The sequence below is a fragment of the Pseudomonas sp. B21-028 genome, assembly GCF_024749045.1.
Classification (GTDB): Bacteria; Pseudomonadota; Gammaproteobacteria; order Pseudomonadales; family Pseudomonadaceae; genus Aquipseudomonas.
This window is the reverse complement of the sequence record NZ_CP087184.1, coordinates 3,153,196-3,268,538: the sequence shown is the minus strand read 5'-3', so window position 1 is coordinate 3,268,538 and position 115,343 is coordinate 3,153,196. Positions and strand designations below refer to the sequence as shown.

The 115,343-nt window shown below is 61.0% G+C and carries 90 protein-coding genes and 1 pseudogene (2 of these 91 only partly in view); 39 read left to right on the top strand and 52 right to left on the bottom strand.

Annotated features, from left to right (window positions below; genetic code table 11):
• From LOY35_RS14160 to LOY35_RS14150, 3 genes are all read right to left on the bottom strand, one after another.
• Positions 1–393: the start of a methyl-accepting chemotaxis protein gene (locus LOY35_RS14160; protein ID WP_258623699.1), read on the bottom strand. The gene continues 1,233 nt to the left of window position 1, outside the view; the window shows 393 of its 1,626 coding nt (coding positions 1–393); it begins with the start codon at positions 391–393; its stop codon lies beyond the left edge, outside the window.
• 283 nt (positions 394–676) lie between these two features.
• A complete protein-coding gene (dapA, locus tag LOY35_RS14155) occupies positions 677–1,552 on the bottom strand; it encodes a 4-hydroxy-tetrahydrodipicolinate synthase (protein ID WP_258623698.1) in 876 nt (291 codons plus the stop codon).
• 371 nt (positions 1,553–1,923) lie between these two features.
• Entirely contained in the window at positions 1,924–3,132 is a 1,209-nt protein-coding gene (locus LOY35_RS14150) for a methionine gamma-lyase (protein ID WP_047703122.1), read from the bottom strand.
• 124 nt (positions 3,133–3,256) lie between these two features.
• Here LOY35_RS14150 and LOY35_RS14145 point away from each other — a divergent pair, with 124 nt between their 5' ends.
• Together LOY35_RS14145 and LOY35_RS14140 are read left to right on the top strand one after the other, a co-directional pair.
• Entirely contained in the window at positions 3,257–3,727 is a 471-nt protein-coding gene (locus LOY35_RS14145; RefSeq protein WP_024777205.1) for an Lrp/AsnC family transcriptional regulator, read from the top strand.
• A 505-nt stretch (positions 3,728–4,232) separates the two neighbouring features.
• The gene (locus LOY35_RS14140) at positions 4,233–4,631 is read left to right on the top strand and encodes a hypothetical protein (protein ID WP_258623696.1); all 399 of its coding nucleotides are present in this window, start codon (positions 4,233–4,235) and stop codon (positions 4,629–4,631) included.
• A 652-nt stretch (positions 4,632–5,283) separates the two neighbouring features.
• On the opposite strand, the gene LOY35_RS28590 is transcribed toward LOY35_RS14140, so the two are convergent.
• From LOY35_RS28590 to LOY35_RS14110, 7 genes and pseudogenes are all read right to left on the bottom strand, one after another.
• The gene (locus LOY35_RS28590; protein ID WP_408981256.1) at positions 5,284–6,147 is read right to left on the bottom strand and encodes a methyl-accepting chemotaxis protein; all 864 of its coding nucleotides are present in this window, start codon (positions 6,145–6,147) and stop codon (positions 5,284–5,286) included.
• Positions 6,142–7,242, bottom strand: a pseudogene (locus LOY35_RS28585) (methyl-accepting chemotaxis protein); the annotation flags it as partial. The gene LOY35_RS28590 and the pseudogene LOY35_RS28585, both read right to left, overlap by 6 nt.
• A 64-nt stretch (positions 7,243–7,306) precedes the next feature.
• Complete coding sequence (locus tag LOY35_RS14130) at positions 7,307–9,703, bottom strand: RND family transporter (protein WP_258633613.1); 2,397 nt, start codon at positions 9,701–9,703, stop codon at positions 7,307–7,309.
• A 93-nt stretch (positions 9,704–9,796) separates the two neighbouring features.
• Positions 9,797–10,876, bottom strand: a complete 1,080-nt coding sequence (locus tag LOY35_RS14125) for a WD40/YVTN/BNR-like repeat-containing protein (RefSeq protein WP_408981156.1) — start codon at positions 10,874–10,876, stop codon at positions 9,797–9,799.
• Between the two features lie 78 nt (positions 10,877–10,954).
• Complete coding sequence (locus LOY35_RS14120) at positions 10,955–12,292, bottom strand: DUF1329 domain-containing protein (protein WP_408981255.1); 1,338 nt, start codon at positions 12,290–12,292, stop codon at positions 10,955–10,957.
• Between the two features lie 42 nt (positions 12,293–12,334).
• Entirely contained in the window at positions 12,335–13,981 is a 1,647-nt protein-coding gene (locus LOY35_RS14115) for a DUF1302 domain-containing protein (RefSeq protein ID WP_258623692.1), read from the bottom strand.
• A 94-nt stretch (positions 13,982–14,075) separates the two neighbouring features.
• The gene (locus LOY35_RS14110; protein WP_258623691.1) at positions 14,076–14,843 is read right to left on the bottom strand and encodes a coniferyl-alcohol dehydrogenase; all 768 of its coding nucleotides are present in this window, start codon (positions 14,841–14,843) and stop codon (positions 14,076–14,078) included.
• A 274-nt stretch (positions 14,844–15,117) separates the two neighbouring features.
• Here LOY35_RS14110 and LOY35_RS14105 point away from each other — a divergent pair, with 274 nt between their 5' ends.
• The gene (locus LOY35_RS14105) at positions 15,118–16,941 is read left to right on the top strand and encodes a sigma-54-dependent Fis family transcriptional regulator (RefSeq protein WP_258623689.1); all 1,824 of its coding nucleotides are present in this window, start codon (positions 15,118–15,120) and stop codon (positions 16,939–16,941) included.
• Positions 16,942–17,118: 177 nt separating this feature from the next.
• Here LOY35_RS14105 and LOY35_RS14100 read toward each other — a convergent pair whose 3' ends face one another.
• From LOY35_RS14100 to LOY35_RS14085, 4 genes are all read right to left on the bottom strand, one after another.
• Positions 17,119–17,778 (bottom strand): TetR/AcrR family transcriptional regulator, encoded by a 660-nt coding sequence (locus LOY35_RS14100; RefSeq protein ID WP_258623687.1) that lies wholly within the window; start codon positions 17,776–17,778, stop codon positions 17,119–17,121.
• A 183-nt stretch (positions 17,779–17,961) separates the two neighbouring features.
• Complete coding sequence (locus LOY35_RS14095) at positions 17,962–18,897, bottom strand: alpha/beta hydrolase (RefSeq protein ID WP_258623686.1); 936 nt, start codon at positions 18,895–18,897, stop codon at positions 17,962–17,964.
• A gap of 19 nt (positions 18,898–18,916) precedes the next feature.
• Positions 18,917–20,359, bottom strand: coding sequence for a coniferyl aldehyde dehydrogenase (locus LOY35_RS14090; RefSeq protein WP_258623685.1), 1,443 nt, complete (start codon positions 20,357–20,359; stop codon positions 18,917–18,919).
• Between the two features lie 341 nt (positions 20,360–20,700).
• A complete protein-coding gene (locus LOY35_RS14085) occupies positions 20,701–21,942 on the bottom strand; it encodes an OprD family porin (RefSeq protein ID WP_258633434.1) in 1,242 nt (413 codons plus the stop codon).
• 255 nt (positions 21,943–22,197) lie between these two features.
• Between LOY35_RS14085 and LOY35_RS14080 the strand changes: the two genes are divergently transcribed.
• From LOY35_RS14080 to LOY35_RS14050, 7 genes are all read left to right on the top strand, one after another.
• Positions 22,198–23,145: a LysR family transcriptional regulator gene (locus LOY35_RS14080; RefSeq protein WP_258633431.1), complete on the top strand. Its 948-nt coding sequence runs from the start codon at positions 22,198–22,200 to the stop codon at positions 23,143–23,145.
• Between the two features lie 91 nt (positions 23,146–23,236).
• Positions 23,237–24,040, top strand: coding sequence for a putative hydro-lyase (locus LOY35_RS14075; protein WP_258633428.1), 804 nt, complete (start codon positions 23,237–23,239; stop codon positions 24,038–24,040).
• Between the two features lie 177 nt (positions 24,041–24,217).
• A complete protein-coding gene (locus tag LOY35_RS14070; protein WP_258633425.1) occupies positions 24,218–24,757 on the top strand; it encodes a hypothetical protein in 540 nt (179 codons plus the stop codon).
• A gap of 39 nt (positions 24,758–24,796) precedes the next feature.
• On the top strand, positions 24,797–25,717 hold the full coding sequence (locus tag LOY35_RS14065) for a LysR family transcriptional regulator (protein WP_258633424.1): 921 nt from the start codon (positions 24,797–24,799) through the stop codon (positions 25,715–25,717).
• Positions 25,718–26,005: 288 nt separating this feature from the next.
• A complete protein-coding gene (locus tag LOY35_RS14060) occupies positions 26,006–26,713 on the top strand; it encodes an HPP family protein (RefSeq protein ID WP_258633423.1) in 708 nt (235 codons plus the stop codon).
• Between the two features lie 134 nt (positions 26,714–26,847).
• The gene (locus LOY35_RS14055; protein WP_258633421.1) at positions 26,848–27,954 is read left to right on the top strand and encodes an enoyl-CoA hydratase/isomerase family protein; all 1,107 of its coding nucleotides are present in this window, start codon (positions 26,848–26,850) and stop codon (positions 27,952–27,954) included.
• A gap of 3 nt (positions 27,955–27,957) precedes the next feature.
• Positions 27,958–29,109, top strand: a complete 1,152-nt coding sequence (locus tag LOY35_RS14050; protein WP_258633419.1) for an acyl-CoA dehydrogenase family protein — start codon at positions 27,958–27,960, stop codon at positions 29,107–29,109.
• Positions 29,110–29,241: 132 nt separating this feature from the next.
• Here the strand turns inward: LOY35_RS14050 and LOY35_RS14045 are convergent, their stop codons facing one another.
• Positions 29,242–30,168 carry a Gfo/Idh/MocA family protein gene (locus tag LOY35_RS14045; protein ID WP_258633417.1) on the bottom strand — a complete coding sequence of 309 codons (927 nt, stop codon included), beginning with the start codon at positions 30,166–30,168 and terminating at the stop codon, positions 29,242–29,244.
• 258 nt (positions 30,169–30,426) lie between these two features.
• Here LOY35_RS14045 and LOY35_RS14040 point away from each other — a divergent pair, with 258 nt between their 5' ends.
• From LOY35_RS14040 to LOY35_RS14030, 3 genes are all read left to right on the top strand, one after another.
• A complete protein-coding gene (locus LOY35_RS14040) occupies positions 30,427–30,855 on the top strand; it encodes a DUF2628 domain-containing protein (RefSeq protein WP_258633416.1) in 429 nt (142 codons plus the stop codon).
• 255 nt (positions 30,856–31,110) lie between these two features.
• Complete coding sequence (locus LOY35_RS14035) at positions 31,111–32,109, top strand: response regulator (RefSeq protein ID WP_258633414.1); 999 nt, start codon at positions 31,111–31,113, stop codon at positions 32,107–32,109.
• 3 nt (positions 32,110–32,112) lie between these two features.
• On the top strand, positions 32,113–33,066 hold the full coding sequence (locus LOY35_RS14030; protein ID WP_258633412.1) for a diguanylate cyclase: 954 nt from the start codon (positions 32,113–32,115) through the stop codon (positions 33,064–33,066).
• A 3-nt stretch (positions 33,067–33,069) separates the two neighbouring features.
• On the opposite strand, the gene LOY35_RS14025 is transcribed toward LOY35_RS14030, so the two are convergent.
• Positions 33,070–33,939 carry a LysR family transcriptional regulator gene (locus LOY35_RS14025; RefSeq protein ID WP_258633410.1) on the bottom strand — a complete coding sequence of 290 codons (870 nt, stop codon included), beginning with the start codon at positions 33,937–33,939 and terminating at the stop codon, positions 33,070–33,072.
• A 114-nt stretch (positions 33,940–34,053) separates the two neighbouring features.
• Here LOY35_RS14025 and LOY35_RS14020 point away from each other — a divergent pair, with 114 nt between their 5' ends.
• Positions 34,054–34,662 carry a LysE family translocator gene (locus LOY35_RS14020; protein ID WP_258633409.1) on the top strand — a complete coding sequence of 203 codons (609 nt, stop codon included), beginning with the start codon at positions 34,054–34,056 and terminating at the stop codon, positions 34,660–34,662.
• Positions 34,663–34,737: 75 nt separating this feature from the next.
• On the opposite strand, the gene LOY35_RS14015 is transcribed toward LOY35_RS14020, so the two are convergent.
• The gene (locus tag LOY35_RS14015; protein ID WP_258633407.1) at positions 34,738–35,706 is read right to left on the bottom strand and encodes an MBL fold metallo-hydrolase; all 969 of its coding nucleotides are present in this window, start codon (positions 35,704–35,706) and stop codon (positions 34,738–34,740) included.
• Between the two features lie 283 nt (positions 35,707–35,989).
• Here LOY35_RS14015 and LOY35_RS14010 point away from each other — a divergent pair, with 283 nt between their 5' ends.
• Both LOY35_RS14010 and LOY35_RS14005 read left to right on the top strand, forming a co-directional pair.
• Complete coding sequence (locus LOY35_RS14010; RefSeq protein WP_258633406.1) at positions 35,990–36,463, top strand: (2Fe-2S)-binding protein; 474 nt, start codon at positions 35,990–35,992, stop codon at positions 36,461–36,463.
• 12 nt (positions 36,464–36,475) lie between these two features.
• Positions 36,476–38,710 carry a xanthine dehydrogenase family protein molybdopterin-binding subunit gene (locus tag LOY35_RS14005; RefSeq protein ID WP_258633405.1) on the top strand — a complete coding sequence of 745 codons (2,235 nt, stop codon included), beginning with the start codon at positions 36,476–36,478 and terminating at the stop codon, positions 38,708–38,710.
• A 92-nt stretch (positions 38,711–38,802) separates the two neighbouring features.
• Here the strand turns inward: LOY35_RS14005 and LOY35_RS14000 are convergent, their stop codons facing one another.
• Complete coding sequence (locus LOY35_RS14000; protein ID WP_258633402.1) at positions 38,803–39,411, bottom strand: hypothetical protein; 609 nt, start codon at positions 39,409–39,411, stop codon at positions 38,803–38,805.
• A gap of 497 nt (positions 39,412–39,908) precedes the next feature.
• On the opposite strand from LOY35_RS14000, the gene LOY35_RS13995 reads away from it, so the two are divergent.
• Positions 39,909–41,057 carry a MalY/PatB family protein gene (locus LOY35_RS13995; RefSeq protein WP_258633400.1) on the top strand — a complete coding sequence of 383 codons (1,149 nt, stop codon included), beginning with the start codon at positions 39,909–39,911 and terminating at the stop codon, positions 41,055–41,057.
• 197 nt (positions 41,058–41,254) lie between these two features.
• Here the strand turns inward: LOY35_RS13995 and LOY35_RS13990 are convergent, their stop codons facing one another.
• Positions 41,255–41,659 (bottom strand): VOC family protein, encoded by a 405-nt coding sequence (locus tag LOY35_RS13990; RefSeq protein WP_258633398.1) that lies wholly within the window; start codon positions 41,657–41,659, stop codon positions 41,255–41,257.
• Positions 41,660–41,849: 190 nt separating this feature from the next.
• Here LOY35_RS13990 and LOY35_RS13985 point away from each other — a divergent pair, with 190 nt between their 5' ends.
• Entirely contained in the window at positions 41,850–42,707 is an 858-nt protein-coding gene (locus LOY35_RS13985) for an SDR family oxidoreductase (protein ID WP_258633397.1), read from the top strand.
• Between the two features lie 138 nt (positions 42,708–42,845).
• Here the strand turns inward: LOY35_RS13985 and LOY35_RS13980 are convergent, their stop codons facing one another.
• Genes LOY35_RS13980 through LOY35_RS13970 form a run of 3 tightly spaced genes read right to left on the bottom strand, consistent with a single transcriptional unit; the run spans position 42,846 to position 44,328 of the window.
• Complete coding sequence (locus LOY35_RS13980) at positions 42,846–43,295, bottom strand: DUF421 domain-containing protein (protein ID WP_258633394.1); 450 nt, start codon at positions 43,293–43,295, stop codon at positions 42,846–42,848.
• A 7-nt stretch (positions 43,296–43,302) separates the two neighbouring features.
• Entirely contained in the window at positions 43,303–43,818 is a 516-nt protein-coding gene (locus LOY35_RS13975) for a hypothetical protein (protein WP_258633393.1), read from the bottom strand.
• Between the two features lie 9 nt (positions 43,819–43,827).
• A complete protein-coding gene (locus tag LOY35_RS13970; protein ID WP_258633391.1) occupies positions 43,828–44,328 on the bottom strand; it encodes a CinA family protein in 501 nt (166 codons plus the stop codon).
• Positions 44,329–44,495: 167 nt separating this feature from the next.
• Between LOY35_RS13970 and LOY35_RS13965 the strand changes: the two genes are divergently transcribed.
• Entirely contained in the window at positions 44,496–45,107 is a 612-nt protein-coding gene (locus tag LOY35_RS13965) for a Yip1 family protein (protein WP_258633389.1), read from the top strand.
• A 149-nt stretch (positions 45,108–45,256) separates the two neighbouring features.
• On the opposite strand, the gene ligD is transcribed toward LOY35_RS13965, so the two are convergent.
• The 4 genes from ligD to LOY35_RS13945 are packed head-to-tail and all read right to left on the bottom strand — an operon-like array spanning position 45,257 to position 51,394.
• The gene (ligD, locus tag LOY35_RS13960) at positions 45,257–47,857 is read right to left on the bottom strand and encodes a DNA ligase D (protein WP_258633387.1); all 2,601 of its coding nucleotides are present in this window, start codon (positions 47,855–47,857) and stop codon (positions 45,257–45,259) included.
• Positions 47,854–49,017 carry a carboxylate-amine ligase gene (locus LOY35_RS13955; RefSeq protein ID WP_258633384.1) on the bottom strand — a complete coding sequence of 388 codons (1,164 nt, stop codon included), beginning with the start codon at positions 49,015–49,017 and terminating at the stop codon, positions 47,854–47,856. Before LOY35_RS13955 ends, ligD begins: the two co-directional genes overlap by 4 nt.
• Complete coding sequence (locus tag LOY35_RS13950; RefSeq protein ID WP_258633381.1) at positions 48,989–49,990, bottom strand: class I SAM-dependent methyltransferase; 1,002 nt, start codon at positions 49,988–49,990, stop codon at positions 48,989–48,991. The genes LOY35_RS13955 and LOY35_RS13950 overlap by 29 nt, the downstream gene beginning before the upstream one ends.
• Positions 49,991–49,999: 9 nt before the next feature.
• Complete coding sequence (locus LOY35_RS13945) at positions 50,000–51,394, bottom strand: iron-containing redox enzyme family protein (protein WP_258633379.1); 1,395 nt, start codon at positions 51,392–51,394, stop codon at positions 50,000–50,002.
• Positions 51,395–51,772: 378 nt separating this feature from the next.
• Between LOY35_RS13945 and LOY35_RS13940 the strand changes: the two genes are divergently transcribed.
• Positions 51,773–53,110: a sodium:proton antiporter gene (locus LOY35_RS13940; protein WP_258633376.1), complete on the top strand. Its 1,338-nt coding sequence runs from the start codon at positions 51,773–51,775 to the stop codon at positions 53,108–53,110.
• 11 nt (positions 53,111–53,121) lie between these two features.
• Here LOY35_RS13940 and LOY35_RS13935 read toward each other — a convergent pair whose 3' ends face one another.
• A complete protein-coding gene (locus LOY35_RS13935; protein ID WP_258633375.1) occupies positions 53,122–53,658 on the bottom strand; it encodes a hypothetical protein in 537 nt (178 codons plus the stop codon).
• Between the two features lie 144 nt (positions 53,659–53,802).
• On the opposite strand from LOY35_RS13935, the gene LOY35_RS13930 reads away from it, so the two are divergent.
• Complete coding sequence (locus LOY35_RS13930) at positions 53,803–54,036, top strand: hypothetical protein (protein ID WP_258633373.1); 234 nt, start codon at positions 53,803–53,805, stop codon at positions 54,034–54,036.
• A 147-nt stretch (positions 54,037–54,183) separates the two neighbouring features.
• Here the strand turns inward: LOY35_RS13930 and LOY35_RS13925 are convergent, their stop codons facing one another.
• The 3 genes from LOY35_RS13925 to LOY35_RS13915 all read right to left on the bottom strand — a co-directional run bounded on the left by LOY35_RS13925 (position 54,184) and on the right by LOY35_RS13915 (position 60,242).
• Complete coding sequence (locus LOY35_RS13925; RefSeq protein ID WP_258633371.1) at positions 54,184–56,112, bottom strand: PAS domain-containing sensor histidine kinase; 1,929 nt, start codon at positions 56,110–56,112, stop codon at positions 54,184–54,186.
• Between the two features lie 150 nt (positions 56,113–56,262).
• Complete coding sequence (locus tag LOY35_RS13920) at positions 56,263–58,593, bottom strand: ATP-dependent DNA helicase (RefSeq protein WP_258633370.1); 2,331 nt, start codon at positions 58,591–58,593, stop codon at positions 56,263–56,265.
• The gene (locus tag LOY35_RS13915) at positions 58,590–60,242 is read right to left on the bottom strand and encodes a VRR-NUC domain-containing protein (protein ID WP_258633368.1); all 1,653 of its coding nucleotides are present in this window, start codon (positions 60,240–60,242) and stop codon (positions 58,590–58,592) included. The genes LOY35_RS13920 and LOY35_RS13915 overlap by 4 nt, the downstream gene beginning before the upstream one ends.
• Positions 60,243–60,458: 216 nt before the next feature.
• On the opposite strand from LOY35_RS13915, the gene LOY35_RS13910 reads away from it, so the two are divergent.
• Positions 60,459–60,683: a YgdI/YgdR family lipoprotein gene (locus LOY35_RS13910; protein ID WP_139645640.1), complete on the top strand. Its 225-nt coding sequence runs from the start codon at positions 60,459–60,461 to the stop codon at positions 60,681–60,683.
• 376 nt (positions 60,684–61,059) lie between these two features.
• Here LOY35_RS13910 and LOY35_RS13905 read toward each other — a convergent pair whose 3' ends face one another.
• From LOY35_RS13905 to LOY35_RS13875, 7 genes are all read right to left on the bottom strand, one after another.
• Entirely contained in the window at positions 61,060–62,910 is a 1,851-nt protein-coding gene (locus tag LOY35_RS13905) for a polyurethanase (protein ID WP_258633366.1), read from the bottom strand.
• 716 nt (positions 62,911–63,626) lie between these two features.
• Entirely contained in the window at positions 63,627–64,964 is a 1,338-nt protein-coding gene (locus LOY35_RS13900; protein ID WP_258633364.1) for a TolC family outer membrane protein, read from the bottom strand.
• A 13-nt stretch (positions 64,965–64,977) separates the two neighbouring features.
• Entirely contained in the window at positions 64,978–66,312 is a 1,335-nt protein-coding gene (locus LOY35_RS13895; RefSeq protein ID WP_258633361.1) for an HlyD family type I secretion periplasmic adaptor subunit, read from the bottom strand.
• The gene (locus LOY35_RS13890) at positions 66,309–68,084 is read right to left on the bottom strand and encodes a type I secretion system permease/ATPase (RefSeq protein WP_258633608.1); all 1,776 of its coding nucleotides are present in this window, start codon (positions 68,082–68,084) and stop codon (positions 66,309–66,311) included. Before LOY35_RS13890 ends, LOY35_RS13895 begins: the two co-directional genes overlap by 4 nt.
• A gap of 151 nt (positions 68,085–68,235) precedes the next feature.
• Entirely contained in the window at positions 68,236–68,673 is a 438-nt protein-coding gene (locus LOY35_RS13885; RefSeq protein ID WP_258633605.1) for a protease inhibitor Inh/omp19 family protein, read from the bottom strand.
• 111 nt (positions 68,674–68,784) lie between these two features.
• Complete coding sequence (locus tag LOY35_RS13880; RefSeq protein ID WP_258633360.1) at positions 68,785–70,242, bottom strand: serralysin family metalloprotease; 1,458 nt, start codon at positions 70,240–70,242, stop codon at positions 68,785–68,787.
• Positions 70,243–70,563: 321 nt separating this feature from the next.
• Positions 70,564–71,478 (bottom strand): LysR family transcriptional regulator, encoded by a 915-nt coding sequence (locus LOY35_RS13875; RefSeq protein WP_258633358.1) that lies wholly within the window; start codon positions 71,476–71,478, stop codon positions 70,564–70,566.
• Between the two features lie 130 nt (positions 71,479–71,608).
• Between LOY35_RS13875 and LOY35_RS13870 the strand changes: the two genes are divergently transcribed.
• Positions 71,609–73,072 carry an MFS transporter gene (locus tag LOY35_RS13870; RefSeq protein WP_258633356.1) on the top strand — a complete coding sequence of 488 codons (1,464 nt, stop codon included), beginning with the start codon at positions 71,609–71,611 and terminating at the stop codon, positions 73,070–73,072.
• 192 nt (positions 73,073–73,264) lie between these two features.
• On the top strand, positions 73,265–73,543 hold the full coding sequence (locus LOY35_RS13865; RefSeq protein WP_003201764.1) for a DUF1652 domain-containing protein: 279 nt from the start codon (positions 73,265–73,267) through the stop codon (positions 73,541–73,543).
• 189 nt (positions 73,544–73,732) lie between these two features.
• Here the strand turns inward: LOY35_RS13865 and LOY35_RS13860 are convergent, their stop codons facing one another.
• The 6 genes from LOY35_RS13860 to LOY35_RS13835 all read right to left on the bottom strand — a co-directional run bounded on the left by LOY35_RS13860 (position 73,733) and on the right by LOY35_RS13835 (position 82,852).
• Positions 73,733–76,201, bottom strand: a complete 2,469-nt coding sequence (locus LOY35_RS13860; RefSeq protein ID WP_258633355.1) for a UvrD-helicase domain-containing protein — start codon at positions 76,199–76,201, stop codon at positions 73,733–73,735.
• A gap of 256 nt (positions 76,202–76,457) precedes the next feature.
• A complete protein-coding gene (gene pgm, locus LOY35_RS13855) occupies positions 76,458–78,104 on the bottom strand; it encodes a phosphoglucomutase (alpha-D-glucose-1,6-bisphosphate-dependent) (protein ID WP_258633354.1) in 1,647 nt (548 codons plus the stop codon).
• Between the two features lie 90 nt (positions 78,105–78,194).
• Positions 78,195–79,592 carry a PLP-dependent aminotransferase family protein gene (locus LOY35_RS13850; protein WP_258633352.1) on the bottom strand — a complete coding sequence of 466 codons (1,398 nt, stop codon included), beginning with the start codon at positions 79,590–79,592 and terminating at the stop codon, positions 78,195–78,197.
• A 96-nt stretch (positions 79,593–79,688) separates the two neighbouring features.
• Positions 79,689–81,179 carry a hypothetical protein gene (locus LOY35_RS13845; protein WP_258633351.1) on the bottom strand — a complete coding sequence of 497 codons (1,491 nt, stop codon included), beginning with the start codon at positions 81,177–81,179 and terminating at the stop codon, positions 79,689–79,691.
• Positions 81,180–81,309: 130 nt separating this feature from the next.
• Complete coding sequence (locus LOY35_RS13840) at positions 81,310–81,594, bottom strand: hypothetical protein (protein WP_258633348.1); 285 nt, start codon at positions 81,592–81,594, stop codon at positions 81,310–81,312.
• A gap of 232 nt (positions 81,595–81,826) precedes the next feature.
• Positions 81,827–82,852: a zinc-dependent alcohol dehydrogenase family protein gene (locus LOY35_RS13835; RefSeq protein ID WP_258633346.1), complete on the bottom strand. Its 1,026-nt coding sequence runs from the start codon at positions 82,850–82,852 to the stop codon at positions 81,827–81,829.
• A 256-nt stretch (positions 82,853–83,108) separates the two neighbouring features.
• Here LOY35_RS13835 and LOY35_RS13830 point away from each other — a divergent pair, with 256 nt between their 5' ends.
• Positions 83,109–84,023, top strand: a complete 915-nt coding sequence (locus LOY35_RS13830; protein ID WP_047703194.1) for a LysR family transcriptional regulator — start codon at positions 83,109–83,111, stop codon at positions 84,021–84,023.
• 364 nt (positions 84,024–84,387) lie between these two features.
• Here the strand turns inward: LOY35_RS13830 and LOY35_RS13825 are convergent, their stop codons facing one another.
• Complete coding sequence (locus tag LOY35_RS13825; RefSeq protein ID WP_144922066.1) at positions 84,388–84,888, bottom strand: Lrp/AsnC family transcriptional regulator; 501 nt, start codon at positions 84,886–84,888, stop codon at positions 84,388–84,390.
• A gap of 119 nt (positions 84,889–85,007) precedes the next feature.
• Here LOY35_RS13825 and LOY35_RS13820 point away from each other — a divergent pair, with 119 nt between their 5' ends.
• The 3 genes from LOY35_RS13820 to LOY35_RS13810 all read left to right on the top strand — a co-directional run bounded on the left by LOY35_RS13820 (position 85,008) and on the right by LOY35_RS13810 (position 88,702).
• Positions 85,008–86,042 carry a histone deacetylase family protein gene (locus tag LOY35_RS13820; RefSeq protein ID WP_258633342.1) on the top strand — a complete coding sequence of 345 codons (1,035 nt, stop codon included), beginning with the start codon at positions 85,008–85,010 and terminating at the stop codon, positions 86,040–86,042.
• Positions 86,043–86,092: 50 nt separating this feature from the next.
• Complete coding sequence (locus LOY35_RS13815; RefSeq protein WP_258633340.1) at positions 86,093–87,145, top strand: ornithine cyclodeaminase; 1,053 nt, start codon at positions 86,093–86,095, stop codon at positions 87,143–87,145.
• Between the two features lie 141 nt (positions 87,146–87,286).
• Positions 87,287–88,702, top strand: coding sequence for an amino acid permease (locus LOY35_RS13810; RefSeq protein ID WP_258633337.1), 1,416 nt, complete (start codon positions 87,287–87,289; stop codon positions 88,700–88,702).
• A gap of 178 nt (positions 88,703–88,880) precedes the next feature.
• On the opposite strand, the gene LOY35_RS13805 is transcribed toward LOY35_RS13810, so the two are convergent.
• Complete coding sequence (locus LOY35_RS13805; protein WP_258633335.1) at positions 88,881–89,750, bottom strand: NmrA family NAD(P)-binding protein; 870 nt, start codon at positions 89,748–89,750, stop codon at positions 88,881–88,883.
• Between the two features lie 123 nt (positions 89,751–89,873).
• On the opposite strand from LOY35_RS13805, the gene LOY35_RS13800 reads away from it, so the two are divergent.
• Both LOY35_RS13800 and LOY35_RS13795 read left to right on the top strand, forming a co-directional pair.
• On the top strand, positions 89,874–90,749 hold the full coding sequence (locus tag LOY35_RS13800) for a LysR family transcriptional regulator (protein WP_258633604.1): 876 nt from the start codon (positions 89,874–89,876) through the stop codon (positions 90,747–90,749).
• 97 nt (positions 90,750–90,846) lie between these two features.
• Positions 90,847–92,700 (top strand): ABC transporter ATP-binding protein, encoded by a 1,854-nt coding sequence (locus LOY35_RS13795; RefSeq protein WP_258633334.1) that lies wholly within the window; start codon positions 90,847–90,849, stop codon positions 92,698–92,700.
• 99 nt (positions 92,701–92,799) lie between these two features.
• On the opposite strand, the gene LOY35_RS13790 is transcribed toward LOY35_RS13795, so the two are convergent.
• Positions 92,800–94,365 (bottom strand): carbohydrate porin, encoded by a 1,566-nt coding sequence (locus tag LOY35_RS13790; protein WP_258633331.1) that lies wholly within the window; start codon positions 94,363–94,365, stop codon positions 92,800–92,802.
• 168 nt (positions 94,366–94,533) lie between these two features.
• On the opposite strand from LOY35_RS13790, the gene LOY35_RS13785 reads away from it, so the two are divergent.
• From LOY35_RS13785 to LOY35_RS13760, 6 genes are all read left to right on the top strand, one after another.
• Positions 94,534–95,808, top strand: coding sequence for an ABC transporter substrate-binding protein (locus tag LOY35_RS13785; RefSeq protein WP_258633330.1), 1,275 nt, complete (start codon positions 94,534–94,536; stop codon positions 95,806–95,808).
• Positions 95,809–95,829: 21 nt separating this feature from the next.
• Complete coding sequence (locus LOY35_RS13780) at positions 95,830–96,792, top strand: carbohydrate ABC transporter permease (protein ID WP_258633329.1); 963 nt, start codon at positions 95,830–95,832, stop codon at positions 96,790–96,792.
• Positions 96,789–97,631 carry a carbohydrate ABC transporter permease gene (locus LOY35_RS13775; protein ID WP_258633327.1) on the top strand — a complete coding sequence of 281 codons (843 nt, stop codon included), beginning with the start codon at positions 96,789–96,791 and terminating at the stop codon, positions 97,629–97,631. Before LOY35_RS13780 ends, LOY35_RS13775 begins: the two co-directional genes overlap by 4 nt.
• Positions 97,632–97,658: 27 nt before the next feature.
• Positions 97,659–98,798, top strand: a complete 1,140-nt coding sequence (locus tag LOY35_RS13770; protein ID WP_258633325.1) for an ABC transporter ATP-binding protein — start codon at positions 97,659–97,661, stop codon at positions 98,796–98,798.
• Entirely contained in the window at positions 98,795–100,318 is a 1,524-nt protein-coding gene (locus LOY35_RS13765; protein WP_258633323.1) for a glycoside hydrolase family 32 protein, read from the top strand. The genes LOY35_RS13770 and LOY35_RS13765 overlap by 4 nt, the downstream gene beginning before the upstream one ends.
• Positions 100,319–100,390: 72 nt before the next feature.
• Positions 100,391–101,383 (top strand): LacI family DNA-binding transcriptional regulator, encoded by a 993-nt coding sequence (locus tag LOY35_RS13760; protein WP_258633320.1) that lies wholly within the window; start codon positions 100,391–100,393, stop codon positions 101,381–101,383.
• Positions 101,384–101,402: 19 nt separating this feature from the next.
• On the opposite strand, the gene LOY35_RS13755 is transcribed toward LOY35_RS13760, so the two are convergent.
• The 6 genes from LOY35_RS13755 to LOY35_RS13730 all read right to left on the bottom strand — a co-directional run bounded on the left by LOY35_RS13755 (position 101,403) and on the right by LOY35_RS13730 (position 110,896).
• Positions 101,403–101,810: a VOC family protein gene (locus LOY35_RS13755; protein WP_139645548.1), complete on the bottom strand. Its 408-nt coding sequence runs from the start codon at positions 101,808–101,810 to the stop codon at positions 101,403–101,405.
• A gap of 24 nt (positions 101,811–101,834) precedes the next feature.
• On the bottom strand, positions 101,835–102,260 hold the full coding sequence (locus tag LOY35_RS13750; RefSeq protein ID WP_258633316.1) for a YciI family protein: 426 nt from the start codon (positions 102,258–102,260) through the stop codon (positions 101,835–101,837).
• A gap of 249 nt (positions 102,261–102,509) precedes the next feature.
• On the bottom strand, positions 102,510–106,409 hold the full coding sequence (locus tag LOY35_RS13745; protein ID WP_258633313.1) for a M10 family metallopeptidase: 3,900 nt from the start codon (positions 106,407–106,409) through the stop codon (positions 102,510–102,512).
• A gap of 117 nt (positions 106,410–106,526) precedes the next feature.
• Positions 106,527–107,840 carry a TolC family outer membrane protein gene (locus LOY35_RS13740; protein ID WP_258633311.1) on the bottom strand — a complete coding sequence of 438 codons (1,314 nt, stop codon included), beginning with the start codon at positions 107,838–107,840 and terminating at the stop codon, positions 106,527–106,529.
• Position 107,841: 1 nt separating this feature from the next.
• Positions 107,842–109,161 carry an HlyD family type I secretion periplasmic adaptor subunit gene (locus LOY35_RS13735; protein ID WP_258633309.1) on the bottom strand — a complete coding sequence of 440 codons (1,320 nt, stop codon included), beginning with the start codon at positions 109,159–109,161 and terminating at the stop codon, positions 107,842–107,844.
• 19 nt (positions 109,162–109,180) lie between these two features.
• Positions 109,181–110,896 (bottom strand): type I secretion system permease/ATPase, encoded by a 1,716-nt coding sequence (locus tag LOY35_RS13730; protein WP_258633307.1) that lies wholly within the window; start codon positions 110,894–110,896, stop codon positions 109,181–109,183.
• Positions 110,897–111,358: 462 nt separating this feature from the next.
• Between LOY35_RS13730 and LOY35_RS13725 the strand changes: the two genes are divergently transcribed.
• The 3 genes from LOY35_RS13725 to LOY35_RS13715 form a co-directional block, all read left to right on the top strand.
• Positions 111,359–112,123 carry an ABC transporter substrate-binding protein gene (locus LOY35_RS13725; protein WP_258633306.1) on the top strand — a complete coding sequence of 255 codons (765 nt, stop codon included), beginning with the start codon at positions 111,359–111,361 and terminating at the stop codon, positions 112,121–112,123.
• 234 nt (positions 112,124–112,357) lie between these two features.
• On the top strand, positions 112,358–113,611 hold the full coding sequence (gene mexE, locus LOY35_RS13720; protein ID WP_258633304.1) for a multidrug efflux RND transporter periplasmic adaptor subunit MexE: 1,254 nt from the start codon (positions 112,358–112,360) through the stop codon (positions 113,609–113,611).
• 15 nt (positions 113,612–113,626) lie between these two features.
• On the top strand, positions 113,627–115,343 hold the 5' portion of the coding sequence (locus tag LOY35_RS13715) for an efflux RND transporter permease subunit (RefSeq protein ID WP_258633301.1). It continues 1,463 nt past the right edge of the window; 1,717 of the gene's 3,180 nt are visible here — the first part of the coding sequence; the start codon lies at positions 113,627–113,629; its stop codon lies beyond the right edge, outside the window.

Here is a 115,343-nt window from a genome sequence, read left to right as displayed (position 1 = left end):
GCTCTGCAGGTTTTGCAATGGCCCGCGGGAGGCGTCCATCAGTGGCTCGATTTGCGCGATCAGATGCGTTTCTGCCGGGATCAGTTCCGTCGATTTATAGGCTTGCCATGTTTGATCGATTTCCCGCTGGGCTTGCTCTATACGGGTCAGCGATTCGGCTTTGGTAAAGGTGCCGTTCCGCGTCTTGTGGGTAGCATCGACGATGTCCACGGCGTATAGGTCAGCAATTTTTTTCAAGTCTCTAAGGGGTACGACTCGATCGAGATAGACTGTCTCCAGGCTGCGTACAGCGGATTGCATCCCAAAGAGTCCGAGGCCGCCGACACACAACAAACCAAACAGTAACGAGCTAGTGAGCAATAGGAGATGTGTCCTGATTTTCCAGCTTTGCATATTCCATTATTCCTAATCACCTGGAACGGGTTTCTGATCGAAAGGGCAGAGCCAGGTGTTGCATACCCAATGAAGGCACAATGATATCGTGTTCTGTGTGATCTGAAGTAAAGGAACGGCGACCCCGCCTTGCCTGATTACGCCGGCTGTCACTCATGCGGCAGTAACTCGTCACATGGCTATTCACTACGCTGGCTGAGCCTGATTAACGCCAAAACTGCACGACGCTTAGGGTGTGGTGGTTCTAGGGCGTAGCACCACACCCATGAGATCGCCGCCCGACCTATGCGCTTTGACAGGTCAAATCTGAAAGCACAGATCTGAGTCGCTCCATCGTCGTTGATGAGCAAGTTTGCATGGGCTCACGAAGCTCGTTGTTGATCAGGCCGTGGACGCTCAGAGCTGCTTTGATGACAGCTGGGTTGGGCTCAGCAAACGCCATCTTTATCCAAGGCAGGAGACGGTAAAATGTAGCCCGGGCGCATATGACATCGCCTCTATCCATCTCCTGCATCATCTGGACATACAGATTTGGGCGAATGTGTGCCGAGGCTGAAATCGCGCCGGCTCCGCCCAGGGCGAGGTTTGTGAAGATCTGGATATCCTCGCCAGTCAGAATCTCTGCATTGCCGTCCTCGATCAGGGCCATGGTGGTTTCGACATCACCACTGCAGTCCTTGACCGCTGCGATTTTTGGGTGACGCACAATCCTTCTCAGCGTCTCTCGCTCGATCCTCACGCCTGTTCGGTAGGGGATGTCGTAAAGGACCACTGGGACAGATGAGGCATCAGCGACTGTTTGGAAGAATGACTCGATGCCTTGCTGTGAAGGTCGGATGTAGTAGGGCGCTGGAACCAGAATACCGGCGATGTCACGGCTCTGGATCTTTTGCTGGAATGCCTGGACTTCCTGCAGGTTGTTGGCCGACAGCCCCATGATCACTTGGTCAGGTCGAGCGATCTGCAGAACCGCATCCAATACCTCGAGCTGCTCATCCTTGTTCATTGCTGCGGCTTCACCAGTGGTGCCGCATACGACCAGGCCCCTCACGCCTTCAGAAAGGAGCGTTTTCACCAAACCTTCGAGCGCGTCGAAGTCGACGTGTCCCGAATGAAAGGGAGTGGCCAGTGCAACCCAGATACCGCGGAAATTAGACATGCTTTACTCCTCAGGCAGACCGATTAGTCAACGTCAGAGGAGGGGATGGGAATCAAGCGGGGGGAGGAGACCTGGCGCTATCTGTCCTGTCAGCTCATCTGACGGGACAGCGCCCCGGTCAAATGAGCGGCTGTTTCTTGGATTTCTTGGCAACGGACACGCATGCGCATGCCTGGGCGCAGAGGCCCTTGGCGGAGTGCATGTGGTCAGTGGTGAGAGTCATGGTTGATTCGTTGCGAAGAGGTATTGCTCGATAGTGCACAGGGTGCGGTGCATTGGTCAACTATGCTGCGGAAAAATGATCACGCAGTTCGGTTGGGCGCCATGCTCAACGGCGCGACAATCCACGAGGGGATAAGCGGTGGACATGTTCAACCTCCTTGAGCACAGGCATCCAGAGCTTGGGTGATGTCGGCCAGCAGGTCCGCGATGTCTTCAAGGCCCACCGACAAACGCACCAACCCCTCGGAAATCCCGTGGTGCGCACGCTCTTCAGGCGTGTAGGTGGAATGGGTCATGCTGGCTGGATGCTGGGCCAGGGACTCGGCGTCTCCCAGGCTGACCGCGCGGGCGAACAACTCCAGTGCGTTCATGAAACGCCGGCCGGTGGTCAGGCCGCCCTTGAGTTCGAAGGCGATCATGCCCCCGGGCAACTTCATTTGCCTCGACGCCAGGTCGTACTGAGCAAAGGAGGGCAGGCCGGGGTAAGTGACCCATTCGACGGCCGGGTGCGCGTGTAAATATTCGGCGATCACCTGGGCGTTGCTACAATGGCGCTCCATGCGCAGTGACAGGGTCTTGAGCCCGCGCATCAGCAGAAAAGCGTCCTGAGGCGACATTACCGCACCGGTCAGGTCCTTGAGGCCTTGCAGGCGAATGCGGTCCGCCAGTGGATGACTGGTAACCACGATGCCAGCCGTGATATCGCCATGGCCACTGAGGTACTTGGTGGCCGAATGCACCACTACATCCGCACCCATTTCCAAGGGGCGTTGCAGGTATGGAGTGCAGTAGGTGTTATCGACCACCAAGGTGACATTCCGATGATGGTGGGCAATCTTAGCCACCGCGCAGATGTCGACCAACTGCATGTTCGGATTGGCCGGGGATTCGAAATAGATCATGCGCGTCGAAGGACTGATGGCATCGCGCAGTTCGGCCAGGTTGGACATGTCAACATGGCGCACCTTGACGCCAAACTCGCCGATACCGTGGTGCAGCAGGGCGAAGGTGCAACCGTACAATGTACGGTTGAGAATGATCTCGTCACCGGGGCGCAGCAGGGTCCAAAAGGTCGCGGCAATGGCTCCCATGCCGGAGCTGAAGGCCACCGCCGCCTCGCCGTTTTCCAAAGCCGCCATGCGTGACTCCAACAGAGCCAATGTGGGGTTGGAGATCCGCGTGTAAAAATGCCCGGATTCTTCGCCGGCGAAACAACCGGCGCCGTACTCGGCGGTAGGGAAGGCGAACGTGGAGGTCAGGTAGATCGGCGGGATCAGCGCGCCGTTGTTGTCCAGCGGCTTATAGCCGTGATGGATGGCGCGGGTGGAAAAGCCCAGTTCATTGTTTTTATTGTTCATGTTGGACGCTCCTGTATTTCCTACAATGCTATGCTCAATTTCAACGAGAAAAATTCCAAATTGACCCAGAAATAACCCATAAATTGGAATAAAGGCTCCGAAAAACACAATTTGGAGGCAAGACATGCCCGGCGAGCTGGATCGTACCGACAAGGCCTTACTCGCGGCCCTGCAAGGCAACGCCCGGCTGACCATCGCCGAACTGGCCGAACATGTGGCGCTGACCACTTCGCCGTGTTGGCGACGGGTGAAAATTCTTGAAGAGAACGCAGTGATTACCGGCTACCAGGCGATTCTTTCGCCCAAGGCACTCGGCTACGGCGTCACCGCATTTGTTAGCGTGATGATGGAGTCCCACAGTCAGGAAATGGCTCGATCCTTCGAACAGCGCCTATTGGAAATCCCGGAGATCGTCGCCTGTCACAACGTTTCCGGACGCTACGATTTTCTACTGGAAGTGGTGGCCAAAGACCTGGAGTCTTTCGGCGAGTTTGCGCGAGAGGTGCTGCAAACCTTGCCGGCGGTCAAAGAGATTTATTCAAGTTTTTCGTTCAAATCGGTTAAGCCCTCGCGAGTGATCCCGGTGCTGGGCTGAGCGCGGTATTACCTTTTGATGTTTGAATCCGGCGCAGCAGGGGAATCAAGCTGCTGGCCCTGAAGCCTCTGTCGGAAAGATTCCCCCAGCGATCGAGCTTGCGGAATACAGGCCCGTCCACGATACCTGACACGGTGATCCAGTTGATGTAGGCCTCGACCGGGCAAAGTTGCTTGAGGGCGGGTGTGTAGAATGTGCTGCCCAATAAACGCTTCTACACATATCGTTTAACATAATATACATTATGCGTAACAAGATATTACCAACTCCCACCCAGTATGAACCTCCATCGCCCCAGCACTCTCTGGATTCTGACTCAGGACGCTACGCTATCTACATCGATGCCGCTGCATCTGAGATTCTGCTCACACGCTACTGACCCAGCTCTTGTTCGGCGAGAAAGTCCGTGCAAGCCTTATCCGCCTTTGAACCTTTGAACCTTTGAACCTTTGAACCTTTGAACCTTTGAACCTTTGAACCTTTGAACTCGGACCGTCATCATGCAATGTCTCTTACCCTTGGCTTTATTCTTCCTGAGCAGCCAGGCCATGGCGTATCCAGCCCTCACACTGAGCTCTATACCCAAAAGACCAGCGACTGCCAGGATGTCGACCTTGGCACCTGGCAGCATCCAGCTCGAACCGTACTGGAGAAAAACGGCATCAAGCTGGAGCGGGTTCAGCTGTGTAATGGTGGACGTTATCCAATTTTTCAGGGTGAGGTCCCGTACGACCCTCAGGGTCAGACCAAAGATTTCTTTCTTCCCTTGTATGAGCAACTACGAAAGGCAAATGGCAAGTGGCCCTACGTCTTGGTCGCCAGTAACTATGGCGAGATGGTGTATGTCAGCTATCCAAGGAGCGATTCGATCTCCCTGGACTACGAGAACTTTGAAACGCCTTAGCGCTGGGAAGCTGCTCGCGGCAACTGTTGTTTTCCATCCTTCTACCCTGCCCCCGTCTTGCTGAACTGCCTGGACTTTCGTTCGGATTACATATCGCTATCCGGCCGAGGGATTGCCAGGCATGGCCTGTAGATTCTCCATAGCATTTAACCGTTTGCCACTGGAAAAACGCCAACATAATGGCGTTATTTTCTCTGAAATCATCAATATTTGAGGAAGTGACGTTTTCCCGACGGAAGGCATTGGCGCGCCATTGCTGGAGGCTCGAAGGAAGGATCATCATCCGCTTGTCAGTGCTACTCGCTTGAGCCCTCCCGGGCTTAACGCAGGACGCATCAATTGCATTGCTTCTATGGGAGCAACATCAGGATGATGACCGTATACGTTATGGTTATGACTCTCTGCAGGGGCGACGAGGGCTGCGTGGATGTGCGCAAAACTGAGCCGACCTATGTCACTAAAGAGCTGTGCATGGCGAAAGTCAGGGACATAACGCCCCGCAAAGGCGTGAAGTTCAAATGTCGCAGCGAGCGGTCGTGGGGCCCGAGCAAGGTGCCCGGTGCGGATACCTTGGACAGCGTTGTCTCGACCGACGCCAAGCAACAGCCTTGAAGCCTGCGGAAGAGATGACAGGAGCCTGAGTACCCTGGATTCAGGTCCGGAACTGAGCAACGGCCTCTCGCAACTCATGCTCCAGGCCAGCCAGATCCCCACAGGCCAGGACCACCTGCTGATTCACCCCGACACAATGTTCGGCCTCATTGCGCACCTGCATCACATTGCGGCTGACCTCTTCGGCCACGATGCTCTGCTGCTCGGCGCTGGCTGCGTTCTGCTGGTTCATCTGCTCGATCAGCGACACCGCTCCGGTAATGCCGCCCAAGGCTGAGCTCACTTGATCGGCCAGCGACACGGTGTCGATCATCAGGCGGCCGCAACCCTGGATCTGCCCGACGCTCTGCTGCGAAAGACGTTGCAGCCCGACGATCAGCGTCTCGATCTCGCTGGTCGAGGCCTGGGTTCGCCGTGCCAGTGCCCGCACTTCATCGGCGACCACGGCAAATCCACGGCCCTGCTCTCCCGCCCGAGCGGCTTCGATGGCTGCATTGAGTGCAAGCAGGTTGGTTTGCTCGGCAATTGAAGCAATCACGTCGGCAACCCTGCCGATGGTTTCGACCTGCCGCTGCAAGGACTCGATGGCCTGTTCGGAAAGGGTCATTTCCGCTGCCAGACGATGGATCTGCTGGCTCGCCATCTGCACGACCTGCTCGCCGTTACGTGCCTGATGGTCGGCCTCGCCGGCGGCGTGGGAGGCTTGTTCGGCGTTCTGCGCCACTTGTGCAACCGTGCTACTCATTTGCTGCATGGCGGTGGCCGCGTGTTCTGTCTCGGCCCTTTGGCGTTGCGCCGCCCCGCTGCTTTGGGCGCTGGCTGTGCTCAGGGTCCGGGTCGTTTGCCCCAACCCCTCGACACTCAGCCCGATACGCGCCACCAGCCGACGCAGATTGGTCGTCATCTCTCCAACTGCCACCATCAACTGACCCAATTCGTCCCGACGCACCGTCATGCCTTCGACCGCCTCACTCAGATCGCCCTGGGCAATGCGCCGGGCGGTCTGCAACGCCTCGCGCAGAGGCGCGACGATCAGATGCCGGATAACCAGCGACGCCAACAACGCCAGGACCACGATAATCACTGCCCCCACTGCTTGCAGGCGCATCATCGAACGGCCCCGCTCGCCCATCTGCAATTGTCGATCGGCGGCGGCTTGTTCGACCTGGGTCAGCACGGCCTGGGCCTGGGTGTCCATCTGCCCGGCCGTCTGCTTGCTCAGCGCCCGACTGTCCCGGTAGCGCTGGAATGCCTTGCGATATTCGACCAGCGCCGCCCGAGCCGCCGCCAGGGACTCTTCGGAGTTCTCATCCACACGGCCCTGGAGCAGCTCCAGCGCGTCACCCATTTCGTCCACTGACTCGGTCCAGCCTTGGAGCGTCTGCGCTGCGCCCTCCTCTACGTAGAGAAATTCTCGGTTGCGGGTGACCAGCAGTTTTCGCTGCAACGCCGAGGCCTGTTCCGCGAGGCTCAGCGGATCACCTTCCAGGGCCTGGCCGCTGTTCAATACGCCGCGGACCTGGTCGTACATATCCAGTTCGACAGCCTCGAACTGCAGGCGGGCCTGTTCCGCCTGCTCCTGCATATGGCTCAACGCGTCCACCGCCAGACGCTGATGTTCGATGAAGTGTGCGAACTGGCCTTCATAACCATCGACGGATTGCTGCATGGCGGTCAGTAACGGCACATCCTCGCCCGATGCGCCCGTCTTCACCTTCTGGAGTTGAGCGCCCAGCGCCTGGATCAGCTCTCGAACCTGACGCATTGCGAGAGGCTCGGGATCAAGTGCGTAGGCTTTCTCCGCATTGCGCATCTGCAGCGTCAGGCGATTGATCTCCACCATGGCGCCGACCTGCTGGCCGTGTTCAAGAAGGCTGACGGTGGCATACAAGCCCTGGGCGATGGCGGCCACCGCGAGCAAGGACACCAGACCGAATCCGAGCAGCAGTTTTTGCCCCACCGAACAGTTGGCAAGCAGCCGGGCAGTTGTCTTCAGCATTGTTCTTATCCTTAGGCCTGAAGCAGATCGATAGCACGCGCGAATACGGTCGTTGAGTCTCCCCTCAGCCCCCTTCGACCGCCTGCATCACGCCGCAGGCCTCAGGCTTTTTTGCGAACAACCTCTGCGGCAACAGGAAGTAAGCCAGCGCCGGCAACAGGATCAAGGCGCCGAGCATGTTCACCAGGAACATGAACGCCAGCAGGATGCCCATGTCGGCCTGGAACTTGATCGGTGACCAGGCCCAGGTCGCCACCGCGATGGCCAGGGTGATGCCGGTCAGCAGCACCACCTTGCCGGTGAACAGCAATGCGCGGTAATACGCTTCGGACAGCGAGGCACCGGCACGCATGTGCGCCAGGATGATACTCAGCACGTAGAGCGCGTAATCGACGCCGATGCCCACGCCGAGGGCGATCACCGGCAAGGTGGCGACCTTGACGCCCATGCCGAGGCCGACCATCAGCGCCTCGCACAGAATCGAGGTGAGTACCAGCGGCAGCACCGCCGCCAATACCGCGCGCCAGGAGCGAAAGGTCACCCAGCACAGCAGGATCACCGCACCGTAGACCCAGAACAGCATCTCGTGCATGGCCTTCTTCACCACGATGTTGGTCGCCGCCTCGATCCCGGCGCTGCCGGCGGCCAGCATGAACTTCACCTCTGGCAGTTTCTGTTGGGCGATGAACGCTTCACTGGTCTGCACCACCCGCTCCAGGGTGTCGGCCTTGTGGTCGGCCAGGTACACGTAGAGCGAAAGCAACGAGCAGCCCTGGTTGAACAGTTCACGCGGTGCGCGGGTCTGCACGGCGCCGAGGGCACCGTCGTTGGGGATCAACTCGTACCACTTGAAGTTGCCCTCGTTGTAGCCGGCGGCGGCGACCTTACTCATGGCGGCCATGGAGTTGGTGGATTCCACGCCTGGCAACTGCTCCAGTTGCCAGGCCAGCGAATCGACCGCGGCCAGGGTCGGATAGCGGGTGCATTGGTCTTCCGGGGTTTTCACCATGACCACGAAGATGTCCGAACTGGCCGCGTAGTTTTGCGTCATGAACGCCGCATCACGGTTGTAGCGCGAATCTGGACGCAGCTCCGGGGCGCCGGGATCCAGATCGCCGATCTTCAGGTGCAGGCTGACGGCAAACCCGCCGGCGGCCAGGGCCAAGCCGACCAGGCAAGCGGCAATGGCCCAGGAACGCCGGGTAAACAGGTCGAGAAAACTCCACAGCGGATGCTTGGTGTTCGCGCTCAACTCGGCGGTTTCCGCGCGCAAGCTGCGGGCTGCGGCCTTGGCACCGACGCCGATGTAGCTGAGCAGGATCGGCAGCAGGATCAGGTTGGTAAAGATCAGCACCGCCACGCCAATGCTGGCGGTGATCGCCAGGTCCTGGATCACCTGGATCTTGATCACGATCAGCACGGCGAAACCCACCGCATCGCAGAGCAGCGCGGTCATGCCGGCGGCGAACAGACGGCGGAAGGTATAGCGCGCCGCGACGACCCGGTGCGTGCCGCGGCCGATGTCCTGCATGATGCCGTTCATTTTCTGCGCGCCGTGGCTCATGCCGATGGCGAACACCAGGAACGGAACCAGCGCCGAGTACGGGTCCAGATCGTAGCCAAGGGTGGCGAGCAGGCCGATCTGCCAGAGCACCGCCACCAGGGAACAGAGCACCACCAATGCCGTGCTGCGCGCGCAGCGGGTGTACCAATAGAGCACTGCCACGGTCACCAGCACGGCGACCGCGAAGAACAGCATGACCTGCCCCAATCCGGCGATCAGGTCACCGATGATCTTGGTGAAGCCGGTGATGTGGATCTGGATGCGCTCGTTCTGGTACTTGTCACGTAAGGCTTCCAGCTGCCGTGAAAACTCACCGGCGTCCAGTGCCTTGCCGGTCGCCGGATTGATTTCCAGCAGCGGCACGAAGATCACGCTGGACTGGAAATTGCCGGCCACCAATTGGCCGATTTCTCCAGAACGGGCGACATTGGTCCGCACCTCATCCAGGCTGGCCGGCGAGCCGTCGTAGCTGTCCGGAATCACCGTGCCGCCATCCAGGCCGTCCTCGGTCACGGCGGTCCAGCGGGTGGTCGGCGTCCACAAGGACTTCATGTAGGGTTTGTCGACACCGGGCAGCAGGTAGATCTCGTCGTTGAGCTTGGCGAGGGTATCGAGGTAATCCTTGTCGAAAATAGTGCCCTCCTTGACCGCCACGGCGACGCGGATCGAGTTGCCGAGGCCACTCAGTTCACTGCGCTGTTCAAGGAAGTTGGCCACGTAGGGATGCGACGTCGGGATGGTCTTCTCGAAACTGGCATTGAGACCGATCTTGCTGGCCTGGTAACCCAGCACCAGGGTCACCAGCAGGCAGAGCAGCATGACCCAGGGGCGGTGGTTGAAGATCGCCCGTTCGCCGAGGTTGCCGGAACGCGGATCGAAATCCTCCAGGCGGGCCATCACCACTTGCTGTTCGAGGGAGGAATTATGGTCGTTCACATCGGACTCCAAATACGGCCGCATGGGCTGTGCAATAGCGCTCTGGCAAAGGGTTCAGCGTTGCGCCGAGACAAGGGCTTGATCGAGGCGGGTCAGCCCGCCCAGGCCGACGCAGATCAAGCTGCCATCCGGGGCGGCCACCAGACCGGCGATGGAGGTGCCGGCCGGGCCGGAAAGATGCCGCAAGCGGCTTCCGCGACCGGAACTGAGCAACAGGTCTCCGGCTTGGCTGGCCAGGACCAGCGCCCCATCCTTGAGTTGAGTGCCGGCGGACAAGGCCACTTCCAGGCCGGTTTCGATACGCCGCCAACTAGCCCCCTGGTCACCCGACCAGAAGGCATTGCCGCGCAGGCCGAAGGCGATCAGTTCGCCGCTGGCACTGCCTTGCAGACCGAAGAAGCTGCCGTCATAGGGTGATTCGAGCGCCTGGAAGCTGCTGCCGTTGTCTTTGGAGCGCAATAACAGACCCCGCTCGCCGACGATGAACAGTTCTCCCCCCGCCGCACGAATGCCGTACAGGTTGAGCCCGTCGGGGTTGTCCACCTGCTGCATCCACGGTTTCCAGGTCCCGCCACCGTCGACGGTATGCAGGATCAGGCCATAGGCGCCGACCACATAGCCGTTGCGACGGTCGCTGAAGTACAGATCGAGAAACGGCTTGTCCGGCCCATCCGCGACCAATCGCTCGGCGTCTTCCACAGGCTTGGCGTCGCCGCCCTGTTGCGCGGCAGCCAGCGCCAACTGCGCCGCCGCGACGCCATCGAGTTGCTTGACCCAGGTTTCGCCGCCGTCGGTGCTGTGCAGCACCACGCCCATATGACCGACGGCCCAGCCCTGCTCGTCATCGACGAATTGCACCGCCGTCAGGCTGACACTGACCGGCACCCGTGCCTGGCGCCAGCTTTTGCCGGAGTCATCGGAGAGCAGGACGATGCCGCGCTCGCCGACCGCCACCAGCCGTTCGCCTGCGCGAGTCACCGCCAGCAACGCGGCATGCGTAGCCTTGGCGCTCTGCATGGCCGCCTGATCGAGCGAGGCAATTCTTGGGCTGGCCGTCGTCCAGCCCGACATCAGCAAGACCGTCAGCGTCAGGATCACCGACAACGCCCGCCCGAGTGAAAAGTTACCGATCATATCCGCTCCAACCACCACTCAAGAGTTATCCAAACGCAACGCGCCGATGCCAGGGGCTCCGGCGCGTAGGGCAACGGCTCAACGCGAACTGTCGTTAGCCATGGCGTCGGGGGTGAAGAACGAAGATGACGGACGCGGATAGCTCTGGTACTGGACATCCAGGTCGTTGGCCGAGGAGTTCAGGAAGTAGGCGCCGGTCTCCAGGTTGTAGCTGCCCCACGACATCTGCGCGGTGAGCGCCGGCATTTCCGGGGCCAGCAGGGTCAGCGAGTAGTTGGTGCGACCCAATTTGCCCTGGGCGTCGTAACCGTCCACCAGCAGCACCTGCCAGGAGTCCTCGTCGACGTAATAGGTGCGTTTTGGCACCACATGACGCTTACCTTCCTTGAGCGTGGCATTCACCACCCAGACCCGGTGTTTCTCCCAGCGCACCAGATCCGGGTTGAGGAAGTTCGGCTTGACCAGGTCGTCGCTCTTCGCCGCGGCCGCGCGGTTGTTGTTGTAGGGCACCAGCAACTCTTTCTTGCCCACCAGCTTGAGGTCGTGACGGTCGGTCGGACCGAAAATCATGAAGGCCTCATCGAAGAAACCCACGCCCGAGGTGACGAAGTCCGGCGTGTCATAGGCAATGTTCGGTGCTCGCCGTACCCGACGCTGACCGACCAGGTACTGCCAGGCGGCGCGCTTGCCAGGGTCCATGTCCCAGTGGGTCATCAGGCCCTCGCCGGCCTTGGACGATGGCAGCTCCGTGGCCAGTTTGCCGATCAGGAACTTGCCCGCGAAGGTTTCGAGACTGCCTTCCTTGAAGTAGTAAGGGCTCTGGTACCAGAAACGCGCCCGGGTGGCCTGGATCTTCTTGCCGCCAGCGGTCATCAGCCAGGTATCGAAAGGCGAATAGAAGGTGTCGCCCCCCTGCCAGGACAGGCGGTAGTTCCACAGCACCTCGGTCCCGTTCTGTGGCAACGGGAACGGAATGCCGCCATAGGCACCGCTGACTTTTTCCGAGTCCACTTCGAGGGTGGCGCGGGTCGCGTTCTTCAAGGTGTTGTCATACACCCACTGCGGCGCGGCGGCGCTGCGGTGAGTCGGATAGACGTCCAGACGATAACCCGGGTATTTCTGCAGCAAGGCTTTGGCGCCGTCGGACAACTGATCGGCGTATTGCGCCATGTTGGCTGCGCTGACCGAGTACAGCGGCTTGTCGGCGGCAAATGGATCGGCACGCTTGTCGCCGTTCTTATAGCCCGCCGGCACTGTCGTATAGCCCCCGGTCCACGCCGGAATGCTGCCGTCCTTGTTGCCCGCGCGCTCGGCGCCCATGGGGGTGAGGTCGGTATTGAGCCGGGCGGCCTGATCAGGGGAAACCGCCGCCTGCACCACGCCGGCACTCAGCAAGGCAATGGCCAGGGCCGACATACGCAAGGAAAATTGGCTTTGCATAGGGGATGAAACCTCTTATTAGAATGTGGTTTTCACGTACATGGAGACGAAGTCACGGTCGGCCAGCGATTGCGCATAGCTGAAGTTGCCCGCCTCGTTCAGCCCTGCCGCAGCCTTGCCGAAGAAGTTCACGTAGTTGATGCCGAAGTCCCAGCGCTGCAAGTAAGTGGCCTTGAGCCCTACGCTCCAGTCACCGGCGTGTGAGTTGCCGAAACCGCCCTTGCTGACGGCCGAGGAGCGACCGTCGAGACCCACGCCAAAGCCCACCGGCACGCTCAGGTCGAGACCGTCGGCCACCTGGAAGTAAGCCGGTTCGGCCAGTACCCGCAGCGCGGTGGCATCCCGGGTGGTGTTGGGGTCCAATGCCCCCGGGTTGTCAGTCACGCTGAGGGTGCGGTTCCACGCCAGTTCGGCAAGCACCGAGCCACCGTCCCACAGCGCGCCGGGCGACAGCAGGTAGATCGTCGACAGGTTGACGTGGGCGGTCTTGCCCTTGGCGTAGAGCGCGTCGCCGCTGTTGTCCGCCGCGGTTCCCGGTGTCACCACTTGCAGGTTGCTCACCAGGGGCGCATTCCAGCGCACCGAAGTCTCGCCGGCGAAGTTGAACGGGCCATAAGCCGTGGAGAAGCTGGCGCCAACGGTCTTGATGTCTTCGGCGTAGACCTGGCGATAGGAGCTCAGGATCGGCAGTCCAGTGGCGGCGGCCGCCGCACCGTCCAGGTAGGCGTACAGCGCGCTCGGGGTCTTGTCGTGATACTGGGCGGCATAGAAGCCCAGCTCCAGTTCGGTGCCTTCGGGCTTGAAGCGCAGTTGCAGGCCGCCCTGTCCCGAGTTCTTGGCCTCGATGTCGGAGGCATGCACGGTGGTGTTGCCGAACACCTCGGTCCAATCCCCTGCCCCTTTGCCGATGCCATCGTTATCGCTCAGGTAGCTGCCCGCTCCGGGTACGTTGGAACGCTCCCACTCGAACTGGTAATAGGCCCCGACGGACAGCTGCGGGTTGATCTGCAATTGGCCGGACACTTGATTGACCGGGCGCAGGATTTCCTTGAACTGGGTCCCAGGTACGCTGAGCAGCTTGACCACGTCGGTGGGCCCTTGGGCGGCGGCGATGCCGTTGCTGCCGTAGAACAGGCTCTCGCCATAGATCAGGCTATGCCGGCCCAGGCGCACGGTGCCCTGGCTTGCGTCACCGACCTCTCCGCGCAGAAACACGAAGGCATCCAGCAGTTCGGCGTCGCGCCCGTGCAGTTCGCGGGTGTCGCTGAGGAAGTGCGAGTTCGCGCTGTCGTCGGTGTCCTTGTTATAGATATCGTCATACCAGGCTGCCCCGCTGAGACGCAGCCCGTAGTGTTCCCGACTCAAGTCCATTTCACTGAACAGGTCCAGCCGGTTGGAGACCAGGCCTCGGCTGAAGTTCTTGTCGCCCTGCCCCTGAATCGAAGGGTACAAGCCACCCGCCGTGGAGGCGTTGGTCAAGTGGTCGTCGGCACCTTGCAGGCGCCAGGCCTGGCTGTACTTGATGGTGTTGTCCCAGCGCAGGCGCCAGTCACTGTCGCCCAGATCGATCTGTGCGGCCTGGGTCTGGGAGGCCAGCCCGGCGAGGCACACCGAGAGTGCCAGGGTGGAACGCTTGAAGCCCGGATAGCATCGAGTGTTGTGCATGGTGTTCCTCATTGTTCTTGTTGTTTGGAAACGTGTTGTCTGGAAAACGAACGGCAATGAGCGGCCCGCAACTGCGCAGGCGGTGGTTTCTCGTTCAGATATAGGTGGACGCCAGGCCGCCATCGACCGGCAGGTTGACGCCATTGATCCAGCGGGATTCGTCCGCACTCAGGAAGGCGATGGCAGCCGCCACCTCATCGGCATAGGCCGGACGCTTCATGCGGTGCGCATCGGCCTCGACGCGCTCCTGACCGAGCATGCTGACGAAATCCCCCAGGATGGGCGTGAACACCGGGCCTGGCGCCACGCTGTTCATGCGCACCGAGGTCTGCAGGAACCAGGGCTGGGCCTGCACGTAGTTCCAGACGATCAGGGCTTCTTTGAAATACTGGTAGCAGCTCTCCTGGGGCACCGGGTGCTGGGCCAGCCAGGCTTGGCCCTGAAAGAAACTTTCCGTGCGGGCCAGGGCCTTGTGCAGCTCCAGACGCTGCGGCCATTGCGCGCCGAGGATCGAGGCCACGTTGACGATGCTGCCGCCGGCACGGATCCGTGGCAGCGCCGCCGCGCAGAGGTGGCGAAGACCGAGATAATTGACCTGGGCCACCAGCTGCGGATCGGCAGTCCCTGGCACCCCGGCGATGTTGCACAAGCCGTCGATCTGTTCCGGCAAACGGCGCACGGCCGCATCGATGGCTTCGGGATGACTGAGATCGGCCTGGACGAATTCATCCAGGCTCAGGTTGGGCTCGTTGCGATCCATGCCGATCACGATCGCTCCGTGGGCCCGCAGGGTTCGGGCGGTCTCGGCGCCGATGCCCGAGGAGACCCCGGTCACGACAATCCTTTTGCTGGTCAGCTTCATACGGATTTCCCGGTTCGTGCTTGTACTGCCCCTTCCGAGGACGGCAGCCAAGTCATGTTGTTATTGCCGAACTAGTTAAGCTCGGTAACTAGTTGTAGCAAGCGATATGCCATCTCTCGGCAATGATCGGGCGACCGCTCAAGCTCGCGGTATACAAGCATTCTTGATGGATATCGAGGTAAGGCGGGAAAAATCGGGGACCGAAAAAAGTGATGATTTCAGCAAATTCATGCTGCACTATGCGGATTATGATTACTCATATTAAGGATTTCCGATGGCAGACAAGCTGATCTCCCTGGCCGAACTCTCCGGCGGAGTCCGAAAGAAACACGTGCGCGGCGCCAGCGAGCAGCTGCCTCCCGGCGCAGCCCCTACCCTGCAGGATCTGACCGAATGCCTGATGTTCAGCCCGGGCGACGGGCGCATCTGGCTCAACGGCGCACGCATGCTGTTGATGCACAGCAGCGGCGTCGGCGCGCTTCGTCGGGAGATGATTGAAAGCATGGGTCTGGCCCGTGCCCGTGGCATCCTGCTGCGCACCGGCTACCACTGCGGTGCGCGGGATGCGGCACTGATCAAGGAACGCTTCCCCGAGGCCGACGTCCTGGCGTTGTTCGCCGCCGGCCCGATTATCCACGCCATCGAAGGCGCGGTTAAAGTCGAGCCGGTGCATTTCGAATTCGATATGAACCTGGGCACCTATTACGGCGAATTCCTCTGGCACCACTCCAGCGAGGATGACGAGCACATCGCCCATTTCGGCATCGGCACAGAGCCGGCGTGCTGGATGCAGACCGGTTATGCCACCGGATACACCTCGGCGATGGTCGGTCGATTGATCCTCTACCGTGAGGTCGAATGCCGCTCCACCGGTTCCAGCATCTGCCGGCTGATCGGTAAACCCGCGGAAGAGTGGGACGACGCGGAAGAGGACCTGGCCGCCCTGAAGGCCGAACCTTTCGTCAGCAGCGGCGGGCGTAGCACGGTACCTCCCAGCCCTGGCGGCAAGGGTGCATTGCCGTCCAATCCGCAAGCCGATCCGCAACCGACCCAGGACGGCGACATGGTCGGTATTTCCTCGGCCTTCAACGCTGCCTGCCACATGCTTCGCCGAGTCGCCCCGACGCAGGCGACGGTGCTGTTCACCGGTGAATCCGGCGTCGGCAAAGAAATGTTCGCACGCATGTTGCACCGCATCAGCCCGCGGCACGATGCGCCTTTTGTCGCGATCAACTGCGCCGCCATTCCAGAGAACTTGATGGAGTCGGAGCTGTTTGGCGTTGAGCGCGGGGCCTTCACCGGGGCCACTCAATCCCGCGCCGGGCGTTTCGAGCGCGCCGATGGCGGCACCCTGTTCCTCGACGAAATTGCCACCCTCAGCCTGGTCGCCCAGGGCAAGCTGCTACGGGCCTTGCAGGAAGGTGAGATCGAGCGAGTGGGCGGCAGTCGTACCTTGAAGGTCGATGTGCGGGTAGTCGCCGCGACCAACGTCGACCTGCGTGCCGCTGCCCAACGCGGCGAGTTTCGCGAAGACCTGTTCTTTCGCTTGAATGTCTTCCCGATCCACCTGCCGCCCCTGCGCGAGCGCAAGGAAGACATCCCGCTGCTGATGACCCACTTCCTGCACCGCTTCACCCGCCATCATGGCCGGCAGATCAGCGGCTTCACCCCGCGCACGGCCGACACCCTGCTCGCCTATGACTTTCCGGGCAACATCCGCGAACTGCAGAACCTGGTGGAGCGCGGCGTGATCAGCGCGCCGGATGGCGGTGCCATCGACTTGGCCCACCTGTTCACCAGTGGCGAACGCCTGGCCCAGCCGATGTTTTCCATTGGCACCCGCGGTCAACTGGCGGCCGCCCCGAATGACCCGTCCACCCCTGCGCCCGTCGCGCCGGCCCAGGCCGGTAATGACGCGATCCAGGCTCTGTTCGGTGGCAAGGACTTGAGTCGGCTGTCGCTGCAGGAGATTGAAGAAACGATGATCGACCATTGCCTGGCCGAGGTGAAAGGCAATGTCTCCGAGGCCGCACGCCGGCTTGGGCTGACCCGTGCTCAATTGTCTTATCGGCTGTCACGACGTTCGGGCGGTGAATAGCGCAAGCTCAAGGCACCACTGAAATCAACTGTGGCGAGGGGATTTATCCCCGCTGGGCTGCGCAGCAGCCCCAAAACTGACGACTCAATTAGCATGACACACCGAGTTGTCTGTTCTTGGGGCCGCTGCGCAGCCTAGCGGGGATAAATCCCCTCGCCACGGCTTTATCGCCACAGGTTATTGGGCTGGCCCACGCTGGATGAAACAACGCCCAAACATCTCGAGGGCCACGTCGACCCGTTGGCCGATCTGTTCGTCGGACCAGCTCTGCTGGACGCCAAGGGTGAACAGCTTGAGCGGTTGCGAGATCAACAACGCATCGATCAGTTCGACCGCCGGCTCGACATCCTCCTGAACCAGAAGCCCCTTGCCCGCAGCCTTGTCCAACCAGCTGCGCAACAGGCCCAGGCATCGTCCGGCACCTTCCTGGTACCAGATCCTGGCGATGTCGGGTGCAGTCTCGCGCCCTTGCACGGCCATCAAGTACAGCCCCAGCGCCAACGGCGACAGGGTCAGGCGCGCCCACAGGGTCAGGTACATGCGCAGTTCGCTGAGCAGGTCCTCGGCGCAGTCGATACCGCTTTCCAACAACAGTTCGAGGGTCGACAGGTCCCGGGCCACCAATTGCGACAGCAGCGCTTCCTTGCTCGCCACCAGTTGGTACAGGGTTTTCTTCGAGATACCAGCGGCGCGGGCGATGGTGTCCATGGTGACGTTGGCGAAGTTGCCGCTGCCGAGTATCTGCGCCGCCGCATCGAGCAACAGACTCATCTGCTCTTCGCGACTGCGCAACGGCGGACGACCGCGCCTGACGGCCTGTGGGGTGATTTCAGGCATGACGGGCATCCTGGCTAGCGTTAATCGAACAAGCAACATAGTACCTGTGGCGAGGGGATTTATCCCCGCTGGGCTGCGAAGCGGCCCCCATACAGACAACGCCTTTAACATGACACACCGAGCTGCCTGTTTGAGGGCCGCTGCGCGCCCCAGCGGGGATAAATCCCCTCGCCACAGGGGTGCTCAGAGACTTCCGACCCTTGCGCCATCGACCTCTTCCATCATCCCCTCAAAAGCCCCGCGCAGCGCATCCTCGATGAACTGCCAGGCCTCATCCGCAGAAGCATCCGGCCCCAGGTGAGTGAACATATGATCGCAGCCTGGGAACATTCTTTCGTTCACCGCAACGCCGGCCTGACGCAGTTTCTCCCCATAGGCCTGGCCTTCGGCGCGCAGGATATCGTACTCGGCAGTGATCAACGTGGCGGCAGGCAGCCCCCTCAGTGCCTCGACCGGTGCCAACAATGGCGAGACGAGGACATCGTGGGCCTGGGCCGGGTCGCTCAGGTAACATTGGTTGAAGAAGCGCATCAGGCCCGGACCGAGCAGCGGCTTGTCGATCGTCGAGCGCTTCAGTTCAGGCGCTTGGGAGACGTCCAGCGCCGCATAGTCGATGATCTGGTGCACGACCCGGAGTCGCTCGTGCCCTCGCGCCAGATTCGCCAGACCGGCCGCCAGATTACCGCCGGCGCTGTGCCCGCCGACAGCGATGCGCTGTGGGTCGATACCGAGCGCCGCGCCCTGCCCGGCCAGCCACTCCAGCACCTCGAAGCTCTGGCGCAAACCCGCCGGAAAAGGATGCTCGGGGGCCAGGACATAATCCAGATTGACCACCAGGCAATTCAGGTTATGGGCCAGGCGGCGGCAATAGCTGTCATCGTGTTCCGGCACCCCGGCGACGAATCCACCGCCATGCAGGTTCAGATACACCGGCAGGGGTTCCCCGGTCGGCACATCGGGCCAGTAGAACAAGGCCCGTGCCGCCCCCCAGGTCGTCGGGATGTACTGTTGGTCCACCGAGCGCAACGGATAACGTGCCGCGTCGTAGATGAACTTGGCCTTCATGCGCTTGGCAAGAGCGCGCAGCAGCTTGGCCTTGAGCGTTTGCAACAGGTTCATGATCAGGCTCCCAGGTGGCTCAGTTGGCTGTCAGCAAGTGATCGAGCAGACCATGGATCATCGGGCCGTAAGGCGCGCGCATCGCCAGGTTGGACTCACCGATAGCGCTCTGCACCACCACTGCCTTGGCATGGCTGAAGGTACGGAAACCATAGACGCCATGATAGGCCCCCATGCCCGAGTGACCGACCCCGCCAAAGGGCAATGCCTCGAACAGCACATGGCTCATCACGTCGTTGATCACCACGCCGCCTGACGTCGTGCGCTCCAGCACCTGATCGCGCTCATTCGCATCCTCGCCGAAATAATAGGCCGCCAACGGCCGTGGCTGCGCGTTGACAAAATCGATGGCCGTGGCGAAGTCGCGATAGGTCTTGATCGGCAACAACGGGCCGAAGATTTCCTCGCGCAGTACCTGCATCTGCTCACTGGGATCGAGCACCAGGGTCGGGGCGATCTTGCGGATCTCGCGGTCGCCCAGGTCTTCTTGCGCGGGGTTGATCTCCACCAGTCGCGCGCCCTTGGCCTCGGCATCGGCGAGGTAACCTCGCAGGCGGTCGAAGTTGCGCGGGTTAATGATCGAGGTGTAGTCAGCGTTGCTGCGCAGGGTCGGGTACATGGCGCTGACGAAGTGAATGGCCTCGCCGACGAAGTCCTCCAGCAACTCTTCCGGCAGCAACACATAGTCCGGAGCCAGGCAGATCTGCCCGGCGTTGAAGGTCTTCACCGTCATTATCCGTTGCACCACGGTAGCCAGGTCGGCGCTACGGGAAACCAGCACCGGTGACTTGCCGCCTAGCTCCAGGGTCACCGGCACCAGGTTGTCCGAGGCGGCACGCATGATGTGCCGCGCCACCGAGGTGCCGCCGGTAAAGATCAGATGGTCGAAGGGTTGCGCACTGAACAGCGCCCCGACCTCGGCATCGCCCAATACCGTGCAGAGTTCGCGCTCGTCGAAATAGCGGGCGATCAGCTCGTCCAGCAGCGCCGAAGTCCGCGGGGTCAGCTCCGAGGGCTTGAGCATGGCCCGGTTGCCGGCAGCGAGAATGCTCGCCAGCGGCCCGAAGGCCAGCACGATGGGAAAATTCCACGGGCTGATCACCCCCACCACGCCCAACGGCTGGTAGTCGACCCGCGCTTCACAACCGGGGAACGGGGCCGGATGCGTCTCTGACTGCATCCACTCGGCCAGGTGCTCGCGGCAATGCTTGAGGCTCGCCACCGAACCGGCGATATCCGACAGCAGGGTCTGTTCGCGGCTGCGGTTGCCGAAGTCCGCCGACACCGCCGCGACGATGGCTTCACGGTTATCCAGCAGCAGGGCAATCGCCCGATCCAGACGGTCACGGCGCAACTCCAGGCTTGCGGGCCCTTCGTCCAGGTGGGCGTGCTTCATTCGTGCGAGCGCGGTAGCGAGTTGTTCGGTGGTGGCCGCTGTAGCGTGATGACCGAGAATGCTCATGGCGTGGGTACCTGCTGGTGAAATTGTTATTAGCCAGTACTAATACCGGGCAAGCAGGCACCTCTGCCGACTCGCAGGGTGGAGTATGCCAAAAAACAGAACAAAGGAAACCCGTAGGTTTCCTTATTTTTCAGAAGTCGGATGGATGGATTTATAGCCAGTAAACACTGGGATTAACCCAAAAACAGGATCATGTCGCGCAACGGCGCGATCGGGCGGCACCGCTTACTGAGAATCTGGACCAGACAGCAAAAACCACAAGCCCATGAAAAAATTGATTATATTTTTTAACTTATTTTCGGCGCCGTTCATTTGAACAGCGCCTTGATGCACGTCCCTGCTTACCAGAGCGCCATCGTATAGCTGACAATCAACCGGTTCTCATCCAGGTCGTTGCCAAAGTTCGAGCGTACCGAGGCGTTGCGCCATTTCAATCCGAGCCCTTTCAACGTGCCGTCCTGCACCACGTAGGCAATGTCGGTGTTGCGTTCCCACTCCTTGCCCTCCCCCGGCGCTGCGCGCTGCACGTTGTCACCGGAAATGTAGCGGGTCATGAACGTCAACCCAGGGACACCGAGGGCGGCAAAGTTGTAGTCATAGCGGGCTTGCCAGGAGCGCTCGTCGATGTTGGCGAAGTCGCCGATCTGGACGAAGTTGACCAGGTACGGGTCGCTGCGGCTGATGTACGGGAAAGGATCGTCGCCACTCATGCGCTGGTAACCCAGGCCCAAGGCATGACCACCCAGACTGTAGGTAAACAGTGCGCCAAAGGCCTGGTTGTCGATGTTGCGGAAGTTGCCTTCCTCGGTGCTGCGCGAATAGCGCACGTCGCTCTTGAGCGATTGACCGGCTCCCAGGTCCAGGGTGTGGACGAATCCGAGATAGTTCTGCTGGTAGATGTCCTCCAGCTTTCCATAACGGTATTGCGCCGTGAGGTTCGGCAGGAACTGATAGTCCGCTCCGGCGAACTGGAATTTGTCGCTGGTGCCGCCGATGCGGTTCGCGGTCATGTCCTGATAATCGGTGGAATCGACGACGTTGATCTGGGTGAACTGCCCACCGGTCAGCTTCAATCGATCGATTTCCTGCACATTCAGCAGTCCGCCCTTGAACGTCGCCGGCAACAGCCGCGTATCGTTGGAGCTCACCACCGGGTCCTTGATCTGCAGCGTTCCCGCCTTCAGGGTGCTGTTGGACACGCGCACCTTGGCGGTCAGGCCCAGTTCGCCGTAGCGGTCTTGCGACCCTCCGGACAAATCCGCCGGCAACAGGTTGGTACCCGCCGTGCCACCACCGGAATCCAGTTTGAAACCGGCCATGCCCAAGGCATCCAGGCCGAAGCCGACGGTGCCGGCGGTATAGCCCGACTCCATCCGCAGCAAAAAGCCCTGGGCCCATTCCTCGGCCTTGTCCCGTGAACCTTCCTGGCGGAAGTCACGGTTGAAGTAGAAGTTGCGCGCCTCCAGGCTGCCCTTGCTGTCGGCGATGAAGTCCGCCTGGGCGGCGGGCACGCCGATCAAGCTCAAGCCAAGCACCGTGCCGATCGGGGCGTATATCCGTGGGGAGGATCTGAAATGCTGCATGCGTGCTCCTTTTATCGGCGCGAGCGAACCCTCTCGGGGGGCTTTGCGAGCGCCTCGTTATTCTTGTGTGAAGACGTTGTCGTTGGGACACGGGCGCAGTGAGCTGCGTCGTCGGGGTGGATTCTTCGCGCCACGGGTTGAAAGCGTCAAACGGGAAAAAAAGCAGATCGGGCATAAGAAAAATTGATGCGTTCAATGGCCCGATCTGGAGTAACAATTGCAATCATAAGAACTACAAGCCCCAAGAGAGCCGTCATGAACCTCAAGTTCCTCGAAACCTTCGTCTGGGTTGCCCGCCTGCAGAGTTTCAGCCTGACCGCCGAAAAGATGTTCAGCACCCAGGCCGCGATTTCCGCCCGGATCGCATCGCTGGAGGACGAGTTGGGCCTGCGCCTGTTCGTGCGCGATTCCCGGGGTGTGTCGCTGACGCCCGAGGGCTTGAAGGTGCTCAACTACGCCGAGCAGATGCTCGAAGTCCAGCGTGCGCTGAAACAATCGCTGGACACCGGCAACGAGCAGCAAGGCCTGGTGCGCATCGGCGTGATGGATACGGTGATCCACACCTGGCTGAGCCCGTTGATGTCGATGCTGATGCAGGCCTTTCCGGCGGTGGAAATCGAAATCACTGCCGATGCTGCACGCAATCTGTGCGACCAGTTGCAGAAGGGTTATCTGGACATCGCTTTCCAGACCGACCTGGTCCGCCACGAAAGCGTGCGCAACCTCGAATTGGGGCACTACCCCATGCACTGGATCGCCGCCAGTCATTCGATCTATGCCCGGCCCTTTGCTTCGCTGGCCGAGATGGCGAGTGAGCGCATCATCACTTTCGTCAAGCAGTCACGGCCGCATCAGGATGTACTCAACTTGCTGTACGCCCAAGGGGTCAACTCGCCACGAGTCAGTTGCGTCAACTCGGTGTCGGCCATGACACGGTTGATTCGCGACGGTTTCGGTATCGGTGCCCTGCCCGCGGCACTGGTGGCCAAACCCCTGGCGAGTGGCGAGCTGATCCAGTTGGAACCGGGCACTTCCCTGCCCCAATTGAACGTCGTCGCGTCCTGGCGCGCGGGCGTGGGACTGGAGTTGATCGAGAGCATCGTCCAGATGAGCCGCCAGGTGGTTGGGCAATATGCCCTTGATGTCGGTCCGCAACGCATGGTGGCGGCGCCAGGCCTGAACGGTCCGCTCTCGCTCGAATAACTTTTATTTGTCACGGGGTACCAACATTCCTTGTTGGACGTCATCGCCCGGGTTTTCTACAAAGAACGGACGACCCCATGGAGAAACCTTGATGTCCCTCCCAGCCCTGTCTTTTGAACAACTGCAACAATACGACCCCCTCGCCCTGCGCCAAGGCATCGCTGCCGGCCGGTACCAAGGGCACACCAGTGGCCTGGGCAAGGGACGGGTACAAGCCAATATCGTGATCCTGCCCGGCGATTGGGCCAACGAGTTCCTGCGCTACTGCACGCTCAATCGCCAGGCCTGCCCGATATTGGACGTGACCGAACCCGGGGATCCGTACTTCCGCAACCTGGGCAACGCCATCGATATCCGCCACGAAGTGCCCCGTTACCGGGTCTTCCGTGACGGCGAGCTGAGCGAAGAGCCACTGGATATCGAGCACCTGTGGCAGGACGACATGGTCGCCTTCGCCCTGGGCTGTTCGTTCTCCTTCGAACAACCGCTGCTGGAAGCCGGCATTCGCCTGCGGCACATTGATCTGGGCCGCAACATCGCCATGTTCCGGACCAACATCGACACGCGCCCCACCGCCCGGCTCTCCGGCAAGATGGTCGTGACCATGCGGCCGATGAAAGCCGCCGCCGCGATCCAGGCGATCCAGATCACCGGGCGCATGCCCAACGTCCATGGTGCCCCGGTACACATCGGCGACCCATCATTGATCGGCATTCAATCCCTGGACACACCGGACTACGGCGACGCCGTGCCGATCGAAGCGGATGAAATCCCGGTGTTCTGGGCCTGTGGCGTGACCCCGCAATCGGTGGTCCAGGCCTCCCGTCCCCCGCTGTGCATCACCCACGCGCCGGGCTGCATGCTGGTGACGGATTTGTGGAATAGTGCTTTGTAGACTACTCGGTTAACCACACACCCTGTGGGAGCGAGCCTGCTCGCGATAGCGGCGGCAAGCTCGGCATCGAGTTGCCTGACCCACCGCCTTCGCGAGCAGGCTCGCTCCCACAGGTATTGGGTTGCTTGAACCTTGTTTATTAGAACAGCCCTTTTTTCAACCCGACATGGACAACCGATGAACACGGCCCAACGATCGATCCAGCAGTACATCCACGCCAAGGACGGCAACCGCCCTCACCTACTGGACCAGGCCTTCACAACCAATGCCATCCTGGACATGATCGTGCGCACCGGCTCAATCTCTTTTCCAGGGCACGTGGAAAGCCGGGAAACCATTGGCGACGTTCTGGTCAGGCGCTTTGGCCAGACCTTCGAAAACGTCTATACGTTTTGCCTGGGCGCGCCGCCTTCCGGGAATGCCAAGACGTTCCAGTGCAAATGGCTGGTGGCGATGTCGGACAAGAACAGCGGCGAGGCCCGGGTCGGTTGTGGGATGTATGACTGGCAGTTCGAGCCTGAGTCCAACCTGGCCGAGGGACTGACGATCACCATCGAGCACATGGCTACGTTGCCGGCAGCTGACCTGGCGTCGGTCATGGCGTGGGTCTCGGCGCTGGACTATCCGTGGTGCGACGTTCGTGCGCTCATGAACAGCGCGCCGGATACCGCGGGGCTCGGAGCGGTGCTCCAGTATGTGGCGACCGAAGCGCTGTAATCGACTGATCACCAATCCCCGTTTCAAGGAGCCGCCGACGTGAATATCAAGTTTCTGGAAACCTTCGTATGGGTCGCTCGCCTGAAGAGTTTCCGGCTCACGGCGGAGAAACTCTTCACCACCCAGGCGTCCATCTCCAGCCGGATCGCGGCCCTGGAAGATGAAATGGGCGTGCGACTGTTCGTGCGCGACTCCAAGGGTGTTTCGCTGACCTCCGAAGGGCAACGGGTGCTGGAATATGCCGAGCGCATCATGGACACCATGCAAAGCATGAAGGCCGTGATCCAGGATCCGCGCCAGGTCCGCGGCCGGATCCGCATCGGCGCCATGGATACGGTCATCCACACCTGGCTCAGCCCGTTGGTGACGCACCTGATGGAATGCTATCCGGCCCTGGAAATCGAACTGTCGGCCGACACGGCGAGCAATCTCTGTTCCCAACTGGAGAAAGGCTATCAGGACATCATTTTCCAGACCGATATCCTGCGCCTGGACAGCGTGCGCAATGCACTCCTGACTCGTTATCCGATGCACTGGGTGGTGCGCACCGGCTCTGTCTATGATCGTCGATACGCCTCGCTGGAGGATTTGTCCCAGGAACGCATCGTGACGTTCTCACGCAACTCGCGACCCCATCAGGACATTCTCAACCTGCTGCACTCGGCGAATATCGTGTCACCGCGCATCAACTGCGTGAACTCGGCCTCGGCCATCACCCGCCTGGTTCGCGACGGCTTCGGCATCGGCGCCATGCCGGCGGCGCTGGTACAGGGCGAGCTGGCCCAGGGCACCCTGACTTTGATAACCGGCGTGCCGCTGCCCTCGGTGATGGACATCGTTGCCAGTTGGCGCACCGGCGCGGGAATGGAACGGGTAGAAGACATCGTCAGCCTGACCCGGGAGGTGGTGGATGACTTCGTCAGCGCATTGCCCGCGGGGTACCGGCAGGAGGCGCAGTAGGCTTCCCTGAACCACTGTGGGGGCGGGCTTGATCAGCGCAACATTGATTCAAGCTGGCCCACCGCTTTCGCGGGCAAGCCCGCTCCCACAGACGATGTGGCAAAAGCGCTTGAACACACTGTTACCTCAAAATAAATGATCTCAAACAGCATTAATATGAATTTGTAAGCAGGGATGGCGAACGTCACACTGTGCATCGTTCCTCCCCCAACTGTTGGAACACTTAAAGGGCTTTCAGGGATTCTCCTGTAAGCCCCTTTTTTTGTTCGTTTTTTGGATCTCTGCTCAATGCTTTCTCGCTGGCTCCCCGCTGCTATCAATACCCGTCCCACCGAATGGAGCCGTGCCGCCATTGGCATGGCCCTGGGGGTCATGTTCAGTGTCTGGCTCTGCGGCCAAGTGTATGGCCTCGAAGTGGCGCAGCACCTGATCGGCCCTCTCGGGGCTTCGGCGGTGCTGCTGTTCGCGGTGTCTTCAGGCGCCCTCGCCCAGCCCTGGTCAATTTTTGGCGGTTACCTGTGTGCCTCGGTCGTAGGGCTGCTGGTGGCCCATGTGCTGGGACGCACACTGGGCAGCGCCTGCCTGGCAGCCGGCATGGCACTGGTGTTGATGTGCTGGCTGCGCTGTATTCATCCCCCGGCCGGCGCCCTGGCGGCGACGTTGGTGCTGGCGGATGCGTCCATTATCGCCCTGGACTGGCAGGCCCTTGGCGCGGCCATGCTGGCAGGTTCCGCCCTGCTGGTCAGTGCGCTGGCCTACAACAACCTGACGCGGGTGCGCTACCCGAAGCGGGCCAGCGAACCGGTGGCCGTCATCCCCGCCGACCATCCCCCCGTCGACCGTCAGGCCATTACCGCCGAGGACTTGAAACTGGCTCTTGCGGAAATGGAAGCATTCTTCGACGTAACCCCTGAAGATCTCGAACAATTGATCCATGCCAGCGAGCGAAATGCCAAGCGCCGCAGCATCACGGAGGTGCTATCGGGTCGCGACTGAGCCTGTGGCTGCTATAAATATGCAGACAGGACCTGCACGTATACCGGTTGTGCGAGGCAATTTTGCACTGTTACGATCCCGACCGGATACGCGCGACACAATTCATAAAGAACAATAAAAGCAGGGAGTTAGCGATGACTGCTCAGGTTTCATCCCAAGCCACAGGGAGCGTCGAAGTCGTGGCCTGTGAGGTGTTGGTCGAGGTTCGCAACCACATCGGCCATTTGACCCTGAACCGCCCCGCCGGCCTCAATGCCCTGACCCTGGGCATGGTGCGCAGCTTGCAGCAACAACTCGATGCCTGGCTTGCCGACCCGAATATCCACGCGGTGGTGTTGCGCGGCGCCGGAGACAAGGCGTTCTGTGCCGGTGGCGATATCCGTTCGCTCTACGACAGCCACAAGCAGGGCGACACGCTGCACGAAGACTTTTTCGTCGAGGAGTACGCCCTCGACCTGACGATTCACCATTACCGCAAACCGATCCTCGCCCTGATGGACGGTTTCGTCCTGGGCGGCGGCATGGGCCTGGCCCAGGGCGCGGACCTGCGGGTGGTCACCGAACGCAGCCGCCTGGGTATGCCCGAGGTCGGCATCGGTTACTTTCCGGATGTCGGTGGCAGTTATTTTCTGCCGCGCATCCCCGGCGAGCTGGGCATCTACCTCGGGGTTAGCGGTACCCAGATAAAGGCGGCCGACGCGTTGTACTGCGGGCTGGCCGACTGGTACCTGGAAAGCCGCAAGCTCGCTCAACTCGATGAGCGTCTCGACCGGCTGGAATGGAGCGACATGCCGCTCAAGGACCTGCAAAGCCTGCTGGCGAAACTCGCCGTGCAGCAACTGCCGGCCCCACCGCTGGACGACCTGCGCCCGGCCATCGATCACTTCTTCGCCCTGCCCGATGTGCCGAGCATGGTCGAGCAACTGCGCCAGGTCACCGTCGCCAACAGCCATGAGTGGGCGCTGCAAACCGCCGAACTGCTGGAAACCCGCTCGCCCCTGGCCATGGCGGTCACCCTGGAGATGCTGCGACGTGGCCGCCACCTGAGTCTGGAAGACTGTTTTGCCCTGGAGCTGCACCTGGACCGGCAATGGTTCGAACGCGGCGACCTGATCGAAGGCGTGCGCGCCCTGCTGATCGACAAAGACAAGAAGCCACGCTGGAACCCGCCAACCCTGGATGCGCTGGACGCGAACCGGGTGGCGAGTTTCTTCGACGGCCTCGATCACCTCGGGAATTGAGCCATGCACGACCTCGAACTGACTGAAGAACAAGTGATGATCCGCGACATGGCCCGGGACTTTGCCCGTGGCGAAATCGCGCCCCATGCCCAGGCGTGGGAAAAGGCCGGGTGGATCGACAATGGCCTGGTGGCGAAAATGGGAGAACTGGGCCTGCTGGGCATGGTGGTACCCGAGGAGTGGGGCGGCACCTACGTCGATTACGTCGCCTACGCCCTGGCGGTGGAAGAGATCTCCGCCGGTGATGGCGCCACCGGGGCCCTGATGAGCATCCACAACTCGGTGGGTTGCGGGCCGGTCCTCAATTTCGGCACCGATGAACAGAAACAGACCTGGCTGGCGGACCTGGCGAGCGGACAGGCCATTGGCTGCTTCTGCCTGACCGAGCCCCAGGCCGGCTCCGAGGCCCACAATCTGCGCACCCGCGCCGAACTGCGGGACGGTCAATGGGTCATCAACGGCGCCAAGCAGTTCGTCAGCAACGGCAAGCGGGCGAAACTGGCGATTGTGTTCGCGGTGACGGACCCGGACCTGGGCAAGAAAGGCATTTCGGCCTTCCTGGTCCCGACCGATACACCAGGCTTCATCGTCGATCGCACCGAGCACAAGATGGGCATCCGCGCTTCGGACACCTGCGCCGTCACCTTGAATAACTGCAGCGTTCCCGAAGCCAACCTGCTGGGTACTCGGGGCAAAGGCCTGGCCATCGCCCTCTCCAACCTGGAAGGCGGCCGGATCGGCATCGCGGCCCAGGCGCTGGGCATTGCCCGGGCGGCATTCGAGGCAGCCCTGGCCTATTCGCGGGATCGGGTGCAGTTCGACAAACCGATCATCGAGCACCAGAGCATCGCCAACCTGCTGGCCGACATGCACACCCGCCTGAATGCCGCCCGCCTGCTCATCCTCCACGCCGCCCGCTTGCGCAGCGCCGGCAAACCCTGCCTCTCGGAAGCCTCCCAGGCGAAGCTGTTCGCCTCGGAAATGGCCGAAAAGGTCTGCTCCTCGGCGATGCAGATTCATGGTGGGTATGGCTATCTGGAAGACTATCCGGTGGAACGCTACTACCGCGATGCGCGGATTACCCAGATCTATGAGGGGTCGAGCGAGATACAGCGGATGGTCATTGCCCGGGAGTTGAAGAACTACCTGGTGTAAAAGCATCGCGAGCAGGCTCGCTCCCACAGGGTCCGGTGGAGTACGCAAATGCGCGTACCCCACAGATCCCATGTGGGAGCGAGCCTGCTCCGGGCGGCGATCCGACGATAGCGGTGTATCTTTACAGCGCGATCAATCGTAGAACGGTTCAACCAACGTCCGGCTGCCGACAAAAAAGCTATCCGCCACCAGTCGCAACGGTTGCAGGTCCAGGTCGCTGGCCTTGTCGGCGATCAGCTGTTGGAAGTGTCGATACACTGCCGCGTACTCGCCCTCCTCCGAAACCGCCTGGCGCACGCCATCGATGCTCAACAGGGCGCCGCCGTTGTCCAGGCGCAAGGTGCCTTCGGCGCAACGAATCTCGATGCTCCAGAGTTCATCATGGCCGTGGTCGAAATCGAACTCCGCGCGGATATCGAGGTGGCGCGCGTCCGACATCTGGATGCTCGCGGCAATAGGTGACTGGCAATTATCGGGAACCCGCAGCTGCGCCGACTTGACAAACAGCGGTCGTGGCAACAGATGGGTCGCGATCGACAAGGCATTGATACCGGGATCGAACACGCCCAAACCACCCGGTTGCCAGATCCACGCCTGGCCGGGATGCCATTTGCGCACGTCTTCTTTCCAGTCGATCTGCACACTCTGCAGGGTGCGGCTGGCCAGCCAGTCCCGGGCCGCTTCGATGCCGGGCGCGTAGCGCGAGTGCCAGGCGAACAAGGCACTGACGCCCTGCTCTTCAGCCTGACCGACCAACGCCATCGCTTCGCCGAGGGTAGCGCACGGCGGTTTCTCCACCAGCACGTGTTTGCCGGCAGCCAAGGCCTGCTCCACCAGCGCGAATCGACCCTGCGGCGGCGTGCAAAACGCTATCGCATCGACCTGGGGACCGCTGGCAAGCAGCTCACCCAGGGACTTGAAATTCTCTACCCCGGCACAGGGCTGCCCTTGCGTGGCGACCGCCACCAGTTGAAACGCGGGATTGGCGTGGATGGCAGGGACATGTTGATCCTGGGCAATCTTGCCATAGCCCACCAGACCGAGACGAATCGGTTGCATCTAGGACTCCTGATTTTTTGTATTTGTGATCGGCCAGCAAACTAGACGTAAATCGCCTGGCAGACAATGGGGCAGCGGAATTTCCTGCGTGTCGTGTTACCGATGCGGCCATACGCGCAGTGATAGTGATGCGCATCACAGATCAAACGGGCGCCGGAAACGCCGAAGGGGCTTTTTTCTTCATAAACGCTTATAAAGCGCTCAGGAATTCGCGGAAGAAAAGCTTTACCACTACATGGACCACAGGAGCCGTAAAAAATGAGCACCACCGAACAAGTACAAGGTACTGGCAAGTACAACGCAAAATGGCAGGAACGCTTTAATTTCTTTGATACCTACGGCGCGCCGAACGACCCGCGACACAAGGAAGCCTTCAAGGCGCTGCCAGGCTTCAAGAAAAAGATCCTGATCAATGCCAACGTGATTGCCTTCTTCTTCGGCCCGATCTACCTGTTCGTCCTGGGGCTCTGGAAGAAGAACCTGGCCATGATCGGCATCATGATCGGCCTCAGTATCGCAGTGAGCGTGATTTTCGGCCTGATGGGCACGGAATCTCCGCGGGCGCTGGATTCGGGCATGAGTGCCGCCTTCTCGGTGATGTACGCGATCATGACCAACTACGCGTACTACCTGAAGGAAGTCAAAGGCGAGCAAAGCTGGAACCCGTTCGAAGGTATGCGCTTCTGATCGCAGCTTCCGGCCGTTCAAGAGCCCGCACCTCGTCATGAGTGTGCGGGCTTTTTGTTTCCGAAGCCGAAGAATCCCGGATGAATCCGTGTAGTCGTTCCTGCTGCGAATATTCGTGTCGAACTTCCCGGACGATCGCTTGTTCAAAAAGTAAAGACCGCTGAAGCTCTGGCGAGTCCATAACCCTGACGATTAGGCGGTCTTTGTCAGACTATGGCATGATCTCCTAGTACTTTCCCTGATGAGAGGCAGGCTGTGTCAGAGATTCCCCTAGTGGTGTGTGATGACTCCAACATGGCCCGTAAGCAGGTGTTACGGGCACTGCCGGCGGACTGGTCGGTTTCCATTACCGAGGCCAGTAACGGTCGCCAGGCCATGGAGGCCATACGCAAGGGGCTGGGCCAAGTGGTGCTGCTCGACCTGACCATGCCGGAGATGGATGGTTACCAGGTACTGAGCGCGCTGCGCACCGAAGGATTGAAGGCACAAGTCATCGTGATTTCCGGTGACGTCCAGGAGGAAGCGGTACGTCGCGTCAGTGAGTTGGGCGCATTGGCCTTCCTTAAAAAGCCTTTCGACGAAACCGAACTGCGCCAGACCCTCAACCGCCTGGGCCTGCTGACCCAATCAACACAGACGCCACAGCAGCATCGCTCGACAAACAACACCGCCATCCATTTTCATGATGCGTTCCGCGAGACGGTCAACGTTGCCATCGGCCGGGCCGCCGCCCTGATTGCCAAGGTCCTGGGCGTCTTCGTTCAGTTGCCGGTGCCGAACGTGAACATCCTCGAAGTCGGAGAGCTGCACATGGCGCTCGCCGATGCCGGCAGCTCCCAGCAACTCACAGCCATCTGCCAGGGCTTTATCGGCAGCGGCATCGCCGGCGAAGCCCTGCTGATGTTCCATGACTCGGAAGTCGCCGATATCGCGCAATTGATGCAGCGCCAGAGCGCCGACTATTCGGACCTGGAAATGGTCCTCGACCTTTCCAGCGTACTGATCGGCGCGTGCCTGAGCAGCATTGCCGAGCAGATCGACGTGGTGTTTTCCCAAGGTCACCCGCAGGTGCTCGGCCAGCATGCGGCGATCGACGAACTGATCCGGGTCAACCAGACCCGCTGGAAAAAAACCCTCGCCGTGGAAATCAGCTACAGCCTGGAAGGCCACGACATTCGCTTCGACCTGTTATTGCTGTTCACGGAAGACTCAATCGAGCGGTTGACCCACAAACTCGCTTACTTGATGAGCTAAGCCATGAACAACCCTGTTGATCTGAACGAATTCCATTGGTTGCTGGCGATTGTCCAGAGCATTGACGTCGGCGTGGTGGTGCTTGACCGCGACTATCGGGTACAGGTCTGGAACACGTTCATGGAGAACCGTTCCGGGGTCCAGCCGAAGGACGCCCACAACCAGCACTTCTTCAGCCTGTTTCCCGAAGTCGACCACAAATGGTTCAGCCGCAAGGTGGAAAGCGTCGCCGCCCTGGGCACACCCGCCTTCACCGTCTGGGAGCAGCGTCCGTACCTGGTGCGGTTCAAGAACTACCAGCCGATCACCGGCCACGAAGCGTTCATGTACCAGAACACCACCCTGCTGCCCCTGCGCTCCCCCGACAGCAAGATCAACCATATCTGCCTGGTGATCTATGACGTCACCGACGTCGCCACCAACCGGCATCAGCTCCAGGCCGCCAACGCCCAGTTGCAGCTGCTGTCCAGCACCGATCGGCTGACCGGCCTCTACAACCGTGGACATTGGGAAGAGAACCTCAAGGCCGCCTATGCCCGGCATCAGCGCTATGGCAACAATTCCAGCCTGGTGATGTTCGACATCGACCACTTCAAGCGGGTCAACGACACCTACGGTCACCAGGCAGGCGACAAGGTCATCGAGCAGGTCGCTCGCCTGGTCCGTGAACATGTGCGTGACTCCGATGTTGCCGGACGCTATGGCGGTGAAGAGTTCGGCGTGGTGCTTTCGGATACCGACAAGGCCGGTGCACGGATGTTCGCCGAGCGGCTGCGCAAGGCCGTCGAGGAGATGGAGGTGTCGTACGGCGACCAGGTCATCCGTTTCACCATCAGCCTGGGGGTGGCCGACCTGAGCCAGCCGTCCAACAGCCACGCCGACCTGATCGCCTGGGCGGACGAAGCGTTGTACACCTCCAAGAAAACCGGGCGCAACCGGGTGACGGTACGCGAGTAACCGCTATGTTGCCTGCTGGCTCCTCAACGCACCGATGATGAAGGCGTGAAGGCTGTTCACTGCCTTCGAGCCCCGAGAGGCTCGACTGCGAAAGACCGACACTTCCATCGGTTGTATGCCGCCCAGATCGTGTTCGTTGCCGAGCACTTGCAGCGAGGCCGGAACACTGCACTGGGTGATGGCAGCGATGGCAATCCCACCTTCCACCGCCGCGACTTGGCCTGCGAGGCTGGAGCTGTTGTAGACCACTTTGTACCGCCGGCCCAGCAGCGTTAACGAATTGACCGCGTTGCGCCGGGCCAGACTGGCGCTTTCGTAGACCGCAATAGGGATCGGGTCGCGCCGCCAGAGCTCGAACTGGGGCGACCCTACCCACACCATGGGTTCCTTGAACAGAAATGTACCCCGTTGGGGGGAATCCCTGGAAACCAGCGCCAGGTCCAGGTCCCCGTTCATCACCCGTGGAATCAGGGCCGTCGACTGCTCGCAATCCAGTTCTATTTCGACGCCCCCGTATCGGGGAGCGAAGCGCTTGAGCACAGGCGTCAGGTACTTGGCCGCATAATCCTCGGCAACGCCCAGCCGTATACGCCCGGTCAGTTCTTCGCCATGGAAGGCGGCCTGGGTTTCGGCATGCAGCGCGACCATGCGCCGCGCATAGCCCAGGAGGGTCTGCCCATCGAGGGTCAGTTGCAGGTGCCGAGGACCGCGACTCAACAACTGCCGCCCGAGCGCCGTTTCCAATTTCTTCATCTGCATGCTCACAGCGGACTGTGACCGATGCACCTCAAGGGCCGCGCCTGACAGCGAACCGGCGTCCACCACCGCGACAAAGCACTTGAGCCAATCCATCTGCAAATCGCCGGAAGGCATGTCCATCACCTCTATTCGATAATCGAATGTCTAAGCCATGAATTATGCGCTTCCGTTGAACGGGTTTCACCAGCAGGATGCGGGAGAGGACGTTGCTTTTCACTGGAGAACATCATGCCCTTCGAGACCTGGCTGCTCTATCTGGTTACCTGCTGCGGCATTGCGGTGGTGCCCGGGCCCAACGCGCTGCTGGCGCTGACCCACGGTGCGATCCATGGCAACCGCAAGACCCTGTTCACCATCAGCGGCGGTGTGTCGGGATTCGCGGTGATGCTCTCGTTGTGTGCCCTCGGGCTGGGTGCATTGATCCAGGCCTCCGTGACCTGGTTCATGGTGCTAAAGATAGCCGGCGGGCTCTATCTCATCTGGCTGGGCCTGGGGTTGTGGCGGTCGGCGCCGGTTGCCCTGGACGTGGATGCCGTGTCAGGGGCCGGCCCCTGGTCACTTTTCCGGCAGGGCCTGTTGTCGGCGGTCTCGAACCCCAAGGCACTGTTGCTGTTCACCGCATTTATCCCGCCCTTTCTTGACCCGCACAGGAACCTGCTCGCCCAGACCGCCACCATCGCGCTGACCTACGCGGTCGTGGAGTTCATCGTCGAGTACATCGTGGCCACGGCGGCGTATCGGGTCAGGCCGTGGCTGGCCAGGGCCGGACGTCGGTTCAACAAGGTCTGCGGCGGTTTTTTCGTGGCGTTTGGCGTGGTGCTGCCCATCCATTCCTGATCCAGGGCACAACCTCAGGCTGGACGGGCTGCACGACACATCAAAGACGCCGACGTCATGGGGTTGCATTACGGCTCAGTAATCCCAGAAAGCCGCTACCCAGCGAAACGCATCTCCCTCCACCGCCACCCTTCCCACTGACGGAAACGGCAAATGCGTGGCGACCAGCAGCTCACCGCTCGCCGCCGCTTCCTGCATGAGCCGGACCCGAACGCGAACGGCTTCCTCGGGGTCATGTTCAAAACCGTTGTGCCAGTCGGGATGGTCGAAGGCGACCGGGAACAGCGCGTCACCGGCAAAGGTCAGCCGCTCACCAGCGGAGGTCACATGGACCACGCTGTGCCCCGGAGTGTGTCCCCCCGTCAGCTTGGCGACCACACCCGGTGCCACCTCATGCTCGTTTTCGAACGTGCGCAGCTTGCTGCCGTAGACCTTCATGAACTCGTCGGCAGTAGCCCGCAGTACGTCCGGCACCGGCGATGGCATGGACGTCAGGGTGAAATCAGGTGACGCCCAGAACGCAACTTCGATGGCCGCGACGTGGATCCGCACGTCCGGGCGCAGCCGGTTCTTCACTTCGTCGACCAGCAGCCCGCCGATATGGTCCATGTGCATGTGGGTGATGACCACGTCGGTCACGGACCCCAGATCGATGCCGGCGGCCGCCAGCCGCTTCGGGAACTGTCCGGCGCGTGGAAAGCCGGGAAACTGCCCGCCCAGCCCGGCATCGACGAGTATGGTTTGCTCGCCGCTGCGCACCACCAGCACGTTCAGCGCCCAATCGAACGCATCCGGGCCCAGGAACATCTCCTTGAACCAGGCTGCGCGAGCCGCCGGATCGGCGTTGGTGGACATCGTCGTGGTCGGCAGCGGCAGCACGCCATCGCTGACCACCAGCACGTCGATATCACCGACCCGCACGGCATAACGCGAAGGCACCAGCTCTTCAATGTTCAATCCCGTTGGGGCCAGGTGCATGCCCGGGGCCAACTGACCGTTGCTTTTCTCTTCCTCGTGAGTGCGGTAGTCCAGATGCGTTGTCATGGTCACTCTCCATAAGTTTGAGGTTCAGGAATCCGCCGTTCCCTGCGCGAGAACGACGGAATGCCTGGGGAGTGAGTGTGTGATGCGGCGCGCAGTGTCCGATACCGTACGAGGGTATAGCGCACACGTACCTTAGGCTGACCGATCCAAACGTAAAGATAGAAGGACTGCCCCACCGGCCAATTCGCAGGATCGGGCAATCATCAGCCTGAATTGTGCAATGTGCCGGGGGGATTCCTTCCTATAGTTGATCGGAGCCAAACCTTGCGGAGCAGGTCCCACCATGAGCGCCCTCAACATCAATGGCCGTGAATACACGGTCGACGTCGACCCTGGCACCCCGATTCTCTGGACATTGCGTGATACGTTGGGCATGACCGGCACCAAGTTCGGCTGCGGCGCAGCCTTGTGCGGCGCGTGCACGGTCCACCTGGACGGCCAGGCCATCCGCTCCTGCGTGACGCCGATCGCCGCCGCAGAAGGCAAGAAAATCACCACCATCGAAGCCGCCACCAACGGCAGCGATCCGGTCGGCACGGCGGTGCATGAAGCCTGGGTCAAGCATGACGTCGCGCAATGCGGCTACTGCCAGAGCGGCCAGATCATGAGCGCGACCGCATTCCTCAAGACCCAACCCAAGGGCAAGCAACCCACCGCCGCCGAGATCGACTCGGCCATGGCCGGCAATATCTGCCGCTGCGGTACCTACGTCCGTATCCGTGCTGCCGTGGCCGATGCCGCCAAAGCCCTCGCCTGACCGGAGCGCGCCATGCTGAACGACATTTTCCCTGACGAACTCACCCGCACCCTGCAATCGATCTTCACCGACGACCTGGGCAGCCTCACCACGCTCCCCCGGCGCAATTTTCTCAAGATCGTCGGCATCGGTGGGCTGGCCTTGGGTGCCTTTCCGCACATGGCCCTGGCACAACAAACCAGCGACAACGCGCAAGCGCTCAAGCCGACCCAGCAGCCGTCAGCATTCGTGCAGATCGCACCCAACGGTGAGGTAACGGTCACCATCAACCGCCTGGAGTTCGGCCAGGGGGTGCAGACCGGGCTGCCCATGATTCTGGCCGAAGAGCTCGATGCCGACTGGAACCTGGTGCGTACCCGCAATGGCAGCAACGACGCGGCTTATCAGGATCCGAGTTTCGGCATGCACATCACCGGCGGCTCCAACTCGATCAAGAACAGCTACACCCAGTACCGCGAACTGGGCGCCCGCGCTCGCGCCATGTTGCTCGCGGCGGCAGCTGTGCGCTGGAACGTGGAGGTGGCGAGCCTGAGCACCCAGGCGGGCATGGTGCTCGGTCCGCAGGGCCGTAAGGCGAGCTACGGGGAACTCGCCGAAGCGGCGATGGCAATGCCCCTGCCCGAAACGATCACCCTCAAGGATCCCAAGGATTTCCGCATCATCGGCCAGGCCACGACCCGCATCGATGCCAAGGCCAAGAGCAGCGGCCGGCAGGATTTCGGCATCGACATGCACCTGCCCGGACAGCTCACCGCCGTGGTGGCCCGCCCGCCCGTGTTCGGCGCCCGCATCGCCTCGCTGGATGACAGCGCAGCCCGTGCCACCCAAGGCGTCAAGGTTGTCCTGCGGGTACCACTGGACGGTGGCGCCGAAGGCGTGGCGGTGATCGCAGACGGCTATTGGCAGGCGAAAACAGGCCGTGATGCGCTCAAGCTGCAATGGGATACCTCTACGGTTGAAAAGGTGGACAGCGAAAAGCAACTGGCCCAGTACCGGGATCTGGCCCAACAGCCCGGGCCCCTTCATTTCGATGCCGACATGACGCCGCTTGCCACGGCCCCGCATCAACTGGAAGCCGAGTTCCTGTTCCCCTACCTCGCCCACGCACCCATGGAGCCGCTGAATTGCACCGTCCAGGTCTCCGGGGACCGCGCCCAGCTGTGGGTCGGGACGCAGTTCCCCGGTGGCGACGGTGTCGCGGCGGCGCGGGTGTTGAATCTCAAGCCTGAGCAAGTCCAGGTCAATGTGCAGACGGCAGGCGGTGGCTTTGGTCGGCGTGGCGTACCCTCCGGGGACTTCGTCGTGCTCGCCTGCGAAGTCGCCAAGGCCGCACGCACCGCCGGGCTCGATGCGCCCATTCGCACCCTGTGGAGCCGTGAAGACGACATCAAGGGCGGCTACTACCGGCCCATGCACCTGCACCGCGCGCGGATCGGCTTCGATGACAACGGCAACGTACTGGCCTGGGATCACGTCCTGGTCGGGCAATCGATCCTCGCCGACACGATGTTCAGCGCCCGGCTGAAGAACGGCATCGACCCCACGGCCACGGAAGGTTTGCGCAACCCTTATCCGCTGCCGATGCGCCTGACGGTGCATCATCCCAAGCTCAACGTACCCGTGTTGTGGTGGCGCAGCGTGGGCTCCACGCATACGGCCTTTGTGATGGAAACCTTGATCGATGAGATTGCCCGGACAACCCGGCAGGACCCGGTGGCCTACCGGATGAAGCTGTTTGCCGATCAAAGCCCCCGCCATCGCGCCGCGTTGCAACTGGCGGTGGACAAGAGTGGCTACGGCAAGGCTCAACTGCCCGAAGGCCGGGCCTGGGGCGTGGCGGTGCACGAGTCGTTCAGTTCAGTGGTGGCCTATGTGGTCCAGGCCTCGGTACAGAACGGCCGTCCGGTGCTGCATCAGGTGACCGCGGGCGTCCACTGCAACCTGGCCGTCAACCCGCGCAGCGTCGAAGCGCAAGTACAGGGCGCGGCCCTGATGGGCTTGTCCATGTGCCTGCCGGGCGGCGCCGTCACGTTGAAAGACGGCGTCGTGCAGCAAAGCAACTTCGCCGACTTCAGCGTACCGCGCATCACCGATACGCCGGAGTTCTCCATTCACATCGTGCCCAGCGCCGATCCACCCACCGGCATGGGTGAACCCGGCCTGCCGGCATTGGCCCCGGCCTTTGCGAATGCGGTGGCAAGCCTGACGGGTAAGCCGCTGCGTCAGTTGCCGTTCACACTGGTGTGACTCGAATGAAAGCTGTGCTCCAGCCTCTCGACCGAAGCTAATTGGTCGAGAGGTTCATCAAACCTCACCTTAAGTATGCGATCGAGATTGCGTCAATTATCGGCGTTAAACCATAGGTATTTGTCGAATACTCGTTCCTGGAACCAAAGCGAAGCAGCAATTGACTCGATTTCCTTAGCATCGCTATCAAACGCCATCGAGAAGTCTTTTACGCTCACCAGCGCCGTACACGCCTCCTCTATCTCCACGCGATAGTCAGCAAATGCAACGAGCCATTGTTTTCGATATCCCTCGTAATCATTAGCAGGTACTTTGTACCCATTACTGTTCAGCCACTTTCTCGCTCGGGAGTCAAAAATTACGACCGGACTCTTATGGCGCAGCCAAAGAAATTTCGAAGCGGCCGATACAGCGTTTCGCCCATATCGCTTTTCAAATTCAAGTGCGAGTTGATTGACGCTTTCGCAAACATTTTTTTCGGTCAGTTTCCCAGAAACTGACTTAACCAAGTCCAGCGCCCCTTGCAAGCGGCTTTCAGACTCATCAATCGGGAAATTTCGAGTGACCTTATAATATTTGGCTGCACGGACGAATGCTTCAAGGCTTTCGTTCTTTCGAGAAAATATGAGCTCCGAAAATGGCTTATCCCAGTAGCACCAATCATTAAGGTACATCAGAGCGAAATATTTGAAATTGTCCACTATGCCCTCTTATTTCAAGAATAAATTTTCAGCCCGCGAGCTGATTCAGGTTTCCGTGAAACGCCTTATTCCACCGATGCGACAGGTATCGGCTAGACCTGAAGTTCAGGACAAAGCGCAAGGCCGTTTCACGGCGATGGGTCTCGACATAATCACAAGCAGCAGCTCTGCCGGTCTTCACTATCAGTCGACTGTACTCGCGGACCTCTTTGAGCTGTTGGCGATATTTTTTTTCAGCATTGGCGATGCAATGAGTAGCTATCCATGTCTGTCGTAAACAGTGGATTTTACAGGCCGTAATGGCTACGCGCCATCACTGCACGCGCTAGGCGCCAGTCATTACAGCACCCAGTGCCACTTTCGAGGATGCGGCAGCGCTGCTGTTCAAGGCATCACTGCACACTACTTGCACTGGGACACAGTGTGGAGCCGATGCTCCCGCAGAATCTTTGCTCTATCATGCTCACCATCTCACTTCCCTGACTGATGGAACGATCATGACTTTCGATTTCGACCCAGTGTTCGAGCGCCACGGTACCGGCAGCACTAAATGGAGTCGCTATCCGGCCGATGTGTTGCCGATGTGGGTAGCCGATATGGACTTCGCTGCCCCACCCGTGGTCATCGATGCGCTGCGCAAGCGTCTTGAGCATCCGATGCTTGGCTACAGCGTGGCCCAGGACAGCCTCCGGGCGGCCATCGTGGCTGATCTCTGGAACAAGTACACCTGGCGCGTCGAGCCCCAGCAGATCGTGTTTCTGCCGGGGGTGGAGCCGGGTTTCAACATGGCCCTGCATGGGCTGGTGGAACCGCAGCAGAATGTCGTGGTGCAGGTGCCCAACTACCCGCCGCTGCGCAATGCGCCGGACAACTGGCAGTTGAACAAGGTGGAGTTGCCCTTTAACCCGCTCAACGGCGAATTCCATACACCCCTGGCAGCGTTGCGCGAAGCCCTGCATGGCGGTGGCGCGCTGTTGCTGAGCAATCCGCACAACCCACTGGGCAAGGTGTTCGGCCGGGAAGAGCTCAAGGCCGTGGCGGACATCTGCCTGGAACAGGATGCCTGGATCATCTCCGACGAGATCCATGCCGAGCTGTGTTTCGACGGCCGGGTGCACATCCCCACCGCCACCCTGAGCCCGGAAATCGCTGAGCGCACCATCACCCTGATGTCCGCCAGCAAGGCCTACAACATCGCCGGGCTTAAAACTTCGTTCGCTATCATCCAGAACCCCAAGGTGCGCGAACGGGTCAACAACGCCCGTGCCGGTATGGTCGACAGCGTCAATGCCCTGGGCCTAGAGGCGACCCGGGCGGCCTACAGCGAGGCCGGTCCGTGGCTCGAAGCGTTGAAGGTGTATCTGCAAGCCAATCGCGATTATCTGGTCAACGCGGTGCAGACCCGCCTGCCCGGCATCAGCATGACCGTGCCCCAGGGCACCTACCTGGCGTGGCTGGATTGCTCGGGGTTGGGCCTGGACGACCCGCAGGCTTTCTTCCTCCATGAAGCCAAGGTCGGGCTCAGCGCCGGGCTGGACTTTGGCGACGATGCCCAACAGTTCGTACGCCTGAACTTTGGCTGCCCGCGGGCATTGCTGGAGGAAGGGATTGCGCGGATGGAGAGAAGCCTGAAGGGGCGGCGCTGATTGTTGGAATAAGGTGACATGAGATTTATCTGTGGCAGAAGGATGTACCTGTGGCGAGGGGATTTATCCCCGCTGGGCTGCGCAGCAGCCCTAAAATCTTAGGGCCGCTTCGCGCCCCAGCGGGGATAAATCCCCTCGCCACAAATAAATCCCCTTGCCACAGATGAGTCCACCTTCACAGATCCCCTTGCGACAGGTTACTCATGCAAATCCGGCGTATACACAAAACACAGCTTGTTCCCTTCCGGGTCCCGGCAATAGGCTCCGAAGTAGCCTTCCGAGTACTGCGGCCTCGGGCCCGGCGGGCCTTCGTCGAAGCCCCCCATGGCAATGGCCAGGTCCCAGGCGGCGCGCACGGTCTGCGGTGAATCGGCGGCGAAGCTCACCTGCATGCCGTTGCCCCACGTGGCGGGCAAGCCGTTGAAGGGTTGTTGCACGAATACCTGGGGCCAGCGCTTGCCAGGTTGATGCCAGCCTTCCCCGGGCGGTCCGGAATCGTTTTCGCTGTCCATGCGCACCAGCCCCAGGCAGCTCAGGACTGCGTCATAGAAGGCGATCATCTTCGGCAAGTCTCGTGCGCCGATCTGTATATGACTGAACAATCCCCACCTCCTTATCGAATGACGTATGGCCATTGGAGAATTCCTGTTCTCCGACGTTCGTCGCGGGTTACTAATGGTCGACGAAACGACCTGTGCGACGCTCATCGACTGGCTGAATGATCCAACCGAACTCTGCCGAAAAAGCCGGGGTCCACCCTCCATCGCATCCACACCTTGCCTGGAGAACGACATGATCGACTACCCTACCCCGCCTTTCCCGAAACAAAGCCAAGCGGTGCCCGGCACCCAACGGAAAATGGAGCCGTATCCCGATTGCGGCGAACAGAGTTACACCGGTTCCGGGCGTCTGGCGAACAAAATCGCCTTGATCACCGGTGCCGACAGTGGCATTGGTCGCGCCGTGGCGATCGCGTTTGCCCGTGAAGGCGCAGACGTGGCCATCTCTTATCTGGACGAACACGAAGACGCCCGGGAAACCGCGCGCTGGGTCGAACAGGCCGGGCGCCAGTGCCTGTTGTTGCCGGGCGACCTGGCGGACAAGGCCCAGTGCCGCAAGATCGTCGACGAGACCGTCGCCCGCTTCGGACGCATCGATGTACTGGTCAACAATGCCGCGTTCCAGATGACCCACGAACATCTGGAGGACATTCCCGACGAAGAATGGCTGCTCACGTTCGATATCAACATCACGGCGATGTTCAGGATCTGCCAGGCCGCCGTGCCGCACATGAAGGCCGGCGGCTCGATCATCAACACCAGTTCGGTCAACTCCGACATGCCCAAGCCGACCCTGCTGGCTTATGCCACCACCAAGGGTGCCATCGCCAACTTCACCGGCGGCCTGGCGCAGATGCTCGGGCCCAAGGGTATCCGGGTGAACAGCGTGGCGCCGGGGCCGATCTGGACACCGCTGATTGTCGCGACCATGCCTGAGGAAGAGGTGCAGAACTTCGGTTCCCAGACGCCCTTGGGCCGCCCGGGCCAACCGGTGGAAGTGGCGCCAATCTATGTGCTGCTGGCGTCGGATGAGTCGAGCTATATCTCCGGGTCACGGTATGGGATCACGGGGGGCAAGCCGATCCTCTGAATCCTGGTGAATTCTTTTGTGGCGAGGGGATTTATCCCCGCTGGGCTGCGCAGCAGCCCCAAGATCTTAGGGCCGCTTCGCGCCCCAGCGGGGATAAATCCCCTCGCCACAAAAAGCTCCGCGCATTATGGTTGCTGCTCAGGACGACTCCTTGGCAATCACCGAAATCTTCCCATTGCGCTCGATAATCGCAAACTTGATCTGCTCCAGGGTTTCGATGCCCTGGCTCGAGCGCGCCGCTTCCATGATGTCGGCTTCCACCAGTCGGGCATGGCGCATGCGGCCCTTGAGGATCCGGCCGTCCTCGACAATGACGGTCGGACCGCCGTCGACCAATCGCGACACCCATTGGGAGCGTTGTTTGAGCAGCGACAAACCCACATCGATGGCAATCAGCGTGACGATCACCATCAGCGCGTTGGTCAGCGAAAAATCATCCCCCAGCAGCGCCTGCTGGGTCGCCTCGCCAATGATCATCAACAGCACGAAGTCGAACGTGGTGAGGTCCGCCAGGGAGCGGCGGCCGGCGATCTTGAACAGCACCATCAAGGCCAGGTACATCGCGGCGGCGCGTAGTACGGAGTCCATAGGTCACCTAAGGAAATATGAATTGATCGAAACTGACCGCGCTGCCGGGCATGGCGACACGGCTGTGATAAGTCCCCAGCCCGGTGCTGACCAGTGAGAGATACAGGCTCGCCGTACCCTCGGCATCCGCCTGGACCCACATCTTCATCCCCTGCCCCACGCTCGCCGAACGCACGGGCTGGGGCTGCAGCGCCTGCACGTCGAAGCCCTCCAGCCAGTCGCCGCCCAACTCCACCTCCAGCACCGCATCGGGCGGCCCCTTGAGATGAAGGATCATGGCGTTGGTGGAACCATTGCGATGAAACAACTCGTACTTGATCCCCAGCCGACCATCGGGGCTCTGCACCTCACGGGAGCTCAACGGACCACGGGAAAACAGACCCAGCAAAGTCAGGATCACCAACAGCACCAGCCCATACCAGCCGACCCGCTCGAACCGCCAGACCTTGAGCTGATACGCCATGTCTTCACGGACTGGAAACTCGCGGCTGCGGAAGTCTTCCGGCTCGGTGTGGTTGCTCATGAGGCCGTCCTATCGGTACTCACCCGCCAGGGCTCGCTGATGAAAGTGCCGCAGTTGCAGGAGCGCATGCTCGGCGGCCCACAACTGCACCTGCCCGCGCGCCCCGAAAAAGCGCTCCTGGCGACTGAACAGCGCCCGCTTGCCATTGAGCTGGAAGGCCCAGGCAAAGCACACGGTGCCGGCGGGAATGCCGTCCATGTCGTCCGGCCCGAGGATCCCTGTGGTCGCCACTGCCACGTTGGCATTGGCATCGTGCAAGGCGCCGAGGGCCATCTCCTCCGCCACTTCGCGGCTGGTGAGGTTGAAGGTGTCAATGGTTCGCGGGTTCACGCCCAGCAACCGTTGTTTCGCCTCGGGGGAATACACTACGTAACCGCTTTCGATCAGTGAACCGCTGCCCGGCACTTCGGCCAGCAGCGTAACGATCTGGCCAGCGGTACAGGATTCAGCCGTGGTCAGGCGCAAGTCATGGTCTCGCAGGTAATCAACCAGGGTACGGGCGACAGTCATGGTGCGAAGTCCTTCCGGGATGCTGATGGGTTGACCCCTGCCGCTTGGATTCATTCCCTCCAATCGCTTCCCGGCGCGCCGCGACAAATAAATGAAACCGTCCTCCAATCCTGCGCCTCAAACCCATAAGGGCCTCACGCTGAGGCTGACTTGATCAGGAGGTCGTCATGTCCGCACCTTTCGTCAAACTGTTCACACATCCCGAATTCGCCTGGCAGGACATCCGCGAAGAAGAACAGGCCCACCCGCGCCATTACCTCGGCCACTTGCTGTTGCTGGCCCTGATTCCGGCGGTGTGCCTGTTCATCGGCACCACCTGGACCGGTTGGAGCCTGGCCGAGAACGAAACGGTACGGCTCACTGCCGCCAGCGCACTGCAACTGTGCGTCCTGCTGTACCTGACCATCGTCGCCGGCGTGGCGCTCATGGGTTTATTCATTCGCTGGATGTCCCGCACCTTCGAGGCACGCCCGACCGTCAACCAGTGCATCGGCTTTGCCGCCTATACCGCCACACCGTACTTCCTGGCCGGGCTTTCCGGGCTTTACCCCAGCCGCTGGCTGGCGGTGGCCGTATTGCTCGTCGCTTCGGCTTATTCGACCTACCTGCTGTTTATCGGCCTGCCCAAGTTCATGAGCGTCAAGAAAGAACAGGGGCTGTTGTATTCGGCGAGTGTCTGGGGGGTTGGGTTGCTGGTATTGGTGACCATGCTGGTGGAGATGATTCTGCTGTGGTTCAACGTGTTGCAGCCGGAATACCTGCGGTTTCCGGTGGGTTGATCAGCCGATGGGATCCTGCGCCGGACGCTTCTGTGGCGAGGGGATTTATCCCCGCTGGGGCGCGAAGCGGCCCTAAGATTCTAGGGCCGCTGCGCAGCCCAGCGGGGATAAATCCCCTCGCCACAGAAGCCCGATCCCCTATCCCCAGTTCATTTATCGGTTTTCTTCATCCCGATCCGCCGACGCATGTCGGCCGTGATGCTCTGGCGGGTTTTCTTCAGGTCGGCCCAGGGTTCGTGACCCACCTCCGCCAGGCGCTCGTGGACGTTGTGCACATTCCACAGATTTGCCCCTTTGAGCTCCGCCACCTCCTCCCGAAAGATCGGCACCGACACCGGCAACCCTTCCCGGGTGCGGACGGCGTAGGCGCAGATAGTGGTGGCGCCGAGGCCGTTGCGCAGGTAGTCGATGAAGATCCGTCCGACGCGGTTCTTCGGCCCGGACACCGCGGAGAAGCGATCCGGCAGCAGCTTCGCCATGTGGCTGACAATGGCATGGCTGAATCCCTTGACCTCGTCCCAGCCGAGTTTGCGCGTCAGCGGCACCACCACATGGATGCCCTTGCCGCCGCTGGTCTTGAGAAATGCCTTGAGGCCCAGTTCATCGAGCACCGATAACGTCAGCTGGGTCGCCTCCACCATGCTTTTCCACGGCAACGCCGGGTCCGGATCAAGGTCGAGGACGAAACGATCCGGCTTGTCCAGGTCGACGGCGGTGGCGTTCCAGGTGTGCAACTCCACCGTGCTCATCTGCACCGCGCCGATCAGCGCCTCGGCGTTATTGATGATCATCACCGGCTGCCCGGTCAGGGCCTTGTCCAGGCTGGTAATCCCGGGAATCGCCAGGCGCTCGGAATTCTTCTGGAAGAACAGCTCGCCGGCGATCCCGTCCGGCGCCCGCACCAGCGCCACCGGACGCTCGGCCAGCTCCGGCAGAATGAACTCGGCGACGCTGGCGTAATACTCGGCCAGTTGCAGTTTGGTGGTGCCGCTGGTGGCGTCGATGACCCGCTCGGGGTGAGTGATCCGCACCTTGCCGTCCATCGCCGGGGCCTGTGTTGCTTTGCCCTTGGCTTTCGTCGTGGACTTGGCCGTTTTTTTTGCGACTTCTGCTGGCTTGTCCACGGCTTTCGGGCGCTCCTGGGTAATTTCCTTGGCCGGTTTATCGCTGCGCAAACCATGGAACACCGCATGGCGCACCGAACCTTCCTTGGTCATCTCGGCATACGCCACTTCGGCCAGTAGCGTCGGTTTGAGCCAGTGCACGCCCTTGGCTTCGTAGCCGGTGGGTGGATTGACCACGGCCGCTTTTTTCGTCTCCAGGGGCAGCAGCTGCTGGTGGATGCTCTTGAGGGTGGTTTCGTTGAACCCGGTGCCGACCTTGCCGGCATAGCGCAGTTCGCCGCTGTCGGCGTCATGCAGCCCCAGCAGCAACGCGCCGAAAGCACTGCGGGCACCCTTGGGCTCGCTGAAACCGACCACCACGAATTCCTGGCGGTTCTTGCATTTGAGCTTGATCCAGTCGCTGCTGCGCCGGGACACATAGGCACTGCCTGCGCGCTTGCCGATCAGCCCTTCCATCTTCATCTGGCAGGCGCTGTTGAGCAACGCCTCAGGGGTCTCCGCGAAGGCATCGGAGAAACGCAACAACGGATCCTCGTTGCCCTCCAGCACCGCCGCCAGCGCAGCCCGGCGCTGCTCCACCGGCACTTTGCGCAGGTCCATGCCATTGAGATACGGCAGGTCGAACAGGTAATAGGCGATCTTGCCGCTGCTGCCGGCGTCGAAGGCGTTTTGCAGGGCCTGGAAATCCGGCACGCCCTGTTCGTTGGCCACCACCATTTCCCCGTCCAGCCAGGCCGACTCAAGTCCGAGCCCGGCGAGGGCCTCGGCCTGGCTGGGCAACTTGTGGGTCCAGTCGTGGCCGTTGCGGGTGATCAGGCGTACATCACCGTTTTCGATGCGGGCCATGACCCGATAGCCATCGAATTTGATTTCGTAAAGCCATTCGCCGTCGGGGGCGCTTTCCACCAGGGTCGCCAGCTCCGGCTTGAGCGTCTCGGGAATCGGCCCGGCCACCGCGCCGCTGAGGGTGTTTTTTGAAGGTTTTTTCGATGACCTGGGTTTGGCGGTTTTATCCGGCTGTTTCACCGCTTTGGCGGCGGCTTTGCCACGGCGCTTGGGGACAATGGTGCGGTCGCTGAGCACGCTGTCCGGCTCTGCCTGAACCACGTCGTACTCACTTTCGGGCCGGGCGGCGTCGTCCTGGTGCTTGATCAGAAACCATTGTTCCTGCTTGCCCGGCATGTGGGTACGGACCAGATTCCACAAGCCGGCCAGCTTCTCGCCTTGCAGCTCGAACTTGAGCCGGCCCTTTTCGTAGGACTCATGGGGATCGTCCTGGGGAATCCACACGCCTCGATCCCAGACGATGACATCGCCGGCGCCGTAATGACCTTCGGGAATGCTGCCCTCGAACGTCGCGTAATCCAACGGATGGTCTTCGACATGCACCGCAAGGCGCTTGGATTTGGGGTCCAGGCTCGGTCCCTTGGGCACCGCCCAGCTCTTCAGGGCGCCGTCCAGTTCCAGGCGAAAGTCATAATGCAGCCGCGAGGCATCGTGTTTCTGAATGCAGAACTGCAAGGCGTGGGCGGTTTTCTTCGATGTGCGCGAGCGCTTCGCCGCCGGCTCCGGGGTGGCGGCGAAATCACGCATGCGGTTGTAGTCATCGAGGTTCTTGCTGGTCATCGGCCACCTGCCGCTTGCTGTAGCGTCGGACCGGCCACGGGCAGCCCGGCCGTTTCCGATACCAGTTGATCGACGACCCGGCCCAGGGCCTGGACAGGCGTATCCCCCAGCAGCAACCCTTGCTCGTAGAGGACCACTTGCCGGTCGGCACTGGTGCCTTCCTGCACGATCCGCCGCGCCTGCTTGAACACGTCGCTGACCCCGAGGGCCGCGGCCGTTTCACCAAAGGTCTGTTCGGCCAGGGTCAGCCATTCACCGATGAGCATCGGCTGCTCCTGCCCCTCGATAATGAATTCCGCCAGGATCCCGTGGCGCTTGGCCCGCCAGCGGTTTTCCTTGAGGATCCACTGGGACGTCTGGCTGTAGCGCGCCCCGGGCTTGGGTTGGGCAATGGCGTGGGCCACCATCAGGCGAAACAGCGAGACCAGGCAAAGGACATCATCGATCCGTGGACAGGCATCGCAGATGCGCATTTCCAGGGTGGGGAAATGCGAGGAAGGTCGAATGACCCACCAGCAATCGCTGGCCTGGCGAATCGAGCCGGTGCGCATGAGTAAGTAGACGTATTCGGCAAACGCCGTTTCGTCTTCGAAAAACTCCGGGACGCCCATGCGCGGCCACTCATCGCAGGCGACCTGGCGATAGCTGCTGAAGCCGCTATACGCGCCGTTCCAGAACGGTGAGGAAGCACTCAGCGCGAGAAACATCGGCAGCCAGGGCAAGACCTCGTTCATCACCCGTATCCGATCCCGGTCGGCCGGGACCTCAACGTGCACATGCAGACCCGACAGCACACTGCGCCGGGCCACCCGCTGGTAGTCGTCGAACAGTTGCTGGAAATGCAACTCATCGGTGGGCTGCAAACTCTGGGTCGCCATGGGGTGAGAGCCGGCGCTGAGCAGCCCCAGGCCATGAGGCGCCAAACGTCGGGTCAGCCCGGCGCGCACCTCGGTCAGGTAGTCGGCGGCTTCGGGCAGGCTGCGAAAGATGGGCGACGCCACCTCGACCTGGCTCTGGAACATTTCATGGGCGAAATGCTTGCCCAGCTCGATCCGGCATTCGGCCACCGCGGCCTCGGACGGTTGACCGGGCATACAGCGGGTTTGCAAGTCGGTGATGAAATATTCTTCTTCAATGCCGAACTTCAGACGCCTGTTCATCGACAATCCCTCCGATTCCCGCGCCGATGCGGGTTACCACCAACGCCACCACGGCGATCCTTTCCACGTCCCGATAACCCGGCGTCAGCAGTTCTTCACCAAAGACGTCCGGGTCGAGTTCCTTGTAGGTCCAGCCAAAATCCGGCGAATCGCGCCACGTTCCCAACGCCTCCAGGAACGGATCGCGACCATCGACCATCGCCACACCGGTGTAGAGCACCAGCGAGCCGCCCGGCGTAAGACGGGGCAACGCCTGCTCGACAATCCGCAACGACAGCCCGGCGCCGAGGGCGCCACCACCGTCACGATAGGCACGCTCCGCCGGATCGGCCATGTACGGCGGGTTGGCGACGATCAGGTCGAATTGGCCGTCCACGTTCTGCAGCAGGTCGCTGTGGGCGATCTCGAGATTGCCCACCTCGGCCAACGCGGCGTTGACCGCGCTCAGGCGCAGGGCCAGCGGGTTGATGTCCAGAGCCAGCACCTGGGCCTCGCGACGGGCCCGGGCAATCACGATCGCCCCGACACCGGCGCCGCAGCCAATGTCCACGGCCCGATGCACCGCCGTGAAGTTTTGTTGCAGATGGGTATGGATCAGTTGCGCGAAGCGGTAGCTGTCCGGCCCGAAAAATACCGCATCACTGGACTGGGTAGGGAATGCCGAATGGGCAAACAGCAAGCCGTCCAGGCTCGACCAGCGCACCCGGCTGTGAAGCAGACCCTGGCGCTCTTCCAGCACCTCGGCTTCTTGCAGTTGACGCTGCTCGTCGGCGGAAATCAGCCCCGGCGCAAATGGCCGCGACCAACCGAACACGTCGCGCAATGTCCTGGAACGCTCGTTTCCGGGCCGCTGGTTGACCCGTTCATGGGTCAGCGGCGTTGGCGTGATGAAGCGATAACCGTCGGCTTGTAACCGACGGCCCAGCTGCAACAGCGCCAGGTCGGGTTCGGACAGGCGTTCTTCCTGATTCATGCAGGGCTCCTAGCGAAGTACGGATTTGAGTTCGATGAACCGACGGGTCGCCAGCAACCCGGCCGGATGGCTGTGGCAGCGAGCCGAGAGCCAGGGCATCAAGGTCTGCATCTGCTCATCGGGCGTCTGGCCACGCAGCGCCTGCTGCAGGCTTTGCACGTCGGGATCTTCCGCCGGCGCGGGTAACTCGCCGGCGGCGCCATGGTTGCGCCGGGGCGTCGAACGAGTGCTCTTTTCCAGCCAGTCACCGGCGATCCAATCGTGCAATAGCTGCTTTTCGTAGGGGCTGAACACCCCGAACATCGCCGCGCCGGCCCCTTCGATCAGGGTCCAGAACCGACTGTTTTGCGGGTCCTCATGACGCCGGATCCAGCCTTTGCCTTGCAGCGCGTCGAGGAAGCCTTCCAGTTGACCCGGCGCCGCCAGCCACTGGTTGACAGTCTTGCCCTCGAACTTGCAGTAGTCGGAGTGCATGTGCTGGCCGAACGGGCGTTTGCGTTCGAGCATGTCCAATACTTCGCGATACAGGTCGAACGACTCGATGATCGCCCGGCTGCCCTGGCCCAGGTCATTGAGGCGATAACCCAGGGTCACCCGACGCCAGAAGGCTTCGCGGTCGGCTTCCATCGGCATCAGTTGCAACAGCGATTGCACGGCTTTGTGGGCGTGGCCGGTACTGGCGTTGTCGATGGTCACGTGGAGGGTGAAGTAATACGGATCGATGTCCAGTTCGCTCAGCTCATAGGCACTGATCAGCAGATGCAGGGGCAGTTGCTCGTAGCCCAGGTTGTAGCCGATGACTTCCGGCAGGTATTCATCGCCGGCGTACCCCAGGGCAAGTTGCACCGCGCCTTGCAGGTAACGCTCGTCGTCGATGTCCGGGGTATCCGCCAAGCTGTGTTCGGCAAGCAGCTTGCGGTAGATCACCACATGGTTCAGCGCCGGGACGCCGTCGCCCAACTCCTCCAGGTAGGTAGACAGCAATCCTTCGAAGCGGTGATCGTGCCAGTGCTTGAGCACGCCATACAGCCAGGCACCGTCCACCAGCTTGGTCGGTGCGACGGCCTGGAGGAAGTACAAGGCGTGGGCCTTGCTGGTGAAAAACTCCCGTGCGCCTCCGTGCTTGCGTCGTTCCAGGTAATCACCGTATTGCCGGGCCACGCCGGCACTGTGTTGCTCGACCCAGGCTTGCAAGGCCATGGGGTCGTCGGGCATTTCCTGGGGCAGCGCCTCGGTCTTCTCCAGGCATGACTGGAGATAGGCCTGGGCCACGGCTTGCCGGTCGGCATCGTCCGGGCCCTGGAGCAGCCGCTCGTAGCATTGGCGAACGTTCCCGGCGGCGGTGAACGGATCTGTAAACGGCCGCCCGGTGGCGGGCCGGTGAAGGGAAGTCAGCGCAGTCATAAGGGCCTCATGGGTGCTTGGCAGGACGCTGAATCAGCACGTCTCTTCCAGAGCAGAGCCCTGGACGCGGCGAAAAATTCCCTCGAATTGAAATGCAGCCGGATAAACGGGGCGATGCGGTTGTGATGGGAACCCTCGCTTCGTTCGAGCTCTCGAATGGAAGAACCGGGGGTAAGTGCCAACCCTTGTGGCGAGGGAATTTAGCGAAACGTCGCACCGCCCCGCTGGGCTGCGAAGCAGTCCTAAAACCTGCCACTGCGGTGTACCAGCAGATTGAGTTGACTGGTTTAGGGTCGCTTCGCGCCCCAGCGGGGATAAATCCCCTCGCCACAAGGGCGAGGCCAACAGTTGAGCGTTGCGGTTATCCAAGGAGCACCAATGATTTTCACAGCGTGGGTTGCGGTGCTCGGTGCCGTATTGCTGACTCTGGCCCTGACCTCTTCCTACCTGCGCTGGATGCCGGTGACCACTTCGGCGATGTGCCTGGCACTGGGCGTCGCCATTGGTCCGGTCGGGCTGGGGTTGTTGAAGCTGGACGTCAGCGACTCCACGACCTGGATGGAACACCTCACTGAAATCGCCGTGGTGTTTTCACTGTTCGTCAGCGGCCTCAAATTGCGCCTGCCCTTCAAGGACCGCACCTGGCGCGTGGCCTACGGGTTGGCCGGGCCGGTAATGATCCTGAGCATCGCCGGCCTGTGCCTGGCGCTGCATTATCTGTTCGGTCTCGGTTGGGGTGTGTCGTTGCTGATCGGCGCGATGTTGGCCCCGACCGACCCGGTGCTGGCGGCGCTGGTGCAGGTCAACGATGCCCGGGATGACGATCGGGTGCGTTTCGGGCTGTCCGGCGAGGCCGGGTTGAACGACGGCACGGCGTTTCCGTTCGTGATCCTTGGCCTGCTGATGCTGCGTGACGGCGATGGCGGTTTCCTCACCGAGTGGGCCTTGCGCAATGTGCTGTGGGCTGTACCGGCAGGCTTGCTGATCGGCTACACAATGGGCCGCGGCATTGGTCGCCTGACCTTGTCGATGCGCATCCGGAATGCCGACAGCACCCTGTCGCCCAACGATTACCTGGCCCTGGCGTTGATCGCGCTGGCCTATGTCGCCGCCGAATCGGTCCAGGGCTATGGTTTTCTCTCGGTGTTCGCCGCCGGATTGGGGTTGCGCCAGGCCGAGGTGGCCTCTACCGACCAGGACTCGCCGCCGGCTGAACACCTGGTGCAACCGGTGGTGGGGCACGAAACTGTTGCCCCTCGGCAAGCGGTGCTGGGGGACACCGAGGCGCTGGAAGACGGCCAGGTGGCCGCCGGGGTGATGATGGGCGACATGCTCGCGTTCGGCAGCCTGGTGGAGCGCGCCATGGAAGTGTTTCTGGTGACCCTGCTCGGGGTAGTGCTGGCCAATCACTGGGACTGGCGGGCCCTGACCATCGGCGCCCTGCTGTTCGCCGTCATTCGCCCCTTGTGTGTGCTGGCGATGCCCTGGGGGCGCTTGCTGGACCGCTCGCAACGATTGCTGATCGGCTGGTTCGGCATACGCGGTATCGGCAGTCTGTTCTACCTGTTCTTTGCCTTGAACCATCACCTGCCACCCGAGGTGGCGAACCTGTGTATCAACCTCACCCTCTCGGTGGTGGCCCTGAGCATCCTGGTCCACGGCTTGAGCACCCAGCCGACCCTGGCGTGGTATGAGCGCCATAAGCGATCAGGCTAGATCGGTGGGCCTCAGGCCCCGGGGTCGGTCACCTGGATATAAACCGAATACACCCCCAGCAACACCCAGAACGCAGCAAAAATCCACGGCGTACGCACCGAAAACAGCAGCGACTTGCGGTAGCCCTTGTGGGTCGATTCCCGCTCACTGAACAGCGGCGACTCGTCATAGACCAGGCCCATCATCGGTTCGGAGCGCAGCAACTCACTCTGTTTGAAATGCCAGTGATCGATGATCTCGTAGGCGGCACGAATGCCCGGCCAGGCGTTGAGGGAGCTCAGGAAACCCAGCAAGGCCAGGAACGGCGGCACGATCAAAGTGAACAACTTGCCCCACTCCGGGTTCAGGTTGGCCATGCAGGAGGCGAAAGCGATCACCAGGAACGACTGGGCGGCCAGGTACGCATCGGTACGATTGGCCAGAATACTGGTTTCGTACTGGATCTCCCGACGATAGAAATCCAGTCGCTCCTTGGGGGAGCCGAACAACTTGGCCTGGTGTTCCGTCAGTTCTTCTTCCGGGTTCTGGCTGGTCAGGATTCGGGGCATTGCGCGGGTTTTCCCTCGGTGATGATTCGAATCTGTTGGATGATCGCGCCGCCAGGCAAGTTCAAGCCAATGGACCGCAGGTTCAACGAAACGTCGTCCCGCTACGAGGGTCTTTAGATCATCGACGGCTTCGAGGAAAGTTGTGTGGATTATCTTGGATGGGTGCAGTGGCCGGCGATGGTGGTGACAGTGCTCGCCGCCTGGCTGATCGGATCACGTCAGCCGCGACGACGGGTGATGGGCTTCAGTTGCTTCATGGCAAGCAACGTTCTGTGGGTCATCTGGGGGCTGCATTCGGATGCGTATGCGTTGATTGTGTTGCAGTTCTGCTTGTGTGCGATGAATCTGCGGGGGTTCAGGAAGAACACCACTGGATAGTCAGAGAACGTAGGCTTTTGTGACAAGGGTATCTGTGGGAGCAAGGCTTGCCCGCGATGAAGCTGATGCGGTCTTCTCAGAAACCGCAGTGTCTGTATCGCGGGCAAGCCTTGCTCCCACAGGTTCTTCTACCACAGGGGATCACCATCACTTCATCGTCTGCCCAATGGCCTGCACCAGGTCAATCTGCTTGAACGGCTTGGTCAGCCGTGGCAGTTGCGTGGCGAAGCCTTCCAGCCGCTCGGCGTAGCCGGTGGCAAGAATGACCGGCAAAGTGGGTTGCAGGTCTCGCAGCAACTTCGCCAGTTGCGCCCCGTCCATCTGCGGCATGGCCATGTCGGTGATCACCAGGTCGATGTCCGGATTGCGTTCGTACAATTCCAGCGCCTGTGCCCCCGACGGGGCGCAGAGCACCCGGTGCCCCAGGTCTTCGATCAACAGGCGGGTGCTGGTCAGCACCAGACTGTCATCATCGACCACCAATACCAACAATTGCTGAGTCGACAACGGCGCAGACGCCTGGACCGGTACCGTCTCCGGCGCCGAGTGATCAGCCACCGGCAACCACAACTCGGCGGTGGTGCCGACGCCCTTCTGGCTCTTGAGGATCAACCGGCCGCCCAATTGTTCGGCCAGGCCATGCACCATGGACAAGCCCAGGCCAGTGCCCTTGCCGACACCCTTGGTGGTGAAGAACGGGTCCACGGCCGAGGCCAGCGTCGCTTCATCCATGCCCTCGCCTTCATCGGTGATCGACAGGCAGACGTACCGCCCGGGCTTCACCGGCCTGTCCGGCGCCCCGGTCGCCTGTCGTTCATCGGCCGCAATCAGGATGCGCCCACCGTGGGGCATCGCGTCCCGGGCGTTGGTCGCCAGGTTGAGGATGGCCAACTCCAGCTGGTTGACGTCCGCCAGGACCGGCGACAACGCATCGGCGAAACCGGTCTGGATGTGGATCGAGGGGCCCATGGAGCTTTGCAACAGGCCGCTGATACCCTGCACCAATGCCGCCAGTTCGACCGATTCGGACGTCAGCTTCTGGCGGCGGGCAAAGGCCAGCATCCGTTGGGTCAGCGACACACCGCGCAGCGCGCCCTGGGTTGCGTTGTCCAGCAATTGGGCAATTTTCGGGTCGACAGGCATGCGCTTGCGGACGATCTCCAGGTTGCCGAGGATCACCGTGAGCAGGTTGTTGAAATCATGGGCGATGCCGCCAGTGAGCTGACCGATGGCCTGCAGCTTCTGGGACTGGAACAACGCCTCACGGGCCTGCTCAAGGGCCAACTGCGCCTGGGTGGCGTCGGTGATGTCGCGGGTAATCTTGGCAAATCCCAGCAACGTGCCGGTGTCGCTGCGGATCGCATCGATGACCACGTGGGCCATGAACCGTGTGCCGTCCTTGCGCACCCGCCAGCCTTTCTTCTCGAAGCGCCCGGCGCTTGCCGCGACGCTTAGCGCGCGCTGTGGCTCGCCATTTTCACGGTCTTCTGGGGTGTAGAACATCGAAAAATGTCGGCCGATGGCCTCCGCCGGCAGATACCCCTTGATCCGCTGCGCGCCCTGGTTCCAGTTGGTCACCTGCCCATCAGGATCGAGCATGTAGATGGCGTAGTCGGTGACGCTCTGTACCAGCAGGCGGAACTGCTGCTCGCTTTGCTTGAGGGTTTCCTCGGCCATCTTGCGATCGGTCAGGTCGCGGGTGATCTTGGCAAAACCAAGCAAGGCGCCGCTCTGGCTGTCGATGATCGGGTCGATGACCACGTGGGACCAGAACAGTGTACCGTCCTTGCGCACCCGCCAGCCCTCGCCTTCGAAACGGCCCTCGCGCAGGGCGGTGTCCAGTGCCCGTTGCGGCAGGCCGGCGGCGCGGTCCTGGTCGGTGTAGAAACGGGAAAAATGCTGGCCGAGGATCTCCGACTCTTCATAGCCCTTGAAGCGCCGGGCACCGGAGTTCCAACTGGTGATGATGCCCGTAGGGTCGGTCATGTAGATGGCATAGTCGACCACGGCGTCGATCAGCAGCCGAAAACGCTGTTCCTCGTTGATGCGGGCAGTCTTCTGATTATTCTCAAGCATTTTTGGCCGGGGCATCCGTGTAGATTCTTTGTGAAGTATGGAGCAGGTCCTGCCTCGGGAAATTATCAACCGGCGGGAGCAAAAATGGAAATCGACGCAAATCCCCTTGTGGGAGCGAGCCTGCTCGCGATTGCGGTCGTTCAGTCAGCCCTAAGTGACTGAAACGCCGCAATCGCGAGCAGGCTCGCTCCCACAAGGTTCAGCAGGGTGTTCTTGACTGACAGACCACCAACCCGGCAATAAGTGCTGCACCCGGGCCTCGCCGAACCGGTCGTCGATCAACATCACCACCCCCCGGTCCTGTTGGGTGCGGATGACGCGACCGGCGGCCTGGACGACTTTCTGCAAGCCGGGATACAGGTAGGTGTAGTCGTAGCCGTCGCCAAAGATCGCGGCCATGCGCTGCTTGATCTGTTCGTTGACCGGATTGAACTGCGCCAGCCCCAGGGTGGCGATGAACGCGCCGATCAGCCGCGAGCCCGGCAAGTCGATGCCCTCGCCGAACGCACCGCCCAATACCGCGAAGCCGATGCCCTGGCTGTGTTCCATGAACCGCTCGAGAAAGGCCTGCCGGGACGCCTCGCCCATGCCCCGGGATTGACTCCAGATGGCGATGTCCGGATGCCGTTCGGCAAACAGCCCGGCCACCTGTTGCAAGTAATCGAAACTGCTGAAAAAGGCCAGGTAGTTGCCGGGACGCTCGCCGAACTGGCGTGCCATCAACCCGACGATCGGCTCCAGCGACGCCTGGCGGTGGGCAAAACGGGTGGAAATCCGACTGACGACCTGAACGTCCAGTTGCCCGGCATGGAACGGTGATTCCACATCGATCCACACCGTGTCCGCCGGCGTGCCCAATAGGTCGGTGTAGTAATGCCGCGGGCTTAGGGTGGCGGAGAACAGCACGCTGCTGCGGGCCGCCGTGAGCCTTGGCCGCAAGAAACCGGCCGGTACCACGTTGCGCAGGCACAAGGTGGACAGGCTGCGCTGGCGACCGAGTTCACGCTTATGGATGTCGAACAGGAAATGCTCGTTGAACGATTCCGCCACCCGACCGAACTGCAAGGCCTCGAAGTAGAACGCCTGCAGGTCGCCGTCGAGGCCCTGGGGATGGTCGTTGAGGTAGTCACCGATGGCGGTAGTGCACAGGGACAGCGCCTGGAGCAGTTTCTCCGGGGGCTTTTCATAGGCCTGGTAAGTCGCCACCTGTGGCGCGTGCAAGGCGTTCCACTGGCGACTGACCCGTTGCAAGGACTTCTTCAGGGGCTCGGGAGCGGTTTTGCGCACCGCGGCCAGCGTGGACTGGTCGAGGGTCGCGCTGTACATCTGTCGCCCTCGTTCCACCAGGTTATGGGCCTCGTCCACCAGGGTCGCGACCGTCAAGCCATCGGCCTGGGCCAGGGCGAACAGCAAGGCGCTGAAGTCGAAATAATAGTTGTAGTCGGCGACGACCACATCGGCCCAGCGGGCCATTTCCTGGCTGAGGTAGTACGGGCACACCTCATGGGCCAGCGCAATCTCGCGCAACGCGGCCTGATCGAGCAAGGGGACCTTGCTGGCGGCCTCGCGGGCGCCGGGCAGGCGATCATAGAAACCACGGGCCAGCGGACAGGATTCGCCGTGGCAGGCCTTGTCCGGATGCTCACAGGCTTTGTCCCTGGCGACCATTTCCAGAACCCGCAACGGCATCGACGGCGCGCTCTGGGCGATCACTCGCGCCGCATCCAGCGCCAGCTTGCGCCCCGGCGTCTTGGCCGTGAGAAAGAACACCTTGTCCAGTTGCTGCGGCGCCAGTGCCTTGAGCATCGGGAACAGCGTAGCAACGGTCTTGCCGATGCCGGTGGGCGCTTGGGCCATCAGGCAGCGCCCGGTACTGACAGCCTTGAACACCGACTCGGCCAGATGCCGCTGTCCCGGCCTGAAGCCGGCGTGGGGAAAGGCCAGCGCTTGTGCGCCGGCATTGCGCGCCTGCCGATGGGCCATTTCCTGTTCGGCCCAGGCCAGGAACGACGCACACTGCTGTTCGAAGAAGGCTTCGAGCTGCGTCGCCTCGAAGCCTTGCGTCAGGCAGGTTTCCTTCTCACTGACGATGTCGAAATACACCAGCGCCACGTCGATGCGCGGCAGGCGCAGCTTCTGGCACATCAGCCAGCCGTAGATCTTCGCCTGGGCCCAGTGCAACTGGCGATGATTGGCCGGCTGCCTGGACAGATCGCCGCGATAGGTCTTCACCTCCTCGACACAGTTGCGGTCCGGGTCGTAGCCGTCGGCCCGTCCCTTGACCCGCATGCTCCGGTAGCGGCCTTCGAGGCTGATCTCGGCCTGATACGTCTCGTTGCGCCGGGATGCCACGGTGCGGTGGCCAACGATGCCTTCCAGTGCCGTGGGCGATGGGGTGAAGCGCAGGTCCAGGTCACCGGTCTTGGCGGTGAACTCGCATAACGCCCGCACGGCGATGCTGTAGGCCGGTTCCGGGGTCATGCGCCCTGCTCCATCCATTGCACATGGCAGACCGCAACAGGCATCCGGTGCTCGTGACAGAACGCCAGCCAGCGCAATTGATTGTCCTGCAGGCGATCGCCGGGGCCTTTGACCTCGATCATGCGATAAGCCTTGTGCTGCGGCCAGAACTGGATCAGGTCCGGCATGCCGGCACGGTTGGCCTTGATGTCCAGCAGCAGCCGATTGAACCAGTGCTTGAGGTGTTCGGCCGGCAGGCAATCGAGTGCCTGATGCAGCAGTTCTTCGGACACTGCGCCCCAGAACACGAAAGGCGACTGGATGCCCCATTTCTCCGCATAGCGCCGGACAATGGTGTCCCGATAGCGCCCGTCGTCAAGTTCCGCGAAGCAGGCCGCGAACAGCTCGGCGCGGCGGACAGGGAAATCCTCGTTGAGCAGGTCCACCGGACCGCGCTGGAACGGATGGAAAAACGCCCCCGGCAACGGTGCGAAAATAGCCGGCCAGCACAACAGGCCGAACAGTGAATTGATCAGGCTGTTCTCGACGTAATGCACCGGGGCGGTCTCATCGTGCAAATGGGCCTGGACGTGATACTCCACCGACAGGGCCGGATCGACACGAGGCAGGTACAGGTCCAGCCGCTCCACCTCGCGGGCCACGGCACGGGGCACCGGCGGCCCGCCCAGTTTGCGCTGCAAACGTGGCAGAACCCTGAGCAATGCCTGGGTTTCAGCGGCGTTTTCCGGCGCACGGGCAGCCATTTCCCCCAGTTCCAGGGCCAAGGCGTACTCGCCGATGCGCTCCAGCACGCGAATCATCCGCAACCGTGCGCCGGGGTAGGTGCACTCGCGATAGATGCACAGGGCCTGGGCAAAATCGCCGATGCGTTCGGCGTGCTGGCCGATCTGGAACAACAACTTGCCCCGGCGCCGCTCCAGCCATGGGTTGTCCAGGGCCAGTGCATTGACTTGGGCGACGATGTCCTCCAGCGGCTCGCCGGCTTCGAAACGCTGCTGGCAATCGTGCAGGGACAGACAGGCATCGACATCCTGACGGCTGCGCAAGCCTCGGGATTCGGCGCTGAACGCCACGGCTTCATAGGTGAAGATACCCAGGTCCGCCAGCACGAACTCCGACCAGTCCTGATAGAGGTTGCCAAAGAACATCAGCCGCAGCCGGTCGCAGGTTTCCATGATCGTCAGGCTGTACAACCGGTCTTCCAGTTGTGGACACCATTGATTGAATGACTGTGCTTCGTCCAGGCGATCACCCAAGGCCTGGAGCCACTCGGTCTTTTTTGCCTTGGGGCGTTCGATCAGGTGGCCGAGACACAGGATGATTTCCGGCTTGAGCAGCACCTCGAACAGTTCGACAAGGTTCAAGGGCTGCTGGTCCTGGACCCAGCCCAGGACCAGCAGCGGCTCGACCGCCGCGCCAATTTCGCCGATTTCCAGGTAATTCAATTTGCTGTGGCGAAAACGCAAGCCCTTGCGCATCACCATGCGCACCAGCAACCCCTGGGACGAGCGAGGCAAGGAGGTGAAGTCGTCGATGAACCGCTGCTCCTCGAGGCTGAGCACGTCGGCATAGCGTTGCGTCAGCCAGGCAAGCACCTGCTGGAAATTGTTCAGGTAGTAAAAGGGATCGTCGAGAACGTTGGCTGTCACGGGAAGAAGCGCCACGGATGCTGGAGTACTGGTTATGCGTACAGATACCAGCTACGGACGGCTCGGGCAACTGCAAAGGATGAGTGGTTCGTTCAATTAAAAGGCGAAATCCCGTGGTAGACGATGAACTTTCCTACAGTAAGCGGGACCAATGGCGGTTGATTACAGTGATGGCGCGGCCGGATGAGCCGCGTCCTTTGATCGAGAGGTATGGATATGAACATCAGATTTCTGGGCCTGCCTTTGGCTGCCGCAGCGCTCCTGGCGCTGGCCGGTTGCTCGACGCCGACCGTCGTGACCTTGCAGAACGGAACCCAGTATTTGACCAAGGACACCCCCAATACCCGCACGTCCGACGGGTTCTACGAGTTCGAAGACATCGCCGGCAAGAAGGTCCGGGTGCGCGCCGACGACGTGGCGACGATTCGCAAGGAAGACTGATTATCTTTTGGGCTTGCCGGGGATGACGATGGCATAGCTGACATCATTTGCGACTGCACTACCGCCATCGCGAGCAGGCTCGCTCCCACAGGGGATTTGCGGTAATCACGAAATCACAGTCACCGCCGGATAATGTGGGAGCGAGTTTGCTCGCGAACGCGGTGAACCAGTCACTTAAAGATTGACGGTACTGCCGCCTTCGCGGGCAAGCCCGCTCCCACAGGGGATCTGCGGTGATCACGCAATCACAGTCACCGCCGGACAATGTGGGAGCGAGCCTGCTCGCGATGGTGGCACATTCAACATTGATGCAGGCAGGTCCACCGCTATCGCGAGCAAGCTCGGCTCCCACAGAGATCAGGGGTCAGTGCATGAATCAGGCGAACACGATGCCGTCCCCAACCTGCCCCAGCCCTATTCCCACCAAGGTCACGGAATTGTCGCCAACCGTGAGCAACGTATCGGCGCCCACCTGCGACAAGTGCTGGCTGTAGTCAAAATCCGCCCCGGCCCCCTGTACGCCAATGAACACCAACTTGTCCCCGCCGTCGTAACCGCTGATCCGGTCCTGGCCGAACGCGCCGTTGAAGATGAAGGTGTCGTTGCCGCCACCCGATTGCATCAGGTCATTGCCCGAACCGCCGACGAAAGTGTCGTTCCCGGCACCGCCCACCAGCCGGTCGCGACCGTCCAGGCCGAACAGCCAGTCCCCCGTCGCCCGCGCCACCAGGGTATCGTCAGCCGCGCTGCCACTGGCCGATGACGCATACGCCGTCAGGTTGCCCCCGGCTGCCAGACCGTTGGCGGTGACGCTGTGGCTCACCTCATCCTTGAACAATCCCCAGAGCGATCCGGGCTCCTGGCTGACCAGCGTACCGATGTCGCGGGTGATGCTGATCGCACCGTGGGCATCACGCACGTACAGCGTGCCGGCCCCGTCATGGGCGAAGCTGAAATTCTTCACCGACTGCTGCAGGTGCAGACTGTTGGCGCCCTGCCCACCCAGGATCACGTTATAGCCACCGCCGTCGCGGAATGTATCGTCGCCGGCGCGGCCTTCCAGGTAATCGGTGCCTTGGCCGCCCTGGATCAGATCCGCCTGGTCGCTGCCAATGATGAAGGTGCTGCCGGTGTGGGACTCGGCATTGCGATTGAGGTCCTGCACCCAGGTATCGCCCCGCGCCGGGTCCGACAGGTTGGCAACGATGATGGTGGAGTCTTTTTCGGTCAGGTCGTAGAACGCCGAGTTCATGATCCGTCCCATGCCATCGCCATAACCGGTGGGCAGGTGGGAGATCCAGGTGGGGATGTTGAGGATGGAAAACGGCAACATGTTCCAGGCCGTCGACGCGTAGTGGTCGTTGAAGCTGACGATGTTGTTGGTGGCCGAATCCTGTTGCGCATCGTGCACGCCCACCGACGCCAGGTTGAAGGTCGAGCCGTCCAGCGCCCGGAAGACCGGATCGTTTTCATAGCCGATGTTCAGCACTTTGTCGGTGCCGCTCTGGGTCGGTGAGGCATAGGCAATGTAGTTGGCGCTGTTGTAGAACCCCGACCACTTGTCCGCGCTCAAGTCCGCCATGCTGTTGACCGCCAACCCGCCCAGGCTATGACCGCTGACCAGGACGTCCTTGCCCGTCAGGCCGTGGGCCTGGGCAAACTTCGCGACATCCCCGAGCAGGTTGCCGAAGGCTTCACCGACGTAATTTTTCGCATAGTCCTTGGGCCCCAGGGCGGCCATCAGGTCGTTGATCACATCGCCGATGGAGTCGGTGATCAGGTTTTCCCGGGGGCCACTGGTGCCACGAAACGACACGCCGATTTCCTGCAGGTGACCCTCGGCGTCGTACTTGCCAAGGATCTCCACTTGCGCGGTGGTGTAGCCGGTCTTCTCGCCAAAGAACGTTCCGCGGCCATCCACCTTGCCGGCATAGCCCAGTTGCGAGGCACTGATGGGTGTCCAGCCGGCTTTTTGCACCGCTTCCAGGGCAAGCTTTTCCGAATCGGGATTCCACGGCACGCCAGGAATCACTCCCTGGGAATCGGTGCCGCCCAGCAATGCCGTGACCAGGGTCGCCGGCAGACCGGCACCGAAGCCATTGTGCTGGTACCCGGAAGCAAAGCCGTTGTCGAGGTTGTGGTAGGAATACAGCATGATCGCCATTGCATCGCTGACCAATGCCTTGGACTCGGTGGTGCCGAGGTTCTTGTAATCGTAGATACCCATGTGTTGCTGCCTCTCTTTTTGTTGTTGGAACAAATGCAAAATGAAGAGTCCAACCGGCCATTGCCCTGATTCCTGTGGCTAACACTGGCTCCCGTGGCGAGGGGATTTATCCCCGTTCGACTGCAAAGCAGTCGCCAGTCTTGGGGTCGCTGCGCGACCCAGCGGGGATAAATCCCCTCGCCACAAAGGTCTGCCCGGTCAATGGATCAGCGGGTTACAAATGCCTCATCCACTTTCGCCAGGTCCTGTTCCCCCAACGTGCCGGCGTAGTAATGCAATTTGACCCAGGCCATGAGGTAGTCCTAGCGGGCCATGGCAAGGTCGGTCCTGTGGCTAGCACTGGCTCCCGTGGCGAGGGGATTTATCCCCGTTCGACTGCAAAGCAGTCGCCAGCCTTCGGTTCGCTGCGCGACCCAGCGGGGATAAATCCCCTCGCCACAAAGGTCTGCCCGGTCAATGGATCAGCGGGTTACAAATGCCTCATCCACTTTCGCCAGGTCCTGTTCCCCCAACGTGCCGGCGTAGTAATGCAATTTGACCCAGGCCATGAGGTAGTCCTAGCGGGCCATGGCAAGGTCGGTCCTGTGGCTAGCACTGGCTCCCGTGGCGAGGGGATTTATCCCCGTTCGACTGCAAAGCAGTCGCCAGCCTTCGGTTCGCTGCACGACCCAACGGGGATAAATCCCCTCGCCACAAAGGCCTGCCCGGTCAATGGATCAGCGGGTTACAAATGCCTCATCCACTTTCGCCAGGTCCTGTTCCCCCAACGTGCCGGCGTAGTAATGCAATTTGACCCAGGCCATGAGGTAGTCGTAGCGGGCCTGGGCGAGGTCGCGGCGGGTGGTGTAGAGCTGTTGCTCGGCGTTGAGCGCGTCAAGGTTGACCCGCTCGCCGCCAAGAATGCTTTGCCGGGTCGACACCACCAGTGCTTCGGCGGAGGCCAGGGCTTTCTGGTAGGCCCGTAGCTTGTTCACCCCCGACACGCAGGCGCTGAACTGCCGGCGCAGTTCGATCAGGGTTTCCCGGGTCTTGGCATCCAGCTCGTATTCGGCCTGTTCCATGGTGCGGCTGGCCTGGCGGGTCGAGGCCGAGACGCCACCGCCGGCATACAAGGGCACGCTGACTTCCAGGCCAATGGTGTTGGTGTCGTAGCGCTGGTTGTAGGTGTTGCCGCTTTCCGACTCGTTCTGGCGCATCGTCGCGTAGGCGCTGACCTTGGGCAGATGTCCGGCGCGGTTGCGCTCCACCTCGTAGCGCGCAACATCCACGGCCTGGCGCTGGGAAGCCAGGCTGGGGTTGTTGCTCACGGCCAGTTCATGCCAGGTATCGAAACCGGCGGGTTGCAAGGCGAAGGTCTGGAAGCTTTCGTTCAACGGCGTCAGGTCACCGATCGCCAGGGTGGGCACGCCGATCAGCGAACCCAGCTTACGCAGGGAGGCATCCTGTTCGTTGTGCGCTTCGATTTCTTCCGCGGTGGCCAGCTCGTAGCGCGACTCGGCCTCGAGGATATCGGTGCGGGTGCCTTCGCCCTGACGAAACAGATGCTCGTTCTGGCGAAACTGCTGTTCGAAAGCCTTCTTCTTGGCCTGGGCAATGTCGATCTGGTCCTGGGCGAACAGCGCCTGGGTGTAATGGCTCAGCACCCGCACCAGCAACTCCTGGCTCTTGCCGCGGAAGTTTTCATCGGCGAACAGCGCCTGCGCCACACCTTTGCGATAGGCCGCGTAAGCCTCGTAGTCCAGCAGCGGCTGTTGCAGGGTCAGGCTGGAGCCATAACTGCTGTAGTTGCGATCGTCATGCTGGCTGGCGCCGCGATCATTGAGGTAAGTGACCTTGGACTGGTTGCGGCCCTTGTTGTAGCTGTAGCCCAGGTGCGGCAGCAGCCCGGCGCGGCCGATGGCGCGATTCTCCAGGCCCGCGTCGCGTTCCTTGATCGCCCCGAGATAGACCGGGTCGTTACGCAGGGCTTGTTCGTAGAATTCGAACGGCCCCATGGCCCAGGCATGGTTGCAAGTTGAAGCGGCCAGCAGTGCCAACCCGTAGAAACACTTCATACACCGGACATCCTTATTCCTCGGTCAACGCAGAGCCGGCCCGGTCGAACAGCGGTTTGAACAGATAGTTGAGCAGCGAGCGCTCGCCGGTGCGCACGAACATTTCCGCCGGCATCCCGGGCTTGATCACCAGGCCATTGAGTTTTTCCAGCGCCGCATCGCCCACGCTGCTGCGCAGCACGTAGTACGGCGTACCGGTTTTTTCATCGACCATCTGGTCGGCGGAGACCAGGCTGACCTCCCCCGCCACCCTCGGCGTGCGGCTCTGGTTGAAGGCGGTAAACAGGATGTCCACCGGCAGATGGATACCGACCTTGTCGATCAGGTTCACCGGCAGGTGCCCTTCCACCTCCAGCCGGGTGCCTTGGGGCACGATCTCCAGCAACGTGTCGCCCTGGCGCACCACCGCGCCCTCGGTGTGCACCCCCAGGTTGACGGCGATGCCATCGGCGGTGGCGAGGATCTCGCTGTGTTGCAGCTCGAACCCGGCCGACGTGAGTTGCTGTTGCAAGGTTTCGCTCTTGAGCTGGGCCTCGGCCAGTTGGCTGCGAACCTCCTTCTGGTACTCCTCGCTGTGTTGTTGCAGCTTCAGCCGAGATTCGACGATCCCCTGCTCCACCCGGCCGCTTTCGCCGCTGTTCTGCGCCAGTTCCTGCTGCACCTGGGACAGTTGCCGTTGATAATCCAGCAGGCGGTTGCGCGGGATATAGCCGTTATCCGCCAAGGGCTGCAGGTTGCCCAGTTGCAGGCGCAGGGAGTCGGCCTGGGCCGTCAGGTCGCCACGGGCCCGACGCATCCCCGCCAATTGCGCGGTGGCGCCGTCGATGCTGGCGCGCAATGCGGCTTGTTCCCGGGCGAAGGCTTCGCGACGGCTGCTGAACAGTTGTCGCTGGCCTTCGAGCACCAACGCCAGGCGCGGGTCCGGGTCCTGGCTCAACGCGCTCGGGAAACTCACTTGCGCCAGGTTGTCCCGCTCGCTTTGCCAGCGCGCCAGGCTGGCCCAGGCCATCCGGTATTGGGCTTGCAGCGATTGCACATCCGCCGCGGCCTGGGTCTGGTCCAGGCGAAACAGTGGTTGCCCTTGCTTGACCGCTTCGCCTTCACGCACCAGGATCCGGCTGACCATGCCGCTGCTCATCGATTGCACGGCCTTGCGCTTGCCGGAAACCACCACCGTGCCCTGCACGGGAATGCCCTGGTCCAACGGGGCCAGGCTGGCCCAGGTAAAGAAGCTGCCAGCGCCAAGGATCGCCAGGGCCCAGCCCATGCGCATGAAGAAACCGGCGTCACGTTCGGGAGGCTCGGGGAGTCGAGTGTGTTCGAGGGTCATGTCGCGATCCTTGCTCATGCGTTGCCGGGCTTGCCGGCGGCCTGGTACTGACGGCTCATGCTCAAGCCGTTGGGCGTCGACTGGGGTTTGTCCCGCGGGGTTTCCGGCTGGCCGGACAGCGCCCGCAGCACGTCCTGGCTCGGTCCGAACGCTTGCAGGCGACCTTCGTTGAGCACCAGCAACTTGTCGGCCTGGGCCAGTGCCGAAGAGCGATGGGTCACCAGCACAACGCTGGTGCCCTGGGCTTTGAGCTGCGCGATGGCACTGGCCAGTGCCGCCTCGCCGACGGTATCGAGGTTGGAGTTGGGCTCGTCGAGCACCACCAGGCTCGGCCGGTCGTACAGGGCCCGAGCCAGGGCGACCCGTTGCTTCTGCCCACCGGACAATCCGCAACCGTCCTCCCCCAGTACCGTGTCGTAGCCTTGGGGCATGCGCAGGATCAGCTCATGCACCCCGGCCTGCTGCGCGGCAGCGACGATTTTCTGCGGGTCGGCCTCGCGAAAGCGGGCAATGTTCTCGGCGATGCTGCCGCTGAACAGCTCGATGTCCTGGGGCAGGTAGCCGATGTATGGGCCGAGTTGGTCGCGGTTCCAGCGATGGATATCGGCGCCGTCCAGGCGCACCGCGCCACCGAGGATCGGCCATACGCCCACCAGCACGCGGGCCAGGGTGGATTTGCCGGAGCCCGAGGCGCCCAGGATCCCAAGCACCTCGCCGGTAGCGAGGCTGAAACTCACTTGATGCAATGTCGCTTGGCGCTGCCCCGGCGGTCCGGCGCTGACCTGCTCGAAACTCACCTGGCCCTTGGGCGGTGGCAACGGCATCGTATCGTCCTGGGGCGGATAGGCTTGCAACAGCGCATCGAGACGACGATAAGCCAGCTTCGCGCCGCTCCACTGCTTCCACACGGCAATCAATTGATCGATGGGGCTCAATACCCGGCCCATCAGGATCGAGCCGGCAATCATCATCCCGGCGGTCATGTCGCCCTTGATCACCAGCAGCGCCCCCAACCCCAGCACGAGCGATTGCAGGCACAGGCGCAAGGCCTTGCTGAAGGCACTGATGACCGCACCGGTGTCGCTGGCCTGGTTCTGCAGACCGAGAAAGCGCGAGTGCACGGCAAACCAGCGGTTGCGCAGCGCATCGAGCATGCCCATGGCCTGGATCGATTCGGCGTTGTGCAAGTGGCTGGTAGCCAGTTGACCGGACTGTTGCGAGTAGCCGCTGGCCTGCGCCAATGGTTTTCGGGTCATGACCTCGTTCAGGCATGCCAGGCCGATGAGCAACAGCGTGCCGATGCTGGCGAACACGCCCAGCCAGACGTTGAACAGATAGATCACCAACAGATAGACCGGGAACCAGGGGGCATCGAAGAAGGCAAACAATGCCGGGCCGGTGACGAACTGGCGCAGATGGGTCAAGTCACCCAGGGACTGTCCGGCGTTGCCTTCGCCCTGGAGCAGGTTGCGCTCGAACGCGGCCTTGTAGACCTGAAGGTTGAAACGCCTTTCCAACTGGCTGCCGATACGGATGACAATGAAACTGCGCACCATTTCCAGCAGCCCGATGAAGACAAAGAACCCCACCACCATCAACGACAACATCACCAGGGTGGTCTCGTTCTGCGATGACAATCCACGGTCATATACCTGGAGCATGTAAATGGAAGGCGCAAGCATCAGGACATTAATCAATGCGGTAAAACAACCGACACTGAGCAGGATATTTTTATAATCGCCCAGCGCCTTGAACAGCGGCACCGCAGCGGCGGTCTTTGCCCTTTTCATCATTCTTCCCTGCTCTTGGCTTTGCCATAGAGTTGGCGAACTCTCGAACTCGCCAATCTTTTATTAGTTGAACCTGAACACACCAAAGTGCGCGCTCGTTCGAACAAGCGCGCTTGGATACGGGTAAACAGGCCCAGGCCGTACGAATACGTTAACGTGCGCTCTCTTGGATATCGCGCTCGAGCGTAACGCTCAATCCCGACTTCAAATTGACTTGATAATGCTGGCCCTGACGGAGCCCCAGATGAACTCTGGCATCTTGCTTGCCAAGCAGCGAAAGACCATCGGGTTCCGGAAACCAATGCACCGGCTCATCCCCGAGCCAGTGACCCAGGCAATCGGTTTGCCCACCCACGGTCTGGTCCGCCTTGAGTTCGATCACGCAGACATTCGACGGCTTGTCCTGCAACGCCTGGGTTTGCGCGGTGTCCTGCGGGCCTGCCAGGACGGCACGCCACTGACCGGCCAACTGCGAGGGTTCTGCTAACAACAGGCTGCGCGCCATGGCGACTTCTCCAGAAAACAACATCAGCGTAGCGAGTAACCAGGCGGTTGCCGGGAAGCTACAGGGCGTAAATTTTTTACCCATCTTGTCCATTCCAACAAAGATCCCGTAGGAGCTGGCGAAGCCCGCAATCTTCATTCGTGGCTCAAATGAGCGAAAAAAGATCGCAGGCTTCGCCAGCTCCTACGGCGTGGTTCAGGCCACGATGTCCGAAACCGCTGCCTGTCCGACGGTACTGACCAGGAAATCGGCCACGCCATGCCCGGAGAAGTCCACCGACAACAAGCTGTTGCCACCCGATGTCGACAGCACCGCATCGCCCGCCGCACCGGTAAACGCATTCACGAAGTGCAGGCCCGCGCCATTGGTGATACCGGTCAGGTCGATCTTGTCCAGGCCGCTGACGAAGTCGAGGATCTGATCCGTGGCACCCGGCCGCGAATCGGAGCTCGCGGCGAACACAAACGTGTCGGCACCCGAACCGCCCGACAGCTTGTCCGCACCGCCGCCCCCCCAGAGGATGTCATTGCCGGCGCCGCCCTTGAGCTCGTTGGCCACTTCGTTGCCGATCAGCAAATCACTGCCCGACCCGCCAATGGCATTTTCGATGGTGGCGCCCTGGGCGATGGAGACGTTGCCCACCATGCCGCCAACGTCGGAGAACGAGGCGTCATTGAGGTTTATTTTCTGGTTCTGGGTGAAACCGGAGAAGTCCAGGGTATCGCGACCGCCCGCGTCCCATACCGAGAACACCACCTTGTCCGACGAGGAAGAAGCACTGAGGAAGTCGCGGCCGGCGTTGGAATTGAAACCGTAAGTGGTGTCACCGGTACGGGTGCTGGTGTTGGCACCGTAGAGCTTCTGGATCGCCGCGATGTCATCCATCAAAGGGCCCGAGGAATAGGCTTCGACGCCGCCCTTGCTGAAGTTCTGGTCGGTGTTGCTTTCGCTCCAGTAGCTCATGACGCTGTAGCCGCGGGTGTCCTGGCCGTACGTGGCGTCATCGTAGGTCGGGCTGCCTTCGCCGGCGTTGTAGTCGCCAGGATGCGCCAGGCCCAGGGTGTGGCCGATTTCGTGGGTCAGGGTCTGCCGGCCATAATTATTCAGGTCCGGGTTCTTGTTCTGGGTGTAGCTGCTGTTGATCAGGTACCAGGACGTCCCGTCATAGCCGGCGCCAGTCCCCGGCAGATAGGCGAACGCCGCTGCGCCGTCCTGGCCGCCGCTGTAGTTGCCGAAGGTCATGTGCCCGTCGCCACCGCTGCTCTTCTCGGTAAAGGTGACATTGGCCACGTCCGCCCAGGATTGCATGGCCAGCGCAGCCTGGCCCTTCTGCTGGGCGCTGAACTGACTGAAACCGCTGATCCCGTGCTTGTTCATGGTGCTCGAAGATGCGGAGGTAAGAAAGGTATAGGTCAGCTCGATCTTGCCGCTGCCGTCCCTGTCCTGATACGCCGCGCCGTCGCGCAGCAATTGGGTGGCCGCCTCGTCCACTGAGTACGACGGCTTGCCATTGACGGTGAGATCGCCGCCACGGTCGTATTGATGGCTGAAACTATTGATCCGGTTGAACGCACTACTCGGTTCGGCCAATGATTGCGGTGCCCAGAGGAGTTGTTCGGCGGAATCAATAGTGCTGGTTTTGACTTTCGACATAAACACACTTCCTTGTTTGCAATGGAACAGTTTTTTCAGACAGGCAATCTCTGGCGAGATCGTCCTATCACTCGCCCAATTGAGGACGCAAGAAAACTGACACAATTCGAAATCAAACGTCTAGCGATTTTTTTGAGCCCTCTCAACAGCAACTCGGACACCGAGCAGAGCACTAGGCGTCCGCCCAGTTAATACAGGCAGTACAGCGTCAAGACCCAAAATTGTCGGACAAAATCCTATTTAAATATTAAATATCGCCCTATGTCGCTCGTCGCTCTTCCAGCAACTAACTGCCAGTGAAATGCTATTAATTAATATGAACTAGTGGCCTATTTGTTCCTCGGTGTTGCGCGCGCAAACCTCCCGCAAACAACCCCGCAGCCAGCGGTGCACCGGATCGGCATCCATTCTTGGATGCCAGAGCATGGCAATCGTGAACGCCGGCACCGGGAACGGCAGCGCAAAACTGTACAGGCCGCTACGCAGGCGGGTGGTATAGCGTTCGGGCACACTGGCGACCAGGTCGCTGGACCGCGCGAGCCCCAGCGCCGTGGAGAACCCCGGGACAGTGGTGATGATCTCGCGCGTCAGGTCCAAGGAAGCCAAAGCCCGGTCGATGGGACCGTGGTCGAGGTCGCGCAGCGCGACATCAATGTGCCCACCCGCCGCATAAGCGGCAGCGGTCATCTCGGCCTGGGCCAGTGGGTGCTCCAGGCGAACCACACCGATGAAACGGTCGACGAACAACGCCTGGGTGCGCAGCTCCGGGCGGGTGTCCTTGTCCACTACAGCGGTTTCCAGGTCCACGGTCCCCTCGCGTAATGCCTTATTGCTCTTGTCAGCCTTGTCCACGAAACGCATCCGGACACCGGGCGCCTCTTCGCCGATGCGGGCAATCAGATCGACCCCGAAGTTTTCAACGAACCCTTCCCGGGTGCGCAGCGTAAAGGTCCGACTCAAGCGCCGCAGGTCCGGGGCCTGGACCGGACGCAGCACCGTCTGGGCGTCCTGTACCAGTTGACTGACCAGCTCGCGCAACTCCAGGGCTCGGGGCGTGGCAACCAACCCTCGCCCGGCCCGCACCAACAGCGGGTCACCGGTGGTTTCCCGCAAGCGCGCCAACGCCCGGCTCATCGCCGAAGGACTGAGCCGCAGCCGTTGGGCCGCCCGGGCGACGCTGCCTTCCGCCAACAATACGTCAAGGGTGACCAACAGGTTGAGATCGGGAATGGACATGATCAGGCCTTGGGCTGATAGGTGGCGTTCTATGCAGCTATAAAGTGCAACTGCTGCGTCTTCCGCCATGTTATGCCCCAGCGTACTGTTCTGACAGCCCAGTTTTTGCGAGTCGCAAATGGAGAACAGAATGAAACCCGTCAGTACGCAACCTTGCCCGCCGGAGATTACCGGCGCACCCCAAGCCACCTCGGCACGCTGGGCGTTGACCAGCCTTGCCCTTGCAACCCTGCTGGCCTCGCTGGGTACCAGCGTCGCCACGGTCGGCCTGCCTGCCTTGGCCGAAGCGTTCAGCGCCTCCTTCCAGGCGGTCCAATGGGTGGTGCTGGCTTACTTGCTGGCGATCTCCACCCTGATTGTCAGCGTCGGACGCCTGGGAGACCTGGTTGGACGTCGGCAACTGCTGCTGGCCGGGATTTTGTTGTTCACCCTGGCGTCCGTCCTGTGCGGGTTCGCCCCTTCCTTGGAGCTGTTGATCGCGGGCCGGACGCTGCAAGGCCTGGGAGCGGCCGTCATGATGACCCTGACCCTGGCCCTGGTCGGCGAAACGGTCGGCAAGGACCGCACCGGTCGCGCCATGGGCTTGCTGGCCACACTGTCAGCGGTGGGCACTGCTCTGGGGCCCTCGCTCGGCGGTACGCTGGTCAGCGTCTTCGGCTGGCACGCCATCTTCCTGATCAACGTACCCCTCGGACTGCTGACGTGGTTGTTGGCCTGGCGCTCCTTGCCTATCCATCGCCCCCCGGCACATGCCGAAAGACCCGGCTTCGATATCACCGGCACGGTGCTGCTGGCGACGGCACTGGGCGCTTATGCACTGGCCATGACTTTGGGACGCGGCAGCTTTGGCGGAATCAATCTCGCCTTGCTGCTGGTGGCAATCCTCGGCGGTGGGCTGTTCGTCCTGGCTCAGCGCCGTGTGACGTCACCGCTGATCCCCCTGGCATTGTTCCGCGACCGGCTGCTGGTTTCGGGTTTGGCGACGAGTGCATTGGTGGCGACCGTCATGATGGCGACGCTGCTGATAGGGCCTTTCTATTTGTCTATCAGCCTTGGACTGCCGACCACGCTGGTGGGGTTGGTGCTGGCCGTCGGTCCCTGCGTTGCCGCATTGGCCGGCGTGCCTGCCGGGCGCCTCACGGATCGGTTCGGCGTGCGCCCCATGCGGCTTGTCGGGTTGACAACCATGGTACTGGGCTGCTCGATGCTGACGCTGCTGTCACCGGCGTTGGGCGTGGGCGGTTATGTCATGGCCATCGTAGTCACCACGTTGGGCTACGCATTGTTCCAGACCGCCAACAACACGGCCGTGATGACGGACGTTCCCGCGCAGAAGCGCGGCGTCATTGCCGGGTTGCTCAACCTGTCGCGCAACCTGGGTTTCTTTACCGGCGCATCGGTGCTCGGCGCGGTATTCGCATCCGCATTACCGACCAACGGCGTCTCTGCCGCCAGCCCCGGGGAGGTCGCAAACGGCCTGCACTTCACCTTCATCGCCGCTTTATCGATGGTAGTCCTGGCCCTGTTCATCGCCCTGCAATACCGTGCGCCAGAGCCGTTGAGGGGCCACCAGCCTTCGTCGGGCAAAGGGTGATGGCACTCTGAGCATTGGCCGTTAAGTCATGATGCAGATCAAAAAAAGTGAACCAATCGCAAAACGGACTGAAAAAAGCCACATGACTTTCATTATCAGGTGCTATTTTTAACTCTCACTGGTAGGGCCATGATGGCTCTTCCTTCCTGACAAGAGCAAACGGAAGCGCTTGATGAAGAAGGTGGGCAACAGATGAATAAAGGATCGTTCAGCAAGGTTACGTTTCCCAACGCTTGCCAGCTGATGCGCTGGCATTTCCATCCAATGGGCTTCGAGGCCAGTATGGATGCGCCGGGCAGCATGGTCGCCCGGTTGTTCGACCGTGCCAGCGGCGAAACCATGATCGCGATTGCAGGCATCCCCTGCGCGACCGTGATGAACGCCCCTGACGTGGAGCGAATAATCGAAGCGGTGGAAGCCGAGCTGGAAGCCTTCGTACCACCGGTTGGTTTGAGGCGATTCGCCTCCTGAGTAAAAAGCCCACGGTCGTGGGCTTTTTTGTGGGCGCTGTTTCGAAATATGTGGCTAGCCGTCACGCGCTATCGCGAGCAGGCTCGCTCCCACAGGGGCTTGATGAACAGATTTGCTGAAGCCCCCCCCGGGACCTTGTGGGAGCGAGCCTGCTCGCGATGGCGATCTTCCAGGCACCCAGCTCACTTCTCAACCGCGGGCGCGACGATGGTCAACGAAGTACGGTTTGCCCTTGTCGATACGGTCCGAAGCCTTGGGCCCATTGGCGGCCTGGCTGTCCGGCTCATCCACGTACCAGTAGCAATGCTGCACCGCCCGGGTGATGCCCACGTAGGCCAGGCGCAGGATCTCGTCCCTTTGCGCCGTGTCGTACGGCTCGGCGTCACCGTCCTGACCCAGCCCGGCCATTCGATAGACCTGATTTTTGTAAGGTGAACGGGTCAAATGCTGACAGTCGCCCAACAAGAACACCGCATCAGCCTGGAGCCCCTTGGCGCTGTGATAGGTCATCTGCCTCAGGCGCCTCGCTTCATAGGGCAAGCTAGAATCTACATTAACTGTTGACTGAATATACTTTTCTATCAGTGACTTATCGCTACTTTTTCGATACAACATCAAGATCGAATCCCCTTTGCGATAATGCTCGTCCAGCCGTCGCGCCAGGCCTTCATCGTCCCGATCCAGCACATTGACCGGGCTCAGCAATGTGGATTTACCGCCGGCCTTGGCCTTTTTGCCAGGGATGGCAGCCGCCGACCGAACAATATGCTCGGCCGCATCAATGATGTGCTGATGACTGCGGTAGTTGTCGGTGAGCATCACCCGCGTCGTTGCCGGCGAAGGGAATTGCTGGTTGAACGCCATGAAATAGCTCGGCGAACTGCCGCGCCAGCCATAGATCGACTGCCAATCGTCACCAACACACAACAAGGAGGAATGGTGCGCGCCGCGTCCCACGTGCATCGCCGCCCCCCGACGCCGCACTTCTCTAAGGGTTGCGCGAAGCCAGGAGACGATCTGCGGAGAAACGTCCTGAAATTCGTCGATCATCAGATGTGACATGGGCCTGAGCAGCGCATCGCCCAGCAACTTGAAGTTTTCCGGCGAGTGCTCGCTGAACAGCGCAAACATACGGTTATAGGTCATGACGGGAGGCGACTGGTCGAGCAGATGGTCTTCGAACGCCCGCCAATAGCGGCTCAATGCCTCGAAAAAGTACCGATCGGGGTCATCCTGGGCGAAACTCATCCGCCCTATGGCATCCGGGACATCCAGGCCCAGGTTCTCGATAAAACCCGCTGCCGCGACGAAGCAATCCAGCAACGGCGCCGAACCCAGCTCTCCCTTGACCTTATAGTCGAAGCCCGGCCCGGCACTGGCATCCCCGGCCAGTGAGGCGAGCAAGCGTTTCGAACTCTCATAGCTTTCTATCCAAATCAATGGCTTACGATAGAAAGCTTGAAACAGGGTGCGCTTGACCGCCCATTCCGCACGGAGACTCAGCCGCGCGCCTGGGCGACTCAGACGGGCATCCTCCCGGGAATCGAACCCCAGCATCACCCACGCATCCAGGGATGGGATGTAACCATGACAATGGAATGTCGAACCGTTGATCTCGAATGTCTGACGCTTGGGCTCGACGCCCTTGATCGGCCATGCGCCGGCGCGAAACCACAAATCCTCGATGGCATCGCACAGCTCTTCATCGCGCTGGGCAGCCAGTTCGGTCACGGCTACGCGCTTTTGCACGTCAGGGTGGTCACGCTCCAGCTCCTTGAGCTGAAAAGCGTGCCGGGACAGCGGCTTGATCAGCTCGCGAAAACGCTCGTCACGCTGATAAAGACGGTGGTAACAGGCGTTGAGCTGCTGACGCTGGGCGTCGTTGATACGCAAGTCGAACGGATTGCCGTCGGCGTCGTCATCGCCCGTTCCCGTACGATGGCTCAGGGTTTCGAAGGCCTGAAGCCGCTCGAAGCCCGGCAAACTGCGGACCATGGGCAAGATGCGCGAATGGAAGGTCCGCACCAGGTCGCGCGCTTCCTTGGGGCTGACCGCTCGCCCCCACAAGGCAAAGACCTCGATCAGCTTCTGGATGAAGTCCTTGCGCGACTCCCGGGTGAACGTCACCACGGTCATCGAGTCCAGTTCGAAGCCCAGGTAATGGGACAGCAGCACGATGCGCAGCACCAGGGTCGTGGACTTGCCCGCACCCGCTCCGGCAACCACCGAGGTAGAAGGCGTATCACTGAAGATCATCTTCCACTGTGCAGCACTGGGTTGTGCATGGGCCGGCAGCAATCGGGCGACATCGGCTTTCACGCGCTTCTTGAGTTCGGGGGTCAATGGCAGGCGCCAGTCGTCGAAGAGCAGGTCGTCCACTTTAGGGGCCGGGTGTTCCGTGCTGCGGAAGTCGCGGATCAACAAGACCTGACGCCCCTCTTCCAAGCCCTCGGCCTTGCCCTCCTTGAAGCCATAATCGAAGCCGGCGGTATGGCCGCTGCGAAAACCATCGGCCTGTCCATGTAGCCAGGAAGCCCGGTGTTGGGCGCGCAGACGTGTCAGGCCATGACCAAAGAAGCGGGCGACCAGACGCTTGAGCAGCGGCATCTGCGCCAGGGGAAGCAGCTCAGGAGGAAGATCGGGAGAGTGTTGCGGCACGCTTTGGGACTCCGGTGTTCAGAACCATGGCCCTATGGTGTCTGTATTTGCCGAGGAGTGCCACCCAAAAGCTTGTAAGTCATGGGGTTAGGCGATGAAGTGAAAGGTCCATCTAATATTGCGTAGCCTTTTAGTGGCGAGGGGATTTATCCCCGTTGGGTCGCTTAGCGATCCAAAACCTCCGACCAAAGAGATTTTGGGGCGCTTCGCACCCCAGCGGGGATAAATCCCCTCGCCACAGAGTGCAGTGTTGGTATCACTTGCCGCTGATAGCACCATCCACCAGGGTCTGCGCCTCGCTCACCAACTGCTTGAGGTGCTCGTCGCCAAGGAAGCTTTCGGCGTAGATCTTGTAGATGTCCTCGGTACCGGACGGACGCGCCGCGAACCAGCCGTTTTCGGTCATGACCTTCAGGCCGCCGATGGCCTGGTCGTTGCCCGGCGCGTGGCTGAGAATGCTTTGGATCGGCTCACCGGCCAGCTGAGTAGACGCGACCTGGTCCGGTGAGAGTTTGCTCAGCAATGCCTTCTGCTGCGGAGTCGCCTTCGCATCGACGCGTACCGAGAACGGCTCGCCCAATTCGTTCGTCAGGGCGCGGTAGGCCTGGCTTGGGTCGCGACCGGTGCGAGCGGTCATTTCAGCTGCCAGCAACGCCGGGATCAGGCCGTCCTTGTCGGTACTCCATACACCGCCGTCCTTGCGCAGGAACGAAGCACCGGCGCTTTCCTCACCGCCGAACCCCAGGGAGCCGTCGAACAGACCATCGGCGAACCACTTGAAGCCAACCGGCACTTCATAGAGACGACGCCCCAGGCGCCTGGCCACGCGGTCGATCAGCCCGCTGCTGACCACCGTCTTGCCGACGCCGGCATCGGCGCGCCATTGCGGACGGTTCTGGAACAGGTAGTCGATGGATACCGCCAGGTAGTTGTTCGGTGCCAGCAGGCCACCAGACGGCGTCACGATGCCATGGCGGTCGTGATCCGGGTCACAGGCGAAGGCCACGTCGAAACGCTCCTTCAGGCCGATCAGCCCCTGCATGGCATGGCTGGAAGAAGGATCCATGCGGATCTGCCCGTCCCAGTCGACTGTCATGAAGCGGAACGTCGAATCCACCTGAGTGTTCACCACCTCCAGGTCAAGCCGGTAATGCTCGGCGATGGCCGGCCAGTAGCGCACACCCGCGCCGCCCAGCGGGTCGACGCCCAGGCGCAACCCGGCGGCGCGGATGGCATCGAAATCGATGACATTGACCAGGTCCGCCACATAGGTGTTGAGGTAGTCGTGACGGTGAGTGGTATCGGCCTTCAGGGCCTGCTCGTAGCTGATGCGCTTGACGCCGGTCAACTGGTTGGCCAGCAGTTCGTTGGCCTTGGCTTCGATCCACTTGGTGATATGGGTATCGGCCGGACCACCGTTGGTAGGGTTGTACTTGTAGCCGCCACTTTGCGGCGGGTTATGGGATGGCGTGATGACGATACCGTCCGCCAGGCCCGTGGTGCGCCCCCGGTTGTAGCAAATGATCGCGTGGGAAACCGCCGGCGTCGGAGTGTATTCGTCGCCTTCGGCGATCATCACGGTCACGCCATTGGCGGCCAGTACTTCCAGCGCACTGGCTCCGGCAGGGGTAGAGAGCGCATGGGTGTCGATACCGACGAACAGCGGCCCATCGATTCCGTGGGCTTCACGGTACAGGCAGATGGCCTGACTGATGGCCAGTACGTGCCATTCGTTGAACCCCAGGTCGAAGGAACTGCCACGGTGGCCGGAGGTGCCGAAAGCCACACGCTGGGTCGCAACCGAGGCATCGGGCCGGCCGGTGTAATAGGCCGTCACCAGTCGCGGGATATCGATCAACAACTCTGCCGGTGCCGGCTTGCCCGCAAATGGACTGACTGTCATGCAAAACCTCTGGATGGAGTGGCTTGGGAAATGGGATGCAGTTTACTGACAGTTCGACAGTGGCGCGATGGGTTCGATCCATCGCCCTTCTCACGATTGCTCAAGCCGCAACGCATCGGCCAGCGCGCAGAGCGCGGGATCCAGGTCGGCGACCCCACTCAAGGCATGCGTGATGCGTAAATGCTGGGTATAAAGCCCTTGGATACTGAACAGTTCGCCAGGGGCGATGACGATGCGCTGGGCCAGCAAGCGCTGAAAAACCTGTCGCAGGTCTACCCGCCGTGACGATCGAATCCAGATCGTCGCGCCTCCCTGGGCTTCAGCCCATTGCAGGCTGTCCCCCAGCCGCTCCCGTAGCAATTGCGTCGTCGAGGTCGCGCTTTCCCGCAACAACCGTCGCAACACCAGCAAATGCTGATCGATCCGTCCGCTGCTGTACAAGCGTGCGATGGCCTTCTGCCGAATAGGCGATAACCGAAACGCGCGCAGCAGGAAATGCCGCTGCAACAGCAGGGTCAACTGACGCGACAGGACATAACCATACGGCGCTTCCGGGCCAATGGTTTTTTCGAAAGTGGAATAGACGATCAGGCGGTCCGGGTCGAGCAGGTCGCGAAAAGGCACGACCCCGGTTTCGAACACCAGGTCCGTGTAGCTGTCGTTCTCCAGTACCCAGGTACCGTGCACCTGCAGCAAACCCGCCACGGCGCGGCGGTTGCCTTCGGGAATGTGCGTACCTCTCGGCATGCTCAACACCGACGACAGCACCACCAGGCGCACGGTTTCGCTCTGCAGGAGTTGCTCCAGTTGCTCGAGACTGATGCCGCCATCCGCCAACAACGGAAGCTCGATAACCTTGACGTCGGCGGCTTGCAGCAAGCGCAGGATCATCCAGTCGCAGGGCGATTCGATCAATACCGTGGCCCCCCTGAGCCCCAGCACGGCGATCAGGATCTCCAGCACGCCACGCAGATCGGCACCGATATACACGTCATCGGCCTTCCAGCAGCGCGCCGGCGAGGAGGTGTAACGGGCCGCCAGGGCAGCGCGCAGTTCCAGCTCTCCCCAGGACTGCAAAGGCATCTGGGAGACCCGTGGGTATTGGCGCAAAAGCTCGCGCTCGAGCAGCAACAGCGGGCTGTCCAGGGGTTGCATCGACGCCGGTTCATCCGCGCTGAGCACCAGCATGCCTGGACGCCGCGCATTGACGTAGAGCGTCTCGAGCAGATCGTCACCGCCGCCCAGGGCGACCACACTGGGCACTGGCAGCGCGTAATAGCCGGACTTGGCAATCGAGTAGACCCGCCCTTCCTTTTCCAGCAGCGAATAGGCGTACTGGATAGTAGAAATCGACACGTTCAACCGGTCGGCCAGTTGCCGTAACGACGGCAGTCGAACCCGGGCCTCGCTACCCAACTCGCTGATCAGGGCCGTCAGGTAGCGATAGACCGCCTGGTAGGCGAAATCCGTTTCCCGCGAGCCCTTCATAGCTTCAGACCCGTGGGATGGGCCGCGACCGGCCGCGGCGGCACACCGGCAGCTGCGGCCGGATACAAGGTGGGTGAAGCCGTCAAACCGCCCCCCTCAATATCTGCCCGAGCCTTCGCGCAGGCCATCGCGACCCAGCAGCCCGGGCGCTTCGGTATCGGCGTTGTCGACAGCCTGTTGCGGGTCGGTTCCCAGGGTGTTTTCGTATTCCGGTAACGCTACGCTCGCCCCATAGAGCCTGCCGAGCATGTCGATCGACAGGCCGCTGACATCGACCATCCATTGCGCCACCTGATCAGCGACTGTCGCGCCCTGCATGGCCTTGTGCAGGTCCGGCATCGCCACCAGCATGCCGGGGTGGCAACAACGCAGGAAATGCTCCAGCCCCGCGCCCCTCTCGACAAAGGGCGCGAACACCATGCACACCAGTTGCGTCTCGTTGAGCCCCAGGCTCGTTTGCGCCTCGGCGGTGGCCTGGGCACGGCGCTCCGCAATGGCCGAAGGCGGACCGAACAGTTCCCGGGCCTGCTCACAGACGTGTTCCGGCAGTTGCTTGCGGTGCATGATCATGATTGCCCGCTGCACATAATCCCCGTAGCCCGCTTCGTAACTGCGTCCTTGCAGGCACGCCGCTTGCAACCCATGCAAATGGGCCGACAGCAGCGGGCCGAGGTATTCGTTTTCCGGCGCCGAGGCGATCAGGTCGTCAGTCCGTATTCTCAGAAACTCGCTGAACAGCAGCCAGTTCATCTCTTCGCAGCGATCGACGATCAGGTCATCGATGCCGATGTGCCCTACCCGCCGACAGGCCTCGAAACAGCCCTCGGGTTTCCACGCGCCGAGGCGTTGAACCCCGTAGAAGTGCCGATAGAGATCGCCCCCCAGGGTATCGAGTTGCGCAAACAGATTGTCGAAGGTGTGAGTGGTGTCGATACCCAGGCCAATCTTGCGGGTGGCACGCCGCAGGCCCGCCATGAACTGTTTCTGCTGGCGCGGCGTATCGCTGCTGACCAGGGAATCCACCCCTGCCTCCCAACGTGCCATGTGGCGGTAGAACTCCGCCATGGCCAGGTAGCCGTCATCGCCGATCTCCAGAGGGCTGTCGACCGAGCGAAGGTGGCCCAGGACCAGCATGTCCATGCGGTTGGACTCATGCCCGGCCACCGACAATGGCTGCCGGTGGTTGAACGGCACCACTTCGCGGTTATCCGCCATCAGCAGCTCCACCCGGGGGTCGTCGTAGACGAACAGCGCGCTGTAGCAGCGATGAATGTTTTCCAGGGTCGCCTGGGTGGTCTCGCTCAACCGCGGCGTGGCGACACGCAGGTCGAAGGTCACGGGATTCCTGCCGGCGATGCTCAGTTGGGCGGCTCTCAGGGCCGTCAGTACGTAAAAGCTGTCCCGGCTCCCGTTCAGGACCGTCAGTACACGGTAGTCACCGATCCGCTCAATGCCACCAGCGGCGACGATCAAACGCTGGATCAAAAGCTGCAACGCCGTACGCTCCGCGCGAGAATAAAAACCCAACAGCCGCTGCAGTATCTGTTGATACACGTGAATCATTGCCTGCTCATGAATTGCGCTCATAACCATTTACCTGGAAGTTCAAATATCAGTGCCGCACCCAGCCACGTGATCGCGCGACGCGTTCGGCTGGAAGTCTTATTTCACTACTGCGAAGAGTATTAGCAATACGTTCGGGCTTTGCTCGCCGTAATTATTTGACACATACATAGGGCGTCGACTGCCGCCCTTTGCGCCAAAGCCTGAAAGCCGCAAAATCATTGGGCTCTGCGCACCCCGCGTTGCGTCCTAGGAGAATTCCGACAACGTCCCACAGACAATGAGTACGAGAAATAAAGAACTTGCTGAACTTCAATTGACCGGTTACCCCATACTGCTTTTCCGATAGTCGATAGAAGACCTTGCCTCCATTAACGCCTGAAGCATCTTGAACAGACATTAAGGGATCAAGCCTTTCTGGAAACATGTATTGAGCCATGACTTCTTCCTTGAGCTGAAAACCAGCATTCAATTATCAGGACTTCAATAATGATTAGAAGATACAGATTGAGGGCAAAAACCAGTTCAGTTGCCGGCAGAGTAAACGGAGTCGTCGTGAACGGGCTGGCGGGCACGGACACATGCTGAAGCAGGAGGAAAGGAAGAATGGCCCGATCAGGCCAGAAGGCAGCGCAAGAGCCAAGGACGATGACTCTTGCGCAAGACAGGCGTCAGGCGGGGTCGACGACCTGAAGGGCAACGCGCTCACGGCAAGGACATTCGTCCATGTAACGGTGAGCTTCGACAAACTCGTTGAACGGAAAGACCCGGGTCTTGAGTGGCAACAGGACGCGGTCGGCAGTCAGTTGGTTGATATCGCGCAAGGCCCGCTGCAGCGCCACCTGGTCCTGGATGATGCCCAGTTCCGGCTTGCCGGTGAAATTGCCGATGCAATGCACGAAGAACTGAATGTTCTTCTGGAACGCCGCGCAGGCCGGGAACGGTGTCTGGTTCCCCCCTTGCAGGCCATACAAGACCAGGCTGCCTCGTGGAGCCAGGACATCGCCGAGCAGTGACATCTGCGGCCCGCCCAGGCCGTCGAACACCACGTCGACGCCACGATTGTCGGTGAGCTTGTTGATTTGCATGAGCAAATCCTGCTCTTCCGTGACAATGACTTTCTCGGCCCCCAGGGACAACAGGTACTCACGCTCGTCGGCGGTCTTGGTGGCCGCGATCACCCGTACACCCAGCGCCTTGCCGAGCTGTACGAAGGAAGGGCCGGCGCAATGGCTGGCATCGGTGACCAGGGCGAACTGCCCGGGTTTGACCCGTGCCAGGTCAACGTAGGCAAAATAAGCGACCAGCAGCGGCGTGTAGTGCACCGCGGCTTCGATCGGGCTCAAGACATCGGGATATCGGGTCAGCGCGGTGCGCGGCAGCACGATGATCTCACCGTACACCGGATAATCGTTCGCGCTTTGTGCGGGAAAGCTGGCGACCTTGTCACCCACGACCAGATCGTCGACACCATCGCCGACCGCCGTCACCACGCCGGCCATTTCATGGCCCAGGCCGGAAGGCAGGCGGGCCTGGGACGACGCCAGGTTCTGGCGCCACAAGGTGTCATGCCAACTGATGCCGATCGCTTCGACACGGACCTGCACTTCTCCTGGCGCAGGAAGAGCCGCCGGCTGCTCTTCGCATTTGAGCACCTCGGCACCACCAAACTTGTGAAAACGGATCGTGCGGGACATCGCAAACCTCGTCAAAGTAACCTCTAATGCCATGAACTCTATCCGGGCTTTGTACCCAAGACCATCAGTGGCTATTAATAGTCGACATGCCTGTCATTGATTCCGCAGCAAGAAAATCAATCAGCCCTGTAGGGCAAATCCTACAAAAAATCATTTAGCCAGTGCAGAGTACCAGCCTTTGCCCGTAAGATTCATGTCGGTCATTGTTCGCATATGGCCGCTCACGTCAAGCTCGCCGAATCTGCCAGGACCCCAGATGAATCGCAATGACCTGCGTCGTGTCGACCTGAACCTGTTGATCGTATTCGAAACACTGATGCATGAACGCAGCGTGACCCGCGCCGCCGAGAAATTGTTCCTCGGCCAGCCGGCCATCAGCGCCGCGCTGTCGCGCCTGCGCAGCCTGTTCGATGACCCGCTGTTCGTGCGCACTGGCCGCAGCATGGAACCCTCGGCCCGGGCGATCGAAATCTTCGCCCTGCTCTCTCCTGCCCTGGATTCGATTTCCACGGCGGTCAGCCGCGCGGCGGAATTCGACCCGGCCACCAGCACCTCGGTGTTTCGCATCGGCCTGTCGGACGACGCCGAATTCGCCCTGCTGCCGATGCTGCTCAAGCGCCTGCGCGCCGAAGCCCCCGGCATCGTGCTGGTGGTGCGCCGGGTCAACTACATCCTGATGCCGAGCCTGCTGGCGTCCGGCGAAATCTCCATCGGCGTCAGCTACACCGACGACCTGCCGGCCAACGCCAAGCGCAAGGTCCTGCGCCGCAGCTCGCCCAAGGTGCTGCGGGCCGATACCGCGCCGGGCCAACTGACCCTGGACGAATTCTGCGCGCGCCCCCATGCCCTGGTGTCCTTCGCGGGCGACCTGAGCGGCTTCATTGATGAAGAGTTGGAAAAACTCGGTCGCAAGCGCCATGTGGTATTGGCAGTGCCGCAGTTCAATGGCCTGAGCACCCTGCTGGCAGGCACGGACATCGTCGCCACCGTCCCCGACTACACCGCCGACGCGCTGACCGCCGCCGGCGGCGTGCGCGCCGAAGACCCTCCGATTCCGGTGCGCAGCTTTGAACTGCACATGGCTTGGCGTGGGTCCCAGGACAATGACCCGGGGGAACGCTGGTTGCGGTCGCGGATTCAGATGTTTTTCGGCGACCCCGATAGCCTGTAATGGAGTTCCAATAAATTCCATAAAACTGTTTTATAACAAGTAGTTATTGGAAATTTCAGTCCACTGTCGCCTGCCCGAATCCAATGAATTCCACGACTATTGGAGATGAGGGCGTCGAGCAAGGTCGGCAAATCCCCTTCCAAGTGCTGGCTTGAAGTACCGGCTGTATGGCAAGGAAAACCGCTTCTCCATCGGCGCTATCTGATGAGCAATATAATGGCCTCACGCCGGCAGTGTGGAGGCCATTATCGATCCGTAGCGATTGTGGAGCTGTCGCAGAAAGCTTAGGTCCAATGGGTAGTCAAGCGAGGCAAACTGCCTGATTCCGGTTTTAGCGCCTTGTTCAGCCCAGAACGTCCGAAATTCAATCCTTGCTCAATTTGGGTATGGCCATACGGCTACCCGCTTTGACTTCGCGCAGAGCCAGACTCGACTGAATGGACGCGATACCGACCTGGCGCCTCAGCACTTGCTCGATAAAGTCGCTATAGCTATCAAGATCCTCGGCTAACACTTGAAGTACGTAGTCGGCATCTCCGGTGATCTTGTGGCAGGCCAGTACCTCTGGCAATTGCGCAATCACGGCCTCGAAGGCGTCCGGAGCGTGATCGGCATGGGTGGAAAAGCGAATGTGCACGAATGCCATGATATCCAGCCCGAGCATTCGCCGATCAAGGTTGGCTTGATAGCCCTTGATGACACCCGCCTCCTCCATTCGCTTGCGCCGTCGCCAGCACGGAGTAAGGCTCAACGACAGCCGTTCACTGAGTTCGGCATTGGAAATGTTCGCGTCCTCCTGCAACAACTCAAGAATGGCCAGATCGGTTTCATCGAGACTGATGCGCTTGGATATTTTTTTCTGCATGACGCCACCCCTGAGTAAAAATGCCCGAATAATCCACTGAACCACGAAAACAAAGCAAAGAAAGTGCAGCCAGGCCGGAACAGAATATTTGCACTGGCTCACATTAACGGATGCGCAGAATGTTTACAGTTTTCAGTGATTCCCACCGGTTGCACCACGGCACCGAATTGAAAGACGGCGTGCTCAAACCGTCTTTCGAACAGCCGAGTCGGGCCGACACGGTGCACAACCGCGTCAAACAGGTCGGCCTTGGTCAGATCATCGAACCGCGCGCTTTTGACCGCTCGTGTTACGTCAACGCGCACAGCGAGCGCTACGTCAGTTTTCTGGAAAATGCCTGGAGCGAATGGTGCGCAACCGGTCGCACTCACGACGCCTTGCCGTTGGTATGGCCGGTGCGCGATCTGGCCGGCGAAGAGGTGCCAACGTTCATCGACGGCAAGCTCGGCTTCTATGCCATGGACGCCGGCTCACCCATTACGGCGACGACCTGGCAAGCCGTAAAAACCAGCGCCGATATCGCCCTCACCGGCCTGGCCCTGCTCGATGAAGGCCACGACAGTACCTTCGCCCTGTGCCGCCCGCCTGGCCATCACGCCGCGCGCGAATACATGGGCGGTTATTGTTACCTCAACAACGCCGCCATTGCCGCGCAACAGGCCATCACCCAGGGCGCCAAACGTGTCGCGGTGCTGGACGTCGACTTCCATCACGGCAACGGCACGCAGAACATTTTTTATCAGCGCAGCGACGTCATGTTCGTGTCGCTGCACGGTGAACCGGCGGTGTCCTACCCGTACTTCTCGGGTTACAGCCACGAAGTCGGCGCGGGTGCCGGCGAGGGTTACAACCTCAACTATCCCCTGCCGAAAAACACCACCTGGGAGGGCTACCGCAACGCCCTGCTCCACGCCTGCAAAAAACTCCAGCAGTTCTCGCCTGAAGTGCTGGTGATTTCCTTGGGAGTCGACACGTTCAAGGACGATCCCATCAGTCACTTCCTGCTGGAAAGTGACGACTTCATTGGCATCGGTGAACTGATCGCGAGCGTCGGCTGCCCGACCCTGTTCGTGATGGAGGGCGGCTACATGGTCGATGAAATCGGCATCAATGCCGTCAACGTACTGCACGGTTTCGAGAGCAAACGCAACTGAGCCACCCCGCGCTCTACAGCCTTTCAATGTCTGGATCGGAGAATAAGAACATGACGCTTTTTATAGATGTCGATGATGCTGCACGCCTGTTCACCCAAGTCGGTATCCGCCGCGCCATCCGCGAAATGGCGGGCTACATCGAAGCCGACTACGCACGCTGGGCGCAGTTTGATAAATCACCGCGCACGGCCAACCACTCAACAGACGGCGTGATCGAGTTGATGCCGACCGACGATGGCCAGCAGTACTCGTTCAAATACGTCAACGGCCACCCCAACAACGGCCAGCAGAATTTACTGACGGTCATGGCCTTCGGACTTCTGGCGGATGTGCAGAGTGGCTATCCCACCCTGCTCAGCGAACTCACCCTGACCACCGCTGTGCGCACCGCAGCCACCTCCGCGCTGGTCGCGCAATCGCTGGCTCGCCCCGGCGCGACCTCGATGGCCCTGATCGGCAACGGTGCCCAAAGTGAATTTCAGGCGCTGGCCTTTCATGAAATGTTGGGCATCAACGAAATCCGCATTTTCGATATTGATCAAGAAGCGTCCTTCAAACTGAAACACAACCTCGCGGCGTTCCCGAACATCGAAGTGATTCTGGCCAGCTCGGTGAAGGACGCGGTCAAGGGCGCGGACATCGTCACCACAGTCACCGCCGACAAAGCCTACGCAACCATTCTGACGCCCGAGATGATCGAGCCCGGCATGCACATCAATGCGGTCGGTGGTGATTGCCCGGGTAAAACCGAACTACACGCCGACATCCTGCGCAACGCCCGGGTCATCGTCGAGTTCGAACCGCAAACCCGCATTGAAGGCGACATTCAGCAACTGGAAGCCGATTCCCCGGTGATCGAGTTTTTCCGGATTGTGCAAGGCGAAGTGGCCGGACGCGAAAACGATATGCAGGTGACGGTGTTTGATTCGGTGGGCTTTGCCTTGGAAGACTTTTCGTCATTGCGCTATCTCAACGACCTGGCTCAGGCACAGCAAATCGGCCAGCGCGTCCACCTGGTCCCGACGCCGGCCAACATCAAAAATCTCTTCCAACTGCTCGATCCGCCACCGGCCAAAGCCTCGCGTCTACGCACCGTCAGTTGATCGGTAATGGCCGCCTTTGCCACTTGGCGAGGGGCCATTCACCCTCCAGGCATCGTTTGATTAGCCGTTGTCTCTCTAACAAGAACGCTCGACACCTACTTTCTGCCAAAACTCAAAAACATAAAATCAAGAGGTTTTGTAATGAAATCGAACCCTTCCGGGCTGCTTGAACAGCCCGCGCTGCAGCGCACGCTCAGCAATCGCCACATCCAGTTAATGGCCATGGGCGGTGCCATCGGGACCGGCCTGTTCATGGGCTCCGGGAAGATTATCGCCCTCTCCGGGACGTCGATCATCCTCATCTACATGATCATCGGTCTGTTCGTGTTTTTCGTCATGCGTGCCATGGGCGAAATGCTTCTGTCCAACCTCAACTTCAAAACCTTTGCCGACTTCGCCGGCGCCTACCTCGGCCCGCGCGCGGCGTTCTTTCTCGGCTGGTCGTACTGGCTGAGCTGGAGCGTAGCGGTGATCGGCGACGCCGTCGTGGTCGGCGGATTCTTCCAGTACTGGTTCCCCGATGTGCCGGCGTGGATACCCGCCGTCGGCATGCTGGCGACACTGTTCGCCTTGAACGTGCTCACGGTCAGGCTATTCGGTGAGGTGGAGTTCTGGTTCGCGATCATCAAGATCATTGCCGTCGTGACCCTGATCGGCGTCAGCATCGTGCTGATTGCCAGCGCCTTCGTTTCCCCCAGTGGCGTCACCGCATCCCTGAGTCACCTGATAGACAAACAGGCGGCTTTCCCTAACGGCTTGCTTGGCTTCTTCGCCGGATTTCAAATGGCGATCTTCTCCTTCGCCGGCACCGAGCTGATCGGCACCGCCGCCGCCGAAACCCGCTCGCCGGAGAAGACCCTGCCCAAAGCCATCAACTCCATTCCGCTGCGGATCATCCTGTTCTACGTCCTCGCGCTGACCTGCATTATTGCCGTGACATCGTGGCAACAGGTTTCCCCCGTCAAAAGCCCTTTTGTCGAACTGTTCCTCGTCGCCGGGTTCCCCGCAGCGGCCGGTATCGTCAACTTCGTGGTTCTGACCTCGGCGGCCTCATCGGCCAACAGCGGCGTATTTTCATCGAGCCGCATGCTGTTCGGGTTGGCGAATCAGGACAACGCTCCGGGTATTTTTCGGCGTCTATCGGGCAACAGCGTGCCTCTGCTGAGCCTGGCCTTCACTACACTATTGATGCTGCTGGGTGTGCTCGTGCTGTTCATCGTTCCGGAAGTCATGACGGCATTCACCATCGTTTCCACCGTGTCAGCGATTCTGGTGATCTTCACTTGGTCGACCATTCTCGCGTCTTACATTGCCTACCGCAAAAAGCGTCCTGAGCTTCATGCCAAATCTGCTTACAAGATGCCAGGCGGCGTCCCAATGGCATGGTTCTCAATGGCTTTTCTGGGCTTCGTTCTCTGCCTGCTGGCATTAAGACCTGACACTCGCGTTGCCCTGTTGGTCATGCCGGGGTGGTTCATATGGCTGGCAATTGCTTATCAGTTAACACGTAGGAGGAAGCGTGAAAGCGCAGTTGAATCGGCCAGTCAATTCGGTTGAGCTCTAACGGGGCCTCTGCGCTGGAGGGCTGTAACAAAGAGACAGCCCTCATTTGAATCGCTGAGCAGAGGGCTGTAGTGGCCCCGGCGGCCAATTGAAGAGGGAGGTTCTAGTGGCAGATCACTTTTCAAGAGGCTGACGCCACGAAGGGGGCAACACCTGCCCCCGTTGTGACTCCCTATGCCCCGGCAAGCGCCTCGCGCACGAAGTCTTCATAAGTACGCAGCGGATGCCCGATGAGGGCCTGCAGCCGCTCCACGGTTCCTTCAGGCGCCTGCATGCCGAACGCCTGGATACCCTCCATCATCAGGCGCATGTCATACGCCAACCAGCTGGGGCCGTACGCAGCCAGTTGTCCTTCGAAGGCCGCTGCATCATCACCGCCGTAGGCGATTTCACGCCCCAGGGCCGAGCTCCAGATCTTCGCCACGGAGGCACCGGTGAGTGCCTGGGGCCCAACAAGCTCCAGCGTCACCCGATCCAGAGCAGAAGGTGCCTTGTCGCGTCGCAGCAGCTCCGCAACGGCCACGTCGGCGATGTCACGAACATCGATCATCGAAACGCCCGCTGAGCCGATCGGCATCGGGTAGATCGAATAATTCTGGATCGTCTGCAGGACCATGTGTTCGTTTTGCATGAAGTAAGCCGGACGCAGGATGGTCGCGGGGATGTCGAGGTTTTCGATCATTCGTTCAACCGTGTGCTTGCCGGTGAAATGCGGAACGTTAGTGAACGTGTCGGCGTGAATAACCGACAGGTAGACGATGCGTTCGATGCCCGCCTCCCGAGCGAGGTTCAGCGTGATGAGGGCTTGGGTCACCTCATCGGGTGTCACGGCGTTGAGCAGAAACAGCGTACGTACCGAGGACAGCGCGACACGCATCGAAGCGACGTCGGAGAGGTCGGCGACGACTTCAGTGACACCTACGGGGAAATCGCGCTTGCCTGCCTGGCGCACCAGCGCCTTGACTTCGGCGCCCGCGCTGACAAGGCCCTGGGTAACGAGGGAACCAACAGTGCCGGTGGCACCAATAACGAGAATGCTCATGTTTGAATCTCCTGCAGTAGGTGTCTGATGGGCCTTGAGAAGACGACGAAGAGAAAGTATTCCGTTGCACTCAGGAAACAAAGATCACAAAATCCAGAAACCTCGTTTCATATATGGAACACCATGAACCTGAACTCACTGTCCGATTTCATCCTCGTCGCAACCCATGGGGGACTGGGGAAGGCAAGCCGCGCGAGCGGCATTTCCAAAGCCACCTTGTCGCGGCATATCAGCGAGCTTGAAGAACAACTGGGCGTCAGGCTGATCGAGCGCAGTGCTCGCGGCCTGAAGCTGACCGAAGCCGGCGAGAGGCTGATGTCGCGAACGGAAGGCCTGCTGAGTGAAGTCTCCGAAGCCATGACGGCGGCACGCGAGGGCGTTTCGACACCCCGTGGATACTTGCGGGTGGCGGCCCCGGTTTTGTTTTCCCAACTCGCGATGGGCCGCATTGGCGCCGAGTTCTGCGCGGCCTACCCGGAAGTCCAGCTTGAAGTCACGGCGGAGGATCGCGCGGTGGACCTCGTGGAAGAACAGTTCGACGTCGCGATCCGGATCAACCCGAGCCCGGATAGCAATCTGGTCGGACGATGTTTCGCCAGGGACCGGCTGGTGGTCGTGGCCGCACCTGGAATCCCCAAGCCAGCGTCCGGCGCAGTCAGATCCGTCCCCGGCATCGTGACGACGACTTTCCAGCCCACCCGGTGGAGTCTCGACGAAGGGCAGTTGATCCTGGAACCGATCCCGAAACTGCGTTTCTCTTCGTTCCTGATGGTCCGCGATGCAGCTATCGCCGGGGGCGGTGCAGCACTGATCCCACAATCCATTGCCTGGAATCAGCTGGCGCGTGGCGAGTTGGTTCAGTGGGGCACGGTATCGGGGGCGGAGCCTGCGCTGTGGATCTTGCATACCTCCAGGCGCCTGGCTGCGCCCAAGGTTCGCGCCTTTGTCGATTTCATGTGCGACAGATACCCGGACATGTCGCTGGTTCTGAATGGATAGAACGCCCTTCGCCCTGACTCGTGCGCATTCCGGCGAAAAGCTTTGAACTAAGGTCTCAGGGTAGAATCTTCTCAACTCACCCCTTTCGGAGACCACAATGCTTCGTGTGTTTGAACGAAGACTCGACCCCTTCCCGCCCGATGAAGCACCACCGCCACCGGTTGGCCTGACGCGGTTCCTGTGGGCCTGCACCCGGGGCGCCCGGGGCTATATCCTGGTGTTTGCGCTGCTGAGCGCCGGTGTGTCGATCTATGAGGCCTGGCTGTTTTCTTTCCTTGGCCAGGTCGTGGACTTGCTCTCGACCTGGCAGGCCGGCGGTGATGCGCAGGGGCAGGAAAGCCGGGTGCTATGGGGTATCGGCATCGTCCTGGTCACCAGCATCGGGCTGGTGGCGCTGCGGACCATGGTGCAGCACCAGATATTGGCGATCAATTTGCCGTTGCGACTGCGCTGGGATTTCCATCGCCTGATGCTGCGGCAGAGCCTTTCGTTCTTTTCCGATGAGTTCTCCGGCCGGGTCACAACCAAGGTCATGCAGACCGCACTGGCCGTGCGCGAAGTCTTGTTCACCGTGATCGAAATCGCCCCCGGCATCGGGGTGTACTTCATCGCGATCATCGCGCTGGCCGGCGGCTTCGCCTTGAAGCTGATGCTGCCTTTCATTGCCTGGATCGTGCTGTTCGGGCTGGCCATGCTGTATTTCGTGCCGCGCCTGGGGCAAGTCGGGCAAGAACAGGCCCATGCCCGGTCTTCGATGACCGGGCGCATTTCGGATGCCTACACCAACATCACCACCGTGAAGCTGTTCTCGCACTCCAAGCGGGAAGCGCACTTCGCGCGCGCGGCGATGGAGGATTTCAAGCACACCGGCTTTCGCCAGATGCGCCTGGTCAGCCAGTTCGAGATCGTCAATCAGGCGCTGGTGGTAGGACTGATCCTTGGCGCAGGCGGCTATGCCTTATGGCTTTGGCACCAGGGCGAAGTCGGCACCGGGGCGGTGGCGGCGATCACGGCCATGGCGTTGCGTATCAACGGCATGTCCCATTGGATCATGTGGCAGATGACCTCGTTGTTCGAAAGCATCGGCACCGTGCAAGATGGCATGGACACCTTGACCCGTGGTCCCAAGGTGCAGGATGCGCCGGATGCCGGCGTGCTGGTGCCCTCCGGCGGCGCGGTGACGTTCGACAATGTGAGCTTCAACTACAGCGGCGAACGCCAAGTGCTCGATGGACTGAGCCTGAATATTCGTCCAGGGGAGAAAATCGGCCTGGTGGGTCGTTCCGGCGCCGGCAAATCCACGCTGATCAACCTGCTGCTGCGTTTCTACGACGTGGACAGCGGTGAGATTCGCATCGACGGGCAAAACATCGCCCACGTCACCCAGGACAGCCTGCGCAGCGCCATCGGCATGGTCACCCAGGACACCTCCCTGCTCCACCGCTCCATTCGCGACAACATCGCCTATGGCCGTCCGGATGCGACCGAAGCACAGATCCGCAGGGCCGCGGCCAATGCCCAGGCCGACGGATTCATCAGCCAGTTGAGCGACCGCCAGGGTCACACCGGCTATGACACCCTGGTGGGCGAGCGCGGCATCAAGTTATCCGGCGGCCAGCGCCAACGCATCGCCATCGCCCGGGTGATGCTCAAGAACGCCCCGATCCTGTTGCTGGACGAGGCCACCAGCGCCCTGGACTCGGAAGTCGAAGTCGCCATCCAGGAAAGCCTCGATGAAATGATGCTGGGCAAGACGGTCATCGCCATTGCCCATCGACTATCCACGATCGCGGCGATGGATCGGCTGATTGTCATGGATGACGGGCGCATCATCGAACAAGGCACCCACGCCGAACTGCTGGCGAAAAACGGGACTTATGCGCGGCTGTGGCAGCATCAGAGCGGTGGATTTCTGGGCGAGGATCAGGGGGTCGCCGAGGCCATGGTATAGGGATGACTCTGCCGCCACTGTGGGGCGCCATTTCTTGTGACAAGGGAGAGCAAACTCCCGCCATAAGAACGACGCCCCACAGTCAGCCCGGATGAGGTCCTAGAACCACGTCTCCATCTGAATCCCGTACTGCCAGACACCACCGGCGTTGAAATCCGTCTTGCCGAACGAATCCGAAGCACTGTAGCGGTCCAGATCCGAAGACCAGTTCATGACGCTCGCGAACACCCGCAGTTCAGGACGGGTGAGCAGGTCGCCCAAGTCCGGCTTGAAGGTCGGCGCAACGGTGAATTTCCAGAAGTTGCCGTCCACCGCGTTACGTTGCATGTAACCCTTGGGATCCAGGTCCATGGTCTGCCAGCTCATCTCGTAGGCCATCTCGAAATTGCTGTTGATCTCGTTGGCCAGTCGCACGTTCAGGGTCATCCAGCGGTAGTCGTCCCCCTTGACGTAGCGGTCCTTGCTCTGTTCGGCGAGCAGGCTCGGGCCAATGCGCCAGCCTGGCGCAATCGGGGTTTCACCGTAGAGCGCCAGGCGCAGGGCCCGGGCTTCGTCGATCAGTTCGCCGTCCGCCCCAATGTTCTTGACCTCCGCCCCCAGGCCTTGCCCATAGAGCAGCGCCGTCTTGAAGAAGCCTTCCCGGCCAAAAAAACTGCGTTGATGATTCGCAATCATGCTGTGCAGGCCGGAGTCCGCCGGGGCCAGGCCCGCTTCATTGGTGCGGGTACTGAAGTCGTTTTTCTTTGAGCCGATGCCGTTGAACATCCATTGCCACTGTCCGTTGGCAAAAAACTGGTTGGAGGTCAGCACATAGCTCTCCACATCGGCATTGACCCCACCCTCACTGAAGTCCCCGTAGTTGCGTCCGATCAGCGAGTAATTCGACCGCCAGTCCTTGCTCATCTGCACGTCGTAGATGCCACCGCCGGTACCGGCCAGGTAGACGACGTCCGAATCCAGCCAGTGGATATCGAAGTTGTCCCGGTCGAAGCGCTTGCCTGCCCACAGGGTGGCGTTCTCGAACATCGGGTTGCCCTTGAACGCGGCAAGATGGTCGAGCTCGGTAAACACCTGGCGCACGTTCAGGTTGCTTTCTTCGGCGGTCCAGTCATTGGAGCTTTCCACGCCATCGGCAATGGAAACGGTGAATTTGGAACGGGTGCCGTTCTGCGCATACAGCTCTTTCGACAGGTCGATGCGCATGTAGGTATCGTCCTCGTTGCCGAGTCGCCCCACCGCGCCGCCCACAGAACCGGCCGGGGTGGTATAGGGACCGCCGCGCCCTCCCCCCAGACCATCGTTGATCAGCAATCCGGAGCGGGCGTAACCCTTGAAGCTGAACCCGTCAGTGAGGTGCCCGCCACTGCCCGTCTTCTCCAGGCTTTGCTGACTGGCTTCGAGTTTTGCCAACCGCGCGTCCAAGGTGGGCGCCACGGGGGTGGTCGCAACGGTGGCCGTCGGTTGCAAGGCGGGATTGGTGAGCTTGAGTTGCTGCAGTTCCCTGGCGAGTGCCTGGGCCTGTTGTTCGGCCGCGGCGGCACGTTTTTCCGCGGCGCTGGTGCGGGCTTCGAAGGCTGCCATGCGCTCTTCCAGTGTCGCGGCCTGGGCAGTGACCGCCGAGGTGCCGAGCACGCCCGCAATGAGCCAGCTTGATGCTTTCTGCATGTGGATTTCCCTGTTTTGTTTTTATTGTTCTGTCTCGCGATCGACCTGTTTTCCACGGAGGGCTAATTGTCAGATTCCCCGAAAAAAAGGATGCCTCATCGCAAATACGCTGCTACATTTGGAGATGTTAACGTTAACTTTTATAAAAACAAAAATAAAGAGGGCTTTATGAAACGACTCAAATCGCTCCTTCCAGCGGCACTGTTCAGCGCTTTTGCCGGACTTCCCAGCCTTTGCAGCGCAGCCGATCTGACGATCTCCTGCGGTGCGGTGGGTGCGGAGCTGCAACTGTGCAAAGAGGCTGTCGAGGCCTGGTCGAAACAGACCGGCCATAGCGTCGACGTGGTGTCCACGCCTAACTCGGCAACCGAACGGTTGTCGTTCTACCAGCAGATTCTCAGTGCCCAGTCCAGCGACATCGACATCATCCAGATCGATATGGTCTGGCCGGGGATGTTGGCCAGTCATTTGATGGACTTGCGCGAGGTGCTCCCCGCCAACGCGACCCAAGGCTACTTCCAGGCCCAGGTGGATAACGCCACGGTAAATGGGCGGCTGGTCACGATGCCGTGGTTCACCGACTCGGGACTGTTGTATTACCGCAAGGACTTGCTCGATAAGTACAACAAGCCGGTCCCTCAGACCTGGGAAGAAATGACCGCCACCGCCAGGGATGTGCAACAGGCAGAGCGCAACGCCGGGAACGCCAACGCATGGGGTTATGTCTTTCAGGGACGAGCCTACGAGGGGCTGACGTGCAACGCGCTGGAGTGGATCAGCAGTCAACCGGACGGCGGCCTGGTCAATCCACAAGGCGACATCGTGGTCAACAACCAGGCCGCACGCACTGCGTTGACCCTGGCAAAAAGCTGGGTGGGCGATATTTCCCCCCGTGGCGTGCTCAACTACACCGAAGAGGAAGGACGCGGGGTATTCCAGTCGGGTAATGCGCTGTTCATGCGCAACTGGCCGTATGCCTGGGCCCTGGTGCAAAGTCCGGACAGTGCGGTGAAGGACAAGGTCGGGGTCGCCCCCCTGCCCCGTGGCGGCGCGACCGGCAGCCACGCCTCCACCCTCGGCGGCTGGGGCCTGGCGGTATCGCGCTACAGCGCCAGGCCCAAGCTGGCCGCGGAGCTGGTGGGCTACCTGACCAGCGCCCAACAACAGAAGCATCGTGCGCTGGTAGGCGCCTACAACCCGGTGATCGAGTCGCTCTACCAAGACCCCGAGCTGCTCGCGGCCATGCCGTACTACAACCAGTTGCACAGCATCCTGAACGACGGGGTCATGCGCCCCGCCGCCATCACTGCCGCCCGCTACCCACGGGTCTCCAATGCGTTCTTCGATCAGGTCCACGGCGTACTGGCCGGAGAGTTGCCGGTCGATCAGGCGCTGGCCGACCTGGAAAGCGAACTCACACGTATCAAACGCCGGAACTGGTAAGCCACAAGGAAGGAAATCACCATGTCTGTCTCTTCTGCCCACGCGCCCTGCGCCGAGCACCTGCCCGCCCGGGAAACGCCGATACAACGTCGTCGAGTACGCGCTGCCTGGCTGTTCCTGGCGCCGATGCTGCTGTGCCTGACCCTGGTGGCGGCCTGGCCGCTGCTGCGTACGTTCTGGTTCAGCCTGACCGATGCCAGCCTCGCGGACACCAGCGGTGGCACCTTTGTCGGCTTGAGCAATTATCTGTTCTACAGCGGCTCCGGCTGGTCCGGCGTGCTGGTGGACCCGCAATGGTGGAACGCGGTGCGCAACACCCTGCACTTCACCGTGGTGTCCGTGGGACTGGAAATGGTCCTGGGGCTGCTGGTGGCGCTGTTGCTGAACATCAACTTCACCGGGCGCGCCCTGGTGCGGGCGTTGATCCTGATTCCCTGGGCGATTCCGACCATCGTCTCGGCGAAGATCTGGTCATGGATGCTCAACGACCAGTTCGGCATCATCAATCACCTGATGCTGGGCCTCGGGCTGATTGACGCGCCCCTGGCCTGGACCGCAGATGCGCAACTGTCGATGTGGGCGGTGATTATCGTCGACGTCTGGAAGACCGTCCCTTTCGTCACGTTGTTGATGCTGGCGGCCTTGCAGATGTTGCCGGGCGACTGCTACGAAGCCGCCCGAGTCGACGGCATCCACCCGTTGAAAGTGTTCTGGCGGGTCACTCTGCCACTGCTGTTGCCGGCGCTGCTGGTGGCGGCAATCTTCCGCATTCTCGACGCCTTGCGGGTGTTCGATGTCATCTATGTGCTGACCTCGAATTCTTCGAGCACCATGAGCATGTCGGTCTACGCCCGCCAGCACCTGGTGGAATTCCAGGACGTCGGCTACGGCAGCGCCGCCTCCAGCCTGCTGTTCCTCGTGGTTGCGGTGATCGCCATCGTCTATCTGTACCTCGGGCGCCGCCAGATGGAGGTCCGCTCATGAACCGGCGACTACTGAAGAAAGCGCTGTTGCGCCTCGGCTTCTGGTGCCTGATCGGGATCCTGCTGCTGTATGCGGTCTTCCCTTTCTACTACGCCATCGTCACGTCGCTGAAGTCGTCCACGGCCTTGTTCCAGGTGAACTACTGGATCGACAACCCGGACTTTTCCAACTATGCCGCCGTACTCCAGCAAGCCTCGTTCCTGCGGGCGATCGGGAATTCGCTGGTGGTTTCGCTGTGCGTGGTCGCGCTGGCGCTGTTCCTCAGCCTGACGGCTGCCTACGCATTGGGCAGGGTGAAATTTCGTGGCCGTGGCACGGTATTGATGCTGGTTCTCGGTGTGTCGATGTTCCCTCAGGTTGCCGTACTGTCGGGGCTGTTCGAGGTGATACGTGCCCTGGGCCTCTACAACACATCTTGGGCGCTGATCCTGAGCTACACGATTTTCACCCTGCCCTTCACCGTCTGGGTGCTGACGACGTTCATGGGACAACTGCCCCACGAACTGGAGGAAGCGGCAATCATGGACGGCGCTTCGCCGTGGGTCACGCTGACCCGCGTGCTGCTGCCCCTGCTCTGGCCGGCCCTGGTCACCACCGGCCTGCTGGCTTTCATTGCGGCCTGGAACGAATTCCTGTTCGCCCTGACCTTCACCCTGACAGACACCCAACGCACGGTACCGGTGGCCATCGCTCTGATTTCCGGCGGCAGCTCCCATGAACTGCCCTGGGGGCTGTTGATGGCGGCGTCGGTGCTGGTCACGGTCCCACTGGTCATCCTGGTGCTGATCTTCCAACGCCGGATCGTTTCCGGACTCACTGCCGGCGCGTTGAAGGGCTGACGCCCCATAAAGACAAGGAACCCCATCGTGAGCAAATTGAAGCTGGATAACGTGAACAAACAATTAGGCGGCGCGCGTATTCTGCGCAACGTCAGCCTGGACATCGCGGCGGGTGAGTTCGTGGTGTTCGTCGGCCCGTCCGGTTGCGGAAAATCGACCTTGCTGCGCCTGATCGCCGGGTTGGACTCGATCTGCGCCGGCGACCTGCTGATCGACGGACGTCGGGTCAACGACCTGGAGCCCCGCGAGCGTGGCGTCGGCATGGTGTTCCAGTCGTATGCGCTGTACCCGCACATGACCGTCTACGACAACATCAGCTTCGGGCTCAAACTGGCCAAGACCGAAAAGACCAGCCTGCGTGAGCGCGTGTTGAAAACCGCGCAGATCCTGCAATTGGACAAGCTCCTGCAACGCAAACCAAAGGAGTTGTCGGGCGGACAGCGTCAGCGGGTGGCCATGGGCAGGGCCATGGCCAGGGAGCCGGACATCCTGTTGTTCGATGAACCGCTGTCCAACCTGGATGCCTCCCTGCGGGTGCAGATGCGCAACGAAATCGCCCGGTTGCACGCTCGGCTGGGTTCGACCGTGATCTACGTCACCCACGATCAGGTCGAGGCGATGACCCTGGCCGACAAGATTGTCGTGCTCAACGGTGGCCGCATCGAACAGGTCGGCTCGCCGCGTGAACTCTACGAGCGACCGGCCAGCCGCTTTGTCGCCGGTTTCCTGGGCTCGCCCAGGATGAATTTTCTTCCAGCGTTTCTGCATGCGCCAGGGGAAACCAGCCTGGTTGAAAGCTTCGTGCTGGGCAAGGCATCCCTGCCCTTCGACAGCTCCGGCCTCGCGGCGGATACCCAACTGAGCCTGGGGATTCGTCCGGAACACGTGACGCTGGAAGCCGCGCCAGGATCCGTCGGCGTGGTCGTGACCGGCATCGAATACCTCGGTAGCGAAACCTATGTGCATGTCGATACCGGCCAGGACGAACCGCTGATCTGTCGGTGCGAGGTGAGTGCTGGCTGGCAGATCGGCGACCGGGTCAAGCTGCGCCTGGAAACCGACAACCTGCACCTGTTCGATGCCGACGGAACGGCCTTGAAGCGCCACGCCCTTGAAACCCTGCCCGATGGCGTGCCCCTGCGCCCGGCACCCGCAGGCGCCCTATGACCTTGTCTTTGACTACCATGAACGCACTTATGTCCCCAGCAACCCTGTCCCCGGCCCTCGAACATGCGCAGCAGGCGCTGCTCGACGGCCTGTCCCGCGTCATCCAGGATTATCGACCCGCCTATCATCTTGCCCCTGTTGCGGGCTGGATGAATGACCCTAACGGGGTGGTGTACTTTCGGGGCGAATACCATGTGTTCTATCAACACCACCCCTTCGAAGCAAAATGGGGCCCCATGTATTGGGGTCATGCCAAGAGCGCTGACCTGGTCCATTGGCAGCACTTGCCCATTGCCCTGGCACCGGGCGACGACTTCGACCGCGACGGGTGCTTTTCCGGCAGTGCGGTGGTGTGCGGGGACACCTTGGCGCTGGTCTACACCGGGCATACCTGGCTGGGGGATGTGGGGGACGAACGCCTGATCCGGCAAGTCCAGTGCCTGGCTACCAGTACCGACGGCATCCACTTCATCAAGCATGGCGCGGTGATCGAACACCCACCCGCGGACACGATCATGCACTTTCGTGATCCCAAGGTCTGGAAGCAGGACGACCATTGGTACCTGATTGCCGGCGCACGCCTGGGCGACAGGCCGCTGCTGCCGTTGTATCGCTCAGTTGATCTGCACGCCTGGGAGTTCCTCGATTATGTCGACCAAGGCGAGGAAGGCGACGGCTATATGTGGGAGTGCCCGGATCTGTTTCGACTGGATGGGCGCGATGTGCTGCTGTACTCCCCCCAAGGCATGCACCCCGAGGGTTACGAACGGCTCAACAAGTACCAGACCGGCTACCGGGTAGGCCGGCTCGACAGCGAATGGCACTTCACCGGCGGCCCCTTCATCGAACTGGATAACGGCCATGACTTCTACGCCGCACAAACGCTGGAGGCCGCCGACGGCCGACGCCTGGTGTGGGCGTGGCTCGACATGTGGGAGAGCCCGATGCCGAGCCAGGCGCATCACTGGTGCGGCATGCTCGGCCTGCCCCGCGAGCTTGAGCTGCATGCCGATCGCCTGCGCGTGTTCCCGGCGCGGGAGTTGACGGCCTTGCGCCAGGCGCCGCTTCCAGGCACACCGCCATGGGCCGGCTCGGGCACTCAGGAGGTGTCGCACATCAGCGGCGACCGGCTCGAAATCCTGGTGCACCTGGACCTGCCCGGCTGCACCGACGGTCACCTGGGTGTCGCCTTGCGCTGCAGCACCGATGACGAAAACACTGAACAAACCCTGCTCTACTACGATGGGGCATTGCAGCGCCTGGTGCTGGATCGCAGCCGTTCGGGTGCGCAAGTCGGTGGTCAGCGCAGTGTGCCGATAGACCCGGCGCTGGAGCAGTTGCAATTGCGCGTGTTTCTTGATCGTTCGTCCATCGAGGTGTTTGACCTGAACGGACGCTTCAGCCTCAGCAGCCGCCTCTATCCCCGCTCCGACAGCCTGGGGGTGAAGTTGCTGGCCAGCGGGACCGGCGGGCGCGTCTCCATTCCCAGGGCATGGCCCCTGGGATCAGCCTGGCTATGAACGCCACCGAAGTCGCGAGAAGCCCGGAGCCTGTGTCATGATTGCCCGTCAACCTGACGGGCCCCACCTCGCATGACTTCAGTGAAAGACGTTGCACAGCTGGCCGGCGTGTCCCTGATGACGGTTTCCAGAGCGCTCAACAATCCGGAAAAACTGAGCGCCGAAACCCTTCAGCGAGTGCGTCGCGCCATTGATGAGCTGCAGTTCGTACCGAGCCTGTCGGCACGCAGAATGCGCGGCGACAACCTCCAGGCACGGACCATCGGCGTGTTCGCCCTGGACACGGCGACCACCCCCTTCGCGGTCGAGCTGCTGCTGTCCATCGAACAGACCGCGCAGCAAGCAGGCTGGAACGTCTTCATTCTCAACCTGTTGAACAACCCGCCCACTGACCAGGACATCGACCTGATGCTCTCGCACCGGCCCGACGGGTTGATCTTCAGTGCCATGGGGTTGCGCCAGGTGAGCATTCCCGAGCGTTTGAAGAGCAAGCCGCTGGTGCTCGCCAACTGCCTGGAGGATGACAGTCGCCTGGTCAGTTACGTGCCCGATGACGAGAGCGGCCAGCATCGCGCCGTGCATCACGCCTTGAGCCAGGGCTATCGGCGCCCCCTGTGCATCAATCTGCCAAAGCGCAGCGTTGCCTGGGGCCTGCGACAGGCCGGCCTGCAGCGTGCCTGCCAGGCATTCGGGCTGCCCCCGGAAGCATTGCTGCAATACGACCTTTCCGATCACGATGCCTACGGTGAAACGGCCGCCATCCTTGACCGGCACATCGTCGACGGTCGCCCCGAGTTCGACATCCTGATCTGCGGCAACGACCGCATTGCCTTTTGTGCCTATCAACTGCTGCTGGGCCGTGGCCTGAAGATTCCCGGCGATGTGGCCGTGCTCGGCTACGACAACATGATCGGCATCGCCGAGCTGTTCATCCCGCCCCTGACCACGGTGCAACTGCCGTACTACGAAATCGGCCGCCAGGCCGCCCGGCACCTGATCGAAACGCTAGAGGTCACGGGCAGCCAGCCAGTGGATTGCCCGTTGGTGATCAGGGCATCGATATAGATCGACACCCCGCTCGCCGCTACTTCGCACCCTCGCAGTTGACCATCCAGGCAATCCCGAAACGGTCTTCGAACATGGCGAAGCGTTCCGCCCAGAATGTCTTCGCCAATGGCATGTGCACGCTGCCACCGGCGCTCAAGCCATTGAACAGTCGCTCGGCCTCGGCCACGCTGTCGACATTGAGGGATACCGACACGCCCTGCGGCTTGCGGTATGGCTGGCCCGGCGGGCAATCGGAAGCCATCAGGCTGAAATCGCCTACGGTCAGGCAGGTATGCAGGATCAGGTTGTTGTCCTTGGGCATGCCCGTTTCTTCAGGCGCTTCGGCAAAGGTCATGGAAAACTGCTCGCCGCCCAGCACATCCTTGTACAGCGCAAAGGCTTCCTTGCAGTTACCGTTGAAGGTCAGGTAAGGAATGATTCTCATGGTCGGATCTCCTGTTGTCAGGTTTCACGATTGATTGGGCATTTGCGCTCGAATACGCTCTTCCTGCTCGCGTAGATCGGAGGTAAAGGTTTCGCCGAAATCCTCCATTTCGAAGATCTGGCGGATTTCGATCTCGCTGTCGCTGATCATCGGGTTCGGACAACGCTTGACCCAGTCGATGGCTTCTTGCAGCGACTGGACCTGGAAGATCCAGAAGCCGGCGACCAACTCTTTGGTTTCGGCGAAGGGGCCGTCGACGACGGTGCGGTTCTTGCCGGAAAACTGTACGCGCACGCCCTTGGCACTGGGGTGCAGGCCTTCAGCCGCGAGCATCACCCCGGCCTTGGCCAGCTCCTCATTATAGGCGCCCATGGCGGTCAGCAACGCTTCACTGGGCATTTCCCCGGCTTCCGACTCCGGGCTGGCTTTGACGATCACCAAAAATCGCATGGTCTTATCTCCTGGGGAATGGGATAAGCCGTTCTAGTAGCGGCTCGAGGGTTAGTCGAACGGTATAGAACGAAATCGACAGGCTGGCTGAATTATTTTGTGGCGAGGGGATTTATCCCCGCGGGCTGCGCAGCAGCCCCAAAGCAGTCGACGCGATTAACCTGAAACACTGAGCTAGCAGGTTTTAGGGCTGCTGCGCAGCCCAGCGGGGATAAATCCCCTCGCCACAATGACTCATAAGCCGATCGCTCAGGCAAGCAGATCGTTGGCGCTGAAGGTGTTGACACCCACCAGTTGAATCTCGAAATCTGCCCCCAGATTGCCGTCGATATTGCCGGAAAGCACATGATCGACGAAGCGCAATTGCCCTGCGCCGCTAAAGTCGGCCGAATCGATGAAGCTGAATTTGCTGATCCCTGTGGCCAGGATATTGGCATCCAGCTTCGACAGGTCAAGCTTATCGCCCTGGAGTCTGCTGAAATCCAGGATGACATCGCGAGCATCGCCAATACCCAGCTCGTTCAACGCGCTGAACACAAAACGGTCAGCTCCGGCGCCACCGCTCAGGGTGTCGGCGCCAATGCCGCCGATCAACAGGTCATTGCCCGCGCCGCCGTCAAGTTGATCGTTACCCGCACCGCCGTTCAGCGTGTTGCTGGCGGCGTTGCCGGTGAGCACGTTGCCCAGGGCGTTGCCGGTAGCGTTGATCGCGGTGACCCCCGTCAGCGTGAGGTTTTCCAAATTGGCGCCCAATGTCCAGCTCACCGAAGAACGCACGGTGTCGATTTCGTTGTCCAGGGTACTGGTTTCGCTGATGACGTCCTTCAGGTTGTCGACGATATACGTGTCGTTGCCGGTACCGCCGATAAGGGTATCGATACCCGCGCCCCCGTCCAGGATGTCCGCACCGTCCAGACCACTCAACACGTTGGCGGCGCTGTTGCCGACCAGACTGTTGTCCGAGGCATTACCGAAAAGGTTGATAGCGGCAACACCTAGCAGCAGGCCATCTTCGACGTTGGTCGACAAGGTGTGGCTGACCGAGGTCCGCACCAGATCGCGGCCTTCATCCGCGAGCTCGGTGATCGTGTCACCGAGGTTGTCGACAAGGTAGGTGTCATTCCCCGCACCACCGATCAGCGTATCCCGCCCGGCTCCACCATTGAGTACGTTGTTGCCGGCATTGCCGGTCAATACGTTGCCCAGGGCGTTGCCGGTGCCGTTGATCGCGGCGGTGCCGGTCAGCGTGAGGTTTTCCAGGTTGGCGCCCAGGGTCCAGCTCACCGACGAGCGTACGGTATCGACTTCGCTCACCAGGGTGCTGGTTTCGCTGACTACATCCTTGAGGTTATCGACCACGTAGGTGTCGTTGCCGGCCCCGCCGATCAGGGTGTCGATGCCGACGCCGCCGTCCAGGACGTTGGCGCCCGTGTTGCCGGTGAGACGGTTGTTCAGGGCATTGCCGGTACCGTCGAGACTACCCGTCCCGGTCAGCGTCAGGATTTCCAGATTGGTACCGAGGGTGTAGCTGATGGACGACACGACGCTGTCGATCTCCGTAAGCGACGCACCTGCTTCGGTGATCGTGTCGCCGATGTTGTCGACCACGTAGGTATCGTTGCCTGTCCCGCCGATCATCGTATCCGCGCCGCCCAGGCCATTGAGCACGTTGGCGGCGCTGTTGCCGCTCAGCACGTTGCCCAGGGCGTTGCCGCTAGCGTTGATCGCGGTGACACCCGTCAGCGTGAGGTTTTCCAAATTGGCGCCCAGTGTCCAGCTCACCGAAGAACGCACGGTGTCGATTTCGTTGTCCAGGGTACTGGTTTCGCTGATGACGTCCTTCAGGTTGTCGACGATATACGTGTCGTTGCCGGTACCGCCGATGAGGGTATCGATACCCGCGCCCCCGTCCAGGATGTCCGCACCGTCCAGGCCACTCAACACGTTGGCGGCGCTGTTGCCGACCAGACTGTTGTTCGAGGCATTACCGAAAAGGTTGATAGCGGCAACACCTAGCAGCAGGCCATCTTCGACGTTGGTCGACAAGGTGTGGCTGACCGAGGTACGCACCAGATCGCGGCCTTCATCCGCGAGCTCGGTGATCGTGTCACCGAGGTTGTCGACAAGGTAGGTGTCATTCCCCGCACCACCGATCAGCGTATCCCGCCCGGCTCCGCCATTGAGTACGTTGTTGCCGGCATTGCCGGTCAATACGTTGCCCAGGGTGTTGCCGGTGCCGTTGATCGCGGCGGTGCCGGTCAGCGTGAGGTTTTCCAGGTTGGCGCCCAGGGTCCAGCTCACCGACGAGCGTACGGTATCGACTTCGCTCGCCAGGGTGCTGGTTTCGCTGACTACATCCTTGAGGTTATCGACCACGTAGGTGTCGTTGCCGGCCCCGCCGATCAGGGTGTCGATGCCTGCGCCACCGTCCAGGATGTTGGCCCCCGTGTTGCCGGTGATGCGGTTGTTCAGCGCATTGCCGGTAGCATTGACAGAGGCCGCGCCGGTCAATGTGAGGTTTTCCAGATTGCTGCTCAGCGTGTAGCTGACAGACGATAGGACGCTGTCGATTTCCGTGAGCGAAGCACCCGCCTCGGTGATCCTGTCCCCGATGTTGTCGACCACGTAGGTGTCGTTGCCTGCCCCGCCGATCATCGTATCCGCGCCGCCCAGGCCATTGAGCACGTTGGCGGCGCTGTTGCCGGCCAGACTGTTGTTCAGCGCGTTGCCGACAAGGTTGAGGGCAGCAGTGCCAAGCAACTGGCCGCCCTCGACATTGGCCGACAAGGTATAGCTTACCGAGGTACGAATCAGATCTTGACCCTCGTCGACGAGTTCGACGACCGTGTCGCCGAGGTTATCGACGATATAAGTGTCACTCCCCGCACCGCCGATCAGCTTGTCCTGCCCTGTTCCACCGTCCAGAGTGTCGGTGCCGGCACCACCATTCAGGGTATTGGCCCCCGCGTTACCGGTAAGGCGGTTGTCCAGAGCATTACCCGTAGCGTTGATAGCGGCCGAACCTGTCAGCGTGAGGTTTTCCACGTTGCTGCCCAGGGAGTAGCTGACGGACGAGAGGACACTGTCGACTTCCATAAACGAGGTGCTTTCTTCGATGATCGTGTCACCGGGATTGTCGACCACATAAGTGTCGTTGCCGGCGCCGCCATTCAGCGTATCCGCGCCACCCAGACCGTTGAGAACGTTATCCAGCCCGTTACCTATCAAAGTATCGTTATGCGCCGAACCGATGGCGTTTTCTATTTTGGTGCCATAAGCAATCGCCAGTCCTTCGTTAAAGGCTGTCAGAGTATCCAGGTTCAGGAACACCTTGCCTATTTTGCTGAACTCGCCTTCATTCAGGTCGATACGGACCGCTGCCGCCTGGTTACTGGCATCGATCGTGTCATTGCCGCCAGCATCCCAGATCGTCTCGAAAACCGACTGGCCGGTAGCCCAGCGATAGGTGTTGTTCCCGGTCTGCCAATGGGTATTGGCGCCATAAAGACTCTGGATAGCGGCAATATCCAACAGCATGGGCGTAGTCGGCAGATAGGAATATGAGCTGTTGTAACTCATGATGGTATACCGCACGTCATCGAACTCGGCAGCCAGTACCGCGGCGTTGGATGGCTCGGCGTCGAACGGGTGCTTGAGACCCAGCGCGTGACCGATTTCATGGGCAAAAACCATGTAATCGTAGGTGCCCTTGACCGGGGCCGTGTTGTGCGTCGAAGGCCCGATCCAGACGTCGCCCGCCGCGGGGTTCTCCCCGGGCATATAAGCCCAGGCTGCGGTGCTGGCATCCATGCCCCAATAGCCACCGAATCGCAAGTCACCAACCTTGCTGAAAGTTTCGCTGACCTGTGTGAACTTGATGTTGGCCACCGAGCTCCAGCTCCCTAGCGCACTGACGATGGCCGTCTTCTGTGCCGAAGCCAGGGCATAGCTGAAGTTGTATTCATTTTCACCGGTATAGAACTGGGTGAAGTAGGAGCCGGTGCCCATGAAGCTGTACGTCAGGGATGTGGAGAAAGCTCCGCTCGTCCAAGCCCCCTTCCAATAGGTGCCATAGATCAAGCTGTCGACTTGCGCATTGCCCGTCAGTATTGCCGATGAAACAGATGAATAACCAAGTGGGCTAGGCATGCAAAGCTTCCTGTATGCAAATCTGCGGTCCTTCCTGGGTACGGCCGCTACAAGGGATCATGGGTTTGGAAATGGCGACATTGATATCATCTAGCCACTAACTTTTCAATTCTGACGCTATTTTTCTGGCGCAACCAGCCATTCATTGGCCCTGCGAATATCTCCATCCCCCAGCCTCCCGCTCCAGCGATGCAGTACAAGCAAGCTGGTGACGAAGCGGTACTGGGCCTGATAGAAGTCACGTCGCGCACGAAATTCTTCCTTGATGCTGTCCAGGACATCCACGGCGTTCTTGACGCCATATCCGAAGGCCTTCTCCGTGGCCATCCGTGATTTTTCAGCGGACGCCAGTGCATGACGCGTTGCCTTGATCCGGCTGAGTTCGGCCGACATCCCGAGATAGGCGGTGCGGGTTTCCTTGACCACCTGGCGCCGCAAGGCCTCCAGCTCTTGCAGGGCAACTTCCTTGTCGCTTTCGGACGTCGATACCCGGGCGCTGGTGGATCCTCCGCTGTAGAGCGGCACCTGCAAGTCAAGGGAGGCGACGAGGTTGTCCGAGCGCGGCGTCACCGCCCCTTCATAACCGATATCGCTGCGTTGCGCCGTGAGGTTCAGGCCCAGGCGGGGCAGATGACCGGCCCTGGCTTCACCGATAGCCGCCTCGGCGGCACGGATACTGTGTTCGCGGGCATGCAGTGCCGGGTTGCTGTCGAGTGCCGTCTGCACCCAATAATCCGGGGGTTGCGCCGGCAGACTGAAGGCCGGGTTATCGCCGATGCGTTTGAAAGGTTCCTGGACATCACGCCCTACCAATTCGGAAACGGCTTCCCGACTGACCTGGACCTTGTTGCCGGCTTCGATCTCGTCCGCCCTGAGCGCATCCACTCGCGCCTCGAGGTCAAGCGTATCGGTCACCATCGCCATCTGCCGCGCATACAGCGCATTGACACGCTTGAGGTTGCGCTCGGTGGCGTCCAGCTCGCTGCGTACCAGGGACAGTTCATCCTCCGCCGCGAGCACGGCGAAGTAGCGTTCGGACAGGTCGATGCTGGACTGCACCTGGGTGTCGTCGGATTCGTATTCGCTTTGCCGGGCCAGCTCTACGTACTTCTGGTAGCTGCGCCAGACCTGCGGGTCGTAGATCACCTGACTGAGCGACACGGCCATGCGCTTGCCGTTGTACTGGATACGGCTCAGATCGTCGTCACGCCGACCGCGATTGACGCTGCCGCCAGCGCTGAGTTGTGGCAGCAGTTGGCCAAGGGCCGCCCGCTCGTTGCCCTCTCCGCTGTGGATCCGGGCTTGCGCCCGCAGAATGCGCGGATCGGCACCCTGCGCCTCCTGATGAAGTTGCCACAGGTCTATATAAGTGTCGTCAGCAACGGCGCCAAGCGAGATGACGAGCAGACAGATCGCGATCAGGGACTTCATGTCAGTCCTCGATCAACGAACGGGCGAAAGCATTGCTCGCCGGCTGCAACAAATACTGCAACAGCGTCCGCTCGCCGGTATTGATCAGCACTTCGACCGGCATGCCCGGCACCAGGGTCAGGCCGCCCAGCGTCTGGCGCCCCTTGTCGGTCATGGTCACCCGTGCGAGGTAATACGGCGTGCCGGTGTCCTTGTTGACCAGGCGATCAGCGGATACTTGCACCAGTTGCCCTTCGACGACCGGCGTGGCGCTGTTCTTGAACGCACTGAAACGAATGCTCGCCAACTTGCCCACCGCAATGCGATCGATGTCCATTGGCGAAACCTGGGCTTCGACGATCAGCTCTTCGTTGGCCGGAACGATGTCGAGCAGCGCCGTGCCCGGACTGACCACCGCGCCCAGGGTGTGGACAGTCATGCCCATGACCATGCCCGATTCGGGTGCGAAGATGTCAGTGCGTTGGTCACGATCCTGCAGGGTCGCCAACCGCTCGCGCAGTTCGAACACTTTGGTTCGGGCATCCCCCAACAGGCCGGCGACTTCGCTGGCGAAGGTCTTTTTCAACTGCAGTATCTTCAGTGTTGCCTCGTCGACATTGATCCGCGCCTGGGCGATCTGGGATTGGGTTTCGGCTATCTCAGTCTGCAGCCGGGAGAGACTGCGCTCCTGTTCACGCAGACGCTGCTTGTCCACGTAGCCTTCGGCAAGCAGCGCTCGCAAATCGACAATCTCGTCCTGGTAGGAGGCCGCCAGCATCTGCTTGCTGGCGATGATGGTCTTGAATCCGCGAATCTGTTCTTCGATTTGCCCGATGGTCTTTTCCTGCAAGCCGACTTCGCCCTGCAACGAATTGCGTCTCGCCTGAAAGATTCGCGCTTCACTGTCACGCGCCTCACGCACTCGCGGGTCAGCGGGATCCAGGGTCGGCACGGCTATCGGCTCGGGCAGTGCGTCCCGCTCGGCCTCCAGTCGGGCCTGCAACTCCAGCGCGGCGATCAACTGGCTGCGCATCGCTTCCATTTCCGAGCGCGCCTGGGTGTTGTCGAGCACCAGCAACACATCGCCGGCGTTAACCCGGTCGCCGTCATGTACGCGCAGCTCGCGGACAATGCCGCCTTCAAGGTGTTGTACGGTCTTGCGATAGCTTTTGACCGTGACCACGCCCGGCGCCAGTGCGGCACTGTCAAGCGGCGCCAGGCTGGCCCAGCCGCCGAACAGGCCGAACGTCACCAACAGCATGAGGTAGCCGATGCGCCGTGCCGGACCATCATCGATCGGCAGCGCGGGCACGTGGGCGGATAAAGGCTGATTGTTCTGCATGTAAGAATCTATCCGCTGCTTACGATTGAATCGCGGTGGCTGGGTGGACCGCCGGCGCAGCGCCCTGCAAGCGCGCCAGGACCTTGTCCCGCGGGCCGAACAGACTCAGCTCGCCCTGATTGAGCACCAGCAGTTTGTCCACCTGCGCCAGCACCCCGGAGCGATGGGTGATGACAAATACCGTGGCCCGACTCTGCCTGAGTTTGCGCAGGGCCTCGGCGAGCATTTTTTCGCCGGCGTCATCCAGGTTGGAATTGGGTTCGTCGAGGACCACCAGGCGTGGTTCGCCGTATAAGGCACGGGCCAGGCCAACGCGTTGACGCTGGCCGCCGGATAAGCCGCCGCCATTGGCACCGATCACGGTGTCGTAGCCCTCGGGCAATTGCAGCACCAGCTCATGCACGCCGGCCATGCGTGCGGCAGCAACCACCGCCGGCGCGTTGGCCGGGCCGAAGCGCGAGATATTCTGGCTGATGGTGCCCTCGAACAGTTCGATGTCCTGGGGCAGATAACCGAGGTACTGGCCCAGTTCATCACGGCGCCATTGGCTGATGTCCGCATCGTCCAGGCGCACGGTACCGGCCTGGGTTGGCCAGATTCCCAGCAGCGCCCGGGCCAGCGTGGATTTCCCGGCACCGCTGGGGCCAATGATGCCCACCACCTCCCCCGCGGCAACCTGGAAATCCAGGCTGCGAATGATCGGTTTGCCAGCGTCGGGAGCGCCGACCGCCAACCCTTCGACACGAATCGCCCCTTTCGGCGCGGGCAACGGCATGCGTTCGGGCTCTGCGGCCACCTTGACCAGCAATTCGTGGAGCCGGGCATATTGCGAGCGCGCCCCGAGAAAGCCTTTCCACACGCCGATCAACTGGTCGATGGGAGCCAGTGCGCGTCCCAGCAAAATGGAGCCGGCAATCATCAGCCCGGGTGAAATCTGGTGAGTGATCGTCAAATAGGCCCCCAGGCCCAACACCAAGGATTGGACGACCTGGCGGAATGTCCTGGACACCGCCGAGATGGTTGCACCGCGATCACTGGCCAGGCTTTGCAGGACCAGGACCTCATGGACCCGCCGGCTCCAATGCTCACGCAGGCTAGCAAGCATGCCCATGGACTCGACCACTTCGGCATTGCGCAGGCTTTTGCTGATGAAGGTTGTGGCCGTCATCTGCTCGCGGTTGGCGGCCTGCAACGGTGAGCGCGTGAGTTTTTCATTGACGAAGGCCAACGCCCCCAGCAGCAAGGCGCTCAATACCCCCATCCAACCGTACCAGGGATGAAAAATGAACATGACACCCAGGTAGATTGGAATCCAGGGCGCATCGAAAAAAGCGAACAGGCCGTTACCAGTCAGGAACTGGCGCAAGGCGCTCAGATCGCTCAACGGCTGGCCCGAGGCGTTCATGCCGCCGGTATTGAGTGCCTGCTTGAAACTGGCATCGAACAGACGCTGCCCCAGCAACGAGTCCAGGCGCGTACTGACGCGCACCATGATCCGTGAGCGCACCCACTCCAGGCCACCCATCGTGGTCATCAACAGCAACATGATCAGCGTCAGCATCAACAGGGTCGACAGGCTGGCACTGCCTACCGCGCGGTCATACACCTGCAACATGTAGAACGATGGAACCAGCATCAGCACATTGACGAAAAAACTGAAAAATCCAACGGACAGAAAACTGCCCTTGCAGAGCGCAAGCGCCGCTTCCAGCTCGGTCCGGGGTTGGGCTGACATGGTTCATTACCTGAGGTCGACGTGGGGTCAATCTGCAAAAATCGTAGTAAGCACTGACCTGTGGACGCTTTGAGTGGCGTCGGCAGACACCTCTGAATCGCCCGCGCGGTTTGAGCTGTCTGCGGGGTATCGGCAGGTGTGTGTGGTTCTGAAGGGGAAATTGCGGTTGCGCGATGATCCGCCGGAACAGCGTTGTTATCCGGGTTGGCGGATACCCGGCCATCTACCCTCCGGGTGTCAATCCGGAATCAAAACGCAGGGCCTCCATTGGCCAGATGATCTATACCTTCAGAACAACCTGTAAGGTCGGCAATTACAGCAGGATGTCTGGATGAAACGATCGTGGCGGATCTACCTTCGGGCACGCCGCATCGAATGATCCTTAAAATCTGCAGGACGCTGTTTCACAACGCCAACCACAGTAGAATGCCGTCCCTTTTTTCAATGCCTGAAGTATCGATCATGAGCCGGATCACCTGCGTTTTGAATGCTCCTCCCAAAGCGCTTTGCCGGCTTTGCCTGTGGCTATCATTGCTACTCGCTCACACGGCCCACGGCGAGCCCGGGCCAATTGAACTGCACATCCTGGACGCGCCCCCGCTGACCTTCGTCAACGACCCCAGGGGCTACGGCATTGTCGGCGATATCGCCGTGCAGGCCATGGTCAAGGCAGGTTACGCGGTGAAAATCCACGTATTGCCCTGGGCCAGGGCGCAAAAACATGTCAGCGAGGAGCGAGACCATCTGATCGCGCCCCTGTCGCGCATCCCCAGTCGTGAGGACCACTTCATCTGGATCGCCTCCATCATGCCGATGGAGCGGGCTTTCTTCAGCCTCGACCGGCAAGTGCGCAATTTTGCCGAAGCCAGGGACACTTACCACAAGATCGGCGTCGGCCTGGGCAGTGCCCAGGAAGATATCCTGCGGGCCGAGGGATTCAGGAATGACCAGATCTATCCCCTGACCATTGGCGACAACCCCGCCCAGATGCTGCTGATGGGACGCATCGATGCCTGGTTCAACGGCGTTCCGGAAAGCCGCTACATCTGGCCGAAGGTGTCCCAGCGCAAACTGCTCATGAGCCCGGTCAACAGCCATGCCGACCTTTACCTGGCCTGCTCGAAGCAATGTTCTCCCCAGATGGTCGAGGCTCTGCGCGAGGCCGTTGAGGCGTTGCGCAAGGATGGCACCATCAATCGTGTGCAGAACCTCTATCTGCCACGGTAGGAGGTGCCTAAGGCTGCGATCCTTTGATATTTGATCTTTCGCCTAGCGACTCGATCGCCAGCAACAAGACCGCAACCTCCGGCAGCTCCTACAGAGCCATAGTTCCGCAATCGGAAGGTTTTTGATCGCCTTATATCATTCCGAATGATAGTTACCTTTGCTTCATTCGATTCGTTCCCCCGCATTGCGCCACGCATCATCCGCCCATCTCAATACACTTGGCGGATGCTATCCATGGACCATTCACTTTCAAAACTACGTTTTCCCCTCGCACTGTTGGCGGTGCTGGTGATAAGCGCCTGTGGCAAGACACCTGACACGGCAGCGTCCATGCCGGCCGCCAAAGTCAGCGTGGCCAAGGTACTGGAACAGCCAGTCAACGAATGGGACGAATTCACCGGACGCCTCGAAGCACCGGAAACCGTCGAGATTCGTCCACGGGTTTCGGGGCAGATCGACGAAGTGGCCTTCACCGAAGGAGCGCTGGTCAAGAAAGGCGACCTGCTGTTCCAGATCGACCCTCGCCCCTTCCAGGCTGAAGTGCGTCGTCTCGAAGCTCAACTGGCCCAGGCCCGCGCCACCGCTACCCGCAGCGAGAACGAAGCCCGGCGTGGCGAACGCCTGCGCCAGAGCAATGCCATTTCCGCCGAACTGGCGGATTCGCGCACCAGCGCCGCCCAGGAAGCCCGTGCCGCTGCCGCGGCGATCCAGGCGCAACTGGACCTGGCCAAACTGAACCTGAGCTTCACCCGCGTCACTTCGCCCATCAATGGTCGCGTCAGCCGCGCGGAAATCACCGCCGGCAACCTGGTGACCGCCGACGTTAGCGCGCTCACCAGTGTGGTCTCCACCGACAAGGTCTACGCCTACTTCGATGCCGATGAACGTGTCTTCCTCAAATACACCGAGCTCGCCCGCCAGGGCCAACGCGGCCAGGCCACACCGGTCTACATGGGCCTGTCCAACGAGGACGGCAACCCGCACCTGGGCCAGATGAACTTCATCGACAACCAGGTCAACCCGCAGACCGGCACCATCCGTGGCCGCGCCGTGTTCGACAACAAGGATGGCGCCTATACCCCCGGCCTCTATGCCCGTTTGAAGCTGGTGGGCAGCGGCACCTACTCCGCCGTGCTGATCAATGATGAAGCCGTGGGCACCGACCTGGGCAAGAAATTCGTGTTGGTGATGGACGCCGACAACAAGCCTGCGTATCGCTCCGTAGAGCTGGGACCGAAGATCGAAGGCCTGCGCATCGTGCGTAGCGGCCTGACCAAGGACGACACCATCATCGTCAAGGGGCTGCAACGGGCTCGCCCGGGGGCACCGGTCACGCCTGAAACCGTGCCGATGGCCAGCGAACAGACCCTCGCTGCCCTGGCTCAACAACGCAAGGCGCTCGAAGCCAGCAACCTGCCCCAGGTCGCGCCGTCCAAGGCGACGTCCACGACGGCGGGCAAACTGGCCGCTGCGACCCCACGCGGTTAAGGAACTGAACTCAAGATGAAATTTTCCCAGTTCTTCATTTCCCGGCCGATCTTCGCAGCGGTGCTTTCGCTGCTGATCCTGATCGCCGGCGCCATTTCGCTGTTCCAGTTGCCGATCAGCGAATACCCCGAAGTCGTGCCGCCTACGGTGGTCGTGCGGGCCAACTTCCCGGGCGCCAACCCCAAGGTCATCGGTGAAACCGTGGCCGCGCCCCTGGAACAGGCCATCACCGGCATCGAGAACATGCTGTACATGTCCTCGCAATCCACCGCTGACGGCAAGATCACCCTGACCATCACCTTTGCCCTGGGCACCGACCTGGACAATGCCCAGGTGCAGGTGCAGAACCGCGTCACCCGGACCGAGCCCAAGCTCCCGGAAGAAGTGACCCGGATCGGCATCACGGTGGACAAGGCATCGCCCGACCTGACCATGGTCGTGCACTTGACCTCGCCGGACAAACGCTACGACATGCTCTACCTGTCCAACTACGCCCTGCTCAACATCAAGGATGAGCTGGCGCGCCTGGGCGGTGTGGGTGATGTGCAACTGTTCGGCATGGGCGATTACTCCCTGCGGGTCTGGCTGGATCCGAACAAGACCGCTTCGCGCAACCTGACCGCCACCGATGTGGTCACCGCCATTCGCGAGCAGAACCGTCAGGTCGCGGCCGGTGCCCTGGGTGCGCCACCGGCGCCGAATGCCCAGGCTTTCCAGCTCTCGATCAATACCCAGGGTCGCCTGGTGAATGAGGAAGAGTTCGAGAACATCATCATCCGTTCCGGCGCCAATGGTGAAATCACCCGCCTGAAAGACATTGCCCGGGTGGAGCTGGGCTCCAGCCAGTACGCGCTGCGCTCGTTGCTCGATAACCAGCCGGCGGTGGCGATCCCGATCTTCCAGCGCCCGGGTTCCAACGCCATCCAGATCTCCAACGACGTCCATGCCAAGATGGACGAACTGAAGAAGAACTTCCCGGCGGGCATGGACTACAGCATCGTCTACGACCCGACGATCTTCGTGCGCGGCTCCATCGAGGCAGTGGTTCACACCCTCTTCGAAGCGCTGATTCTCGTGGTGCTGGTGGTGATCCTGTTCCTGCAGACCTGGCGCGCCTCGATCATCCCGCTGGTGGCCGTGCCGGTGTCGTTGATCGGTACGTTCGCCGTGATGCACCTGTTCGGCTTCTCGCTGAACGCGCTTTCGCTGTTCGGGTTGGTGTTGGCCATTGGTATCGTGGTGGATGACGCCATCGTCGTGGTGGAAAACGTCGAACGGAACATCGGCCTCGGCCTCACCCCGGTGGAAGCGACCAAGCGCGCCATGAGCGAAGTGACCGGCCCGATCATCGCCACCGCCCTGGTGCTCTGCGCGGTGTTCGTTCCGGCGGCCTTCATCAGCGGCTTGACCGGGCAGTTCTATAAACAGTTCGCCCTGACCATTGCCATTTCCACCGTGATTTCTGCGTTCAACTCTCTGACCCTGTCGCCGGCCCTGGCCGCGGTACTGCTCAAGAGCCATGATGCGCCCAAGGACCGCTTCTCCAGGTTCCTCGATGCACTGCTGGGCAGTTGGCTGTTCCGTCCGTTCAACCGCTTCTTCGAACGTGCCAGCCACAACTACGTGGGTGCCGTAGGCCGCGTGATCCGCAGCAGCGGCATCGCCCTGTTCGTCTACGCGGGCCTGATGGTGTTGACGTTCTTCGGCTTCTCCAACACCCCGACCGGCTTCG

Bases quoted from the DNA above. Each gene is read 5' to 3' on its own strand.
- dapA (WP_258623698.1), bottom strand. From the start codon at position 1,552: ATGTCTAATTTCCGCGGTATCTGGGTTGCACTGGCCACTCCCTTTCAT.
- LOY35_RS14150 (WP_047703122.1), bottom strand. From the start codon at position 3,132: ATGAACAATAAAAACAATGAACTGGGCTTTTCCACCCGCGCCATCCAT.
- LOY35_RS14145 (WP_024777205.1), top strand. From the start codon at position 3,257: ATGCCCGGCGAGCTGGATCGTACCGACAAGGCCTTACTCGCGGCCCTG.
- LOY35_RS14140 (WP_258623696.1), top strand. From the start codon at position 4,233: ATGTCTCTTACCCTTGGCTTTATTCTTCCTGAGCAGCCAGGCCATGGC.
- LOY35_RS28590 (WP_408981256.1), bottom strand. From the start codon at position 6,147: ATGACGACCAATCTGCGTCGGCTGGTGGCGCGTATCGGGCTGAGTGTC.
- LOY35_RS14130 (WP_258633613.1), bottom strand. From the start codon at position 9,703: ATGGCCCGCCTGGAGGATTTCGATCCGCGTTCCGGCAACCTCGGCGAA.
- LOY35_RS14125 (WP_408981156.1), bottom strand. From the start codon at position 10,876: ATGATCGGTAACTTTTCACTCGGGCGGGCGTTGTCGGTGATCCTGACG.
- LOY35_RS14120 (WP_408981255.1), bottom strand. From the start codon at position 12,292: ATGTCGGCCCTGGCCATTGCCTTGCTGAGTGCCGGCGTGGTGCAGGCG.
- LOY35_RS14115 (WP_258623692.1), bottom strand. From the start codon at position 13,981: ATGCACAACACTCGATGCTATCCGGGCTTCAAGCGTTCCACCCTGGCA.
- LOY35_RS14110 (WP_258623691.1), bottom strand. From the start codon at position 14,843: ATGAAGCTGACCAGCAAAAGGATTGTCGTGACCGGGGTCTCCTCGGGC.
- LOY35_RS14105 (WP_258623689.1), top strand. From the start codon at position 15,118: ATGGCAGACAAGCTGATCTCCCTGGCCGAACTCTCCGGCGGAGTCCGA.
- LOY35_RS14100 (WP_258623687.1), bottom strand. From the start codon at position 17,778: ATGCCTGAAATCACCCCACAGGCCGTCAGGCGCGGTCGTCCGCCGTTG.
- LOY35_RS14095 (WP_258623686.1), bottom strand. From the start codon at position 18,897: ATGAACCTGTTGCAAACGCTCAAGGCCAAGCTGCTGCGCGCTCTTGCC.
- LOY35_RS14090 (WP_258623685.1), bottom strand. From the start codon at position 20,359: ATGAGCATTCTCGGTCATCACGCTACAGCGGCCACCACCGAACAACTC.
- LOY35_RS14085 (WP_258633434.1), bottom strand. From the start codon at position 21,942: ATGCAGCATTTCAGATCCTCCCCACGGATATACGCCCCGATCGGCACG.
- LOY35_RS14080 (WP_258633431.1), top strand. From the start codon at position 22,198: ATGAACCTCAAGTTCCTCGAAACCTTCGTCTGGGTTGCCCGCCTGCAG.
- LOY35_RS14075 (WP_258633428.1), top strand. From the start codon at position 23,237: ATGTCCCTCCCAGCCCTGTCTTTTGAACAACTGCAACAATACGACCCC.
- LOY35_RS14070 (WP_258633425.1), top strand. From the start codon at position 24,218: ATGAACACGGCCCAACGATCGATCCAGCAGTACATCCACGCCAAGGAC.
- LOY35_RS14060 (WP_258633423.1), top strand. From the start codon at position 26,006: ATGCTTTCTCGCTGGCTCCCCGCTGCTATCAATACCCGTCCCACCGAA.
- LOY35_RS14055 (WP_258633421.1), top strand. From the start codon at position 26,848: ATGACTGCTCAGGTTTCATCCCAAGCCACAGGGAGCGTCGAAGTCGTG.
- LOY35_RS14050 (WP_258633419.1), top strand. From the start codon at position 27,958: ATGCACGACCTCGAACTGACTGAAGAACAAGTGATGATCCGCGACATG.
- LOY35_RS14045 (WP_258633417.1), bottom strand. From the start codon at position 30,168: ATGCAACCGATTCGTCTCGGTCTGGTGGGCTATGGCAAGATTGCCCAG.
- LOY35_RS14040 (WP_258633416.1), top strand. From the start codon at position 30,427: ATGAGCACCACCGAACAAGTACAAGGTACTGGCAAGTACAACGCAAAA.
- LOY35_RS14030 (WP_258633412.1), top strand. From the start codon at position 32,113: ATGAACAACCCTGTTGATCTGAACGAATTCCATTGGTTGCTGGCGATT.
- LOY35_RS14025 (WP_258633410.1), bottom strand. From the start codon at position 33,939: ATGCCTTCCGGCGATTTGCAGATGGATTGGCTCAAGTGCTTTGTCGCG.
- LOY35_RS14020 (WP_258633409.1), top strand. From the start codon at position 34,054: ATGCCCTTCGAGACCTGGCTGCTCTATCTGGTTACCTGCTGCGGCATT.
- LOY35_RS14015 (WP_258633407.1), bottom strand. From the start codon at position 35,706: ATGACAACGCATCTGGACTACCGCACTCACGAGGAAGAGAAAAGCAAC.
- LOY35_RS14010 (WP_258633406.1), top strand. From the start codon at position 35,990: ATGAGCGCCCTCAACATCAATGGCCGTGAATACACGGTCGACGTCGAC.
- LOY35_RS14005 (WP_258633405.1), top strand. From the start codon at position 36,476: ATGCTGAACGACATTTTCCCTGACGAACTCACCCGCACCCTGCAATCG.
- LOY35_RS13995 (WP_258633400.1), top strand. From the start codon at position 39,909: ATGACTTTCGATTTCGACCCAGTGTTCGAGCGCCACGGTACCGGCAGC.
- LOY35_RS13985 (WP_258633397.1), top strand. From the start codon at position 41,850: ATGATCGACTACCCTACCCCGCCTTTCCCGAAACAAAGCCAAGCGGTG.
- LOY35_RS13980 (WP_258633394.1), bottom strand. From the start codon at position 43,295: ATGGACTCCGTACTACGCGCCGCCGCGATGTACCTGGCCTTGATGGTG.
- LOY35_RS13975 (WP_258633393.1), bottom strand. From the start codon at position 43,818: ATGAGCAACCACACCGAGCCGGAAGACTTCCGCAGCCGCGAGTTTCCA.
- LOY35_RS13970 (WP_258633391.1), bottom strand. From the start codon at position 44,328: ATGACTGTCGCCCGTACCCTGGTTGATTACCTGCGAGACCATGACTTG.
- LOY35_RS13965 (WP_258633389.1), top strand. From the start codon at position 44,496: ATGTCCGCACCTTTCGTCAAACTGTTCACACATCCCGAATTCGCCTGG.
- ligD (WP_258633387.1), bottom strand. From the start codon at position 47,857: ATGACCAGCAAGAACCTCGATGACTACAACCGCATGCGTGATTTCGCC.
- LOY35_RS13955 (WP_258633384.1), bottom strand. From the start codon at position 49,017: ATGAACAGGCGTCTGAAGTTCGGCATTGAAGAAGAATATTTCATCACC.
- LOY35_RS13950 (WP_258633381.1), bottom strand. From the start codon at position 49,990: ATGAATCAGGAAGAACGCCTGTCCGAACCCGACCTGGCGCTGTTGCAG.
- LOY35_RS13945 (WP_258633379.1), bottom strand. From the start codon at position 51,394: ATGACTGCGCTGACTTCCCTTCACCGGCCCGCCACCGGGCGGCCGTTT.
- LOY35_RS13940 (WP_258633376.1), top strand. From the start codon at position 51,773: ATGATTTTCACAGCGTGGGTTGCGGTGCTCGGTGCCGTATTGCTGACT.
- LOY35_RS13935 (WP_258633375.1), bottom strand. From the start codon at position 53,658: ATGCCCCGAATCCTGACCAGCCAGAACCCGGAAGAAGAACTGACGGAA.
- LOY35_RS13925 (WP_258633371.1), bottom strand. From the start codon at position 56,112: ATGCTTGAGAATAATCAGAAGACTGCCCGCATCAACGAGGAACAGCGT.
- LOY35_RS13920 (WP_258633370.1), bottom strand. From the start codon at position 58,593: ATGACCCCGGAACCGGCCTACAGCATCGCCGTGCGGGCGTTATGCGAG.
- LOY35_RS13910 (WP_139645640.1), top strand. From the start codon at position 60,459: ATGAACATCAGATTTCTGGGCCTGCCTTTGGCTGCCGCAGCGCTCCTG.
- LOY35_RS13905 (WP_258633366.1), bottom strand. From the start codon at position 62,910: ATGGGTATCTACGATTACAAGAACCTCGGCACCACCGAGTCCAAGGCA.
- LOY35_RS13900 (WP_258633364.1), bottom strand. From the start codon at position 64,964: ATGAAGTGTTTCTACGGGTTGGCACTGCTGGCCGCTTCAACTTGCAAC.
- LOY35_RS13895 (WP_258633361.1), bottom strand. From the start codon at position 66,312: ATGAGCAAGGATCGCGACATGACCCTCGAACACACTCGACTCCCCGAG.
- LOY35_RS13890 (WP_258633608.1), bottom strand. From the start codon at position 68,084: ATGAAAAGGGCAAAGACCGCCGCTGCGGTGCCGCTGTTCAAGGCGCTG.
- LOY35_RS13885 (WP_258633605.1), bottom strand. From the start codon at position 68,673: ATGGGTAAAAAATTTACGCCCTGTAGCTTCCCGGCAACCGCCTGGTTA.
- LOY35_RS13880 (WP_258633360.1), bottom strand. From the start codon at position 70,242: ATGTCGAAAGTCAAAACCAGCACTATTGATTCCGCCGAACAACTCCTC.
- LOY35_RS13875 (WP_258633358.1), bottom strand. From the start codon at position 71,478: ATGTCCATTCCCGATCTCAACCTGTTGGTCACCCTTGACGTATTGTTG.
- LOY35_RS13870 (WP_258633356.1), top strand. From the start codon at position 71,609: ATGAAACCCGTCAGTACGCAACCTTGCCCGCCGGAGATTACCGGCGCA.
- LOY35_RS13865 (WP_003201764.1), top strand. From the start codon at position 73,265: ATGAATAAAGGATCGTTCAGCAAGGTTACGTTTCCCAACGCTTGCCAG.
- pgm (WP_258633354.1), bottom strand. From the start codon at position 78,104: ATGACAGTCAGTCCATTTGCGGGCAAGCCGGCACCGGCAGAGTTGTTG.
- LOY35_RS13850 (WP_258633352.1), bottom strand. From the start codon at position 79,592: ATGAAGGGCTCGCGGGAAACGGATTTCGCCTACCAGGCGGTCTATCGC.
- LOY35_RS13845 (WP_258633351.1), bottom strand. From the start codon at position 81,179: ATGAGCGCAATTCATGAGCAGGCAATGATTCACGTGTATCAACAGATA.
- LOY35_RS13840 (WP_258633348.1), bottom strand. From the start codon at position 81,594: ATGGCTCAATACATGTTTCCAGAAAGGCTTGATCCCTTAATGTCTGTT.
- LOY35_RS13835 (WP_258633346.1), bottom strand. From the start codon at position 82,852: ATGTCCCGCACGATCCGTTTTCACAAGTTTGGTGGTGCCGAGGTGCTC.
- LOY35_RS13830 (WP_047703194.1), top strand. From the start codon at position 83,109: ATGAATCGCAATGACCTGCGTCGTGTCGACCTGAACCTGTTGATCGTA.
- LOY35_RS13825 (WP_144922066.1), bottom strand. From the start codon at position 84,888: ATGCAGAAAAAAATATCCAAGCGCATCAGTCTCGATGAAACCGATCTG.
- LOY35_RS13820 (WP_258633342.1), top strand. From the start codon at position 85,008: ATGTTTACAGTTTTCAGTGATTCCCACCGGTTGCACCACGGCACCGAA.
- LOY35_RS13815 (WP_258633340.1), top strand. From the start codon at position 86,093: ATGACGCTTTTTATAGATGTCGATGATGCTGCACGCCTGTTCACCCAA.
- LOY35_RS13810 (WP_258633337.1), top strand. From the start codon at position 87,287: ATGAAATCGAACCCTTCCGGGCTGCTTGAACAGCCCGCGCTGCAGCGC.
- LOY35_RS13805 (WP_258633335.1), bottom strand. From the start codon at position 89,750: ATGAGCATTCTCGTTATTGGTGCCACCGGCACTGTTGGTTCCCTCGTT.
- LOY35_RS13800 (WP_258633604.1), top strand. From the start codon at position 89,874: ATGAACCTGAACTCACTGTCCGATTTCATCCTCGTCGCAACCCATGGG.
- LOY35_RS13795 (WP_258633334.1), top strand. From the start codon at position 90,847: ATGCTTCGTGTGTTTGAACGAAGACTCGACCCCTTCCCGCCCGATGAA.
- LOY35_RS13790 (WP_258633331.1), bottom strand. From the start codon at position 94,365: ATGCAGAAAGCATCAAGCTGGCTCATTGCGGGCGTGCTCGGCACCTCG.
- LOY35_RS13785 (WP_258633330.1), top strand. From the start codon at position 94,534: ATGAAACGACTCAAATCGCTCCTTCCAGCGGCACTGTTCAGCGCTTTT.
- LOY35_RS13780 (WP_258633329.1), top strand. From the start codon at position 95,830: ATGTCTGTCTCTTCTGCCCACGCGCCCTGCGCCGAGCACCTGCCCGCC.
- LOY35_RS13775 (WP_258633327.1), top strand. From the start codon at position 96,789: ATGAACCGGCGACTACTGAAGAAAGCGCTGTTGCGCCTCGGCTTCTGG.
- LOY35_RS13765 (WP_258633323.1), top strand. From the start codon at position 98,795: ATGACCTTGTCTTTGACTACCATGAACGCACTTATGTCCCCAGCAACC.
- LOY35_RS13760 (WP_258633320.1), top strand. From the start codon at position 100,391: ATGACTTCAGTGAAAGACGTTGCACAGCTGGCCGGCGTGTCCCTGATG.
- LOY35_RS13755 (WP_139645548.1), bottom strand. From the start codon at position 101,810: ATGAGAATCATTCCTTACCTGACCTTCAACGGTAACTGCAAGGAAGCC.
- LOY35_RS13750 (WP_258633316.1), bottom strand. From the start codon at position 102,260: ATGCGATTTTTGGTGATCGTCAAAGCCAGCCCGGAGTCGGAAGCCGGG.
- LOY35_RS13745 (WP_258633313.1), bottom strand. From the start codon at position 106,409: ATGCCTAGCCCACTTGGTTATTCATCTGTTTCATCGGCAATACTGACG.
- LOY35_RS13740 (WP_258633311.1), bottom strand. From the start codon at position 107,840: ATGAAGTCCCTGATCGCGATCTGTCTGCTCGTCATCTCGCTTGGCGCC.
- LOY35_RS13735 (WP_258633309.1), bottom strand. From the start codon at position 109,161: ATGCAGAACAATCAGCCTTTATCCGCCCACGTGCCCGCGCTGCCGATC.
- LOY35_RS13730 (WP_258633307.1), bottom strand. From the start codon at position 110,896: ATGTCAGCCCAACCCCGGACCGAGCTGGAAGCGGCGCTTGCGCTCTGC.
- LOY35_RS13725 (WP_258633306.1), top strand. From the start codon at position 111,359: ATGAGCCGGATCACCTGCGTTTTGAATGCTCCTCCCAAAGCGCTTTGC.
- mexE (WP_258633304.1), top strand. From the start codon at position 112,358: ATGGACCATTCACTTTCAAAACTACGTTTTCCCCTCGCACTGTTGGCG.